105 protein-coding genes, 1 tRNA gene and 2 pseudogenes (1 of these 108 running past the window's edge) are annotated in these 113,090 nt (G+C 59.7%); 54 read left to right on the forward strand and 54 right to left on the reverse strand.

All coding sequences use genetic code 11. The features are described 5' to 3' along the window. Positions 1-89 precede the first annotated feature (89 nt). The 8 genes from AAEO81_RS11115 to AAEO81_RS11150 all read right to left on the reverse strand — a co-directional run bounded on the left by AAEO81_RS11115 (position 90) and on the right by AAEO81_RS11150 (position 5,455). Positions 90-458: a hypothetical protein gene (locus tag AAEO81_RS11115; RefSeq protein WP_341963653.1), complete on the reverse strand. Its 369-nt coding sequence runs from the start codon at positions 456-458 to the stop codon at positions 90-92. Further along, positions 455-1,492, reverse strand: coding sequence for a hypothetical protein (locus AAEO81_RS11120; protein WP_341963655.1), 1,038 nt, complete (start codon positions 1,490-1,492; stop codon positions 455-457). The genes AAEO81_RS11115 and AAEO81_RS11120 overlap by 4 nt, the downstream gene beginning before the upstream one ends. A gap of 76 nt (positions 1,493-1,568) precedes the next feature. Beyond that, a complete protein-coding gene (locus AAEO81_RS11125; RefSeq protein WP_341963657.1) occupies positions 1,569-1,739 on the reverse strand; it encodes a hypothetical protein in 171 nt (56 codons plus the stop codon). Between the two features lie 104 nt (positions 1,740-1,843). Next, entirely contained in the window at positions 1,844-2,230 is a 387-nt protein-coding gene (locus AAEO81_RS11130) for a hypothetical protein (protein ID WP_341963659.1), read from the reverse strand. Continuing rightward, complete coding sequence (locus tag AAEO81_RS11135) at positions 2,220-3,194, reverse strand: hypothetical protein (RefSeq protein ID WP_341963661.1); 975 nt, start codon at positions 3,192-3,194, stop codon at positions 2,220-2,222. The genes AAEO81_RS11130 and AAEO81_RS11135 overlap by 11 nt, the downstream gene beginning before the upstream one ends. Positions 3,195-3,421: 227 nt before the next feature. Beyond that, on the reverse strand, positions 3,422-4,285 hold the full coding sequence (locus AAEO81_RS11140) for an SDR family NAD(P)-dependent oxidoreductase (RefSeq protein ID WP_341963663.1): 864 nt from the start codon (positions 4,283-4,285) through the stop codon (positions 3,422-3,424). 63 nt (positions 4,286-4,348) lie between these two features. After that, positions 4,349-4,921: a TetR/AcrR family transcriptional regulator gene (locus tag AAEO81_RS11145; protein ID WP_341963665.1), complete on the reverse strand. Its 573-nt coding sequence runs from the start codon at positions 4,919-4,921 to the stop codon at positions 4,349-4,351. A 198-nt stretch (positions 4,922-5,119) separates the two neighbouring features. Further along, positions 5,120-5,455: a hypothetical protein gene (locus tag AAEO81_RS11150; RefSeq protein WP_341963667.1), complete on the reverse strand. Its 336-nt coding sequence runs from the start codon at positions 5,453-5,455 to the stop codon at positions 5,120-5,122. Positions 5,456-5,600: 145 nt separating this feature from the next. Between AAEO81_RS11150 and AAEO81_RS11155 the strand changes: the two genes are divergently transcribed. Continuing rightward, a complete protein-coding gene (locus AAEO81_RS11155) occupies positions 5,601-6,563 on the forward strand; it encodes an aldo/keto reductase (protein WP_341963670.1) in 963 nt (320 codons plus the stop codon). Between the two features lie 185 nt (positions 6,564-6,748). Here AAEO81_RS11155 and AAEO81_RS11160 read toward each other — a convergent pair whose 3' ends face one another. The 5 genes from AAEO81_RS11160 to AAEO81_RS11180 all read right to left on the reverse strand — a co-directional run bounded on the left by AAEO81_RS11160 (position 6,749) and on the right by AAEO81_RS11180 (position 12,237). Further along, entirely contained in the window at positions 6,749-7,825 is a 1,077-nt protein-coding gene (locus AAEO81_RS11160) for a nucleoside hydrolase (RefSeq protein WP_341964519.1), read from the reverse strand. Between the two features lie 156 nt (positions 7,826-7,981). Next, complete coding sequence (locus AAEO81_RS11165) at positions 7,982-9,295, reverse strand: MFS transporter (RefSeq protein ID WP_166594910.1); 1,314 nt, start codon at positions 9,293-9,295, stop codon at positions 7,982-7,984. A 162-nt stretch (positions 9,296-9,457) separates the two neighbouring features. Next, positions 9,458-10,105, reverse strand: a complete 648-nt coding sequence (locus tag AAEO81_RS11170; protein WP_341963672.1) for an N-carbamoylsarcosine amidohydrolase — start codon at positions 10,103-10,105, stop codon at positions 9,458-9,460. 168 nt (positions 10,106-10,273) lie between these two features. Next, positions 10,274-11,092, reverse strand: coding sequence for an alpha/beta hydrolase (locus AAEO81_RS11175; protein WP_341963674.1), 819 nt, complete (start codon positions 11,090-11,092; stop codon positions 10,274-10,276). Continuing rightward, the gene (locus tag AAEO81_RS11180; protein ID WP_166594913.1) at positions 11,089-12,237 is read right to left on the reverse strand and encodes an FAD-dependent monooxygenase; all 1,149 of its coding nucleotides are present in this window, start codon (positions 12,235-12,237) and stop codon (positions 11,089-11,091) included. Before AAEO81_RS11180 ends, AAEO81_RS11175 begins: the two co-directional genes overlap by 4 nt. Before the next feature lie 356 nt (positions 12,238-12,593). On the opposite strand from AAEO81_RS11180, the gene AAEO81_RS11185 reads away from it, so the two are divergent. From AAEO81_RS11185 to AAEO81_RS11200, 4 genes and pseudogenes are all read left to right on the forward strand, one after another. Next, positions 12,594-13,643, forward strand: coding sequence for a 2,5-dihydroxypyridine 5,6-dioxygenase (locus AAEO81_RS11185; protein ID WP_166594914.1), 1,050 nt, complete (start codon positions 12,594-12,596; stop codon positions 13,641-13,643). Positions 13,644-13,843: 200 nt separating this feature from the next. Continuing rightward, positions 13,844-14,302, forward strand: coding sequence for a MarR family winged helix-turn-helix transcriptional regulator (locus AAEO81_RS11190; RefSeq protein ID WP_341963679.1), 459 nt, complete (start codon positions 13,844-13,846; stop codon positions 14,300-14,302). Between the two features lie 262 nt (positions 14,303-14,564). Further along, positions 14,565-15,053 (forward strand): (2Fe-2S)-binding protein, encoded by a 489-nt coding sequence (locus AAEO81_RS11195; protein WP_341963681.1) that lies wholly within the window; start codon positions 14,565-14,567, stop codon positions 15,051-15,053. Between the two features lie 14 nt (positions 15,054-15,067). Further along, positions 15,068-18,643 (forward strand): annotated as a pseudogene (locus AAEO81_RS11200) (molybdopterin cofactor-binding domain-containing protein). Between the two features lie 109 nt (positions 18,644-18,752). Here the strand turns inward: AAEO81_RS11200 and AAEO81_RS11205 are convergent. The 4 genes and pseudogenes from AAEO81_RS11205 to AAEO81_RS11220 form a co-directional block, all read right to left on the reverse strand. Next, a pseudogene (locus tag AAEO81_RS11205) lies at positions 18,753-19,394 on the reverse strand (TetR family transcriptional regulator). A gap of 5 nt (positions 19,395-19,399) precedes the next feature. Next, positions 19,400-20,743, reverse strand: a complete 1,344-nt coding sequence (gene pssA, locus AAEO81_RS11210) for a CDP-diacylglycerol--serine O-phosphatidyltransferase (RefSeq protein WP_341963683.1) — start codon at positions 20,741-20,743, stop codon at positions 19,400-19,402. 232 nt (positions 20,744-20,975) lie between these two features. Then, a complete protein-coding gene (locus tag AAEO81_RS11215; RefSeq protein WP_341963685.1) occupies positions 20,976-23,174 on the reverse strand; it encodes a TonB-dependent siderophore receptor in 2,199 nt (732 codons plus the stop codon). A 141-nt stretch (positions 23,175-23,315) separates the two neighbouring features. Then, entirely contained in the window at positions 23,316-24,320 is a 1,005-nt protein-coding gene (locus AAEO81_RS11220) for an NADP-dependent oxidoreductase (RefSeq protein WP_341963687.1), read from the reverse strand. Between the two features lie 237 nt (positions 24,321-24,557). Here AAEO81_RS11220 and AAEO81_RS11225 point away from each other — a divergent pair, with 237 nt between their 5' ends. Continuing rightward, positions 24,558-25,319 carry an SDR family oxidoreductase gene (locus tag AAEO81_RS11225; RefSeq protein ID WP_341963689.1) on the forward strand — a complete coding sequence of 254 codons (762 nt, stop codon included), beginning with the start codon at positions 24,558-24,560 and terminating at the stop codon, positions 25,317-25,319. Positions 25,320-25,408: 89 nt separating this feature from the next. Here AAEO81_RS11225 and AAEO81_RS11230 read toward each other — a convergent pair whose 3' ends face one another. Beyond that, entirely contained in the window at positions 25,409-25,984 is a 576-nt protein-coding gene (locus tag AAEO81_RS11230) for a TetR/AcrR family transcriptional regulator (RefSeq protein ID WP_341963690.1), read from the reverse strand. Positions 25,985-26,142: 158 nt separating this feature from the next. On the opposite strand from AAEO81_RS11230, the gene AAEO81_RS11235 reads away from it, so the two are divergent. The 3 genes from AAEO81_RS11235 (at position 26,143) to AAEO81_RS11245 (ending at position 30,968) form a co-directional block, all read left to right on the forward strand. Continuing rightward, positions 26,143-27,627, forward strand: a complete 1,485-nt coding sequence (locus AAEO81_RS11235) for a mechanosensitive ion channel family protein (RefSeq protein WP_341963692.1) — start codon at positions 26,143-26,145, stop codon at positions 27,625-27,627. Positions 27,628-27,765: 138 nt separating this feature from the next. Beyond that, positions 27,766-28,695, forward strand: coding sequence for an LD-carboxypeptidase (locus AAEO81_RS11240; protein WP_341963694.1), 930 nt, complete (start codon positions 27,766-27,768; stop codon positions 28,693-28,695). A gap of 302 nt (positions 28,696-28,997) precedes the next feature. After that, positions 28,998-30,968, forward strand: coding sequence for a methyl-accepting chemotaxis protein (locus AAEO81_RS11245; protein WP_341963697.1), 1,971 nt, complete (start codon positions 28,998-29,000; stop codon positions 30,966-30,968). A gap of 64 nt (positions 30,969-31,032) precedes the next feature. Here AAEO81_RS11245 and AAEO81_RS11250 read toward each other — a convergent pair whose 3' ends face one another. Beyond that, on the reverse strand, positions 31,033-32,220 hold the full coding sequence (locus tag AAEO81_RS11250) for a benzoate/H(+) symporter BenE family transporter (RefSeq protein ID WP_341963698.1): 1,188 nt from the start codon (positions 32,218-32,220) through the stop codon (positions 31,033-31,035). Between the two features lie 447 nt (positions 32,221-32,667). Next, on the reverse strand, positions 32,668-33,111 hold the full coding sequence (locus AAEO81_RS11255; protein WP_341963700.1) for a MarR family transcriptional regulator: 444 nt from the start codon (positions 33,109-33,111) through the stop codon (positions 32,668-32,670). 81 nt (positions 33,112-33,192) lie between these two features. Between AAEO81_RS11255 and AAEO81_RS11260 the strand changes: the two genes are divergently transcribed. The 3 genes from AAEO81_RS11260 to AAEO81_RS11270 all read left to right on the forward strand — a co-directional run bounded on the left by AAEO81_RS11260 (position 33,193) and on the right by AAEO81_RS11270 (position 35,549). Then, positions 33,193-34,359 (forward strand): PLP-dependent aminotransferase family protein, encoded by a 1,167-nt coding sequence (locus AAEO81_RS11260; protein WP_341963702.1) that lies wholly within the window; start codon positions 33,193-33,195, stop codon positions 34,357-34,359. Between the two features lie 46 nt (positions 34,360-34,405). Continuing rightward, positions 34,406-35,008: a glutathione S-transferase family protein gene (locus AAEO81_RS11265; RefSeq protein ID WP_166594930.1), complete on the forward strand. Its 603-nt coding sequence runs from the start codon at positions 34,406-34,408 to the stop codon at positions 35,006-35,008. A 154-nt stretch (positions 35,009-35,162) separates the two neighbouring features. Next, a complete protein-coding gene (locus AAEO81_RS11270) occupies positions 35,163-35,549 on the forward strand; it encodes a lysozyme inhibitor LprI family protein (RefSeq protein ID WP_341963704.1) in 387 nt (128 codons plus the stop codon). A gap of 85 nt (positions 35,550-35,634) precedes the next feature. On the opposite strand, the gene AAEO81_RS11275 is transcribed toward AAEO81_RS11270, so the two are convergent. The 5 genes from AAEO81_RS11275 to AAEO81_RS11295 all read right to left on the reverse strand — a co-directional run bounded on the left by AAEO81_RS11275 (position 35,635) and on the right by AAEO81_RS11295 (position 39,365). Next, positions 35,635-36,006 carry a glutathione S-transferase N-terminal domain-containing protein gene (locus AAEO81_RS11275; protein ID WP_166594932.1) on the reverse strand — a complete coding sequence of 124 codons (372 nt, stop codon included), beginning with the start codon at positions 36,004-36,006 and terminating at the stop codon, positions 35,635-35,637. A 52-nt stretch (positions 36,007-36,058) separates the two neighbouring features. Further along, entirely contained in the window at positions 36,059-36,604 is a 546-nt protein-coding gene (gene folE, locus AAEO81_RS11280; RefSeq protein ID WP_166594933.1) for a GTP cyclohydrolase I FolE, read from the reverse strand. Positions 36,605-37,528: 924 nt separating this feature from the next. Continuing rightward, entirely contained in the window at positions 37,529-38,089 is a 561-nt protein-coding gene (locus AAEO81_RS11285) for a Smr/MutS family protein (RefSeq protein WP_166594934.1), read from the reverse strand. A gap of 95 nt (positions 38,090-38,184) precedes the next feature. Beyond that, a complete protein-coding gene (locus AAEO81_RS11290; protein ID WP_166594935.1) occupies positions 38,185-38,505 on the reverse strand; it encodes a hypothetical protein in 321 nt (106 codons plus the stop codon). 236 nt (positions 38,506-38,741) lie between these two features. Continuing rightward, a complete protein-coding gene (locus AAEO81_RS11295) occupies positions 38,742-39,365 on the reverse strand; it encodes a cysteine hydrolase family protein (protein WP_166594936.1) in 624 nt (207 codons plus the stop codon). Positions 39,366-39,617: 252 nt separating this feature from the next. Here AAEO81_RS11295 and prmB point away from each other — a divergent pair, with 252 nt between their 5' ends. Further along, a complete protein-coding gene (prmB, locus tag AAEO81_RS11300) occupies positions 39,618-40,526 on the forward strand; it encodes a 50S ribosomal protein L3 N(5)-glutamine methyltransferase (RefSeq protein WP_341963708.1) in 909 nt (302 codons plus the stop codon). Between the two features lie 126 nt (positions 40,527-40,652). Here the strand turns inward: prmB and AAEO81_RS11305 are convergent, their stop codons facing one another. Together AAEO81_RS11305 and AAEO81_RS11310 are read right to left on the reverse strand one after the other, a co-directional pair. Further along, the gene (locus AAEO81_RS11305) at positions 40,653-41,450 is read right to left on the reverse strand and encodes a hypothetical protein (protein ID WP_341963709.1); all 798 of its coding nucleotides are present in this window, start codon (positions 41,448-41,450) and stop codon (positions 40,653-40,655) included. 94 nt (positions 41,451-41,544) lie between these two features. Beyond that, positions 41,545-42,540, reverse strand: coding sequence for an alpha/beta fold hydrolase (locus tag AAEO81_RS11310; RefSeq protein ID WP_341963710.1), 996 nt, complete (start codon positions 42,538-42,540; stop codon positions 41,545-41,547). Positions 42,541-42,683: 143 nt separating this feature from the next. Here AAEO81_RS11310 and aroC point away from each other — a divergent pair, with 143 nt between their 5' ends. The 4 genes from aroC (at position 42,684) to AAEO81_RS11330 (ending at position 46,678) form a co-directional block, all read left to right on the forward strand. Further along, entirely contained in the window at positions 42,684-43,775 is a 1,092-nt protein-coding gene (gene aroC / locus AAEO81_RS11315) for a chorismate synthase (RefSeq protein ID WP_341963711.1), read from the forward strand. A gap of 37 nt (positions 43,776-43,812) precedes the next feature. Further along, the gene (locus tag AAEO81_RS11320; protein ID WP_341963712.1) at positions 43,813-44,961 is read left to right on the forward strand and encodes an MFS transporter; all 1,149 of its coding nucleotides are present in this window, start codon (positions 43,813-43,815) and stop codon (positions 44,959-44,961) included. A 103-nt stretch (positions 44,962-45,064) separates the two neighbouring features. Beyond that, positions 45,065-45,610 (forward strand): acireductone dioxygenase, encoded by a 546-nt coding sequence (locus tag AAEO81_RS11325; RefSeq protein ID WP_341963713.1) that lies wholly within the window; start codon positions 45,065-45,067, stop codon positions 45,608-45,610. A gap of 351 nt (positions 45,611-45,961) precedes the next feature. Next, entirely contained in the window at positions 45,962-46,678 is a 717-nt protein-coding gene (locus AAEO81_RS11330; protein WP_166594943.1) for a LuxR family transcriptional regulator, read from the forward strand. A 140-nt stretch (positions 46,679-46,818) separates the two neighbouring features. Here the strand turns inward: AAEO81_RS11330 and AAEO81_RS11335 are convergent, their stop codons facing one another. Then, positions 46,819-47,097 carry a DUF3509 domain-containing protein gene (locus tag AAEO81_RS11335; RefSeq protein WP_166594944.1) on the reverse strand — a complete coding sequence of 93 codons (279 nt, stop codon included), beginning with the start codon at positions 47,095-47,097 and terminating at the stop codon, positions 46,819-46,821. A 472-nt stretch (positions 47,098-47,569) separates the two neighbouring features. Here AAEO81_RS11335 and AAEO81_RS11340 point away from each other — a divergent pair, with 472 nt between their 5' ends. The 13 genes from AAEO81_RS11340 (at position 47,570) to AAEO81_RS11400 (ending at position 59,082) form a co-directional block, all read left to right on the forward strand. Next, positions 47,570-48,106 (forward strand): ankyrin repeat domain-containing protein, encoded by a 537-nt coding sequence (locus tag AAEO81_RS11340; RefSeq protein ID WP_341963714.1) that lies wholly within the window; start codon positions 47,570-47,572, stop codon positions 48,104-48,106. A 117-nt stretch (positions 48,107-48,223) separates the two neighbouring features. Beyond that, a complete protein-coding gene (locus tag AAEO81_RS11345) occupies positions 48,224-48,748 on the forward strand; it encodes a hypothetical protein (protein ID WP_341963715.1) in 525 nt (174 codons plus the stop codon). Between the two features lie 53 nt (positions 48,749-48,801). Then, the gene (locus tag AAEO81_RS11350; protein ID WP_341963716.1) at positions 48,802-49,296 is read left to right on the forward strand and encodes a GNAT family N-acetyltransferase; all 495 of its coding nucleotides are present in this window, start codon (positions 48,802-48,804) and stop codon (positions 49,294-49,296) included. A 31-nt stretch (positions 49,297-49,327) separates the two neighbouring features. Beyond that, a complete protein-coding gene (locus AAEO81_RS11355) occupies positions 49,328-50,095 on the forward strand; it encodes a hypothetical protein (protein WP_341963717.1) in 768 nt (255 codons plus the stop codon). Between the two features lie 100 nt (positions 50,096-50,195). Beyond that, on the forward strand, positions 50,196-50,387 hold the full coding sequence (locus AAEO81_RS11360; RefSeq protein ID WP_166594949.1) for a PLD nuclease N-terminal domain-containing protein: 192 nt from the start codon (positions 50,196-50,198) through the stop codon (positions 50,385-50,387). A gap of 177 nt (positions 50,388-50,564) precedes the next feature. Continuing rightward, positions 50,565-50,816, forward strand: a complete 252-nt coding sequence (locus AAEO81_RS11365) for a helix-turn-helix domain-containing protein (RefSeq protein WP_341963719.1) — start codon at positions 50,565-50,567, stop codon at positions 50,814-50,816. Then, the gene (locus AAEO81_RS11370) at positions 50,813-52,027 is read left to right on the forward strand and encodes a type II toxin-antitoxin system HipA family toxin (RefSeq protein WP_341963720.1); all 1,215 of its coding nucleotides are present in this window, start codon (positions 50,813-50,815) and stop codon (positions 52,025-52,027) included. Before AAEO81_RS11365 ends, AAEO81_RS11370 begins: the two co-directional genes overlap by 4 nt. A gap of 272 nt (positions 52,028-52,299) precedes the next feature. Beyond that, a complete protein-coding gene (locus AAEO81_RS11375; RefSeq protein ID WP_341963721.1) occupies positions 52,300-54,372 on the forward strand; it encodes an LTA synthase family protein in 2,073 nt (690 codons plus the stop codon). 150 nt (positions 54,373-54,522) lie between these two features. Then, entirely contained in the window at positions 54,523-54,759 is a 237-nt protein-coding gene (locus AAEO81_RS11380; RefSeq protein WP_166594958.1) for a hypothetical protein, read from the forward strand. 248 nt (positions 54,760-55,007) lie between these two features. Continuing rightward, positions 55,008-55,346, forward strand: coding sequence for a ribonuclease E inhibitor RraB (locus tag AAEO81_RS11385; RefSeq protein WP_166594959.1), 339 nt, complete (start codon positions 55,008-55,010; stop codon positions 55,344-55,346). Positions 55,347-55,876: 530 nt separating this feature from the next. Continuing rightward, complete coding sequence (locus tag AAEO81_RS11390; RefSeq protein ID WP_341963722.1) at positions 55,877-57,286, forward strand: circularly permuted type 2 ATP-grasp protein; 1,410 nt, start codon at positions 55,877-55,879, stop codon at positions 57,284-57,286. Positions 57,287-57,298: 12 nt separating this feature from the next. Further along, entirely contained in the window at positions 57,299-58,258 is a 960-nt protein-coding gene (locus AAEO81_RS11395; protein WP_166594961.1) for an alpha-E domain-containing protein, read from the forward strand. Next, positions 58,255-59,082, forward strand: a complete 828-nt coding sequence (locus AAEO81_RS11400; RefSeq protein ID WP_341963723.1) for a transglutaminase family protein — start codon at positions 58,255-58,257, stop codon at positions 59,080-59,082. Before AAEO81_RS11395 ends, AAEO81_RS11400 begins: the two co-directional genes overlap by 4 nt. A 323-nt stretch (positions 59,083-59,405) precedes the next feature. Here the strand turns inward: AAEO81_RS11400 and AAEO81_RS11405 are convergent, their stop codons facing one another. Next, the gene (locus AAEO81_RS11405) at positions 59,406-60,212 is read right to left on the reverse strand and encodes a cytochrome c (protein WP_341963724.1); all 807 of its coding nucleotides are present in this window, start codon (positions 60,210-60,212) and stop codon (positions 59,406-59,408) included. Positions 60,213-60,219: 7 nt separating this feature from the next. After that, a complete protein-coding gene (locus AAEO81_RS11410) occupies positions 60,220-60,591 on the reverse strand; it encodes a rhodanese-like domain-containing protein (RefSeq protein WP_166594964.1) in 372 nt (123 codons plus the stop codon). 632 nt (positions 60,592-61,223) lie between these two features. On the opposite strand from AAEO81_RS11410, the gene AAEO81_RS11415 reads away from it, so the two are divergent. The 3 genes from AAEO81_RS11415 (at position 61,224) to AAEO81_RS11425 (ending at position 65,630) form a co-directional block, all read left to right on the forward strand. After that, a complete protein-coding gene (locus AAEO81_RS11415; protein ID WP_341963725.1) occupies positions 61,224-62,429 on the forward strand; it encodes an acetyl-CoA C-acetyltransferase in 1,206 nt (401 codons plus the stop codon). Between the two features lie 184 nt (positions 62,430-62,613). Then, positions 62,614-64,755: a 3-hydroxyacyl-CoA dehydrogenase NAD-binding domain-containing protein gene (locus AAEO81_RS11420; RefSeq protein WP_341963726.1), complete on the forward strand. Its 2,142-nt coding sequence runs from the start codon at positions 62,614-62,616 to the stop codon at positions 64,753-64,755. A 134-nt stretch (positions 64,756-64,889) separates the two neighbouring features. Further along, entirely contained in the window at positions 64,890-65,630 is a 741-nt protein-coding gene (locus AAEO81_RS11425) for an amidotransferase (RefSeq protein WP_341963727.1), read from the forward strand. Between the two features lie 56 nt (positions 65,631-65,686). On the opposite strand, the gene AAEO81_RS11430 is transcribed toward AAEO81_RS11425, so the two are convergent. The 9 genes from AAEO81_RS11430 to pseH all read right to left on the reverse strand — a co-directional run bounded on the left by AAEO81_RS11430 (position 65,687) and on the right by pseH (position 73,391). Further along, positions 65,687-66,658 carry a magnesium and cobalt transport protein CorA gene (locus AAEO81_RS11430; RefSeq protein ID WP_166594968.1) on the reverse strand — a complete coding sequence of 324 codons (972 nt, stop codon included), beginning with the start codon at positions 66,656-66,658 and terminating at the stop codon, positions 65,687-65,689. A gap of 92 nt (positions 66,659-66,750) precedes the next feature. Beyond that, the gene (locus AAEO81_RS11435; RefSeq protein ID WP_341963728.1) at positions 66,751-67,509 is read right to left on the reverse strand and encodes a 1-acylglycerol-3-phosphate O-acyltransferase; all 759 of its coding nucleotides are present in this window, start codon (positions 67,507-67,509) and stop codon (positions 66,751-66,753) included. Between the two features lie 279 nt (positions 67,510-67,788). Then, positions 67,789-68,478, reverse strand: coding sequence for a crotonase/enoyl-CoA hydratase family protein (locus AAEO81_RS11440; RefSeq protein WP_341963729.1), 690 nt, complete (start codon positions 68,476-68,478; stop codon positions 67,789-67,791). Between the two features lie 142 nt (positions 68,479-68,620). Further along, the gene (locus tag AAEO81_RS11445; protein WP_341963730.1) at positions 68,621-68,914 is read right to left on the reverse strand and encodes a DUF6388 family protein; all 294 of its coding nucleotides are present in this window, start codon (positions 68,912-68,914) and stop codon (positions 68,621-68,623) included. A gap of 328 nt (positions 68,915-69,242) precedes the next feature. Further along, positions 69,243-70,745: a cytosine permease gene (locus tag AAEO81_RS11450; RefSeq protein ID WP_341963731.1), complete on the reverse strand. Its 1,503-nt coding sequence runs from the start codon at positions 70,743-70,745 to the stop codon at positions 69,243-69,245. A gap of 158 nt (positions 70,746-70,903) precedes the next feature. After that, entirely contained in the window at positions 70,904-71,311 is a 408-nt protein-coding gene (locus tag AAEO81_RS11455; protein WP_341963732.1) for a nuclear transport factor 2 family protein, read from the reverse strand. Positions 71,312-71,605: 294 nt separating this feature from the next. Further along, positions 71,606-72,037 carry a DUF4124 domain-containing protein gene (locus tag AAEO81_RS11460; protein WP_341963733.1) on the reverse strand — a complete coding sequence of 144 codons (432 nt, stop codon included), beginning with the start codon at positions 72,035-72,037 and terminating at the stop codon, positions 71,606-71,608. A 68-nt stretch (positions 72,038-72,105) separates the two neighbouring features. Continuing rightward, positions 72,106-72,585: a helix-turn-helix transcriptional regulator gene (locus AAEO81_RS11465; RefSeq protein WP_341963735.1), complete on the reverse strand. Its 480-nt coding sequence runs from the start codon at positions 72,583-72,585 to the stop codon at positions 72,106-72,108. A 248-nt stretch (positions 72,586-72,833) separates the two neighbouring features. Beyond that, positions 72,834-73,391: a UDP-4-amino-4,6-dideoxy-N-acetyl-beta-L-altrosamine N-acetyltransferase gene (pseH, locus tag AAEO81_RS11470; protein WP_341963736.1), complete on the reverse strand. Its 558-nt coding sequence runs from the start codon at positions 73,389-73,391 to the stop codon at positions 72,834-72,836. Positions 73,392-73,508: 117 nt separating this feature from the next. On the opposite strand from pseH, the gene AAEO81_RS11475 reads away from it, so the two are divergent. From AAEO81_RS11475 to AAEO81_RS11485, 3 genes are all read left to right on the forward strand, one after another. Beyond that, positions 73,509-73,787 (forward strand): type II toxin-antitoxin system RelE/ParE family toxin, encoded by a 279-nt coding sequence (locus tag AAEO81_RS11475; RefSeq protein ID WP_341963737.1) that lies wholly within the window; start codon positions 73,509-73,511, stop codon positions 73,785-73,787. A gap of 13 nt (positions 73,788-73,800) precedes the next feature. Further along, entirely contained in the window at positions 73,801-74,085 is a 285-nt protein-coding gene (locus AAEO81_RS11480; protein WP_341963738.1) for a HigA family addiction module antitoxin, read from the forward strand. 111 nt (positions 74,086-74,196) lie between these two features. Next, positions 74,197-74,946, forward strand: coding sequence for a hypothetical protein (locus tag AAEO81_RS11485; RefSeq protein WP_341963739.1), 750 nt, complete (start codon positions 74,197-74,199; stop codon positions 74,944-74,946). Between the two features lie 278 nt (positions 74,947-75,224). Here the strand turns inward: AAEO81_RS11485 and AAEO81_RS11490 are convergent. Beyond that, positions 75,225-75,314 (reverse strand) — tRNA-Ser (locus AAEO81_RS11490). A gap of 165 nt (positions 75,315-75,479) precedes the next feature. Further along, on the reverse strand, positions 75,480-76,229 hold the full coding sequence (locus AAEO81_RS11495; protein ID WP_341963740.1) for a 3-oxoacyl-ACP reductase family protein: 750 nt from the start codon (positions 76,227-76,229) through the stop codon (positions 75,480-75,482). A gap of 120 nt (positions 76,230-76,349) precedes the next feature. Here AAEO81_RS11495 and AAEO81_RS11500 point away from each other — a divergent pair, with 120 nt between their 5' ends. Together AAEO81_RS11500 and AAEO81_RS11505 are read left to right on the forward strand one after the other, a co-directional pair. Beyond that, complete coding sequence (locus AAEO81_RS11500) at positions 76,350-77,273, forward strand: LysR family transcriptional regulator (RefSeq protein ID WP_341964520.1); 924 nt, start codon at positions 76,350-76,352, stop codon at positions 77,271-77,273. Between the two features lie 12 nt (positions 77,274-77,285). Beyond that, the gene (locus AAEO81_RS11505) at positions 77,286-77,846 is read left to right on the forward strand and encodes a cysteine hydrolase family protein (RefSeq protein ID WP_341963741.1); all 561 of its coding nucleotides are present in this window, start codon (positions 77,286-77,288) and stop codon (positions 77,844-77,846) included. 209 nt (positions 77,847-78,055) lie between these two features. Here the strand turns inward: AAEO81_RS11505 and AAEO81_RS11510 are convergent, their stop codons facing one another. Next, positions 78,056-79,993: a methyl-accepting chemotaxis protein gene (locus AAEO81_RS11510; protein ID WP_341963742.1), complete on the reverse strand. Its 1,938-nt coding sequence runs from the start codon at positions 79,991-79,993 to the stop codon at positions 78,056-78,058. A gap of 422 nt (positions 79,994-80,415) precedes the next feature. Between AAEO81_RS11510 and AAEO81_RS11515 the strand changes: the two genes are divergently transcribed. From AAEO81_RS11515 to AAEO81_RS11530, 4 genes are read left to right on the forward strand one after another with little or no spacing between them, the layout of a single operon-like run. Continuing rightward, entirely contained in the window at positions 80,416-81,387 is a 972-nt protein-coding gene (locus tag AAEO81_RS11515; protein ID WP_341963743.1) for an NAD-dependent epimerase, read from the forward strand. Positions 81,388-81,420: 33 nt separating this feature from the next. After that, the gene (locus tag AAEO81_RS11520; RefSeq protein ID WP_341963744.1) at positions 81,421-82,164 is read left to right on the forward strand and encodes a glycosyltransferase family 2 protein; all 744 of its coding nucleotides are present in this window, start codon (positions 81,421-81,423) and stop codon (positions 82,162-82,164) included. A gap of 1 nt (position 82,165) precedes the next feature. Next, a complete protein-coding gene (locus AAEO81_RS11525; RefSeq protein ID WP_341963745.1) occupies positions 82,166-82,459 on the forward strand; it encodes a lipid-A-disaccharide synthase N-terminal domain-containing protein in 294 nt (97 codons plus the stop codon). A 3-nt stretch (positions 82,460-82,462) separates the two neighbouring features. Then, a complete protein-coding gene (locus tag AAEO81_RS11530; RefSeq protein ID WP_341963746.1) occupies positions 82,463-83,986 on the forward strand; it encodes a glycosyltransferase family 39 protein in 1,524 nt (507 codons plus the stop codon). Between the two features lie 6 nt (positions 83,987-83,992). Here the strand turns inward: AAEO81_RS11530 and AAEO81_RS11535 are convergent, their stop codons facing one another. Beyond that, positions 83,993-85,438, reverse strand: a complete 1,446-nt coding sequence (locus AAEO81_RS11535; protein WP_341963747.1) for a SulP family inorganic anion transporter — start codon at positions 85,436-85,438, stop codon at positions 83,993-83,995. A 398-nt stretch (positions 85,439-85,836) separates the two neighbouring features. On the opposite strand from AAEO81_RS11535, the gene AAEO81_RS11540 reads away from it, so the two are divergent. Together AAEO81_RS11540 and zapE are read left to right on the forward strand one after the other, a co-directional pair. Then, on the forward strand, positions 85,837-87,045 hold the full coding sequence (locus tag AAEO81_RS11540) for an MFS transporter (protein ID WP_166594985.1): 1,209 nt from the start codon (positions 85,837-85,839) through the stop codon (positions 87,043-87,045). Between the two features lie 9 nt (positions 87,046-87,054). After that, entirely contained in the window at positions 87,055-88,176 is a 1,122-nt protein-coding gene (gene zapE, locus AAEO81_RS11545; protein WP_341963748.1) for a cell division protein ZapE, read from the forward strand. A 184-nt stretch (positions 88,177-88,360) separates the two neighbouring features. On the opposite strand, the gene rarD is transcribed toward zapE, so the two are convergent. Then, a complete protein-coding gene (rarD, locus tag AAEO81_RS11550) occupies positions 88,361-89,245 on the reverse strand; it encodes an EamA family transporter RarD (RefSeq protein WP_341963749.1) in 885 nt (294 codons plus the stop codon). Positions 89,246-89,513: 268 nt separating this feature from the next. On the opposite strand from rarD, the gene AAEO81_RS11555 reads away from it, so the two are divergent. Both AAEO81_RS11555 and AAEO81_RS11560 read left to right on the forward strand, forming a co-directional pair. Further along, positions 89,514-90,155: an HD domain-containing protein gene (locus tag AAEO81_RS11555; RefSeq protein WP_341963750.1), complete on the forward strand. Its 642-nt coding sequence runs from the start codon at positions 89,514-89,516 to the stop codon at positions 90,153-90,155. Between the two features lie 279 nt (positions 90,156-90,434). Next, on the forward strand, positions 90,435-91,586 hold the full coding sequence (locus AAEO81_RS11560) for an MFS transporter (protein ID WP_341963751.1): 1,152 nt from the start codon (positions 90,435-90,437) through the stop codon (positions 91,584-91,586). A gap of 221 nt (positions 91,587-91,807) precedes the next feature. Here the strand turns inward: AAEO81_RS11560 and AAEO81_RS11565 are convergent, their stop codons facing one another. After that, a complete protein-coding gene (locus tag AAEO81_RS11565; RefSeq protein ID WP_166594990.1) occupies positions 91,808-92,242 on the reverse strand; it encodes a carboxymuconolactone decarboxylase family protein in 435 nt (144 codons plus the stop codon). Positions 92,243-92,480: 238 nt separating this feature from the next. Here AAEO81_RS11565 and AAEO81_RS11570 point away from each other — a divergent pair, with 238 nt between their 5' ends. Further along, positions 92,481-93,356: an alpha/beta fold hydrolase gene (locus AAEO81_RS11570; RefSeq protein ID WP_341963752.1), complete on the forward strand. Its 876-nt coding sequence runs from the start codon at positions 92,481-92,483 to the stop codon at positions 93,354-93,356. Between the two features lie 235 nt (positions 93,357-93,591). On the opposite strand, the gene AAEO81_RS11575 is transcribed toward AAEO81_RS11570, so the two are convergent. Together AAEO81_RS11575 and AAEO81_RS11580 are read right to left on the reverse strand one after the other, a co-directional pair. Beyond that, a complete protein-coding gene (locus tag AAEO81_RS11575) occupies positions 93,592-93,804 on the reverse strand; it encodes a hypothetical protein (protein ID WP_341963753.1) in 213 nt (70 codons plus the stop codon). A gap of 83 nt (positions 93,805-93,887) precedes the next feature. Next, positions 93,888-94,814, reverse strand: a complete 927-nt coding sequence (locus AAEO81_RS11580) for a LysR family transcriptional regulator (RefSeq protein ID WP_341963754.1) — start codon at positions 94,812-94,814, stop codon at positions 93,888-93,890. A 345-nt stretch (positions 94,815-95,159) separates the two neighbouring features. On the opposite strand from AAEO81_RS11580, the gene AAEO81_RS11585 reads away from it, so the two are divergent. From AAEO81_RS11585 to AAEO81_RS11595, 3 genes are all read left to right on the forward strand, one after another. After that, the gene (locus AAEO81_RS11585; RefSeq protein WP_341963755.1) at positions 95,160-96,395 is read left to right on the forward strand and encodes an OprD family porin; all 1,236 of its coding nucleotides are present in this window, start codon (positions 95,160-95,162) and stop codon (positions 96,393-96,395) included. 105 nt (positions 96,396-96,500) lie between these two features. Continuing rightward, on the forward strand, positions 96,501-97,229 hold the full coding sequence (locus AAEO81_RS11590; RefSeq protein ID WP_341963756.1) for a DUF969 domain-containing protein: 729 nt from the start codon (positions 96,501-96,503) through the stop codon (positions 97,227-97,229). Further along, positions 97,226-98,176, forward strand: coding sequence for a DUF979 domain-containing protein (locus AAEO81_RS11595; RefSeq protein WP_341963757.1), 951 nt, complete (start codon positions 97,226-97,228; stop codon positions 98,174-98,176). Before AAEO81_RS11590 ends, AAEO81_RS11595 begins: the two co-directional genes overlap by 4 nt. Positions 98,177-98,370: 194 nt before the next feature. Here the strand turns inward: AAEO81_RS11595 and AAEO81_RS11600 are convergent, their stop codons facing one another. Continuing rightward, positions 98,371-99,438, reverse strand: a complete 1,068-nt coding sequence (locus tag AAEO81_RS11600; RefSeq protein ID WP_341963758.1) for a heparin lyase I family protein — start codon at positions 99,436-99,438, stop codon at positions 98,371-98,373. 392 nt (positions 99,439-99,830) lie between these two features. On the opposite strand from AAEO81_RS11600, the gene AAEO81_RS11605 reads away from it, so the two are divergent. Both AAEO81_RS11605 and AAEO81_RS11610 read left to right on the forward strand, forming a co-directional pair. Continuing rightward, entirely contained in the window at positions 99,831-102,401 is a 2,571-nt protein-coding gene (locus tag AAEO81_RS11605) for a sulfite reductase flavoprotein subunit alpha (protein ID WP_341964521.1), read from the forward strand. 61 nt (positions 102,402-102,462) lie between these two features. Then, the gene (locus tag AAEO81_RS11610) at positions 102,463-102,822 is read left to right on the forward strand and encodes a histone-like nucleoid-structuring protein, MvaT/MvaU family (RefSeq protein ID WP_341963759.1); all 360 of its coding nucleotides are present in this window, start codon (positions 102,463-102,465) and stop codon (positions 102,820-102,822) included. A 205-nt stretch (positions 102,823-103,027) separates the two neighbouring features. Here the strand turns inward: AAEO81_RS11610 and AAEO81_RS11615 are convergent, their stop codons facing one another. The 3 genes from AAEO81_RS11615 to AAEO81_RS11625 form a co-directional block, all read right to left on the reverse strand. Next, positions 103,028-104,128, reverse strand: a complete 1,101-nt coding sequence (locus AAEO81_RS11615) for a hypothetical protein (protein ID WP_341963760.1) — start codon at positions 104,126-104,128, stop codon at positions 103,028-103,030. 454 nt (positions 104,129-104,582) lie between these two features. Continuing rightward, positions 104,583-104,987: a 4-carboxymuconolactone decarboxylase gene (gene pcaC, locus AAEO81_RS11620; RefSeq protein ID WP_341963761.1), complete on the reverse strand. Its 405-nt coding sequence runs from the start codon at positions 104,985-104,987 to the stop codon at positions 104,583-104,585. Further along, positions 104,988-106,373, reverse strand: a complete 1,386-nt coding sequence (locus AAEO81_RS11625) for a 3-carboxy-cis,cis-muconate cycloisomerase (protein ID WP_341963762.1) — start codon at positions 106,371-106,373, stop codon at positions 104,988-104,990. It lies immediately after the preceding gene. A gap of 1,268 nt (positions 106,374-107,641) precedes the next feature. Here AAEO81_RS11625 and AAEO81_RS11630 point away from each other — a divergent pair. Next, positions 107,642-108,346, forward strand: a complete 705-nt coding sequence (locus AAEO81_RS11630; RefSeq protein WP_341963763.1) for a flagellar hook assembly protein FlgD — start codon at positions 107,642-107,644, stop codon at positions 108,344-108,346. 26 nt (positions 108,347-108,372) lie between these two features. Further along, positions 108,373-109,701, forward strand: coding sequence for a flagellar hook protein FlgE (flgE, locus tag AAEO81_RS11635; RefSeq protein ID WP_166594999.1), 1,329 nt, complete (start codon positions 108,373-108,375; stop codon positions 109,699-109,701). A 255-nt stretch (positions 109,702-109,956) separates the two neighbouring features. Here flgE and AAEO81_RS11640 read toward each other — a convergent pair whose 3' ends face one another. From AAEO81_RS11640 to AAEO81_RS11650, 3 genes are all read right to left on the reverse strand, one after another. Further along, positions 109,957-111,306, reverse strand: a complete 1,350-nt coding sequence (locus tag AAEO81_RS11640; protein WP_341964522.1) for an MFS transporter — start codon at positions 111,304-111,306, stop codon at positions 109,957-109,959. Positions 111,307-111,505: 199 nt separating this feature from the next. Then, positions 111,506-112,321: an alpha/beta hydrolase gene (locus AAEO81_RS11645; protein WP_341963764.1), complete on the reverse strand. Its 816-nt coding sequence runs from the start codon at positions 112,319-112,321 to the stop codon at positions 111,506-111,508. After that, positions 112,308-113,090: the 3' portion of a sugar phosphate isomerase/epimerase gene (locus AAEO81_RS11650; RefSeq protein WP_341963765.1), read on the reverse strand. 60 nt of this gene lie beyond the right edge of the window; only the last 783 of its 843 coding nucleotides appear in the window; the start codon falls outside the window, past its right edge; it ends in the stop codon at positions 112,308-112,310. The genes AAEO81_RS11645 and AAEO81_RS11650 overlap by 14 nt, the downstream gene beginning before the upstream one ends.

Below are 113,090 nucleotides of genomic sequence, written 5' to 3' on the forward strand. Positions count from 1 at the left end.
CGATGAAAGCGTAATCGTTTCGTAGCCGTCCGGCTTGCCGGCGGTGGCGCCATTCAAACCGCCACCGCCGACAAGCCGGACTGCTACTTTCAGATCTGCTCCAACATCCAGTAACCAACGGCGGTCACGAGCATCAGACAACTGCTCAAGATGGGGCCCGCTGTCCAGATACGCAGGCTCAACGGCACACCATTAACGATGTCGCGCTGCACCAAGCCTCGCCTTTCAAGCAAACCTTGCATTGTGAAGACCAGCGCTATAGCGCTCAGCCTGTTCAATCGTGCAACGGGGCCGTTACCTTTCCAGACTGACTTCGTGCTCGAAACCATAAGGCTATCCGCCAAATGCCGCTCGGCAAGCGGGAGCTTCCAATAGGCCGAGTACATCAGAAACGCCAAATTGAGCAGTGTCAGTGCGCTAATAGAAACGGCGATCCAAGCAGAATTGTCGGGGGTCATCGTTCGATGTGCTCAAACAGTTTTTCCCCAGCCTGTTCGCCGAAGTATGACCCTGCCTGGCCACCTGCGTATGCCCCTACAGAACCTCCTATTACGGCACATGCCAATGTCCCCATGCCTCCGGTTGGTATTCCTATCGCAATGCAAAAAGCCCCTGCCAAGTAGAGCCCAGCCGTAGCGCCCACTGTCGCTAGCCCAATACCTACTGCCGCTTTTCCGCCCTCCACGTACTTAGCCCTGCTGCATTCCTCTTCCCGCCCAGCCGAACAAGCCTCTTTGATTTCCAACGCCCCTGCGCCGACATCCAGCGCTATACCAACGTAAGCTCCCTTGCTCATCGCCCCCGCCATTTTGGAAACGCCTCTGACATTCTTTGCATAGTCTGCGATCTCGCCAGTATGCAAATAGCTCTTGCTTAAAATCCCAAGAATGCGCTTCATCTTTCCTTGGTTATTCAGCCCAGTCCCGAATCGCCCGATGCCTTTCAAGTGGGTCTCCATCCGGGCGAACAACGTCCGGCGTTGCGCGAAAAACGGATCATTGCTCAGTGCCCCGGATCTCCACCGCTGATGCAGGGCTTCGATTTCCTTGAGCGTGCTCTCAACTCCCCTGAGGTGCTTGTTCCACGCCCCGGTGCTGGCGCCGATCCCGATCGAGCCATAGGACATGATGCTTTGGAGCATGTCGAAGTTCTGGACCATGACGCCTCTTTCGGTGCCCGAGGTGCCGATCATGGACATGCGCACGTCCTGCGCCAGTTGCATCAGTTGCGTCTCTTCAGGCGTACACAGGTGTGCAGGGCCGTCGCCCACGATCACGACTTCGCCGGGCATGACGACGATGTTGTTTAGGTACGGATTGAGTTGATCGAACTTCGGGCGAGCGCCGAGGGGGATGGCGAGCAGGTGATCGCGCAGGTAGTGGTAGGACTGGGGCCGTTCGTTCACGAACGCGTAAGGTTTCGACACGGGAGCAGCCTCCTGTTTCAGCGAAATGAGGAGGCGACAATAAAGACGCGATTCGGCAAGTGTCATCAACCCACCCGCCAAAAACGGCCTGACTACAGGATTTTCGGAAAGCCCCTACACGGGGCTGTCCTTCGGGCTTTCTTCAGGGCTGTCCCGCCAACGCATTGATGTCCCGCGCTTCCAGCACCGGCTTTTCGGCCCCTCGACGCACGCTGTTGAGCATGGCCTGACCCAGGGTTTCGCTGGTCAGCACGACGTTCGGCCATAGTCTGCGCATCAGGGTGAGCAACGGGGCCATGACGACGGCGTACATCTACTCGATGCACGCGCTTGAGGCGTTTGATGCGTTGAAGAAGTAAGAGGGGGCAATGCTGACGGTGGCGTCGATCGGATAGCCACCGTCGGCAAGGCGTGGTGCTACAGGGAGAGGTCTATATCGCCGGCAAGCACCAGCAGTACGAATAGCACCAGCATCAGAATTGATCCATTCACGAGAGGAATCGTTGCCCAGCGCCTAAGGGATTTAGGCATGCGCCTTACATCTTCTGGATCAACCAATCCACGCTTTGCATAGAGTTTGACGAATATGACTACGGCGGAGGCCATGGCCACCCGGTACTGAAGCCCCACCAAGCCTGCGTTTTTCCCCCGACGTTTAGCGTCCCTACAGAACTTGCTGTTCTCCAGCGCCTGTTCTATCTGTTCAAGCCTGAATAGCGCCACCCATAACAGCGCTAACCCGTGAATGAAGAAGACGAGAGAGGTGAACGCAATGGCTAGATCGAGCGCGCGGTCAACGGTCATGGGTGGTTTCATACAAAACGGTGGTGATCTTTCCTCCACCCATGGAGCCCAGCGTTCCTCCACCCCATGCCAACATCACACCCCCCACCAGGGCGCAGGCCACTGGAATCGTTCCGGCCGAAGGGGCCCCAAGCCCGATGCAGATCGAAGCCGCGCCTGACGCTCCGGCACTTCCTCCAATCAATGATCCGATGATGCCTACACCTGCTTTCCCAGTCTCCACATACTTGGCCCTGCTGCATTCCTCTTCCCGCCCAGTCGAACAAGCCTCGTTGATCTCCAACGCCCCCGCGCCAACATCCAGTGCAATACCGACGTAGGTCCCTTTGCTCATCGCACTGGCCGCCTTGGAAACGCCTCTGACATTCTTCGCATACTCTGCAATCTCGCCAGTGTGCAGATAGCTCTTGCTCGAAATCCCAAGAATGCGCTTCATCTTCCCCTGGTTATTCAGCCCGGTCCCGAACCGCCCGATGCCTTTCAAGTGGGTCTCCATCCGGGCGAACAACGTACGGCGTTGAGTAAAGAACTGGTCATTGGTCAATGCCCCGGATCTCCACCGCTGATGCAGGGCTTCGATTTCCTTGAGCGTGCTCTCAACTTCCCTGAGGTGCTTGTTCCACGCCCCGGTGCTGGCGCCGATCCCGATCGAGCCATAGGACATGATGCTTTGGAGCATGTCGAAGTTCTGGACCATGACGCCCCGTTCGGTGCCCGAGGTGCCGATCATGGACATGCGCACGTCCTGCGCCAGTTGCATCAGTTGCGTCTCTTCAGGGGTACACATGTGTGCAGGGCCGTCGCCCACGATCACGACCTCTCCGGGCATGACGACGATGTTGTTAAGGTACGGATTGAGTTGATCAAACTTCGGGCGAGCGCCGAGGGGGATGGCGAGCAGGTGATCGCGCAGGTAGTGGTAGGACTGGGGGCGTTCGTTCACGAACGCGTAGGGTCTCGACACGGGAGTAGCCTCCTGTTTCAGCGAAATGAGGAGGCGACAATAAAGACGCGATTCGGCACGTGTCATCAGCCCACCCGCCAAAAACGGCCTGACTACAGGATTTTCGGAAAGCCCCTACACGGGGCTGTCCTTGATGATTCCTTCAGGACTCCACCGGACACTCGCGCAGTACGCGTTGGCCCACCCTGCCAGTGGCGCCGAACATCAAGACGTTCATGGCAGTGCCCTTAGTGTTGTGGCAACGGCGGCACGGGACCGCTGGCGTCGACGTCTACCGACGTGCTGATGGATTTCCAGCGCTCAGCGGTGTCGGCGCGGTCGGCTTCAACGGGCGTCAGGTATTTGAGCGCGTCGCTGCCCAGCAACAGTCGAAGCGGCGGTTGCGGATGTGCCGCCACCTTGAGCACGACCTGCGCGACGCGGTCCGGATCGGCGTTTTCGTTGCCCGCGATTTTGCGCAACACGCCGAACATCATGCCGACGCTGGCCTCGTAGGCGGGCATCACTGGCGTGTCATGACCTCGTGCACGCACCGCCCAGTGGGTGCGCATGCCGCCCGGCTCCAGCGTGGTGACGTGAATCCCCAGCGGTTTGACTTCGGTCGCCAGAACGTCGGAGAAACCGCCAACGGCCCATTTCGCGGATTGGTACGCGGTCATGCCCGGTGTCGCCAGACGGCCGCCCACCGACGAGATTTGAATGATGCGTCCCGCGCCTTGTTCACGCATCACCGGGACCGCAGCGCGGCAGAGGTTCACCACGCCGAAGAAGTTGGTCTCGAATTCGGTGCGGAAGGCGGCCTCTTCGGTTTGTTCGAAGGGCAGCATGTGGCCGAAACCGGCGTTGTTGACCAGCACGTCCAAACGCCCGAATTTATCCACCGCAGCCTGCACGGCGGCCTTCGCAGCAGCAGAGTCAGTGACATCCAGCTCAAAGGGCAGGATCTGCGACGGATAACGCTCCACCAGATCATCGAGGCGTTGAATGTTGCGGGCGGCGGCAAGCAGCCGGTCGCCGGAGGCCAGGACGGCTTCTGCAATGTTGCGACCCAGACCGGCGGCGCTTCCGGTAATCAACCAGACGTTGGACATGGTGTCTCTCCTGTAGCGGGTAAGATTGTGAGTAAGTAATCACTCATTTATCAGCAAAAAAAATCAGTCTCTTGCAATTGCATTCCAGAACGCCACAAAACCTGCTTCGCAGTAACGCTCGGCGTGCTCGGGCTCATTGCTCATGAAATCCATGGTGGTGTCGGCCAGCGACCGCATGATCGCCGCGGCGAAAGCCGGAGGTTGGTCGCGAAAGGCGTTGCACGACGAGCCTTCGTGGAGCAGGGCGCTGATGTCGTTGAAGGCCTCGCTGCCTGCGACGCGGGTGGTGTCGGTGATGCGATCAGACATCATCAGCAACGCCATGGCCTTGCGTTTTTCAGCGTTTGCCGCGCCCCAGCCAACGTAGGTGTGCCAGGCGTGGTGCAGGCGGGATTTGACGTCCTTGTCCTTGGGATAACCGGGGATCATCGCGTCGCGCAGTTGGGCTTTGAGTTCCAGATAGACCTGGTTGAGCAGGTCGTCCTTGGTCTCGAAATAATTGAACAGCGTCCCCTCGGCCACCCCCGCGCCTTTGGCGATTTTTGACGTCGGCGCCCCCAGTCCCTGCTCGGCGAACACCCGCAGGGCAGAATCGATCAGGGCGTTGCGCTTGTCTTCGCTTTTCGGGCGGGCCATGGAAACATCATGTAATGAGTGAGTAGGCGCTCATTTATACGTGCAGACATGTTTCTCTGCAAGTGGCATCTGACTGCCCTGACGGATGGCACAGCTCCTATCGATTGCGCACGACCTGTGGGAGCGAATTCATTCGCGAAAAAGATCAGGCGGCGGGGACGTGTCGGATATACCCCGGTTGCTCTGTGGGCACATCGGTCACCGCGCAAACGCATGCCCATCGCCCACTTCCGCCGGGTAGAACTCGCCTTGAAGCCCCAGATCCTGCAGCCGCTGGCGCACGTCGTTTTCGACCTCAAGCACTTCTTCGGGATTGTCGATGTCGTCGACCACCAGCCAGACACCGTGCATGTTCTGGTCGTGGCAGCCTTCGCTCATCATGTCGTGGGTGAAGGCCAGTTCGGAACGCCAGAGGCATAGTTCGTCTTCTTTATGCCCGCTTTCCGCCAGCGCCTGCGCTGATGTCAGCCAGACTTCCTTGTAGGGCCGCAGGTCTGCTTCAACGACTTCTTGCAGAGTGATCACTGTCTTCATGTCGGGGCTCCAGGGTCAGTGCTTATTGTGTGACGCGCAACGGACGGGCTGCGTTCCCCCGAACCTGTCCCGCCAGACGAAATGGCCATTGAACCGACGCCGACCTTGCCGGTCGATCAATCAATGTCCGATCGAGGGGCTGGCCATGACTCATTCAACGCTGTTCACCCGCAGGCGCTTGCTGACCCTCGCGGCAGGGGTTTCAGCGGCGCTGGTGTTCGACTCGGCCGCCGCTGGCGCCGCTTCATCCTCACAGGCGACAACGCCTGGCACTCAAGGAGGTCGCAAGATGCTCACCCGAAACATTCCTTCCAGTGGCGAAGCCCTGCCGATGATCGGCGTCGGCACGTATCGCGGCTTCGACGTTGCGCCAGGGAGTAATGAATACAAGGCACTGCCCCACGTCCTTGATGAGCTGTTCATGGCCGGGGGCACGGTGATCGACAGTTCCCCCATGTACGGCCGGGCCGAGCAAACCACGGGCGAACTGCTGTCGATTCATCAGCCGCGTTCCCCGGCGTTTCTCGCCACCAAGGTGTGGACCCGTGGGAAGCGGGAGGGCATCGCGCAGATGGAGGATTCCTTTCGCCTGTTGCAGACCGACCGTATCGACCTGATGCAAATCCACAACCTGCTGGACTGGAAAACCCACCTGCCGACCTTGCGTGAGTGGAAAGAGCAAGGCCGCATTCGCTACATCGGCATCACCCACTACACCTCGTCGGCCTATGACGAAGTGGAAGCGGTGCTCAAGGCTGAGCAGCTGGATTTTCTGCAGATCAATTACGCGCTGGACGACCGGGCGGTGGAGGCGCGGCTGTTGCCCTTGTGTCGCGAGCGTGGAGTGGCGGTCATCTGCAATCGACCGTTTGGCGGGGGTGGGTTGCTCGGGCGTCTGAAAGACAAGCCGCTGCCCGGCTGGGCGGGGGAAGTGCAGGCGACCAGTTGGGCGCAACTGGCGCTGAAGTTTCTGATCTCCCACCCCGCCGTCACCTGCGCCATTCCGGGGACGGGCAATCCCAAGTACATGAAGGACAACGCGGGCGCGGCGATGGGGCCGTTGTTGACCGATGCGCAGCGGCAGCAGTTGATTGCGCTGGTGGGGTGAAAATCCCTCTGAGCTTCAGGCGGTTACGACAGGGTAGGGCGCGCTGGGCGAAAGCGTCGGTTCACAAACCGATGCTGCACTTGAAAAACGCCTTCGCTGCCGTCGTAACCTCCGGCGTCTCCCACAGGTTGGATCGACGTCTCACTTGGTGTGGAGTTTTGGAGGTTACGACGACAGTGAGTGCCTTAATGCTTCACCGGCGCAGGCAGCGTCACCAGGTTCACGTATTCATCCCAGAACTTCGGCTGGTCCACGGCGTACACCACCTTGGCCTTTTGCGTTCCCGCAGGCGCGCCTTTTTTGTAGCCCAACGAGCGGCCATAGTCGGGGCCAAAATGGGTGTCGATGTCGATCCACTCATCTTTCGACTCGGTCACCAGGTCCGGGTGCACCAGATACAGCGCGGGCAGGCTGTCCCACGTGAAGCTGTTGTAGTTCGGGTCCTTGGTGAACTCAGGGCCAAGCACGGTTTTGTACAGGTCCGGGATCACACCGCTTTTACTGACGATGCGCTGGTACACCGACGCATTGAAGGTGACCTTTTCGCACACGTCGTTCGGAAAGATCACGTGTTCAATGGGTGAGCGCAGGACGATCTTCGCGGCCTCCGGATCGAACCACCAGTTGAACTCCGCCGCAGGCGTTGTATTGCCAGGGATTTCGAAGGCGCCGCCCATGTACACGATGCGTTTGATCAGCGGCACGATCTCCGGCGCGCTGCGAATCGCCAGGGCGATGTTCGTCAGTGGGCCGACGGCGAGAATCGTCACTTCATGGGGGTTCTTCTTCACACTGTCGACGATGAACTGGGCTGCGGATTCTTGGCGCAGTTTTGTGTGGGTCGCCAGACCGTCCGGCGGCGCGATCAATTCTGAGGCCGAGATCGGGCGAGGGTGTTTGAACGCCCCCGGCCAGCCTGCGCCGAACAGGGCCTTTTCCTGTTCATAGGTGGCGAAGTCGTGAAGCAGCGGGTAGGCCGCGCCTGAGTACACGCCGATCTCCTTTTCCACCCCCATGCGCTCGACGGCCTTGAGGGCATCGACCTGTTCCTGATCGACCCAGGCGTTGCCGCTGACCAGCGTCATGCCCAGCAGGTCGATACGCTTCTGCGCGTGCAGCTGCGCCAGCATGATGAAGGCCTGACCGTCGTCGTTGAGCACGTTGAAATCGGTATCGAAGATGACTTTTTCGGCGGCTTGCAGCGAGGTCGCGGAGAGCCCCAGAGTCAGGGCCAGGGCACAGCGTTTGAGGAATGCCTGCATCATGTTTTCCTTTTGAATACGACATGGCTGACGAGCGCTGACCTTGTGGGAGCGAATTTATTCGCGAGGCGGTCGATCAAACGCTCCATCTCTTTCGTCTGATCAATCGCTATCCCGAATGAGTTCGGTCCCACAGGTGGAATGGGGCGCCGCTTTCTATCGATTCACCAACTTCGCTGGCAATGCCACCACCAATAAGCTGCTGAGAATCAGGCACCCGGCAAAGAACCACAACGCCCCCGCGCTGCTGCCGGTGACGTCGATGGCGATGCCCATCATCGAGTTGCTCACCAGTCCCGCGATGTTCGCCAGCGAGCAGGCCAGCGCAAAGCCTGTCGCGGCAGCGCGGCCTTTGAGGAAGGTCGCGGGCAGGCTGAAGAACACCGGCACCGCGCCGATGATCGCTGCCGAGGCAATCGCGAACAGCACCACCGTCGCAACGACGTTATGGGTAAAGAACGGGCTGGCGGCCATGGCCACGGCGCCGATCCAGAACGGCACGATGATGTGCCAGCGACGCTCACGGCGGCGGTCGGAACTGGCACCGATCATCAGCATGCCGATCAGCGCCGCAACGCTGGGCAGTGCCGTCAACACGCCGATGTGAAAGGTGTCGGTGACCCCGGCGTTCTTGATGAAGGTCGGCATCCAGAAACCCATGGCGTACGCGCTGAGGAGGATCGAGAAGTCGATACCGCCGAGCATCCACACTTTCAGGTTGAAGAAGCCGTCACGGAAGCTGTGCTTGCTGTCCTTGCCCTCGGCATCGTCCAGACGCAGTTCGCCTTCGAGCAATGCCTGCTCAGTGGTGTTCAGCCATTTGGCGTCTTTCGGGCCGTTCGGCAAGGCCCAGAAGGTCAGCACGCCGAGCAACATGCTCGGGATGCCTTCGATCAGGAACAGCCACTGCCAGCCGCGCAGCCCGGCAGACTGATCAAAATGCCCCATGATCCAGCCCGACAGCGGGCCGCCGATGACGCTGGACAGCGGCAGGCCGATCATGAACAGCGCAATGATGCGGCCGCGACGGTAGGTCGGGAACCACGTGGTCAGGTAGAACAGCACCCCTGGCAAAAAGCCGGCCTCGGCGGCACCGAGGAAGAAACGCAGGACATAAAACTGCATCGGGGTGCTGACGAACAGGGTGCACACCGACAGCGCGCCCCAGGTGATCATGATCCGGGCGATCCAGATCTTCGCCCCGACTTTCTCCAGCACCAGATTGCTCGGCACTTCAAAGAGGATATAGCCGACGAAAAACAGCCCGGCGCCGAGGCCGAACGCAGTTTCGCTGAAGTGCAGTTGGTCAAGCATCTGCAATTTGGCAAAGCCAATGTTGATGCGGTCCAGGTAGGCAGCCAGGTAGCAGAAACACAGGAACGGAATGAGCTTCCAGGTGATCTTGTGGTACAGCGCTTTGATCGGGTCCGCAGCGTCTGTCGCGGCGGTTTCTACATTCGCAGAGGGCATGGGTGTCTCCTGGCGTCGTTAGTTGCGAGCGGCAAGGGGCAAGCTGCAAGCTTCAAGCTTCAAGCTGCAAGAGAAGAGCAAGGTTGCGTCGCGCTTAAGCTCTAGCTTCTAGCTTCTAGCTTCTAGCTTCTAGCTTCTAGCTTCTAGCTTCTAGCTTGTAGCTCATAGCTCCCGGCGTGTAGCTCGAAACTGCTCCATCGCCGCGTGTTTGCTGACGACGTCGCCGTACTTGCTGTCGATGTCGAACAGGTTGGCTTCGTGGGGATCGGGATGGCGGTCGCCGACGCATTCGCGCACGACGATGGTCCTGAACCCGTGCTGCACGGCGTCCACGGCGGTGGCGCGGATGCAGCCGCTGGTGGAGCAACCGGCCAGCACCACGGTGTCGATGCCTTGAGCGTGCAGCATCGATGCCAGCGAGGTGCCGAAAAACGAGCTGGCGTATTGCTTGCTGATCACCACTTCCTCGGGCAACGGCAGGACCTCTTGGCAGAAGGCCGCGAGGGGGTTGCCCTCGACCATGTCTTTCATCACCGGCGCTTTTTTCACCCACATGCCGCCGTCGGCGAAATGCGTCGGGTGGTAGCGGATGTTGGTGTGCACCACCGGGATGCCGTGCTGCCGCGCACTGGCCAGCAGCTCTACGCTCTCGGCCACGGCGCTGACCACGCCGGGCGCAAACAGCGGTGCGCCGGGCTGGGTGTAGCCCTGCATGAAGTCGATCATCAGCAAGGCGGGTTTCTGCCCGAAGCCGATGCGATTGCCCCAGACGCCCTGGTAGTTGGCGTCGGCGCTTTGGTGTTCAGTCATTATGTTCTCCTTGGGAAGCACGGCTTCGAAAAGTGGCATCCGGTCTGAAGTCTGATACAGATCCTGTAGGAGTGAGCTTGCTCGCGATGCGTTGAATCAGTCGCTTCAACGGTGCCTGACAAATCTCAATCGCGAGCAAGCTCACTCCTACAGAGGGGGCGCATGGCGCTAAGCCAATGGCGCACCCAGAAAATCCCCAAACGCCGCAAAGAACCCCGGCAGATTGTCCCACGGGATCATGTGCCCGGCGTCTTCCACCCGTGCAATCTGAATCGTCGGTTGCAGCTGTCGGATTTCGGCCTCGTCTTCTGCCTGAATCACGCCGCCGCGCGTCGCGACAAGGAGCAGGGCAGGGACCGGCAGGTTCGGCAGGTCCTGGTGGAAGTCCTCGTCATGGAAATCGTTGAAGGCGCGGACGATGGCCGGTTCGTAGCAGGTGTGCAGCCATTCCGCACGGAGCTGCAATTGCTCGTCGGTCCAGGTCGCGCAGAAGGCGCGCATGTCGTCGGCGGTCATGCCGAGTTGCGACTGGCGGATCGAGTCGACGTACCACGGCAGTTTCGACGGGTATTCGCGACGCCCCGGACCTGACACCGGCGGGTCGATCAGCACCAGGCTTTTCAGGCCTTTCGGGTTGCGCACCGACGCCCGCACCGCAAAACGCGCCCCCATGGAATGCCCCACCAAGTGATAGCTGTCGATGCCCATCGCGGCGGCAAAGGCGCTGATGTCGTCGGCGCAGGTGTCGACGCTGTAATCCAGGTCGGGACCGGTGGACGATAAACCGCGACCGCGGGCGTCCAGCACGTAGGTGTCGAACGACTGACCGAAGCGTTCCGCGACGAAGCCCCAGGTGATTGCCGGACTGGTGATGCCCGGAATCAGGATCAGCGCGGGTTTGCCCGCGTGTTTCGTGCCGCCGTAGCGCAGGTAATGCTGACGAATGCCGTTGGCCTGGACGTTGCCACCGTGAATGAACGTGCTCACGCGATCACCCCCGATTTCAGTTCCTGACCATAGAGGTCGTAACCGTAGACCCAGGCCGGGTCTTCTTGCGTGCGAAGCCAAGTGTTGGCGTTGGACACGGCCTGTACGCGAGAGGCGCGTTCCTTGCGGTTGGCTTCGTAGAGTTCGAAGGCGGTGCGGTAGTCGCTCACACCGGTTTCTTGCAGGCAACGGGTCAGCATCGCGGCGTCTTCAATCGCCATGCCCGCGCCTTGGGCCATGTGCGGCTTCATCGGATGGCAGGCATCGCCCAGCAACACCAGGCGCCCACGACTCCACAGCGGCAGCGGATTGCGATTGAGCAGCGGCCACTTGGTGACGCTCTCGGTGGACTCGATCAGCGCCTGCACGGTGGGGTGATAGCCAGCGAAGGCTTCGTACATTTCGGCCTGGCTGCTGTCGACGAAGTTGCCGTCAAATTCCCACGCAGGGTGGGGCACGCCGGTGACGTAGTAGTACTCGTCGCGTTTGCCGGTGGTGTGATAGACCATCATGTGACGGTCCTCGCTCCACCATTTCACGCAGTTCTCGAAGTCCAGGTTGTATTTGGTCAACACGTCGCTGCGGATCAACGCGCGGTGAGCGACCCAGCCGCTGTACAGCGGTTTTTCATGACCCAGCAATTCTTCGCGGATTTTCGAGTTGATGCCGTCGGCACCGATCACGATGTCGGCATCGGCATGGGTGCCGTCGGCGAAGTTCAGACGCACGCCGTTGTCGCGCTCTTCAAGGGTGGTCAGGCATTTGCTGAAATGCACGCTGCCCGGTGCCAGGGTCGACATCTGCAACGCGTGCAAGTCACCACGGTGCACGGTGATGTAGGCCGCGCCATATTCCTTGCGTGAGAATTCACCCAGTGCGATGCGCGACAGGTAGTCGCCGGTGGCGCCATCCCGGCTGAACCAGAAATCCGGGTGCGAACCCATGTCGCTCAGCGGCTGCTCGATGCCCATGCGGCGGAAAATCTTCATGATGTTCGGGCCCATATGAATCCCCGCACCAATGCGGGAAAACTCCGGCGCTTGCTCATAAACATCGACGTGAAAGCCTGCTTGTTGCAGCAGAGTGGCGGCGGCTGCCCCACCCAGACCGGCTCCGACGATGGCGATTTTTTGCGTAATAGGCATGGCGCGCTTTCCTTCGTGTTTCGTGAATCCTGGATGAGTGACAGGCGATTGATGATGGTCGCCGTATTGCGTTTTTAAAGTGTATACGCTCAATTTTTAAAATGTGAATAGCTATTTCAAAAAATCTCATGCGACGTCGCAAACAGGCATGTCACTGTTTGTAACCCAGCAATTACGGGGTTTGTGTACATGGGTAACGATTTGGCGTGTCTATTGCAGACTGCACTCATTTGATGTCTTATCGCTTTTAATTAGTGTGTACGCTTTAAAAAATGCACTAGTCTGAAGCGTGATGCCTTTCAATGGTGCATGCGGGCCGGGTGGGCACACCCAGCCGAATGCCGAGGAGACGAGAGATGCCGGTTAGCGATTGCGAATTGACCCAGATGTTCGAACACGTGCTGAAACTGTCGAAAGTCGACGCCACTCAGAGCGTTGCGGTGCTCAAGAGTCACTACTCCGATCAGCGCACGGTGCGGGCTGCGATGGATGCCGCGCAGCGCCTGGGCGCCAAGGTGTACGCTGTGGAACTGCCGTCGTTCAATCACCCCAAGGCCATGGGCAACGACATGACCGCGTACTGCGGCGACACGGCGCTGACCGGCAATATCGCCGCGCAACGGGCGCTGGAGGCGGCGGACCTGATCGTCGACACGATGATGCTGCTGCACTCGCCAGAGCAGGAACAGATTCTGAAGACCGGAACACGGATTCTGCTGGCGGTAGAGCCACCGGAAGTGCTGGCGCGCATGCTGCCAACGCTGGCTGACAAGGAGCGGGTGCTAGCGGCTGAGCAGGTGCTGAAAGGCGCGCGGTCGATTCACGTGAAATCCCGTGCAGGCAGCGATTTCCGGGCGCAACTGGGGCAATACCCTTCAGTCACCGAGTACGGATTCGCCGACGAGCCGGGGCGCTGGGACCACTGGCCAAGCGGCTTTCTGTTCTCGTGGCCGAACGAAGAAACCGCCGAAGGCACGTTGGTCATCGACGTGGGCGACATCGTGCTGCCGTTCAAGACCTACTCTCGCGAGCAGATCACTCTGGAGATCGAGAAAGGCTTTATTACCCGGATTCACGGCGGGTTCGAGGCCGAATACCTGCGTGATTACATGAAGTATTTCAACGACCCGGAGGTGTATGGCATTTCCCACATCGGCTGGGGTTTGCAGCCGCGCGCGCAGTGGACGGCCATGGGGCTGCACGACAAAAACGACGGCATGTGCATGGACGCGCGGGCGTTCTACGGCAACTTCCTGTTTTCCACCGGCCCGAATACTGAAGTGGGCGGCAAGCGCAAGACGCCGTGTCACCTGGATATTCCGCTGCGTCATTGCGACATTTATCTGGATGATCTGGCCGTGGTGCTGGGTGGGGATGTGGTGGCGCCGGAGGCCTCGAAGGCTTGATCTGGCGTCGGGGCTGCTTTTTGTAGGAGCGCGCTTGCCCGCGATTGGGGTGTTTCAAACGACATATTTCAATCTGATCCGACGCAATCGCGGGCAAGCGCGCTCCTACAAATGGATCTGCAGTGGTCTGAAGATTCCCCTATACCTCAGCAACCGTTAATGTACCCACCACTTCCCAAAGCCCGCCGAACGAGTCATCCGTGTCCACTGACAACCCCTCCAACAACGATCAGTCCTACACCTTTTCCGAACAAGTCGGCCACTTGCTGCGCAAGGCCTACCAGCGGCATCTGGCGATATTTCAGCAGAACGTCGGCGACTCGCAGCTGACGGCGGTGCAGTTCGTCACCCTCTGTGCACTCCGGGACCACGGCCCCAGTTCGCAGACCGAGCTGGTTAAAGCCACGGCGGTGGATCAGGCGACCATTCGCGGCATCGTCGACCGGCTCAAGGCCCGCGACCTCATCAGCCTCGATCCAGACCCGCAGGACCGCCGCAAAGTCATCTGCAGCCTCACCGACAGCGGCCTCCAGTTGGTGCAGGAAACCGTTCCCCGCGCGGCGCAGATCAGCGAAATCACCCTCGGCAAACTCAACCCCGCCGAGCGCGTGGCCGTTTTGTTCTTGCTGCGCAAGCTCATTGATGAGCCGGAAGAGTAAGTCCCGAGGTTCAAACGCCCCTGCGCATATGTTCCCCTTGTGGGAGCGAGTTCATTTTGGGCGGCATTCCGACGATGCATTTCCATCGGATGCCCAACCGCATCGCGAATGAATTCGCTCCTACAGTCTGATCTCCATTCCCGCACGACAAACTCCGCCGTCTTACGTCCATTTCCTCACTGGCACGCTTCCTGCTCTCTGTTCATGAAGTAACTACTTCACCAAAAGGCCGAGACACTCGGTAACAGATAGGGAAGGCGAGATGAGCGAGCCGCAAGTGGCGGGAGAGAAGACCGTGACCTTTCAGGTCAACGGTCAGGTGGCATCCGTCACGGCGATGGCGGACACCCCGCTGTTATTGATCCTGCGCAATGACCTGCACCTCAACGGCCCGAAATACGGCTGCGGTCTGGGCGAATGCGGCGCATGCACGGTGATCGTCGACGGGGTTGCAGCGCGTTCTTGCGTGTTCCCGCTCGCCGGGGCTGAGGGGCGGCACATCACCACCCTGGAAGGCATTGGCTCCCGCGAGTGCCCACATCCGGTGCAGCAGGCGTTCATCGACGAGCAGGCCGCGCAGTGCGGCTACTGCATGAACGGCATGATCATGACCGCCAAAGCCTTGCTCGACCGCAATCCGCACCCGACCGAAGCGCAGGTTCGCAACGAACTGTCGGCCAACCTCTGCCGCTGCGGCACCCACATTGAAATTCTTCGCGCGGTCATGCGGGCCGCCCGTCACCCGCTTTGAACGGATCGAACCCCATGACCCAGACCACGCCCACTCGCGATTCCTTGTTGGCCCAAAATGGCGTCCTGTTGGTCGTCGATGACATCCAGCCGCCGCCCGGCCTGGTCGCGAAAGGTGGCACACCAGCGCTTAAGCCCAAGGAGTTGGGGCTGTTCATCGCCATCGATCAGAACGACACGGTTTACGCCTTCAATGGTCACGTCGACCTCGGCACCGGCATCCGCACGTCCCTGGCGCAAATCGTCGCCGAAGAACTCGACCTGCGCATGGATCAGGTGACCATGATTCTCGGCGACACCGAGCGGGCGCCCAATCAGGGCGCGACCATCGCCAGCGCCACCCTGCAGATCTCCGCGATCCCGCTGCGCAACGCCGCTGCCGAGGCTCGCCGTTATCTCTTGAATGCAGCCGCCGAAGGCTGGGGCGTCGAGGCCGAAACGCTGGTCATCGAGGGCGGCATCATCAAAGCCCCCGACGGTCGCAGCATCCGTTTCGGAGAGCTGCTGACCGATCAACACATCGAGCTGCGCATTTCCGGCAACGCGCCGCTGAAGCGCCTCGAAGACTACAAGCTGGTGGGCACCGTCGCACCGCGCGTGGACATTCCGGGCAAGGCCACCGGGGAATAGATCTACGTCCACGACATGCGTCTGCCGGACATGCTTCACGGCCGCGTCGTTCGCCCGCCCTATGCGGGTTACGACATCGGCGAGTTCGTCGGCACCAGCCTGTTGGGCGTGGACGAGGCGTCCATCGCCCACATCCCCGGCATCGTGCGAGTCGTGGTGATCGGGGATTTCGTCGGCATTGTGGCGATGCGCGAAGAACAGGCCGCGAAAGCCGCCAAGGAATTGAAGGTCAGTTGGAAGCCCTGGCAGCATCAATTGCCCGACATGAGCGATATCGAACAGGCGATTCGCGACAACCCCAAGGTGCAGCGAGTGGTGCTGGACAAGGGCAACGTTGATGAAGCGCTGAACAACGCCAGCGAGCGGATGACCCGCACCTATCTGTGGCCCTACCAGATTCACGGCTCCATCGGACCCTCTTGTGGGCTCGCGGACTACCACGATGAGGGCATCCGGATCTGGTCGGGCACGCAAAACCCGCACATGCTGCGCGCCGACATCGCCTGGCTGCTGGAATACCCGGAAGAAAAAATCGAGATCATTCGGATGGAGGCGGCAGGCTGTTATGGCCGCAACTGCGCCGATGACGTGTGCGCCGACGCGGTGTTGCTGTCGAAAGCGGTCGGCCTGCCGGTGCGCGTGCAACTGACCCGCGAGCAGGAACACGCGTGGGAGCCCAAAGGCACGGCACAGTTGATGGAAGTGGACGGCGGTCTCACGCCCGAGGGCGAGATTGCCGGGTACGATTTCACCACCAGCTACCCGTCCAATAATTCCCCGACCCTCGCACTGCTGCTGACCGGGCGTGTGGAGCCGGTGCCGGTGATGTTCGAAATGGGCGACCGGACCTCGATCCCGCCCTACGACATCGAGCACATGCGCGTGACCATCAACGACATGGCGCCCATCGTTCGGGCGTCGTGGATGCGCGGGGTGTCGGCGCTGCCCAACACCTTCGCTCACGAATCCTACATCGACGAACTGGCGTTCGCGGCGGGCGTTGATCCCGTGGAGTATCGCCTACGCTATCTGCACGACGACCGGGCCTCGGACCTGGTCAAGGCCACGGCCGCTCGCGCCGACTGGTCGCCGCGCACCCAACCGATGCAAACCCCCGAAGAAGACGGCGTGCTGCGCGGGCGTGGGTTCGCCTACGCGCGGTACATCCACAGCAAGTTTCCCGGCTTTGGCGCGGCGTGGGCGGCGTGGGTCGCGGACGTGGCAGTGGACAAGCACACCGGCGATGTCTCGGTGACGCGGGTGGTCATCGGCCATGACGCCGGGATGATGGTCAACCCGGCGGGGGTGCAGCATCAGATTCACGGCAACGTCATTCAATCCACCAGCCGCGTGCTCAAGGAGCGGGTGACCTTCGAAGAATCGACCATCGCCAGCAAGGAGTGGGGGGGTTATCCAATCCTGACCTTCCCCGAGGTGCCCAAGGTTGACGTGATGATGATGCCGCGCCAGGCTGAGCCACCCATGGGCGCCGGGGAGTCGGCCTCCGTGCCGAGCGCGGCAGCCATCGCCAATGCCATCTACGACGCCACCGGCATTCGTTTCCGTGAGCTGCCGATCACCGCCGAGCGCGTACTGGCGGCGTTGAAAACCGCAGGCGACGACGCCAACAGCCATCCGCCGGAGGCGCCGAAAGCCAAACGCTCGAAATGGCTGTTCGGCTCGTTGTTCGCCGCGTTCGGGGCCGTGCTGGGTGTCGTGGCAACCGCGTTACCCTGGCGGGCCGAGATCGCGCCCATTGCTCCGCCCAGCGCGGGCACCTGGTCCGCCGCGACGCTGGAGCGAGGTCGTTTGCTGGCGTCGGCGGGGGATTGTGCGGTCTGCCATACGGCACTCGGTGGCGTGAAAAACGCGGGCGGCTTGGCGATGCAAACCCCGTTCGGCACCTTATACAGCAGCAACATCACGCCCGATCCGGAAACGGGCATCGGCAACTGGTCGTATCCGGCGTTCGAACGGGCGATGCGTGACGGCATCAGTCGCGATGGCAAGCATCTGTATCCGGCATTTCCCTACACGGCGTTCCGAAACATCGACGATGCGGACATGCAGGCGCTGTACGCGTACCTGATGTCGCAAACCCCGGTCAAACAGGTCCAGCCCGCTAATGACATGCAGTTTCCGTTCAACATGCGGCCGTTGATGGCGGGCTGGAACGCGCTGTTTCTGCGCAAGGGCGAGGTGCAAGCGAAGCCCGAGCAGAGCGCGCAGTGGAATCGCGGGCAGTATCTGGTCAACGGGTTGGGGCACTGCGCCGCCTGCCATTCACCGCGCAACGTGATGGGCGCGGAGAAGGGCGGGGAGTCGTTTCTGGCGGGAGGCATGGTCGATGGCTGGGAAGCGCCGGCCCTCAACAGCCTGTCGAAATCGCCGACGCCGTGGACCGAAGACCAATTGTTCAATTACCTGAGCACCGGCTATTCCGATGCCCACGGTGTGGCGGCGGGACCGATGGGGCCGGTCGTCTCGGAATTGGCAAAACTGCCGAAGACCGACGTGCGGGCAATGGCGGTGTACCTGGCGTCGCTGAACGGGTCGGCTGAGGCATCGACGGCTTCGGTTTCGGCGCCTGCACCGGTTCCGCAGCCGAGTGTTTCGGCCTTGGCGCTGAGCAATGGTCAGCGGGTATTCGAGGGATCATGTCAGGGCTGTCACGCCGATGGTCTGGGGCCAAAGTTGTTTGGTGTCAGCCCTTCGCTGGCGAGCAACACCAACGTCCACAGCGCGATGCCGGACAATCTGATCAAGGTGATTCAGCAGGGGATTTCCAACCCTGCAACGCCGGATCTGGGGTACATGCCGGGGTTCAAGGACAGTTTGAGCGACACGCAGATCAGTGATCTCGCGGCGTATCTGCGCAGCCGGTTCGCGCCGAACGAACCGCAGTGGACGGGATTGCAGGAGAAAGTGGCGTATCTCAAGGCCAATCCCGGAAGCCATTGAATCCACGCCTCCTGTAGGAGTGAGCTTGCTCGCGATAGCGATGTATCTGTAACGACGATTCGCCTGATACATCCTTATCGCGAGCAAGCTCACTCCTACAGGGTCTGCGTCAACCCAACACCATCACCCCCCGCACCACCAAATCCTGAATAAACGCCAGCCAGTCCCGTCGTTCCCCCTGACCCGCGAGGTCTTGTCCGAGAAACGAAGTCAGGGTGTGAAGGTTGGAGTTATAGAAGTAGCAAAGCGACGCGATCATCAGGTAGACGTGCTTCAAATCCACGTCGTGGCGAAACAGCCCCTGTTGCTAGCCGGCTTCGATGATCGGCCGCAGCACGCCCACCGCTTCTCCCGACAATCTGCGCAGCTCGCTGGACTGCTTGGCGTGCTTGCCTTTGTGCAGGTTTTCGATGCTGAGGATGGCGACGAATTCCGGGTGGGTCACGTAGTACTCCCACACGAACGCCACGAGCTGGCGCAGGGTTTCAATCGGCGTCGCGGGGTCGAGCTTGAGGGTGCTTTCGGCCTGATTGAAGCGCTCGTAGGTGTGTTCGAGCACTTTGACGAACAGCTTTTCCTTGCTGCCGAAGTAGTAATAGATCATCCGGTCGTTGGATTCAGCCTCGGCGGAAATCTTTTCGATGCGGCCGCCCGAATAGCCATCGCGGGTGAAGACCGTGATGGCCGCCTTGAGGATGCGAGCGCGGGTTTCTTCGGCTTGCTGCGCGCGGACGCCGGTGTTCTTGCTCATGGCGGTCAGAGAATCCGGTACAACAGGCGTTCGACCCGCACGCGGCTGACGCGGCGCAGAAAGGTCCGCACCCCAATCGGGTATTCGCTCAGGGTGTCCAGTTCATCGAACTTGCCCACGCGATGGGTGTTGCGCATCAGCAGGTCGATCTCCTCGGCGCGGGGTTTCAGCCAGGTGCCCTTGGGGTCGTCAATCAACACCGCGTTTTCCAGGTCGAGCTGGAACGCGCGCGGGTTGAGGTTGTTGCCGGTGAGCACCGTGTAGCGCTCGTCCGACCACAGACCCTTGAGGTGGAAGGTGTTGTCGCCGTCTTTCCACAGGTGAATATTCAGGTGGTGCTTGGCCACGGCGGTCTGATGCTTCTGCATGAACCGGCGCAGGCTGATTTCGTACAGATACGGCAGCGCCGAGATGACCTTGAACGGCTCTTGAGGGGGGATGAAGAAGTCGTTGGCGGTCTTGTCACCGATGATGATGTCGATCCTGACGCCGCGTTTCAGCGCCCGGTTGATCTCGCGTTTGACCACCAGCGGCATGTTGAAATACGGCGTGCACAGGGTCAATTGGTCGCGGGTTGCAGCGATCAGGTCGCACAACACTTTGCTCAGCGGGTTTTTGTTGCCGATGCCCAGCAGGGGGATGATGCGGAACTCGCCGTTTTCGCGGATGCCCTCATTCACGTCGTAACTGGCGCGCTTGAGGTGCTGGCGGAACTGGCGGATCTCGCCGCGAATGCTGCGGGAGGTCGGCGGGGAGGGCAGGTCGAGCCGATGCACGGCGTCGGACGGCAAAATGTCCTTTTGCACCAGACGCTGGAACGAGTCGGCGAGGTCCTTGTTCTCCAGCAACTGATAGCGATCGAGCCGGTATTTGGCGAGTTTGTGCAGGTAGACATTGTTGATGCTGGCGCCGGTGTAGATCACGCAGTCGTCGACAATGCTGCCCTTGAGGTGCAGGACGCCAAACAGCTCGCGGGTCTGAACGGGCACGCCGTAGATGGGCACTTCCTGTTTGTGTTCGAGGTTCTGCGCCTGATACCACGCCGAGTTGCCCGCCTGTTTCCCCGCGCCGATCAGCCCGCGTTGAGCGCGGAACCAGTCCACCAAGACAACGATGTCCAACTCCGGCCGGGCAGCCTTGGCGGCATACAGTGCGTCGAGGATTTCCTGACCGGCTTCGTCCTGTTGCAGGTATAACGCCACGAGGTAGATGCGCCGCGTCGCTGACGCGATCTTCTCCAAGAGCGTGCGGCGATAGTCGGCAGCGCTCGGCAGAATGGTGATCGCCGCGCTGGACGATTCGAAACCGCGCAGCGCTGCAAGGGTAGAACGTCGGAAGGGAGCCCGCATAAGCCTCTCGATGGATCGAAATCAACAGCGCACGAGCTTACACCAGAGTGCGCCCTGTGGTGGCTTTGGCAGCGGGATCAGCGACTTGTTCAGCGAAATATCAGGGAGTGAGAGTCAGATCGACTGTAGGAGCGCGCTTGCCCGCGATGGCTGACGTCAGGTGACGAATGGGTTTACTGAAACACCGTCATCGCGGGCAAGCGCGCTCCTACATGACCCGTTCGTGCAGGGATCAGAAATCAATCGTGCCGGAGAATTTAACCAGCCTCGGATCGCCCTGGGTCAGGTAGCCGCCATTCGCCGAGGCCCAGTAGTCCTTGTTGGCGATGTTTTCGACGTTCACGCGCAGGGTTACGTCCTTCTCGGCAACCTTGAAGCCATACCGCGCGCCTGCGTCGAACCGGTTCCAGCTCGGCAGGCTGAGGTTGTTGGCCTGATCGGCGTACTGCCCGCCGGTGCGCAGGAACCGCGCATTCAAGGCCACACCTTGCAGCCCTGGCACGTCCCAATCGACGCTGGCGTTCATCAAGAACGTCGGAACGCCGATCGCGTGGTTGCCGTCGTTGGTGCCACCTTGGGTGTCTTCCAGCTTGGACTCCAGCCGCGTCGCGCCGCCCACCAGACGCAGGCCTTCAATCGGTTCGCCATAAACGCTGAGCTCGATGCCGCGGTTGACTTGCTTGCCGTCACGCACGAACAGGTTGCTCGCCGCGTCAGTGAAGCCATCGGTCGGTTTCTCGATGCGGAACGCCGCCAGATTTGCGCCGTAAGACCCCATGTCCAACTTGATCCCCGCTTCCAACTGCTTGGTGCGGCCTGGCGGGAAGGACTGTCCGGCATTGAGCACGGTGCCACTGGCGGTCGGACCCTGAGCAAGGCCCTCAATGCGGTTGGCGTACAGGGACACGCTCTCGATCGGTTTATAAACGATGCCGTACACCGGGGTGGTGATCGAATCGTCATACAGTGCGCTGCGGCTGCCGTCGTTGTTGCCGTACGGCACACCGCCAGACGTCGTGCCTTCATAGGTGTAATTTTCCACGCGCAATTGCTGGCGACGCACGCCGTAGGTCAGCAGCAGCGTGTCGTCGAACAGGCCGAAGGTGTCGGACACGGCGAGGCTGCGATTGCGGGTCTTGCCGGTGACGCCCGGATCGCCCAGGTCACCGCCAGTCAGCGAGACGGCAGTCGGTTTGCTGAGGCTCGGGGTGTTATAGATGTTGGTCGCCCGGGCGCGGAAAAACTCGTAGGCATTCTCCTGCTCGGTCCAGATGCTCGACGCCCCGATGCTGATCTGATGGCTGATCGGCCCGGTTTGCAGCTTGCCGTTCAGACCCGCCATGACCGTGGCGTTGTTTTCGTTGTGCGGAATGATCGATCCGGCAATGGTGCCCGCCCCCGTTGCAGCGTTGGTCAGGGTCGGCGTCCCGTAGAGACCGGTTTCCCGCGTGTGCTTGCCGCCACCGGCCAGATACGCCGTCCAGCTGTCGTTCAAGTCCCACTCGCCGCGCATCATGCCGAAGGTGTCTTCGGTTTCGGTGTAGCTCCAGGGCTGGCCGTAGTTGTGGTCGGCGTTCGGCGCATGGGGGATGCTGGTCAGCCCGGCACCCAGCTGCACCGAGTTGCGCAGATGGTTAACGCGCTCTTTCTGGTAGCCGAAGTCGGTGGACAAACGGAAGGTGTCGCCCCGGTAGTCCAGGCCGCCGACGAACAGTTTGCTGCGCTGATCCTGATCATGGACTGCTGTTTCACCTTCGCGTTGGCTCAGGTTTACGCGGGCGCCGAAGCGGTTGTCTTCGCCAAAGCGCTGCCCCAGGTCCAGGTGCTCGCCAATACGGCCATCGGTGGTGATGTCCTGGGTGTAGCGGCGGGTCGGCGTGTCTTCGGCGCGTTTGGGTTGCAAGTTGACGGTGCCGCCCAGGCCCGAGCCGGTTGGGCTGGCGCCATTGATGAAGGCGTTGGGGCCTTTGAAGACCTCGACACGCTCGACGGCATCAACGGAAAGAATTTGCCGAGGCAGGACGCCATACAGGCCGTTGTAGGAAATATCGTCGCCGTTTAAGGGCAGGCCACGAATGACGAACGCTTGCGACTGGTTGCCGAAACCGGCCGATTGACGCACCGATGGGTCATTGAGCAGCACATCGCCGACGTTTTCAGCCTGCTGATCCTCGATCAGTTTCGAGGTGTAGCTGGTCATCGTAAACGGCACGCTCATATTGTCCTGATTGCCCAGCACGCCCATTTGCCCGCCCCGGGCAACCTGACCCCCTGCAAATGCTTCGGGCAAAGCGCCTGGCGTCTGTTTGATGGCTTGGGCATCGACGGCAGTGGCGCCCAGTTCGATGGCTTGATCGGCAGCGTAGGCGCTGACACTGACCGAGCAGCACAAAGCGAGCAACGTCGGACGAGAGGGGAGGCGGATGGCCATGGGAAGCTTCCTGTAGAGGTCTAGTCTGCGAAAAGCCTCCCTGGCAATGCGAATGTTTCTTCGGCGCAGATGCTAGCAGGAAGTAGTTGCGAATTGTTATCACTGCTGACAGTTTTTTTTACATTTTTTTCACATTGGCGCTTAGACCTTCAGCACCAACTTCCCATGGTTTTCACCGTTGAACAGCATTTGCAGGGTTTCAGGAAAGGTCTCCAGACCTTCGACGATGTGTTCTTTGCTCTTCAACTTTCCTTGAGCCAGCCAACCGGCCATTTCCATGCCTGCTTTGGCGAAATGCTCCGCATGATCCATGACCACGAAACCCTCCATCCGCGCGCGGTTGACCAGCAGCGACAGGTAATTGGCCGGGCCTTTGACCGCTTCCTTATTGTTGTACTGGCTGATCGCGCCACAGATCACCACGCGGGCTTTCAAGGCCAGGCGGGTGAGCACCGCGTCGAGAATGTCGCCGCCGACGTTGTCGAAATACACGTCCACGCCTTTCGGGCATTCCCGTTTCAGGGCCGCGTGAATGTCTTCGTTTTTGTAGTCGATGACGCCGTCAAAATCGAACTCGTCGATCAGTGTCTGACACTTCTCTTTGCCCCCCGCAATGCCGATCACACGGCAGCCTTTGATCTTGGCGATCTGCCCGGCGATGCTGCCCACCGCACCCGCTGCCCCCGAGATGACCACCGTGTCGCCTGCTTTCGGCTGACCCACTTCCAGCAACGCGAAATAGGCGGACATGCCGGTCATGCCTAACGCAGCCAGGTACACCGGCAGTGGCAATAGCTTCGGATCGACCTTATGAAACCCCTTGGGCTCACCGACGAAATAATCCTGAACCCCAAGCACGCCCTGAATGTAATCGCCGACCGCGAACTTGGGGTTTTGCGAGTCGATGACTTTGCCGACCCCCAGCGCGCGCATGACGTCGCCCAGGCCGACTGGCGCGATATACGATTTCCCCTCGTTCATCCAGCCGCGCATGGCGGGGTCGAGCGACAGGTATTCGCTTTTCACCAACACCTGCCCCGGCGCTACTTCTGCCACGGGCGCAGTCTGAAAAGTGAAGTCGTCTCGGCTCGCAGGGCCTTTCGGGCGACGGGCCAGTAAGAATTGTCGGTTGGAGAGGGCAGTCATGGCAGCGTCCTGATGGAAGGAGAAACGCCAGTGATAGACCCGCCGTCGCGTCCTCGCAAGCAAAGCGCTTGAAGCGAATGCGTGCCGATCCATTTCGATGATGCGGCGTTTGGGCTTTATCACTGGCACCCATGATTCCGTAACCGGGGTTTTGATAGTGCTGATGCGCTCGGCATCGCCCTCGCTAAACTGGCAGCACAGACGATCTGCGTCACCCCATAACAAAAGGATCATTCCATGAGCATGACGTTTTCCGGGCAGGTGGCGCTGGTCACCGGTGCAGCAGCGGGCATCGGTCGGGCGACCGCACTGGCCTTCGCCGAGCAGGGGTTGAAGGTGGTGGCGGTGGACCTGGACAGCGACGGTGGGGAAGGGACCGCCGAACTGATTCGTCAGGCCGGGGGCGAGGCGCTGTTCCTGCGTTGTGATGTCACTAAAGAATCCGACGTGCAGCAGATGATGATCAAGGCCGTCGAGGTGTTCGGCCGGGTCGATTACGCCTTCAACAATGCGGGGATCGAGATCGAAAAGGGCCGTCTGGCCGAAGGCAGCGAAGCCGAGTTCGACGCGATCATGGGCGTCAATGTCAAAGGCGTCTGGCTTTGCATGAAGTATCAATTGCCGGTGATGCTGGCCCAGGGCGGTGGCGCCATCGTCAACACCGCATCGGTCGCGGGGTTGGGCGCTGCGCCGAAGATGAGCATTTACGCGGCGTCCAAGCACGCCGTCATCGGCCTGACCAAATCGGCGGCCATTGAATACGCCAAGAAACACATCCGGGTCAACGCGGTGTGCCCCGCCGTGATCGACACCGACATGTTCCGCCGCGCCCACGAAGCCGACCCGCGCAAGGCCGAATTCGCCGCCACCATGCACCCGGTGGGACGCATCGGCAAAGTCGAGGAAATCGCCAGTGCCGTGCTGTACCTGTGCAGCGATGGGGCAGCGTTCACCACCGGGCATTCGTTGGCTGTGGATGGCGGGGTGACGGCGTTTTGACCCGTCAGACCGTGCGCGACGTTTGAGCACGCCACACTTCTTTTGGGATTGTGGTGTGTCAGAAAAACGCAGCGTCCTTGGTCGTGTTTCTACGATTCAAGCGCCTTGAGCAGTGTCTTGCCGGTGTTGAGCAGCTCGGCTTTCAGTGCCTCATCCGTCACCGCCCTCGACAACCCGAGCGCCCCTACCAGCGCGCTCATCGCCAACAGCGCCTGAGCGCGTTTTTTGGCGGGTTGCTTGCTGCTGGTCAGCGCGGTCACCACCGCCAGTTCGTTCTCCAGTTCCCGGGTGTAGAGATCACGTATGGGGTCGCTGCTGCGGGCCACGTCATTCATCACTGAGGCCAAGGCACAGCCTGAACCCGGGTCGTGCAAATGACGCTCGCTCAAGTAGCTTTCCACCAGGTCCGCAAGGGTGAGTGTTGAATCGGGCGCGGTGTATTTTTCGAGTTTCTCAGCGCGCTTGTCGAACGCACACTGCAACGCTTCTTCCACCAGTTTTTCCCGCGATTCGAAATGCTTGTAGAAGCCGCCACCGGTCCGGCCCGCTTCTTTCATCAGGTCAGCCACGCCGATCCCGTTCAGCCCGACCTCGCGGAATCGCTCGGCTGCCAGATTGACGATGTGTTCATGAATGACGGCTTTGTCCGCCTGCGAGCGCGACATGGGATTCTCCGGTGGACGCTGTTCAACGAAATATAGGAGGCGATCATACGCCAGATTTTACAGTGTGTGTCTTACGGTTCGGCGCTGCCGCTCGCTGTGCTATTGCCCCCACCGTATTCAGCTAAGCTGCATGGGCTGTTCACCTCCAGGGAGCGCCGATGGATCACCTGTGGTTTGCCTACCCGTTAATCAGCGCGTCCGTGCTGTTGATCATCGATCTGGTGCTGTGGCAGTGGCTGCACCCGCGTTTTCTACGCCGCAAACTCGCCTGCCGACTGGCCCTGTTCGTGCTGTTCAGCATGGCGCTGCTCGACGGCGGGTTGAGCCCGCTGTATCCGGTGCCTGCCGACTGGCCGGTGTCGCGTCATGTGCTGGGGACGATTCTGACCATCGCGTGGTGGCTGTTCGGCGCACGCACGCTCACGGTTCTCGCGGTCGTGGTGATGGAGCCGCGCATCGGCGGCAAGGGTCACCTGCTGCAAGACGTGATGGGCGCGATCATCTTTCTGGTCGCGGTCGTGGCAGCCGCCGCGTACGTGCTGGACCTGCCGGTCAAAGGCCTGCTGGCGACGTCCGGCGCCGTGGCGATCATCCTTGGTCTTGCGGTGCAGAGCACGCTGGGCGACGTGTTTTCCGGGATCGTCCTCAACGCCACCAAGCCTTATAGAGTCGATGACTGGATTCGCGTCGACGACATCGAAGGCAAAGTCATCGAAATCGACTGGCGCTCCACGCATCTGCTGACGTCCGAAGGCAGCATGGCGGTGATTCCCAACTCCATGGCGGCCAAGACCCGCATCGTCAACTTCAGTCGCCCTGACCATTTTCATTCCGTCACATTGAGCATCGAGCTGCCGACGCGTCTGCGGCCGAGCCTGGTGCTGGACTCGCTCGACAAGGCCATCCTCGGGTGCCGCGAATTATTGGTCACGCCCAAGTCTTCCGCGGTGGTGGTGAAGACCGGGTTGCGCAGCGTTGAATACGAAGTTACCGGCTACGTGAAATCACGCGACCGACGCTCGGCGGTGCGCAATCAGCTGTATGACCTCATTCACCGGCAACTCGCGGCCACGGAAACCCGGCTCGACCAGTCCCGACCTGCCACCCGGCCGTCTGCCGTGCTCAACACGGTCGGGGCGCTGCGCATGCTCAGCGACGAAGACCGCGCCCAGCTTGAACTGCACATGCATTTGGGTGCCTACGGGGCCAAGGACGTGGTGCTCGCGGAAGGCATCGTGCCGGACGCGCTGTACATTATTGAGTCCGGGGTGATGTCGGTGTCGATCCAGCGCCCCGATGGCTGGCTCGAAATCGGGCGCATGGGGCCGGGCGAACTGTTCGGCGAGACCGGGTTCGTCGATGGCACGCCGACCGCAGGCCGTTTCTGTGCCTATACCGACTGCATGATTTACCGCATCGACAAGGCCGATCTGGAGCCGTGGCTGCAAGAGCACAGCGAACTCATCGGCGCATTGGCGGGGCTGGCGAAGTTCCGCACCAAAGCCCGCGCTTCGATGCTTGACGTCAAGCCGGTGATCACCGACCCGAGCGGCTTCATGGGCTGGCTGCGCAAGAACGTGACGCGCTTCCAGGTGGGTCGTGGGCCGGGTGTTGGACCGGGGCCGACTGACAAAATGAGCTGATGTTTCGCACACGCACGGGGCGAGGTTCTCGCTCTCTTTCAGGGATATCACACGAGGCTCGGCGAAACCCGCCTCTGGATTCAATACAGGGAGTGCTCTAAATTGCTCGCTCATTCGAAAGTCAGCCGAGTCGTTGAAATGCCTGCAGTCCGCCCGACCCTCAACCCCCAAATCCTGCGTGTCGGTGATGCCGTCGCGCTGGTGTCGCCCGCTGGCCCCGTGGCCGAAGCGAGAGTGGAAGCGGCGGTCCGCGAATTGTCAGCGTGGGGGTTGCGGCCCCGGGTTTACCCCCATGCGCTGGAGGCCGAGCATTTTCTCGCGGGCAGTGACGCCCATCGCGTGACCGACCTGAACGACGCACTGGCCGACCCCGAGATTCGCGCGGTGTTGTGCACACGGGGCGGCTACGGCGTTCAGCGAATTCTCGCCCACGTGGACTACGAGGCCGTGCGCCGCGATCCGAAGCTGGTGGTCGGTTTTTCCGACATCACGGCGTTGCACGCGGCGTTGTGGACTCACACGCGGCTGGCGACCATTCATGGTCCGGTCGCGGCACAACTTGAGCGGGGAGGGTTGTTTGCCAGCACCTTGCGCCACGCCCTCATGAGCCATGAACCGTTGGTGGTCGAGGCTGAGCAGGACGAGCCTACCTTTAGCGTGCGGACGTCGGGCATCGCCCACGGCACCTTGTTGGGTGGCAACCTGACCATCTTGAGTACCTGCATTGGCACGCCTTTTTTTCCAGACGTCGACGGCGCGATTCTGCTGATCGAAGACGTGGGCGAGTTGGCGTACCGCGTCGACCGTTCTCTCACCCACCTGGCTAACGCTGGAGTGCTCCAGCGCCTGGCCGGCATCGCGATAGGCCAGTTCAGCGAGCCGGGGCACGGCAATAACGCGATCCGTCCTCCCGATGTCTTGCGCGAGCGCCTAGGCGGCTTGGGCATTCCCGTGCTGGGTGGGTTGTCCATTGGTCACGGCGACCGGAACCGGGCGGTGGCGTTGGGCTGTGCCGCCACGCTGGATGCCGATGCGGGCACGTTGACGGTGGCGGCTGCCGTCCGCTGAATAAGAGCGTTACCGGCGCACGGGTGTCACCGATTGCCCGATTTCGGTCCGTCCAGCGCGTTACCTTTCGTCGCATTCACCCTTCATTTGAAGGGTGAACCTCACGTGTCTCCCTGATGAAGATTCAACTCGCGCCGATAACTATTCTGGAAGCGACCTTGGCGTAGCTATTTGCCATTATTCCGACGTCAAATTCACGTTTTGCTGCTGACCCGTTGCGAATCTGCACGAAAATTGTATGGCCGTGCTGAACATGGCCTCGCTGTGTGCCTCTTTTGAGCTGTAACTGGGGATAGAACATCATGATTTCGGCCGTGCAATCGCGTTTCGCCAACCTCGGAATGGCGAAGAAACTGGGTATCGGGTTTGTCCTCGTCTTGCTGCTGACCGCCCTCGTTGCCGCGATCGGCGTCTGGTCGCTGCGCTCCATCAGCGTGCACTTCGACAGCCTCAAGGAAATGACCGCGCTCAACTCGGGTCTCAGCCGTGTTCGCTTGCTGGAGCAGGATTACGCCCTGCACAGCGACCCCAAGGTGGTCGAGGAACTTCATGCGGGGCTCGATGCCCTGAACGCTCAAGCCGAGCAGCTCAAGGCGTTATCGGCGGTCAATCAACAGGTGATGGGCCAGGTCCAGCAAGCGCTGGCTGCCTACCGCAAGTCGTTCGACGAGTTTGTCAGTATCAGCCAGAGCAAGGACCTGGCGCTGGAAATGGCCAGTTGGTCCGTCTCCAGCGTGGCCAACAACCTCGACGTGCTGCAGGCCGGTCTTGCGGACGATGGCGCGTACAGCCTCAAGGACTCGCAAGGCCAGCAAGGGGCGGACGTCATCGAGCAATCGGGGCAGGTCAGCCAGATTTCCAAACTGATGATGCAGGCCATGGATGAGGCGCGCGTTCGCCTGGACAAGAGCCGCAAGACCGGCTCGGGTGAGGAAGCCAAGACCGGCAAGATCGAACAGGCGGTGCAGGCCCAGGAGCTGGCGGAACAGCTCAAAGGCGTCATCAAGGACTCCGGCTACCTCACGGTGTTGACCGAGGTCAGCGGCCATATCACCAACTTCAGCGACAAGCTGAACGAATACACCGGTCTGCTGGCCGACGAGGCCCGGGTCTCGCAACAACTGGCGACCAACGCGAAAACCGTGGTGCAACAGGTCAATCAGGCGTACGACGCCGAAGACCAGTCGATGATGGGCGAGCTGAAGGCCAACTCGCTGAAGATCATCGGTTCGTCGATCCTGGCGTTATTCGTGGGGCTGATCGCCTCGTTCGTCATCACCCGCATTATCGTCGCGCCGTTGCGCAGCGTGATCGCGATTGCCCAGCGCATCGCTGCCGGTGACCTGAGTGGCAATGTCCGGGTGACACGCAAAGATGAAATCGGTCAGTTGATGCAGGCCATGCAGCAAATGGGCGCGGGCCTGAGTGGCATCGTCAGTGGGTTGCAGGCGGGGATCGAGCAGTTGGCGACTTCGGCGCACTCGCTTTCGGCGGTGACCGAGCAAACCAATCTGGAAGTCAGCACCCAGAAAGAAGAGACCGAGCAGGTCGCCACGGCCATGAACCAGATGACGGCCACCGTGCACGACGTGGCGCGCAACGCCGAAGAAGCGGCCCAAGCGGCGCAAACGGCGGACGACAAAGTCGACAGCGGTCAGGCGGTGGTGCGGCAAAGCATGCAGCGCATCGAGCAACTGGCGACGTCGGCCGACTCGGCGAGCCACAGCATCGAAAACCTCAGTGCCGAGATTCAGAACATCGGCAAGGTGTTGAGCGTGATCAAAAGCGTCGCTGAGCAGACCAACCTGTTGGCACTCAATGCGGCCATTGAAGCGGCGCGGGCAGGCGAGCAGGGCAGGGGTTTTGCGGTGGTGGCGGACGAAGTCCGGGCCCTCGCCAAACGTACCCAGCAGTCGACAGAAGAAATCGAGCGGCTGGTCACACGCCTGCAAAGCGGAGCGCAAGCGTCGGTGGCGCAGATCCAGAGCAGCGGTGAGCTGGTCAAGTTGGCGGTCAGCGACGCGCTACAGACTGAAAGTGCGCTGGGGAGCATCGCAGTGGCGGTGTCGTTGATTCAGCAAATGAACCAGCAGATCGCCGCAGCGGCCGAACAGCAAAGCTCAGTCGCCGAAGAGATCAACCGCAGCGTCACCAGCATCCGAGCCAGCGCCGATCAGTCAGCCCTGGCGATGCGGGGCAACGCCGCGTCGAGCATCGAACTGGCGTCGCTGGGGATGGAATTGAAAGGCATGGTGGGGCACTTCCGGCTTTGACGGTATCGTGCGAACGGTCGCCGCTGTAGGAGGTATGCCACGCTCCTACAGGGTGCGCCCGCCGTTACTTCCGATAATTCAAAATCACTAACGTCAACACCCCCGCCACGATCCCCCAGAACGCCGATCCGATGGAGAACAGCGTCAGCCCAGACGCGGTGACCATGAAGGTGATCAGCGCCGCTTCGCGCTCCTTGGGTTCGTTCATCGCCACGGTCAGGCCATTGATGATCGAGCCGAACAGGGCCAGTGCCGCAATCGACAGCACCAGCTCCTTCGGAAAGGCCGCGAACAGGGCTGCCAGCGTCGCCCCGAAAATCCCGGCAATCGCGTAGAACAGCCCGCACCAGATGGCCGCCGTGTAGCGTTTGTTGCGGTCTTCGTGGGCATGAGGCCCGGTGCAGATGGCCGCGCTGATGGCGGCCATGGTGATGCCGTGGGCACCGAACGGGGCGGTGATCAGTGAGATCAGCCCGGTGGCGCTGATCAACGGCGAGGAGGGAACCTGATAATCATCGGCGCGCAACACGGCGATGCCCGGCATGTTCTGCGAGGTCATGGCCACGACGAACAGCGGAATACCAATGCTGATGGTCGCGCCCCACGAGAATGAGGGAGTGGTCCAGACCGGCACCGCGACTTCCAGATTGAAACCGGTGAAATTCAACATGCCGAGCATGGCCGATAACGCCACGCCCACCAGCAGCGTCACCAGCACCGCGTAGCGTGGCGAGAAGCGTTTGACGATCAGGTAGGTGAAAAACATCCCCAGCACCAGGCCGGTGCGGTGCTGCGCGGCGACAAAGATTTCGCTGCCGATCTTGAACAGAATTCCTGCCAGCAGGGCTGCCGCCAGTGAGGTGGGCAGACGCTTGACCAGCTTTTCGAAACTGCCGGTAATCCCGCAGATGAATACAAGTAGCGCGCTGGTCATGTAGGCGCCGATGGCTTCGGGATAAGCCACATGCCCCAAGCTGGTGATCAGCAACGCCGCGCCCGGCGTGGACCAAGCCACTGTGATCGGCGAACGGTAGCGCAGCGAAAGGCCGATGCTGCACAGCGCCATGCCCATGAACAACGCCCAGATCCAGGAAGAAATCTGCGCCGAGGTCAACCCGGCGGCTTGCCCCGCCTGAAAGATCAACACCAGCGAACTGGTGACCCCGGTCATCATCGCGATGAAGCCCGCCACGATGGCCGAGGGCGAAGTGTCAGTGAGCGGGCGCAGCGGCGTATGGGTCGCGTCAGTCATGCGGTCGATCCTTGGAGCGGCAATGTGAACAGATCAGCAAGCCTATACGCAGTTGTCACAATTCGTTGCGATACAGCCGCCCGCGCATTAATCGGCACAGTTCGCCGCGGCGTGCTGTCGGTCTCGAATCGCCAGATCAGCGATGAACCTGTAGGAGCGAATTCATTCGCGAGAGGCCGTTGCAGCCGACGCATCTCCATCGTCTGGCCGATCTTTCGCGAATGAATTCGCTCCCACAGTTAAGCCTGAGCCGGGGCGCAGTCTCTGCGGCGACCTCCCACAGCTGAGCCTAAGCCGGGGCACACAATCTGCGGCCACCTCGGACACCTGTGGGAGCGAATTCATTCGCGAGACGGTGGTACGGCCGATACATCTCTATCGTCTGGCCTATCTTTCGCGAATGAATTCGTTCCCACAGAAGGCTGTGCAACGCAGATTTGAAGGTGCTCAGCCTCGATTCAGTGTTTTACCCAACGCCTGATTCACTGCCAGCCAACCGTCCACCGCTTCCCGTCCGGCGTCCTTGAACACCTTCTGCAGCAGTTTCACCTGCTCGCGACGCAGCGACTCTTCAAACTTCGCGCCTTCCTCGGTCAGCGCCAGCAGCCGTTTGCGCTTGTCGTCTTCGGGGGCAACGCTGAGCACCAGTTCCATCTCGACCAGCTGTCGCAGCGGTGTGTTCAGCGCCTGTTTGCTCACCCCAAGCACGGTCAGCAGTTCTTTCACGCTCAAACCAGGGTAGCGGGCGATGAAAAAGACGATGCGCTGGTGCACACGGCTCAGGCCCCGGCGATCGAGCATTTCATCGGCCTTCGCGGTGAAAGCCTGGTAGCCGTAGAAAAACGCCTCCATGGCAATTTGCTGCGTCGATGAATTTTTAAGGTCAAGCATATTGACGTATCCAGGCTTGGCATCGTAGTTTCGGTCAACCAGTTTGACGTATTTCCATTTATTTCTGCCAGCGGTGATCACATGGCATTTTCTGAACGCGTCACCCGTTTGAAGAGTTCGCTGATTCGCGAAATCCTGGCCGCTGCCCAGCGCCCTGAAATGATGTCGTTCGCCGGTGGCCTGCCTGCCGAGACCATGCTGCCCCAGAGCGACTGGTCCGACATGCCCCGCAGCATTGGTCAGTACGGCATGAGCGAAGGTGAACCGCAATTGCGCGAAGTGCTTGCGGCGCAAGCCCGGGCGTTGGGCATTGCCTGCGAGGCGAGCCAGGTGATGATTGTCAGCGGCTCCCAACAGACGCTCGATCTGGCCGCCAAGCTGTATATCGACAAGGGCACCGAAATCCTGCTGGAGGGCCCGACCTATCTCGCGGCCTTGCAGATTTTCCAGCTGTTCGGCGCCGATTGTCTGACCGTGCCGTTGCTCGCCGAAGGCCCGGACCTTGACGTTTTGCGCCAGCGACTGGAGCAGCACACGCCGTCATTCGCTTACTTGATTCCTACGTTCCAAAACCCGTCCGCCGTGCGCTACAGCGAAACCGCAAGGGATGCCGTGGCCGCCTTGCTGGACGAGTTTGGCGTGACGTTGATCGAAGACGAACCCTATCGCGACCTGACGTTTGACGGCGGCAGCGCTCGCCCCATCGTCAGTCGGTTGAAGCAGGCCAGCTGGATCTACACCGGCACCGTGTCGAAAACCTTGATGCCCGGGTTGCGCGTGGGCTATCTGATCGCGTCGAAGGATCTGTTCCCACACTTGCTGAAACTCAAGCAAGCGGCTGATCTGCACACCAACCGCGTCGGTCAGTGGCAGGCTTTGCAGTGGATCAGCAGCGAGCCTTATGAGCGGCATCTGGTCGAATTGCGTGATTTTTACCGCACCCGTCGAGACCAGTTCGAAGCGGCCTTGCAGCGGCACTTCAGCGATCTCGCTGAATGGAACAGTCCACAAGGAGGGCTGTTCTTCTGGCTGACACTCAAGGATAAACTCGACACCCGCACACTGCTTGATACCGCGCTGGCGCAAAATGTCGCGTTCATGCCCGGAGAACCGTTTTTCACTGACCCGGACGCCAATCCCGGTTACCTGCGCCTGAATTTCAGCCACATCGACCCGGCGCGGCTGGACGAAGGCCTGAAGCGACTGGCCGCTGTCATCAAACAGGCGCAACAGGCCCTCGCGGCCTGATACCTTACGCACACGTACCACCGCACCCACGAGGGGAGAGCAGCAGATGTACACGGTTTACGGCGATTACAATTCAGGCAACTGCTACAAGATCAAGCTGATGCTCAACCTGCTGGGCGCAGAATACCAATGGGTGCCGGTGGACATCCTCAATGGCGAGACCGAGACCGAAGCGTTTCTGGCGAAGAACCCCAATGGCAAGATTCCTGTGCTGGAACTGGAAGACGGAACGTGCCTGTGGGAGTCCAACGCGATCCTCAATTTCCTCGCCGAAGGCACACCCTATCTATTGACCGAACCCCGCCTGCGTACGCAGGTGTTGCAGTGGCAATTCTTCGAGCAGTACAGCCACGAGCCGACCATTGCCGTGGCGCGTTTCATCCAGTTTTACTTGGGGCTGCCGGAGGCGCGGCTGGAGGAATACCGCTCGATGCACAAGCGCGGTTACAAGGCGTTGAAGGTCATGGAGCAGCAGCTGTTGCGCACGCCGTTCCTGGTGGGTGAGCAGTTTTCCATCGCCGACATCGCGCTGTACGCCTACACCCACGTGGCGCATCAGGGCGGCTTCGACCTCGCTCAGTTCCCGGCGATTCAGGCCTGGCTGGCGCGGGTTCAGCAACAACCGGGCTACGTCGGCATGCTCGACTGACCGCTCCCGAAAGAAAAAACCGGCCTTGGCAACCATGGCCGGTTTTTTTAGGTCTGAAGTGTGTGCCCGGTCATCACGCGCCACGGTTTTTGCGCTCAAGCTGCGCACGGTCTGGTTTTGATCGGACGATCATTTGAAGAAAAGGGAGCATTCGATGCGCTACATGATGATAGCGGTGGGCATGTTCATGGCCCTGGGGATTGGCTGCTCGGCACAGGCCGAGGATTGCGATTCGACACAGGCGTCGATGAATCAATGCGCCAGCAAGCAATACAAGGCGCTGGACGATGAACTGAACGCGCAGTACAAGGCGCAGATGGCCTACGTGAAGACGTCGGCCAGCAGGAAAGCGCTGCAAGAGGCGCAGAAGAAATGGCTCGCGTTTCGTGATGCCGACTGTCTGTACCAGGTGGGCAAGCGTGAAGACGGCGGCAGCATGTGGCCGATGTCGCAGCTGATGTGCCTCTCGGACCAGACCAAGGTGCGGGTCGAACAATTGAAGGCCTTCAATGCGTGCCGGCAGGAAGGCTGCCCAAGGTGAGCTGACGTTTTCCGGCTTGCCCGCTGCAACGACCCGAGGGGCACCACCGTCGGCAAGCCGGACTGCTACAGCGACAGCGGCGCGATCAGGCCGCTGAAAACCGCTGATTCAAGTATTCGATGATGACCTTGGATTCGTACATCCACACGGTCTTGCCGGCTTCTTCGATCCGCAGGCACGGTACTTTGATCTTGCCGCCCTCATTGAGCAGGGTCTGGCGATCCAGCTCGTTGTTCTTCGCGTCGCGCAGCGCCACCGGCACATTCAAACGGCGCAAGGTCCGGCGGGTTTTCACGCAAAACGGGCAGGCGTTGAACTGATACAACGTCAGGTCTTTCGCCGACGCTTCGACTGCTGCCTGTGCTTCAGGCGAACGTTTTTTCTTGCCGGGACGGGTCAGGAAGTCGACCAAAATGACCAATTGGCCAAGGCCGACCCTCAGTGCTTTCATCAACATGCTTGAAACCTCGCGGCCGCAACGGTCGTTGCGGCGCTTCAGGACGCCCGGATCACTTGATCAGGCTGAGGAACTCGGTACGGGTGGCGGCGTTTTCGCGGAACTCGCCCAGCATCACCGAAGTGATCATCGATGAATTCTGCTTCTCGACGCCGCGCATCATCATGCACATGTGCTTGGCCTCGATGACCACGGCCACGCCCAGCGCACCGGTCACTTGCTGAACGGCTTCGGCGATCTGACGGCTGAGGTTTTCCTGAATCTGCAGGCGGCGGGCGAACATGTCGACGATACGCGCGACCTTCGACAGGCCCAGGACCTTGCCGCTCGGGATATACGCCACATGGGCCTTGCCGATGAATGGCAACAAATGATGCTCGCACAGCGAATACAGCTCGATGTCCTTGACCAGCACCATCTCACTGTTGTCGGAGCTGAACAGCGCGCCGTTGGTGACTTCTTCCAGGGTTTGCTGATAGCCACGGCAGAGATACTGCATGGCTTTGGCCGCACGTTTCGGGGTGTCGAGCAGGCCCTCGCGGGAGACGTCCTCACCAAGTTGACCAAGGATCGCCGTGTAGTTCTGTTCCAGTGTCACAGGGGTGTGTTCCGTGTGGGTTCAAAGAAACGCAGGGCAGGTGGCCTGCAAAGGCGCACATAGTAGCGTAGCTCGGCGGGGAGGGGTACGGCGGGCGACCGACAAACCTGCGGCACGTCGCCGCTCGAACGGAGCGTCAGGCACCTTTACCTAACCTTTACCGAGTGCGTATGTCGAAATGTGTCAAATCGGTGTCTGAGTTAATGGGTGAACGATGCCCGGATGAAGAGAGTGAATGTATGTTGAGCCGAATCGCGAAAATCGCACTGATTATCGCCCTGACGTCGTCGGTTTCGGGCTGTTTCTTCGGTCCCGGATGGGGACGTCACGGCGGTGGGTGGCACGACCATCGGTATTTTGACGGTGGCCCCGGACCGGGCTACTACCATCGCTGATCGAGGCTGAACCGATCCCGTGCCGGATGCCGGGATCTCGACAGCCACTACGACAAAGGCCGCGACTGGAGGGATTCCTCGTCGCGGCCTTTCTGTTTTTGGCGTGCACGTATCAACTTCGATACTCGATGGCTACTCAATGACGACGCGGTTCCCGAGATCAGTGATGTCAGACGTTGCAGGTGATGAGCACCTGCCGTTGAACCCGTTTTCAAGAGAGTGAGTGAAATGTCGAGTCGTATTGTGAAAGTCGCGATGATCATCGCAGTGATGTCAGCCATGTCTGGCTGCTGGCCGTTCTGGGGACCTGGCGGGGGAGGCCATGGCGGCGGGCACGGAGGCGGTGGTGGTGGCGGTCATTATGAAGGCGGTGGGCCCGGTGGCGGCGGTGGTCCAGGCGGGGGTCCGGGACCTCGCTGATGCCTGGTGTGCCAGGGTGCTGAACGCCACCCCTGATGGGGCGAGCGACTCAGGATCTAGGGAGCGAGTGAATTCGCTCCCACAGTTGAGTGCAGCGTCAGGGCGCGAGCTACTCGTCCCGCCCATCCATCATCGTGCGCTTGAGCATCACGTACACCGCGCCCGCGCCGCCATGCTTGGCGATGCAGGACGTAAAACCCAGCACCTGTTGATGCTGACGCAGCCAGGTGTTGACGTGGCTTTTGATCATCGGTCGCTTGCCGTCCAGTCGCACGGCTTTGCCGTGAGTGATGCGCACGCAGCGGATCTCCAGTTTGGTCGCTTCCGCCAGAAACTCCCACATGGTTTCCCGCGCCAGTTCCACGCTCATGCCGTGCAGGTCGAGGCTGCCGTCGAAGCTAATCTGCCCCAGTTTGAGCTTGCGCATCTGGCCTTCCTGAACGCCGTCGCGGGCCCAGTACAGCGTGTCTTCCGGCCCGACGTCGATCACGAACTGATCGGACAGGCCGTCCACGGTAATCGTGGCGTCCGACCGCACGGTCGCTGCCTGCCGCAGTTTGGCCAGGTTCTTACGGTCGGTTTTGGGTTTGCCTACGTCGGCGTGTTCAGTCTTGATGGGCTTGACGCCACGGGTCTCGTTTCTGAACAGGGAAAAGTCGTCGTCTTGCATGTCGGTCTCCGCGAAGGCCGCCAGTTTAACCAAGTCACGCCGTTGTCGGCGCGACTAAAAAGCTCAAAAGGCGTTGGGAGACGCGGAAGGGGAGGTCAGTCGTGCTTCTTCATCAGGTGCGGAGACATGTTCAACTCGCCAGCACGACGGCGCCGACGACGGCTGCGGCGCCACAGCCAGACGCCGATATACAGCAACAACAGGCCAACCACGATCGTGACCACGGCACCTGCGGGGCTGGCATTGAGTTCGCCCAGTGCAGCCGGGTGACCTATCAGGCTGGCGACGCCGGCCATGGCCAGCAACACGCCCGCCATGGCGAAAATGGCGGAAATGGCAGCGCCAATGCGCATCCGCCAGTTGCCCTGGCCTTTGGGGCGCAGGCGACGGGCATCAAAACCATCGGATATCTTCATTCCGACTTCCTCTATGGGTATCGGCGCTCTGACCTGCTTATGCCCGGGTGGTTCCCGTCGGGTCAGCGCACGAAGCCAAACACGAGTGATTAACGGATAGGCGGTTATGTGAGACGGATCACATAACCTGACGACTGCATTTGTACGCTTTTTCTTCAGGAACTGCCTGAAAATGATGCCCGAGGCGCGGTCAAGGCTCTGCGGATCACGGGTCAGCTCCTGATGAAGCGGCGCAGTCAGATCAGGTCTTTGGTCAGGGCGAGCTTGGCGAAGTTGTCGTTCATGATGGCCATCTCGGCTTGCTGCACGAGTTCGGCCTTGATCACGCCGGTGGGCGTTGGCAGATCGCGGGTGGCGCAGGCGTCTTCAACCAGCGTGCAGCGGAAACCGTAATCCTTGGTCGCCCGCACCGTCGTGCTGACGCTTGAATGGCTCATGAAACCGCACACCACCAGATCCAGGCGCCCCAGATCTTCCAGCAGCTTGTGCAGCGTCTTGCGGTCGTCGGTAGTCACGGTGCCGTTCAGCGCATTGGGCAAGCGTTTTTCGATGACGATCTCGTCGCCCTGGGGTTGCAGCTCGGGAACGAACTGGCCGCGTTCGCCTTGCGGATCGAACATGCCACCCACGGTGCCGAGGTGGCGCACGTGAATGATCGGCGACTTCGCGGCACGCGCGGCGTCGACCAGTTTGACGATGTTGTCGATGGCCGCTTGAACGCCGGTCAGCGCCAGGGGGCCACTGAGGTATTCCTTTTGCGCGTCGATGATGATCAACGTGGCATTACTCAAAGTGGCCGCTGCGTATTCACGGCCACTAAGTTGAAACATGGTCTTTGGACCGTTGGTTGAAACAGACATCTGGGGCTCCTTCGAGTGGGGCTTTTGCCACATTGTCCACTGGCTGAGCGATTCTGTGAATCTCAATGCTCACAGCCGTCGCTTTTTACCGGGCGTCAAGCCGTCGAGCAGGTCGCGGTTGCTGTCATATTGCCTGCAAATTTGACGAAAGGTGGCGGAAAGTTTTTCAAGGCCAGGCGCTGTCGGGCGTGGGCATCGTTTGTTGGGAGGATGGCTGCTAGAATCGCCCGTCGTTTTTTCAAGGAGTCTGCCGTGATCACTTCCCGCCTGCGCACCCTGCGCGATCATATCCGTTGGGCCGTCAGCCGTTTTCATGGGGAAGACCTGTTTTACGGGCATGGCACCGACAACGCCTGGGACGAAGCCCGGCAGTTGGTACTGGGTGCGTTGCACCTGCCTTGGGAGATTTCCGACAGTTACCTGGATTGCAATCTCGAAGACGACGAACTGGTCAATGTCCAGCGTTTGATCAAGCGCCGCATCGACGAACGTGTGCCCACCGCCTACCTGCTGGGCGAGGCGTGGTTCTGCGGGATGTCGTTCATCGTCGATGAGCGTGTGTTGATTCCGCGCTCCCCCATCGGCGAATTGATCGAGCACCGATTCGAGCCCTGGCTGGCTCAAGCCCCTGCGCGCATTCTTGACCTGTGCACCGGTTCTGGTTGCATCGGCATCGCCTGCGCCGACGAATTTCCAGAGGCCGAAGTGGTGCTGGCGGACCTGTCGTTCGAAGCGCTGGAAGTCGCGAACCAGAATATCGAGCGTCACGGTCTGGACGAGCGCGTCTACACCGTCCAGGGCGATGGCTTCGACGGTTTGCCGGGGCAGCGGTTCGACCTGATCGTGTCCAACCCGCCTTATGTCGATGCCGAAGATTTCGGCGACATGCCGGATGAATACCAGCACGAACCCGAGCTGGCGCTGGCCTGCGGTGATGACGGTCTGAATCTGGTCCGGCGGATGCTGGCTCAGGCGGGGGATCATCTGACGGAGAAGGGCTTGCTGATCGTTGAAGTGGGCAACAGCCAGGTTCACGTCGAGGCGTTGTACCCCGAGGTGGACTTCGCCTGGCTGGAATTCCAGCGTGGTGGGCACGGGGTGTTCATGTTGACGGCTGAGCAGTGTCGTCAGCATCAGGCGGTGTTTGCGTCGCGGGTTTAAGCCCGGCGCAAAACCCATTGTGGGAGCCGGCTTGCTGGCGAAGGCGGGGTGTCAGCTGACGCAGTATTGGCTGGCACGCCGCCTTCGCCAGCAAGCCGGCTCTAACAAAGTCATATCGCGCTCGATCTAGCGGTGAGTCGCGATCCAGATCAATAGCCCCGCCTGAAACACTGCAAAGGTTACCAGGCAGGCGATGGTGAAACGCAGCCCGGCGTCGTCGCGGCGGAATTTGTTGACGCGATCTTCGGCTTTCTTGATCGCGACTTCCTGCTCCTGGATCTTCTGCTCGGCCTGCTGCAACATCTGTGCGGCGTCGAGGATCTCGACCAGTTGCACCTTTTCGGTGTTCCAGGTGTTGTTCAGGTTGCCGATCTTGGCGTCCTTGACCGACCCTTTCAGGTGCTGAGGGTCGGCATAGGCCACTTCGAAGCCTTGGGTCTTGAGGAAGTGGTCACGGCGCAGGCGAGTGTCTTCGTTCAGCGCGTCCTTGTTCGCCAAGGCCGTGCCTTCGATGCGGTACTCGGACCAGCGTTTCTGCGCCCAATGAATGCCTTGCGCCAGCATGAAACGGCCCAGCCCCCGGTTCCACGGTTCGATCTGCAAGCCGGATTCGGGACCCACTCGCACGGCACGGTTGGCGTGGTCGACCCAGATATCAAGGTTGTTCTGTTCCTTGCGAGTCTTCTGGCCCGGCAGGTGATACGTCATGCGCAGCAGGCTGAAGTCCTTGCTGTGACGTTCTGCCCGGCCGAATTCGACGAAGCGCAGCGGACGGCCCCCGGTGGCCCGGTCCGTCGGCAGCGGTGCCAGGCGCAGCATCGAAAAATGCTCGGCCTGCACTTCTTCCCACAAGACGGGTGCAGCATCGCCTTCCTGGCTCTCGATTGGCGCGACCGCGTTGGCTTCCATGATTGCTTCTGTCATTACGGCGATCCTGTTATCGACATTGTCCCGGCAACACAATGCCAGCAACCCGATATCGGCCGTTTTTGCTGAATCTGAAGGGTGAGCTTTGGCGCTAAGCCTTGGGCACTGACCCGATAAACGTGAGAATCCGGTCCGACAGCTCGCTCGCCAAGGGCAATTGAGGATCCTTGTAAGACGCCAATTGACGTTTCATGTCCATCGGCACGATGCGCAGCACGTGGTTCATGCCGTCGATAATCGCCAATTGTGAATCGGGCTTGGCCTTGTGTAGCAATTCGGCATCGCCCACACCCACCTGCATGTCGTTGCGCCCTTGCAGGATCAGCGTTGGAATCTTCAGCTTGCCGAACGCTTGGGCCGGGTTCTGCCGGAACAGCGAAATCAGGTACGGCTGAACGCTTGGGCGGAACACCACTTGCAGCGGATCGGGCACGTCCGGGTCGGTCTTGCCAGCCTTCATTTCTTCGATCAGTGCCTCGCTGCGAGCCAGCAGGGGAGGCGGAAGCCGGTCCTGTAATTGCTCTCGGATGACTTGGTCCACCGGTCGCCCCGTGCCCGCCAGGGAAATCAGCGCCGTGGCACCCGCCCGTTCCGCCGCCAACGAGGCAACGAGCGCCCCCTCGCTGTGACCGAGGATGATCAACTGGCCGAGCCGCGAGTCGGTCTTGAGTTTTTGGCTCCAGGCCACCGCGTCATCGACGTATTTTTCGATGGTCAGATCCCGCTCATCAGGGGTGGCGGGGCGACTGGCCGCAACGCCGCGCTTGTCGTAACGCACGCTGGCGATGTTGTGCCGGGCAAGAATCACCGCCAGGCGCTTCATGCTGTCGTTGCGGCCGCCGTCTGTGTTGTTGCCGTCGCGGTCGGTCGGTCCGGAGCCGGCAATGATGAGCACCACTGGCACCGGTTCCTTGGATTTGGGCAGCAGGAGGGTGCCAAATAGCTCCCCCGTCCCGGTTTCCAGAGAGACAGGACGTTGCAGCACGACCGGCGTGCCCGCGTTGGCGAGGGAAGACAGCAAAGTGAGGGTCAAGGCGATTACTCGCAGCGGCCGTAAGCCGCAAATCAGGGACATACCACGTAGCATCGCAAGGCCATCATCAATAAAGTGTGAAATTGGACGCAGCCAATCGAATAAGGTTCGGGCGTGATATAGACGTTGACCCTGCGTATACTGGCGCGCTCTTTTTAGACTTTTTGGTTTTTGGTCGATTTCTCGGAGCCTCCCGCATGTCCGGCAATACCTTCGGCAAGCTGTTCACTGTCACCACCGCTGGCGAAAGCCATGGCCCGGCGTTGGTTGCTATCGTTGACGGCTGCCCGCCAGGTGTCGAGCTGTCGCTGGAAGACCTGCAGCGCGACCTGGACCGCCGCAAGCCCGGCACCAGCCGCCACACCACTCAGCGTCAAGAAGCGGATGAAGTCGAAATCCTCTCCGGCGTGTTCGAAGGCAAGACCACCGGCGCGTCCATCGGCCTGTTGATCCGCAACACCGACCAGAAATCCAAAGACTATTCGCAGATCAAGGATCTGTTCCGTCCGGCCCACGCCGATTACACCTACCACCACAAATACGGCATCCGCGATTACCGCGGCGGCGGTCGCAGTTCGGCCCGGGAAACCGCGATGCGCGTGGCGGCCGGTGCCATCGCCAAGAAATACCTGCTGACACAGGGCATCACCGTGCGTGGCTACATGAGCCAGCTCGGCCCTATCGAAATCCCGTTCAAGACGTGGGAATCGGTCGAGCAAAACGCCTTTTTCAGCCCTGATCCGGACAAGGTCCCGGAGCTGGAAGCCTACATGGACCAGCTCCGCCGCGATCAGGATTCGGTCGGGGCGAAGATCACTGTCGTCGCTGATGGCGTGATGCCGGGGCTGGGTGAGCCGATTTTTGACCGCCTGGACGCCGAGCTGGCCCATGCACTGATGAGTATCAATGCCGTGAAGGGCATCGAGATCGGCGCCGGGTTCGACAGCGTCTCCCAGCGTGGCACCGAGCACCGCGACGAGATGACCCCGGAAGGTTTTCTCTCGAACAACGCGGGCGGCATCCTCGGCGGCATCTCATCGGGTCAGCCGATCATCGCCCACCTGGCGCTGAAAGCCACGTCGAGCATCACCACCCCGGGCCGTTCGATTGACATCGACGGCAACCCGGTGGACGTGATCACCAAGGGCCGCCACGACCCGTGCGTAGGCATTCGGGCCACGCCGATTGCCGAGGCGATGATGGCGATCGTGCTGCTCGACCACTTGCTGCGCCATCGCGGCCAAAACCTCGACGTGCGGGTCAACACCCCGGTCCTGGGCCAGCTGTAATGCGGGAGTCCGGCGCGGCCGCCACGGGCAATTGACCGTGGCGGCGCTTCCTTACTGGCGGCTGTCCAGCTTCTACCTCTTCTATTTCGCCCTGCTGGGTTCGACGGCGCCGTTTCTGGCGCTGTACTTCGATCACCTGGGCTTTTCCAGTGCGCGCATCGGCGAGTTGATCGCGATCCCGATGCTGATGCGTTGCGTGGCGCCGAACCTGTGGGGCTGGCTGGGTGACTACACCGGTCGGCGTCTGGCGATCGTGCGTTTCGGCGCGGTCTGCACGCTGGCGTGCTTTTCTCTGATTCTTATCGACAAATCCTACGCCTGGCTGGCCATGGTCATGGCGCTGCATGCCTTTTTCTGGCACGCCGTGTTGCCGCAGTTCGAGGTCATCACGCTCGCGCATTTGCAGGGCCAGACCGCCCGTTACAGTCAGATTCGCCTGTGGGGTTCGGTGGGGTTCATCCTGACCGTAGTAGGGCTGGGACGACTGTTCGAGTGGTTCAGCCTTGATGTGTATCCGCAGGCGCTGCTGTTGATCATGGCCGGGATCGTCGTCAGCAGTGGATGGGTGCCCAATGCGCAGCCGCCTGCATCGACCCAACGACCTGCAGGGGAAGGGTTTCTCAAACAACTGTTCAGCCCCGGCGTACTGGCTTTCTATCTGTGTGTGGCGTTGATGCAACTGAGCCACGGGCCGTATTACACCTTTCTCACGCTGCACCTTGAGCGCCTCGGATACAGTCGCGGCATCATCGGCATGCTCTGGGCGGTTGGCGTTGTCGCGGAGGTGCTGATGTTCCTGGCGATGAGCCGTATCCTGCAGCGATTCAGCGTGCGTCAGGTCTTGATCACCAGTTTTGCGCTGGCGTCGTTACGCTGGCTGTTGCTGGGGAATTTCGCGGACCATCTGACGCTGTTGATCTTCGCTCAGTTGCTGCACGCGGCGACGTTCGGCAGTTTTCACGCCGCGGCCATCCATTTTCTACAACGCAGTTTTGGCCCTCGTCAGCAAGGGCAGGGGCAAGCGTTGTATGCCGCGTTGTCCGGAACCGGAGGGGCAATGGGGGCGCTGTACTCCGGCTACAGCTGGAATGCGCTCGGCGCGGAATGGACGTTCGCCATCGCGAGTCTGGCGGCACTGATGGCTGCGATCCTGGCGGCGATGCGCATGAAAGAGGTGTCTCTCTGACTCCAAACGGCCGCCCATTAACGGCCGGTTTCACCGTTTGACTGAATGAACCTGCGTCTGCCGAACATCGTATCGGCGAGCGATTGAACCGAGGAACCCCGCAATGAGCATTCTCTCCGTCTATCACGTGTCCTCCCCGGAGTTGCCGAACAAGGTGTTGACCCACCTTGAAGACATCGCCTCGACCCTCGCCGAGCACGGCATTGTTATCGAACGTTTGCCCGCGGCCACCCCCGTTGCCGCAGGCGCGCCTCAGGACGACGTCAACGTCGCCTACCGTGATCAGATCAGCCAATTGAGCGCAGAGCGCGGTTGTGTGGCCAGCGCTGTGATCAGTGTCGACGACCGCCACCCGCAAAAAGCCGAACTGCGTGCGGGGCTCCTCAACGAACATCAGCACAGCGCGGACGAAGTGCGATTTTTCGTTGCGGGGCGTGGGCTCTGTTCGTTTCACCTTGGGGATTTTGTCTACGCCGTGCTGTGCGAAAAGAACGACTTGATAACCGTCCCGGCGGGAACTCGGCAGTGGTTCGACATGGGCGAGCAGCCTCGGGTGGTCGCTATTCGCTTGTTCGGTTCGCCAGAGGGTGAGCGAATGGAGCTGACGGGCGATGAGCTGGCCCGTCAGTTTCCAGGTCTGGATGACTGAAACCGGCATTCACCAGCAGGGCTCGGCCTTGATCCACTGCTCGTCTTTTGAACGGCTCGCATCCTTGATGTGAGCCGTTTTTGTTTCAAAAGCTGGAAAAATGTAAGCAAGTTTTGGTTGTTGTGTAAGAAGTCGCCTGTTTATCAGTCAGGCATGCCTGTTTGTTTTAACCCCTGTGTTTAACCCCTTCAGACTGTGTAACCCTTTGTCTGTCGAAGCCTGAAGGCCTTTGAGCGCGCCCTGCTCACGGACCTCCGTGCAGACCTTGGCGCGTCGACAGGCCGCTGTCCACTTAAAACTCTAAAGCGCCATTCAGGGACGACACAGCACGTTTTTTAAACGGAGGGGAAGATGAAAAACGTAACAACAGGGACGCTGAGCCCATTGATAGAGCAGATGGTCAGCAGCGTCACCGAACAGGACGGCAACGCCGCCATCGCCAACGCGCTGGACTGGCTCCGAGCGGAATGCGGTTGCGAACGAGCCATGTTCTATCAGTACCGCGAGGGATTGCTGCTCAACTGCATCACGTCCAACGTCGACGTCTACTGGAAAGAGCTTTACAACCAGGGGCGGCTGATGATCGAAGACCCGGTCATTCGGTGCTTTCGCCACACCATGGGGTTTCTCGAATGGGCGGACGCGTTCGACACCTATCCACCGTCGTCGGCCTATCTGGCGGCGGTCGAGGACTGCGACCTGCTCCCGGCCCTGTCCTACGGCTACACCTGCGAAAACCGGGTCAACCGGGGCGTGGTCAGCGTCTGTTCGCTCAACGGCATGGAACGGCCACTCAGCCATAACGACCGTTATCTGGTGACCAGCCTCGTTCCTATGTTGCATGTCGCGGGCAAGGGGCGACAGTTTCAGACCCGGGCATTGACCGGTAAAGAGCTGGAAATCCTCAAGTGGGCCCGAGAGGGCAAGACCGCATGGGAAATTGCATTAATCAAAGAACTGTCGGAGGCCACCGTTAAGCATCACTTCAAAAGCATCTACGCCAAATTGGGCGTGACCAACCGCGCGCAAGCCGTGGGCGAAGCGCTGTGCCGAGGCATCATCCGCTAAGCGCAACCAACGTTCCGGCGTACGCAACATCCGTTGACGCCTGAACCGACTGCGCAAAAAAAACCGCGATCGCACTGAGTGCGATCGCGGTTTTGTGCGGAGTGTGCGTCAGTCAATGCCCGCAGTATCCACGCAGACGCTTAACGCGTGTGATAAGTCGGCAGATCGAAACGGTGTTGGCTCTGCAGCATGGAAATCGCTGGCAGTTCGCTGGCCTGAGCCGCCAGGTCACGGCGAATCGCGCTGATCACCCATTCCAGCTGCACCGGGGTGTGCAATTGAGCGTACGAGACCGAGCGACGGATCTGTTTGCCTTCGTGATTGCGCAGCGACAACAGCACACCACCGTCGGGACGAGGCTGGGTGTTGACTTCGAAGTCGGAAAATACGGATGCGAATTTTTCTTGAATGAAAGTCATGTCTAGCGGCTCCATTGCTCAGTGATAACAAGCTTGGTAGGACTAGTGCAGTGACTGTGCCAGTATTGATGTCTATTAAAATTACTTTAAAAACAATGAGTTATGGTTTTTGAATATTTACTGCTTCGTGCATTTTGCAAGATTGACCATCGGGCATCCTGCATTTTGCCGGAGTAGAGGGAGTGGGGAGGAGGGGGAGATGAGGCGCTGTTGAAATCTGAGACAGCGATACCCTGGATTTATTTCACCGTGTTACCCGGATTTTTCCTGCGGGCGATAAACGGCCTTCTCTATAGCGGTGATCAAAAAGGTTCGCTGGCGAAACAGGCCCGTGCCTGCCATCGTTCGCAACATCGCAGCAGATGAGCGTGGAACTTGGCCCAGACTGCGGGCCTCTCAACGTTCTGTTGCACCGATGGCGAGAAACACGATTGATCAAAGGTGCCCCCGTGCGGCGCTACAGGAGAAAGGAATGTCTGACACCCCAAACAACCCCGGCACCGCCACCCGCATGACCGATGAAGAAGCGCTGGAGTTCGCAGAACAGGTGTTCGACCGTGCTCGCGCAGGTGATGCCGTGATGCTGGACCGCTTGCTGGAAAACGGGTTGACCCCTAATTTACGCAATCACAAGGGCGACACGCTGTTGATGCTCGCCAGTTATCACGGCCACCAGGACGCTGTGAGCGTGTTGCTCAAACACGGCGCGGACCCTGAAATCCGCAACGACAATAACCAGAGTCCGATTGCCGGGGCAGCCTTCAAGGGCGATCTGGACGTGGTGAAACTGCTGGTGGAAGGCGGGGCGGATGTTGAAGGCGCAGGGGGCGACGGTCGTACCGCGCTGATGATGGCCGCAATGTTCAATCGCACTGCCATCGTCGATTACCTGATCGCCAACGGGGCCAACCCCAACGCCAAAGACGCCAAGGGGGTAACACCGCTGATGGCCGCCCAGACCATGGGCGCAACCGACACTGCAGAGCAACTGACGCGTTTGATGGTTTAACCGAAAAAAGAGCCTGCGCTGCGGCGTACTCTGGTTCCGTTACAGCGTTAACCGATAGAGGCGCGAAGGATTTCCGGCTATCCTTCGCGCCTGTTTTTTCGTCCGGACTCCTTCGCCATGAAAGCTTCACTCATCGAATTCATCAGCAAAATCAGCTCCGGCTGCATGAGCGACGAGGAAATCGACGCGATTGCCGACGAAGCCTCCCGGGCGTACGCCGACCCCGAGGCCTTTCTCGCCGCCAATCCGGACATCAACTACGACGACACCTTCCCCATTCCGCTGGGCGAATGGGTGGTGGTCGGCAGCTTGCCGGAAACCGTGATGTTCCAGGCCGACAACTACATGGACCTGTTCAGCGAAATCACGGCCTCTTTCGGCCCCGGCGTGACCTTCAATATCAAGCCTAAACAGCTCGCCAAGACCGAGCCCCTGACTGCGTTGAACCGGATTCAGATCCAGCTCGGCAGCATGAACAAGGAAATGGGTGGCTACGTGCTGATGAACCTGAGCGAGCCGCTGGACGATGAGCTTCAGACCGTGCTCGTGTTTGGCAACGATCAGGCCCGCGTAATAGCGTTGGGCGTCGAGCTGGGCATCCTGATCGAACCTGCGCTAGAGGCGCTGAAGGCTCAGCAGTGAGTTCGCTTCATCTATAAATTCTCAGGATATTTCAGTTTTTTCAGGAGCCAGGCGTGACCTCTTCCGACATCCACATCGCCCGATACGCGCCGGACGACGAGCAGGGCATCGTTGATTTGATCGTGCCCATTCAGCGTGAAGAGTTCGGGATTGAAATCACCGCGAAAGATCAGCCTGACCTGATGCAGATCCAGTCGTTTTACCAAACCGGCACCGGCGACTTCTGGGTGGCGCGCAAGGACGGGGACGTGGTCGGCACCATCGGTCTCAAGGACATTGGCAGTCAGGAAGCGGCGCTGCGGAAAATGTTCGTGGCAGGCCCTTGGCGGGGCCGGGAGTACGGCGTGGCTCGCCAGTTGCTCGAATGCCTGATCAATGAGGCGAAAGCTCGCGGCGTGAGGCGCATTTACCTCGGCACCACCGCGAAGTTTCTGGCGGCCCATCGCTTCTACGAGAAGCACGGTTTCGAACTCATCGAGCAACACCAGCTGCCCGACACCTTTCCGCTGATGGTGGTGGACACGCGCTTCTACGCGTTGTCGTTGTGAGGCCCATGCTGTTCGCCGGGATGTGTCTGTGATGACTGCGTTTTACCTCAAGTTGCTGATTACCCCGTTGCTGATGCTGTCCATTTCACTGGCGGCTAAGCGCTGGGGCACCCATATCGGCGGGCTGCTGTCCGGTTTGCCGGTCACTTCGGCCTCGGTCATGCTGTTTTTGAGTCTGGAGCAAGGTCCTGGCTTTGCGGCGCAGGCGGTTCCGGGCGCGCTGGCAGGTGTGGCGGCGATCCAGGCGACCTATCTCTTTTATTACCGGGTGACGCGCCGAGCCTCGGCCTTGATCGGTTGCCTGGGCGCCCTGGCGTTTTACGTGTGCGTGGCGCTGGTCATGAACGGAATCGGCTCGCTCGTGGCATCCATTGCGGTGACGTTGTGCCTGGTCGCGGCGATCATTCGCGCGACGACGCCAGGGGCGGAAGCCGGGGCAGGGGGCTATGTGCCGGTGCCGCGTTGGGTCATCCCGATGCGCATGCTGACCGCCACCTTGCTGCTGCTGGCCATCACGGCGGGCGCGCAATGGCTCGGGCCAGTGGTCAGCGGCTTTCTTGCACCGATCCCCGTCATCGCCTGGCCACTGGCTGTTTTCGCTCACGTGCAGGGTGGTCGTCACGAACTCGGGGCCATCGTTCGCGGAAACGCGATTGGCGCCATCGGGGTGGTCGCGTTTTACCTCTGCCTCAAATTCATGGTCGAGCCATGGGGGATTTTCGCGGCGGTGGCGATGGGCGTGACGCTGGCGGTGGTGATCACTGCCGCGCTCGCGGCGCTGACCAAGCCACGTCGTTAGGGTACTCACCGCATATTTGTGTCATGAGCCCCACAACCCACGGAACCCCGGACAAGCGTCGCCACTCCTAACAGGGCAAGCCTCATTAAGGAGCGACACCATGGGTTCCACTTTTAATGGTCTGATTGGACTGATCATTCTGGCCCTCGACATCTGGGCCATCATCAACGTATTGAAGAGCGGCGCCGAAACCGGCATGAAAATCCTCTGGGTGCTCCTGATCGCACTGCTGCCTGTGCTGGGCCTGATCATCTGGGCCATCGCCGGTCCACGGGGCAATGTACGAATCTAGACCTCGGTCTAACGGCTTCAGAACATTAACGCCTGACGTGCAATGGCCCGTCGGGCGTTTTGTTATTTATATATGACATTTTCTTAATTTTGTTACGTATAAATAACATTGTCGTTGCTGTGTACCATTGTTCGCTATACATTCCATACATCGAACAATGTTATGCAGGCATGACAAATGGACGCAAATCTCCTCATCGAACGTTTGGGGCATCAGATTGAAAGCATGCGCAAGGCACGGGGCCTTACGCAGCTTCAACTGGCGGCGCAATCCGGGCTAACACGGCAGAAGCTGGCGGAGATCGAAAAAGGCAGTCCTACCGTCTCCATGAAGTTCTATGCGAGCGCTTTGGCAGCCCTCGGTGCCGAAATCAGCGTGGTCCCTGCCCGGCGTCCCTCCTTTGAAGAATTAAGGGAGGTCTTTCGATGAAGCCGGTGGACCGGGTGCGTATTCTGACGCCGCAGGGCGAAAGCGGTGAATTGTCGGGGGCAGAGTCGGGTGACTACCTGTTCCGCTACGGCCTGGACGCCACGCCCACTTCGCAAATCAGCCTGACGATGCCCGTACGTGATGCAGCCTTTATTTCCCGCAACCTGCATCCCGTCTTCCAGATGAACCTGCCGGAAGGATACGTGCTGGAGCAACTGCGCAATCGTCTCGCCAAAACCACGCCCCTCAACCCGATGTTGCTGATGGCGTTGACCGGCAGCGGTTCCCCCATCGGCCGTGTCGCGGTTCAGTCGGCGATGATTGATGAGCTGTTGGGGGCGCAGAACGCTGCCGAAGGGCAAAGCCTGAGCCAGATCCTCACGTGGGACGGTACTGAAGACCTGTTTGCCGAACTGGTTGACCGCTATCTGTTGCGCACGGGCATCTCGGGAGTACAACCCAAAGTCATCGTCCCGGAGGGAGCCTTCGCTGCCGATCCCAAAGCCACGCTGTTGATGCCAGAGCTGATCGTCAAATCCGGACGTGCGGACTTTCCGGGGCTGGCGATCAACGAATATGTCTGCATGGACGCCGCACGTAGGGCAGGAATGCCAGTCCCGGACTTTTACCTTTCCGATAATCTCCAACTGTTCGTGATGCGACGCTTTGATCGCGATGCCGAGCAGCGTCCGATCGGCTTTGAGGACATGGCGGTCCTGACGGGATTGGGCACCGAGCAGAAGTACGATTCCAGCTATGAAAAGATCGTCAGGGCCATTCGGTTGTTCTGCGCGCCTGAGCATATTCAGACATCCCTTGAGCAGTGCTTCGACATTGTGGCCTTGAGTTGCATGGTGGGTAACGGCGATGCCCATTTGAAGAATTTCGGCCTGCTGTATCGCGATCCACTGGGCGCCGATGCGCAACTGGCGCCGGCCTATGACATCGTCAACACCACGGCCTATCTGCCAGACGACTCCCTGGCCCTTCGACTGGCGGGGTCAAAAAGCCTGTTCGGTTCGCGCCTGGGCATTCTGGAGCTGGCGCAGACGTGCAATATCCGCAAACCGAAGCCGCGCCTGTTGAAGCTGATCGCGGCCGTGAACGCATCGCTTGAAGGAAATGCCTCCTTGGCAGAACACGCCCCTGAAGTATTCAACGCCATTCAGTATGCGGTGGGTCTTTACGCCCAAACCTTCTGCGACAAATGAGAAAAAAGCGTTTGTAAGAAAATGTTAGAACCTCGTTCAAACGACGGAATTTTCACTGTTTCGTCGCGAAACTCCGCATCGCTTTGCGACCTCTTCAAGATTGACGAGAGCTTTCAACGCGGACCCGGTCATGAAGAATGCGCCGCATTGGTGGTAAACACTGGGCGATCACGTAATATTTGCCCCCCGCGACCCACACCGGCGTTCTTTCGATGTCACCGGGCGCACAGGCTTTTCGAACTTAAACCTGAATCCAACGGACTCTACGACACATGGCCAAACCGGACGCCCCGGCGCGCGCGCCGCAACCTACCGTCAAATCGCACCTGGCCTATACGCTGCTGAGCGGGCTGGCGCTGATGGTGCTGTACACCTTATTGCGCGTCGCGCTGCTGGTCTACAACCGCGAAGGGATCGGCGCGACGCCGGCCTCGACATTCATTGAGGCGTTCGGCAACGGTCTGCGTTTCGACCTGCGGTTGGTGGTCTACATCCTGATCCCGCTGCTGCTGGCCTTGTTCAGCGCGCGTTTGATGGCCGCACGGGGTCTTTTCCGTTTCTGGCTGACGCTGGTCGCGAGCCTGACCACGTTCTTCGGCCTGATGGAGATGGATTTCTACCGCGAATTCCACCAGCGCCTGAACGGCCTGGTTTTCCAGTACGTGAAAGAAGACCCGAAAACCGTGCTGAGCATGATCTGGTACGGCTACCCGGTGGTGCGTTATTTGCTCGCCTGGGCCTTGCTGACCTGGCTGCTCAGTCTGGTGTTCAAAGGCATCGACAGTGCGACCCGTCCGCGCGGCGGCTTCAATATTGGCAGCTCCAGCAACCGCATCGTCGCACCGTGGTACACCCGGGTCGGCGTCTTCGTGCTGTGTCTGATGGTCGCGGTGATCGCAGCGCGCGGCACCTTGCGTCAAGGTCCTCCACTGCGTTGGGGTGATGCGTACACCACCGAATCGAATTTCGCCAACACGCTGGGCCTGAACGGCACGCTGACGCTGATCGCGGCTGCGAAGAGCCGGATGTCCGAAGACCGCGACAACATCTGGAAGGCCACCCTCCCGGTGGCAGAAGCCCAGCAAACCGTGCGCGACATGCTGCTGACCGCCAACGATAAGCTGGTGGATTCGGACAAGGCCGCCGTTCGACGCGACTTCAATCCTCCGGCTGCCAACACGCTTCCGATCAAGAACGTTGTCGTGATCCTGATGGAAAGCTTCGCCGGTCACTCCGTAGGTGCACTGGGCGACGAGTCCAACATCACGCCGTACTTCGACAAGCTGTCGGAAGAGGGCCTGCTGTTCGATCACTTCTTCTCCAACGGTACGCACACCCACCAGGGCATGTTTGCGACGATGGCGTGCTTCCCGAACCTGCCGGGTTTCGAATACCTGATGCAGACCCCGGAAGGCAGCCACAAGCTGTCGGGCCTGCCGCAACTGCTGAGCGGCGCACGCAAGTATGACGACGTGTACGTCTACAACGGTGACTTCGCATGGGACAACCAGTCCGGGTTCTTCAGCAACCAGGGCATGACCAACTTCATCGGCCGTAACGACTTCGTCAACCCGGTGTTCTCCGACCCGACGTGGGGTGTGTCCGACCAGGACATGTTCGACCGTGGCGCTCAGGAACTGAAAGACCGCGAAGCCAAGGGCAAGCCGTTCTATGCCTTGCTGCAAACCCTGTCGAACCACACGCCGTACGCGCTGCCCGCCAACCTGCCGGTGGAGCGCGTCACGGGTCATGGCACTCTGGACGAGCATTTGACGGCCATGCGGTATTCCGACTGGGCGCTGGGGCAGTTCTTCGAAAAGGCCAAAAAAGAGGCGTACTACAAGGACACCCTGTTCGTGGTCGTGGGTGACCACGGGTTCGGCAACAACGAGCAGATCACCGAAATGGACCTGGGCCGCTTCAACGTGCCGATGCTCATGATCGCACCGGGCCTGCAAGACAAGTTCGGCAAGCGCAGCAGCATTGTCGGCACACAGATCGACATCGTGCCGACCATCATGGGCCGCCTGGGCGGCGACACCGTGCACCAGTGCTGGGGCCGTGACCTGCTGAACCTGCCAGCGGGCGACCTGGGTTTCGGCGTGATCAAACCCTCGGGCAGCGAGCAGACTGTGGCAATCGTCACTGGCAACCGCATCCTGATCGAGCCGAAGGAAATGGAACCGAAGATCTACAACTACGAACTGGGCACCAAACCCCACGCTGAACTGGTTCCGAACGCGCCTGACATCGCCGAACTGCGCAAGAAGCTCGACAGCTTCCTGCAGACCGCGACCAAGAGCCTGTTGGACAACACGGCCGGTGTGAAAGACGCCAAGCCGTAAGCCGCGTCCTGCATGAAAAAAGAGGCCTGTCTGGCCTCTTTTTTTTGCGCGTAAGTCCCGTTGCGCCAAGGCAAAAAACGTTGAACGAATGCTAAAAACGCGCAGTCCGATTTCGGTAGGCCGACGTGCGGCCTGACTGAGGAGACATTGATGAAAGTCTGGACTATTTCGTTTCAGGATAAAGATGGGGTGCAGCAGAGCCACAATCTTGAACTGGAGCACCGTCCCAGTGAGGAGGAAGCTGCGCAGCACCTGCGCCCGATTCTGTTCCCGGTCGTCAATGAGCTTGATCTGAACGATCTGGATGGTCGATCAAGGGCGCCCACGGCTGAAATCCTGAAGGAGCAGAATGCGGTGCAGATCATCTCCATCGTGGAGGCGTCCTGAAAAAACCTGTGCAATCTCCAACGGTTGCCAATTGGCAACGCGCCAGAAATGGGCGTAGTCTGCGATTGAGGCCGGTGAAGCATCTACCCGCGCCAGTTCGCGTACGGATGCCTGATTTGTAACAGCGGCACCGGCCTTGTCAGCGACATGCTTGAATCCCGGGTGACGGATGATCCGTCGCTTGATGCCCTTCAAGGGCATTTCGGGATGGTTGAAACTCTATCTATCGTTGCATAGGAGGACGTTTCATGAGCACGACCTATCAAGAAGACATCAGCAGTCACGTACTGCGCCGCATGAAAGAAGGCGGTTTCGACTTCGCCCGTATCCATCCTATCGAGTTCTACGCAGTCTTCCCGGACGAGGAGCGGGCACGTCAGGCAGCGGAAAAATTTCGCGGTGAATCCCTCAACACCCAAGTCAACGCCCGTGAGGACGGGGCGTGGCACCTGCAATTGAGCAAATTGATGTACGCCACCTACGACGGCATCGGCGACTTCGAGCAGGATTTCCAGACCGCCATTTTAGGGCTGGATGGCGAGGTCGAGGGGTGGGGTGTGAAGCAGGAGATCAAGCGGCTTCATTAGAGCGGTGCCTGGCCTCAAGCTTTGTGGTCACCCATTGTGGGAGCGAATTCATTCGCGAAAAAAGGGTTCGGGCAATGGAGATGTGTTGGCTGTACCTACCAATCGCGAATGAATTCGCTCCTACAGGTTCAAGTTCGCCAAAGTATCAAGCACGACATTGATTCGCAGAACATCAAAAACAGGGCAAAAAAAAGCCGCTCGGATAGGAGCGGCATAAAGGGAATATCGGTACGCAATCCTGTCACGCCAACACTCGCCGATGCAGTCTGCAGCGAGGTTATCTGCGTGAATGGCGCGATTATTCACGAACAAAGTCAGGCCGGGAAATCAACTCTGACTATGCTTCCAATAGGTTTTTCTGCAGCAGGACGCTTCTCTTTGAAGCGTAGGGGAATGGGTTAGAGCGCTTCTTGCACAGGAATGGTGCGAAGGCTTTCGCTGTTTTATTCAACTCATTGATTTCAAAGCGTTTATGCCGATGGCACGGGCCTTGCGAAGGCCTTAGTGTCCATGGTGACAAGGAGTACGGCATGATCCGCACCTTTTATGATGAGATGTACGATGCCGACGGTTCTGTCCGTCCGCATTATCGGGAATTCGCCCGCTGGCTGGGTGAAGCGCCACCTGAGTTGCTCGCTCAGCGTCGGCGTGAGGCCGATCTTTTGTTTCATCGCGCCGGGATTACCTTCACGTTGTACGGTGACGAGCAGGGGACCGAACGTCTGATCCCCTTCGATACGATTCCTCGCAGCATCCCCGCCAGTGAATGGCGCGTGGTCGAGCGCGGCTGCATCCAGCGCGTCAAGGCGCTGAACATGTTCCTCGCTGACCTTTATCACGACCAACGTATTATCAAGGCCGGGATCATCCCTGCCGAACAGGTGCTGGCCAACGAGCAGTACCAGTTGGCAATGCAAGGCCTGAACCTGCATCGCGACCTCTATTCGCACATCTCCGGGGTTGACCTGGTGCGCGATGGCGACGGCACCTATTACGTCCTCGAAGACAATCTGCGCACCCCAAGCGGCGTGAGCTACATGCTCGAAGACCGCAAAATGATGATGCGCCTGTTCCCCGAATTGTTCGCCGCGCAACGCATCGCGCCGGTCGATCACTACCCGAACCTGTTGCTCGATACGCTGAAAAGCTCCAGCCCGCTGGATAACCCGAGCGTGGTCGTGCTGACGCCGGGCCGGTTCAACAGCGCGTTCTTCGAACACGCGTTCCTGGCGCGGGAAATGGGCGTGGAACTGGTGGAAGGCGCCGACTTGTTCGTGCGCGACGACCGCGTGTTCATGCGCACCACGGACGGCCCGAAGGCAGTGGACGTGATCTACCGTCGCCTCGACGACGCGTTCCTCGATCCGCTGGCGTTCAACCCGGATTCGATGCTCGGCGTGCCGGGCCTGCTGTCGGCCTATCGCTCGGGCAATGTGGTGCTGGCCAACGCCATTGGCACCGGGGTCGCCGACGACAAATCGGTGTACCCGTTCGTGACCGACATGATCCGCTTCTACCTCGACGAAGAGCCGATCCTGAAGAACGTGCCGACCTGGCAATGCCGCAAACCGGAAGAGCTGTCCCACGTGCTCGCCAACCTGGGCGATCTGGTGGTCAAGGAAACCCAGGGCTCCGGTGGCTACGGGATGCTGGTCGGGCCGGCGGCGACGGCGGCGGAAATCGAGTCGTTTCGTGCCCGTCTGAAAGCCAAGCCTCACGCGTACATCGCTCAACCTACCTTGTCCCTGTCGACCTGTCCGACCTTCGTCGAGAACGGCATCGCCCCGCGACACATCGACCTGCGCCCCTTCGTGTTGTCTGGCCGCGAAACCCGCGTGGTTCCCGGTGGACTGACCCGCGTTGCGTTGCGCGAAGGGTCTTTGGTGGTCAACTCGTCGCAGGGTGGCGGAACCAAGGACACCTGGGTGGTCGAGGATTAAGGATGCCTGCCAATGCTAAGTAGAACTGCCTCGGATTTATATTGGATGTCGCGGTACCTGGAGCGGGCGGAAAACCTCGCACGGATGCTGGACGTCAGTTACTCGCTGTCGCTGATGCCTCAGGACGGACGCGGGGATGGCCTCAATGAACTCGCCATGCCGCTGCTGATCACCGGAACCCTGGACGATTACCGCGAGCGCCACGGCGATCTTCATGCCGAGCGCCTGCTGCATTTCTTCGCGCTGGATGCCGAGAATCCCGCCAGTATTTTCAGCTGTCTGGCGGCGGCGCGGGCCAGTGCCCATGCGGTACGTGGGCGTATTACCGCGGACATGTGGGAAAACATCAACTCGACATACCTGGAAATTCGCGGCATCGCCGAACAGGGCCTGAGCCGATATGGCATGAGTCGGTTCTGCGAGTGGGTCAAAGAGCGTTCGCACCTGTTTCGTGGGGCGACCTACGGCACCATTATGCGTAACGACGCGTTCCGTTTCATTCGGCTGGGCACCTTCATCGAACGCGCCGACAACACCCTGCGCATGCTCGATGCCCGCTATGAAATGCTTGAACTGCGCGGGCCGTCTGCCAACGCGGCAGCGGACAGCTCAGCAGCGGGTTACTACCAGTGGAGTGCCTTGCTTCGGGCACTGTCGTCGTTCGAAGCCTACACCGAGGTCTACCGCGACGCGCCGGGTGCGCGTCAAGTCGCCGAATTGCTGCTGTTGCGCGCCGACATCCCGCGTTCACTGCGCGCCTGTCTTGAAGAACTGGACCTGATTCTCGCCAGCCTGCCGGGGGCCAATGGCCGTCCCGCGCAACGCCTGGCCGCCGAACTCGACGCTCGTCTGCGCTATACCGGCATCGACGAAATCCTCGGCGAAGGCCTGCACGAATGGTTGAACGAATTCATTCCGCTGCTGGCCCAACTGGGTAACGTTATTCACACTTCCTATCTGGAGGCAGCATGAGACTGTCCATTAGTCACGAGACCACCTATCACTACGACGATCAGGTCCGCGCCAGCATCCAGTATTTGCGTCTGACCCCCCACGACAGCGAGCGCCAGCAGGTGCTCAGTTGGCAACTGGCACTGCCGCGCCCGGTGCGTGCGCAGGTCGATCCGTTCGGCAACATTCTGCACGTGTTGACCTTGGACGAACCCCATGAGGCCATCGTCATCGGCGCGCGTGGGCAGGTTGAAATCGACGAGAAGCGTGAAGCCGAACATGAAAGCCAGTCGTCGCTGCCGTTCCTGCGCTTCACCCGTCTGACCGAAGCGGACGAAGCCATGCGTGAGTTCGCGGCTCGGGAATCGAAGGCACGCACGGATCGGACCGGGCTGATCGATCTGATGCAGGCGCTGAACCAGCACATCGTTTACACACCGGGCTCAACGGCCGTCGATACCAGTGCTGCTCAAGCCTTTGCCAACGGGGCAGGGGTCTGTCAGGACCATACTCACGCGTTTCTCGCCTGCGCCCGGAGTCTTGGCGTGCCTTCGCGTTACGTGTCGGGATATTTGTACAGCGACAGCAGTGAGCATCTGTCGAGTCATGCGTGGGCAGAGGCGTGGATCGATGGTGCGTGGTACAGCTTCGATGTGACCAACCAACTGGCCATTCCTGAGCGTCATTTAAAACTGGCGGTGGGTCTGGACTACCTCGACGCCTGCCCAGTGCGTGGCATGCGTCGCGGCGGCGGGTGTGAACAGATGCACGCGAAGGTGGTGGTCTCGGACTCAGCGCCCATCGCGACGCCAGTGGTGAAGATGCAGGTGCAGCGGCAGTCGTGAGGATAGTTTCAGTTTCGATTCGTTGCTGACACGCCAAAACACTGCCTGGCACGAAACCTGTGGGAGCGAACCCATTCTGGGCGGCATTCCGACGAAAAATCGTCCGGTCGATAGAGATGTATCGGCTGGACCGGCCAATCGCGAATGAATTCGCTCCTACAGGTCAATCTGCGTCTGCCGGAACACCTCTATGTGCCGCAGAAACTCTGTAGGAGCGAATTCATTCGCGAACAGGGGTTCGGGCAATGGAGATGTGTTGGCTGTACCTGCCCATCGCAATTGAATTAGCTCCCCCAGTAGTTTTGCGTCAGGCCCGTCATGCTTTACTGGCGGACCTTTCGCCCCGCCATGTGTTTCAGATACGCCACGACCTGATCCAGCTCCTGATCCGACAACACCTCCTGCGTGATCGCCGGCATCTTCGCCTGTGGCCATTGGCGCAGGTTCTGCGGATTGCGGATGTACAGCTTCAGATAATCCCCGGCGAAATACTCGGTCGGGTTGTGCGGGATGTTCAAGTCCGGGCCCAACTGCGAATCTCCCGCGCCATTCAGCCGGTGGCAGGCGAAGCAGTTCTTTTGAAACAGCGCGAACCCTTTGTTGACCGGATCGTCTGGGCCGAGCTTCGCGTCAGGTAACAGCGCCGGGAAACGCTCGGCGACCGACGCCAGCAATTTGATCTGGCCGACCGAATACGGCCACTGCTCAGGGCTGATCTTGCTCGCCGCCGGGTTGGTCCACACCAGATAAAACGGCCCGGCGCTCGGCTTGTCCAGACTCAATCCAGGCCACGGGTGCGCGGGGTCTTCAACGGCGAGCCAGGCCTGTGAGCCGGTCTTTTGCAGCAGTGGCCCTGCGGGCATTTCCGCTGCAAAACCATCGGTGGCGACGGCTTGCAGATGGGCATCGCCTGTCACGGCTTCAAGAAGAGCCGCCACGGGCACGGCGCGATAGTGCATCTCGCGCTTGTAGGACACGTCGGCGGGGATGTCGATGTCTCGGGCTTGAGGGTGTTTCAGGAGCTGCTCGGTGGTCCAGGTCTTCGCGCCATGGCCCAGATCGACCGTCAATTGTGCCGCGTACGCAGGCAAGACCAGCAAGGTGCCGGCCAGCAGGAAAAGAAAGCGCAAGATGGGGTTACTCCGCAGGATCGTCGGTGACGTCGTACAGCGCGTTGTGCAGTTCGTCGTAGGTGCCGCCGTTGATGATGCTGTTGTAGCCCGCTTTCATCAACTTGTCTTGGGCACTGCTGGCGCGCGCGTTGCTGGAGCTGAATACGACCATCACCAGATTGCGGTCAGTCATCACCTGTTTGAGTTGCGGCACCAGACGGCGGTCGTCCACGCGCACGGCATTGAGCACCGTGCCCGCGTCATAATCGGTTTGGCTGCGCACATCGATGGCCAGTTTGCCATCCCTGATTGCGGCCACAGCCTCGGCCTGTTCGACCGGCCCGGCCTGCGCGACGACGCTGAAACCCAGTGCGAAAACTGCCAGCCACTGACGCATGCGCTCACCTCCCTGTTTCGATAGAAAGAGGGTGGCACAAATACGCTGTGTCGCAAGCGTGGATTCACCGTCTCAGCCGAACAAACGGGTCATGTTCGGCAAAATCAACAGGAGAGTGGTGGCGAAAACAATCAGCCCGGCTTGACGTACTTTCGAATGCTTGAACATGGCGCATGCCTTTTGTTGTTATTCCTGAGCGACAAAAGCTCACCGGCTTCGTCAAGGGAGGAAGCGGCAGCTGGCAAAGGTGAAATCAAAGAGCAGGTGTCCCGACAAGAGATCGGCGACGGGGGCGCTATACGAAACGTTTTTATTGCGCCTCTGCTACAGACTTAACCTTAGAGCCCACGTGCCACGCCGCTTAGAACGGTTTGATATGAATAATGCGATTTGGTTAGGAAGAATGGCGATAAGGCGATTCGCTAGCATGAAACACTCCCTTGCTAGACGCATCGGCGGAAATCACGGGAACTCCGATAGCTGACTACCGTTCGTCCGAGTCCGAAACTTCCCACAACGAGCTAGTCTTGATCACAGTCAAGTGAACTGAGCACTTCCATCATTGAACGTATCTGTGTGACCGTTATGGTGTCAGCAGAACAAAAATTTCCAGCAGGGCAGCGAGGGACACAATGACCGAAGCGTTTATTTTCGATGCGCTGCGCACACCCCGTGGCAAAGGCAAGCCCGACGGGTCGCTGTACAGCGTGAAGCCAGTGGATTTGCTGGCGGGGTTGATGAGGGAGCTGCAACTGCGCACGCATCTGGACACTGCACAGGTCGACGACATCGTGCTGGGTTGTGTGACGCCGATTGGCGATCAGGGCGCCGACATTGCCAAGACGGCGGCGCTGGTCGCCGACTGGGCCGTCAATGTGGCGGGCGTGCAGGTCAACCGGTTCTGTGCCTCAGGCCTGGAAGCGGTGAATCTGGGGGCGATGAAAATTCGATCCGGATTTGAGGACCTGGTGGTGGTCGGCGGCGTGGAGTCCATGTCTCGCGTGCCGATGGGCAGCGACGGGGGCGCCTGGGTGCTGGACCCGCTGACCAACCTGCACACCCAGTTCACCCCTCAAGGCATCGGCGCGGACCTCATCGCGACGATTGAAGGCTTCAGTCGAGAGGATGTGGACCGGTTTGCGCTGCACTCCCAACAAAAAGCCGCAGCCGCCCATGAACGCGGGGCGTTTCGCCGATCACTGGTGCCTGTTCGCGATCAGAACGGCCTGTTGCTGCTGGACCATGACGAGTTCATTCGCGGCGACTCGACGCTGGACGGCTTGGCCAAACTCAAGCCCAGCTTCGAAGCCATCGGCCAGATGGGGTACGACGCAACGGCGCTGCGGGTCTACAGCCATGTCGAACGCATCCACCACGTGCACACGCCAGGCAACAGCTCGGGGATCGTCGATGGCGCGGCGTTGATGCTGGTGGGGTCGCAGCAAAAGGGTCAGGAACTGGGGTTGCGGCCTCGGGCGCGGATCGTGGCGACGGCGGTGACCAGCACTGACCCGACCATCATGCTCACCGGGCCCGGGCCGGCGACACGCAAAGCGTTGGCGCGAGCGGGGTTGAAGATCGAGGACATCGACCTGTTCGAAGTGAACGAAGCCTTCGCCTCGGTGGTGTTGAAGTTCATCAAGGACATGAACGTGGACCCGGACAAGGTCAACGTCAACGGCGGCTCGATTGCCCTGGGTCACCCCCTCGGCGCCACTGGCTGCATCATCCTCGGCACCTTGCTCGACGAACTCGAAGCGCGCCAGCTGCGGTACGGGCTGGCGACCCTGTGCGTGGGCGGTGGCATGGGGATTGCGACGATTATCGAGCGGGTGTGATGCACGGTGGCGCACGATACCTGTAGGAGCGAATTCATTCGCGAAGGGGCGGTACGAACAATGCGTCTCTGTCGCTCGTGCGATTTTCGCGAATGAATTCGCTCCCACAGAGGCTGTATTCCACAGATGAAGACCCAGACGCCGCACATCTTTCCTACAAAAACAGCTTCAGGAAGAAGACCGCATGACTGACGCCATCCACTACGACCTCGGCCCCGATCAGATCGTGACGCTCACGCTCGACATGCCCGGCCAGCAGGCCAACACCATGAACGAGACCTATCGCCAGGCGATGGGTGAAACACTGGCTCGTTTGCAGGTCGACAAAAGCAGCCTCGTCGGCGTGATCATCCGCTCGGCGAAAAAGACCTTCTTTGCCGGGGGCGATCTCAACGAGCTGGTGCAGGTGGATCAAGCCCGCGCCCCGTGGTTCTACCAGATGACGCTGAACCTCAAGGCGCAGCTCCGCGCTCTGGAAACCCTCGGCAAACCCGTGGTCGCCGCGATCAATGGCGCGGCGCTGGGAGGGGGATGGGAACTGTGCCTCGCGTGCCACCATCGCATCGCGCTGGACGAAAGACACGTGCGCCTCGGCTTGCCGGAAGTCACCCTCGGCTTGCTGCCAGGTGGCGGCGGCACGGTGCGGCTGGTGCGGATGCTGGGGCTGGAAAAGGCGTTGCCGCTGCTCATGGAAGGCCGAATCCTTAACCCACAACAAGCGCTCAAGGCGGGGCTGATCGATCAGTTGGCCCACGATGCCGAGGACCTGCTGGCCAAGGCGCGCGAGTGGATTCTGGCCAACCCGTCGCCGAGCAAGGCGTGGGATCAGCCGGGGTTTCAGATTCCCGGCGGCACGCCTTCAAACCCGAAAGTGGCGCAGATGCTAGCGATTGCCCCGTCAATGCTGCGCAGCAAAACCCAAGGTCTGTACCCCGCGCCCGAAAAGATCCTCGCCGCCGCCGTTGAAGGCGCGCAGGTGGATTTCGCCACCGCCGAAAAGATCGAGGCCCGCTATTTTACGGAGCTGACCACCGGCCAGATCGCCAAGAACATGATTGGCACCTGGTTTCAGCTCAATGAACTCAATGCCGGGGAATCGCGGCCCAAGGCACCTCCCGTCTACCACATGCGCAAGGTCGGGATTCTCGGCGCCGGGATGATGGGCGGCGGCATCGCTTATGTGACCGCGCTGGCCGGGGTCGACGTGGTGCTGAAGGACGTCAACCTGGCCACGGCGCAAAAGGGCAAAGACTACTCCGTCCGGCTGCTCGACAAGCAGGTCGCCAGCGGCCGGATCAAGCCCGAACAGCGCGATGCCGTGCTGGGCCGGATCAAGACCACGGGTCGGGATAGCGATCTTGAAGGCTGCGACCTGATCATCGAAGCGGTGTTTGAAGACCGTGAACTCAAGGCCCAGGTCAGCGCTGCCGCCGAGCAAGTGGTGGTGCCGTACGCGGTGATCGCTTCCAACACCTCGACGCTGCCGATCACCGGGCTGGCCACGGCGGTCAGCCGACAGGAGCGATTCGTCGGCATGCATTTCTTCAGCCCTGTGGACAAGATGCGTCTGGTGGAAATCATCAAGGGTGCTCGCACCAACGACATGACCCTGGCCCGTGCGTTTGACTTCGTGCAGCAGATCAACAAGACCCCCATCGTGGTCAACGACGCCCGTGGCTTCTTCACCTCCCGCGTGTTCGCGACCTTTACCAATGAAGGCATCGCCATGCTCGGTGAAGGCATTTCGGCGGTGATGATCGAAACCGAAGCGCGCAAGGCCGGGATGCCGGTCGGGCCATTGGCGGTGTCTGACGAAGTGTCCCTCAGCCTCATGAGCCACATCCGTCAGCAGGCGCGGAAGGATCTGGCGGAGCAAGGCGAAACACCAACAGAGCACCCGGCCACGGCGGTCATCGACTTGTTGCTGAACGAATACAAGCGCGCGGGCAAAGCGGCGGGGGGCGGTTTCTACGATTACCCCGAAGGTGCGCCCAAACGCCTGTGGCTTGAACTCAAGGCCCGCTTCGAAAAGCCCGACGCGCAGATCGCGGGACAGGAAATTCGCGACCGGTTGCTGTTCATTCAGGCCATTGAGACCGTGCGCTGTGTGGAGGAGGGCGTGTTGCGCTCGACCACCGACGCCAACATCGGCTCGATCTTCGGCATCGGCTTTCCGGCGTGGACCGGCGGCGCGTTGCAGTTCATCAATCAGTATGGGCTCAAGGACTTCGTCGCCCGCGCGCAGTATCTGGCAAAGCACTACGGCGAGCGTTTTGAGCCGCCCGCGCTGTTGCTGGACAAGGCGCTCAATGGCCAAACGTTCTGATCGCGGTGATGTTGTCCTGTACAGCAGCCGTTCAGACTTAGGTCAAATGACGGCACAGTGGCCCTTGCCTTGCCCCAGCCTTCAAGGCAGGCTTGGGCGTGTGCATTTTCGCCTTGTCGCTTCAGGTATTTTTCATGTCGTTACGCATCTGCATTCTCGAAACCGACGTTCTTCGCCCGGAACTGGTCGATCAATACACAGGTTATGGGCGGATGTTCGAATCCCTGTTCTCGCGCCAGCCGATCCCCGCCGAATTCGTCGTCTACAACGTGATGCACGGCAATTACCCGTCAGATGACGAGCATTTCGACGCGTACCTGATCACCGGCTCCAAGGCCGATTCCTTCGGCACCGACCCGTGGATTCAAACCCTCAAGACCTACCTGTTGGAGCGCTACAAGCGTGGCGACAAGCTGCTGGGCGTGTGCTTCGGCCATCAATTATTGGCCCTGCTGCTGGGTGGCAAGACCGAACGCGCGACTCAAGGATGGGGTGTGGGCATTCACCACTACGATCTGGCGCCTGCCACGCCGTGGATGACTCCGGCGATGGACAAACTGACCCTGCTGATCAGCCACCAGGATCAGGTCACGGCATTGCCCGAAGGCGCGACGGTCATCGCTTCAAGCCCGTTCTGCCAGTTCGCGGCGTACCACATCAACGACCAAGTGCTGTGCTTTCAGGGCCACCCCGAATTCATCCACGAGTACTCGCGCACCCTGCTCGATATTCGTCAGGATGCGTTGGGCCAACAGGTGTACAGCAAAGGCGTTGCCAGCCTGGAAGAAGACCACCACGGCACGACCGTGGCGGAGTGGATGATGCGGTTTGTGGCCAACAAGCCGGCCAATGGCAAGCAACCAGCGGCAAGCTGACAACAGCGACGAGGTACAAGCGCAGAGAACTTGAAACTTGTAGCTCGCCCGCTGCTTCACAACCAGCCCGACCGCTTGAAGCTCGCAAACAGAATTCCGCACCCGCCCACTATCACCCCCAACACCGCGAAATAGCCGTAATGCCAGCTCAGCTCCGGCATGTTCTGGAAGTTCATCCCGTAAATCCCGGCAATCGCGGTCGGGAACGCCAGGATCGCAGCCCACGCGGCGAATTTGCGTTGGGTCAGGCTTTGCCGTGATGACTCCAGCAACAGGCCGATTTCAATGGTCTGGCTGGCGATGTCCCGCAGGTTGGCCAAATCCTCCATCTGCCGTTTCACATGGATTTCCACGTCACGGAAATACGGGCGCATGTTCTTGTCGATAAAGGGGAAGCTCAGCTTCTGCAACTCTTCCCCGATCTCAACCATTGGCGCTACGTAACGCCGAAGGCGCAGCAAATCCCGTCGCAAGGCGTGGATGCGGTGAATGTCGGCTTCGTTGAGCTCTGTGCTGAGGACGCTGTGTTCCAGTTCCTCAAGCTCGCAGTGAATGGCCTCGGTGACCGGCTGATAGTTTTCAGTCACGAAATCGAGCAGGGCATAAAGCACGAAATCTTCGCCGTGCTCCAGCAACAGCGGCCGCGCCTCGCAACGTTGGCGCACCAGACCGTAGGACTTCGAATCGCCATTGCGCGAAGTGATGATGTAGCCCTTACCCGCGAAGATGTGGGTTTCGATGAAGATCAGCTTGCCGTTCTCGCGGATTGGCGCGTACGTCACGATGAACAGTGCGTCGCCGAAGGTCTCCAGCTTGGGGCGGCTATGGACTTCCAGCGCATCCTCGATGGCCAGTTCATGCAGACAGAATTGCTTTTGCAGCGTGGCCAGCTCTTGAGCGTTGGGCTGCTCCAGGCCGATCCAGACGAAATGGCCGGGCTTTGCGGCCCAGGCGGCCCCTTCGTCGAGGGTGATGTTAGTGACTTTTTTCCCGGCGCTGTAAACCGCGGCAGCAACGACTCGACCCATGATGGTTGGCTTCTTCTTCTAGGAGGACATCACACGCAGCTTAGCGTGCTCTCTCCTGTCAGAGTCGGCCAACTTCGACGAGTTCGAGGGTTTTAGGTGAGTTGTTCAGCGTCGGTTTGGGCAAGCGCCTCGTGGGTGCGCTGCGGGTTGTCCATTTGCTCGATGCAGGCTTGCATCTGGCTGTGGCACAGGGCGATCAGCTCCGGGATGTCATCGCTGGTCAGGCCGGTGGTGGACAATGCGGGCAGCGAGCGAATCATCACTTGGCCGCTGTCCCATTCGTTCAGGCGCATGTCCCGGACGTAGGTGCTGACACACACCGGCACGATGGGCACACCGGCGTCGATGGCCATCTGGAACGCGCCGCGTTTGAACGGCAGCAGACCTTTGCCCTGATTGCGGGTGCCCTCGGGGAAGACCCAGATCGACGTGTCTTTGTGTTGCAACGCCTCGGTGGTCTTGCGAATGGAAAGCCGCGCGCGCAGGGGGTTGCCACGGTCGATCAGCACATTGCCTGCCAGCCAGAACAGCTGGCCGAAAAACGGCACCCATTTCAGGCTCTTCTTGCCGATGCAGACGGTGCGTGGCGGCACGATGTTGCCGAGGATGAACAGGTCGTAGTTCGACTGGTGGTTGGCGACGATCACGCACGGGCGGGAGCGATCGAAATGCGCGCCCATCTGGGCCTTGAGGCGCAGGCGCAGAATCCACATCGCCGGCAGTGCGTAGAGGCGGGCGCACAGGCGGCTGTTGTCGGGGTTGAACGGACGGCAGATGCCCAGCGCCAGACCCAACGCACCGGCGATGACGAAATGCACACCCATCAGCAACATACGCAGGACGAACAGCATGCGAACCACTCTCGTAACAAAAGGTGGCGCAGTGTACGGATGTGCACTTGAATCGGCAAATGCCAGACAGACGGGTGGTATTCGGCGAATTTAAGCGGATGTTTCAAGAGTCCGTGAACGACCCGGGTCGCGCTGTGGGAGCGCATGGCCCCCTGTAGGAGTGAGCTTGCTCGCGAAAGCGCCCGTCCAGTCAATCGGTGTGTGGCTGACAGATGGCCTTCGCGAGCAAGCTCACTCCTACAGGTGCGTGCGTCAATCAGAGGGGCTGGCGAGCCGCCCTTAAAACTGATGCTGTCGATCCAGCTCGATAGCCATGTCCAGCGTTTCCAGAAACGCCTTGCGCACCTTCAATTTGGTCTGCTTGTGCGCCTTCATGTTGATCTTCTTCAGCTGCAAGGCCACGGTGCGTGCGGTGTCGACGAGCTCTTCGGGCGCCACGACCTTGTCCAGAAAACCGGCCTGAAGCGCGTCGTGGGGGGCGAACATTTCACCGTTGATCACCGAGCGGCCAAACGCGCTGTTGCTCAGGCGATCACGGGCCAGTTCGATGCCCGCGTGGTGCATGGTCATGCCGATCTGCACTTCGTTCAGACCGATGCTGAACGGGCCTTCGACGCCAATGCGATAGTCCGCCGACAGCAGCAGAAAGGCGCCTTTGGCCACGGCATGCCCGCCGCAGGCAATCACGATAGGGAAGGGGTGCGACAACATGCGGCGGGCCAGCGTCGAGCCAGCGGCGACCAGGTCCATCGCGGCTTCGGGGCTGGAGGTCATGATTTTCAGGTCATAGCCGCCAGAAAGAATGCCCGGCTGCCCGGTGATGATCACCACGGCGCGGTCTTTCTCGGCTTGATCCAGGGCGGCATTGAAAGCAGCGACCACATCGCCGCTGATGGCGTTGACCTTGCCGTTGCTCAGGGTGAGCGTGGCGACGCCGTCGTCCAGTTGATAGGCGACCAAATCACTCATGGCACGAGTCCTTATTGTTGTGAGATGGCGCAGACGTTACTCACCCCAAGGGGCAAGGTAAAGCGCTAAGGGTGACTGGCAAGTCAGGGTTTCGGGCCGCGTGGAGGGCAGAAAGGTGCGGCCCGAGGGAGTGGGACGGGGTTTACTCAGGAATGGCGTTTGCGGCGCGGTATTCTTCCCAGTCGATGCCGAGGGTTTCAGCCGCTTCTTTATGGGCTTCAAGTCGCATCGACTTGAGTTGCTCGGGTGTTTCAGCGACGAAAGTCAACGCCAGTTCCCATGTCTCGATGCCTTGGGCCTCTGCTTCATCTTCGAAGGCCCAGCGAATCTGATCTTGCTGGTCTTTCGCGGAAAGGTTTGCGATCTCGGCCTGAAGGGTCGGGTTGGTCACGATGTACTTTGCCAGGGCAGCTTCGGTCCAGTCATTTGCGTTCATGCGAAGAGATCTCCAATAGAGCGAGCTGTCGTAGGCTTTGAACGATAAGTGGCTGCGCTCAGCCAGGCTGCGTTAAAAACAGGCTCGGAATGCTGATTTAGGTCCCTAAAGTCGATCGCGACCCCGGCCGTTCCTCACCTGTTTTTGCCTTGCCTGGCTTTCGCTCGCCGACTTCTCGTCCAAACCCGTTTTTTGTAGGTCACTGACGTGAAAACCGATTGTGCGGGATGTCGGTCGCGGGTGCCACCCGTAGATGCGCCACCGGTCGTGCTGAAAACGAAAAGGGCCCGCTGATTGGCGAGCCCTTTCTTTAACGGCGGATGGTCGCTTAACCGATGGCCATCGGCTTCTTCACGTTGCGGTGGGCGTTGCTGCCCAGCAGCGGGTGCGGGCCGTGGTCGCCGTACACGCCCACCGGTTCCGGGAAGGTGCGCAGCAGCGTGATGTACAGCAGCGCCGCCAGGCCCAGGGTGATCGGCAGGCTAATGTCGATACCGCCTGCCAGATTACCCAAAGGTCCCACGAACTGCCCCGGCAGGTTCACGAAGCACAGGCCCACCACCGCGCTCGGAATCCAGGCACCCAGACCGCGCCAGTTCCAGCCGTGCTCGAACCAGTAATGACCGCCACTTTGGCCACGGGTGAACACTTGCAGGTCAGCCGGGTGGTAGAAGCCACGTCGGATGATCAGCCCCAACACCATGATCACGATCCACGGCGAGGTGCAGGTGACGATCAGCACCGCGAAGGTCGACACGCTCTGCACCAGGTTGAAGGCGAAACGGCCGATGAAGATGAAGGCAATGGCTGCGATACCGATCAGAATCGTCGCCTGTGCGCGGTTCAACAGGCGCGGGAACATGCTCGACATGTCCAGACCCGTGCCATACAGCGAGGTGGTGCCGGTGGACATGCCGCCGATGATCGCGATCAGGCACACCGGCAGGAAGAACCAGCTCGGCGACACGGCCAGCAGCCCGCCCACATAGTTGTTGTCAGTGATGTACTGCGGCGCTTGGGTCGCGACGATGGTCGCGGTGCACAGGCCGAACAGGAACGGAATCAGGGTGCAGACCTGTGCCAGAAACACCGACGCCATGATGCGTTTTTTCGACGTATGCCGTGGGATGTAGCGCGACCAGTCACCCAGAAACGCGCCGAAGGACACCGGGTTGCTCATCGCCAGCAATGCCGCGCCGATAAACGCCGCCCAGAAACCTTCGCTGCCCTGATTCACGGTGCCCGCAAACCCCGCGTCGAAGCTGCCGCTGAACGCGAAGATGCCCAGCAGGAACAGCAGGCTCGACGCGAACACCGCGATCTTGTTGACCCACAGCATGAAGCGGAAGCCGTAGATGCACACCACCAACACCAGCACCGCGAACACCCCGTAGGCGACGGCCAGGGTCAGGTCGTTTTCCGGCAGGCCGACCATGCGCTTGGCGCCGCCGATCAGCGCATCGCCTGAACTCCACACCGACAGCGAAAAGAACGCCACGGCCGTCAGCAACGAGAGGAACGAGCCGACAATCCGCCCGTGAACGCCGAAGTGGGCGCCCGAAGACACGGCGTTGTTGGTGCCATTCAGCGCGCCGAACAGTCCCATCGGCGCCAGAATGATCGAGCCCAGCACGATGCCCAGAAGGATCGACCAGACACCGGCCTGGAAGGACAACCCGAACAGCACCGGGAAACTGCCCAGCACCGCCGTGGCAAAGGTGTTCGCTCCGCCGAAGGTCAAGCGAAACAGATCGATCGGTGATGCATCGCGTTGATTGTCCGGAATTTGTTCGACACCAAAGGTTTCGATACGGGTTGTGGGATGTGACATGACGGATTCCTGCGCGCTGTCGTGTTGTTATGAGGCCTGCATCTGCATGCGGCCCGTATTTTTTCGACCGGATGTCTCGCGGCCGTGGCATTGGCAGTGGTCGGTATTCCGACCGAAAGTGCGTAAACGTTTTGATTCTTATAAATGAATGGGCGCGGCTACACGGTGTGCTCGGGCTGCACCGACAGGTGTTCGTGGCAGCACAACCAACGGCGACCGTCGTGCCGGAAGACAATGGTTTCACGCTCTTGGAACTGGCTTTCTTCGGTGCCGAAACGGACGCGGGTTGCGACGTCGTGCATGAAAATCGCCACGTCACCCTGAAGGCTGATGTGCGCGTTGCTGGAGTGGCAATCGAGCACTGCAAAGCCGTCCGCTTGCCAGCCCGCCCACACCTCGCGATACGCGGCGCGGGACAGCAGCGGAGCAGGGAGGGTGTAGAAGAAAAAGGTCGCGTCCTCGCTAAACGCCTCGAAATACGCGTCGGTGTCGTTGCTGGCGAAGGCGGCGATCAGGGCGGCTGCGGCGTGCTGAACGTGTTCTTTGAGGTGCGGGGTGGAGGTCATGGCCGGCTCGTTTTTGTGATTCTGGCGATGGGGCACGACTTTAAGCAGCTCTTACATTCGGTAACATCGTTGCCGATAAATACTTAGTTCAGGAAATTCGGAAGTAAGGCTTACACGTTCTTCCCGTGCAGGCTTGTCTGGGATCGTGGTATGCCATGGGTTCATCGTTCACCAGGCTGCCGTTTTCGCTGCCGCCGTAACCTCCGGCGTCTCCGACGGGATCGAGCCACGTCGATGATCTGCTAACGCCATCAAACCTGTGGGAGCAGCCGGAGGTTACGACGGCCGCGAAGGCTATTTCGCGCCGGACTGAAACAGGCTGCCTTTCACCGGCTGGCGAACCCTCCCCCCCGACGGGTCGAAACACGCGCTGTTGTAAACCGGTGCGACACAGCGAGAGGGCACACCCGGAGGAGGTGGGCGGATGGCCTGCATGTGATCGGAAATTTCTTTTTCGTTGGTGATGATGATCCGGCTGCGTCGACTGACCTGCAGAATTTCGGTGGCGTTTTTATTCAGCCGATCAGGGAAATCCCGCTCCTCCCAATCGCTGGACAGGCGCGACTGGCCGGGGCGCTGCGGCATCGCCTCACCCACGTAATCCGGGCAGGGGGTCGAAGCAAAGCTGATCTTGCCGTCCCGCGCGACGCATTTGAACACCTCGGCGCTGGCCGCTTCACTGAGAACCAGTGCAATGCCCGTCAGCGCGAATAACAACCCTTTCATTGAAGCCCTCCCTGTGTGGCGCAAGGCTACCACCGGAAAGAGGGGCTGTCAGCGGGCGGCGACAGGTGTCAGTGGGTTTCGTGAGTGGCTTTCTGCACCTTGGCCAGTGCCAGCGCAACGAACATATCGGCATCGCCCTGCAACACCCGCAGATGATCCTCGACGTGGTCGGCATTGCTGCGCTGCTCCTTGGTGTCCACCAGGCGCGTGACCTCACACAGCGCATTGGCCGTCACCCACAGGCTTTGTCGCAACTGTCCGATAATCCTCACTACACTTTCGGCGCTGTCGTGATCGTCATCAGGCTGACCGAGGGAAGGCAGCATCGGCACCTCCATCCGGTTGTTCGAATCGATGCCGGTGACGACACGACTGATGTCGACGCCGGCCGCCGCGATACGAAACAGATAATCGGCCCGGGGCAAACGCTGCCCACTTTCATAATGACCTTGAGCATTCGCCTCGACACCACCGATGGCGCCCAAGGCGCTCTGAGTGAGCTTCAAGCGTTTTCGTTCCTGCTTCAGGCGTTTGCCAATACCGTTCATCAACCTACTCCTGCGAAATCCGCGTCCTTTTTTCGTTCTGATGGCCGCGCAATGGGGGCTGGAATACGGGCTGGGTGATCTGACGCAAAACTAGCCTCGTACGTGATCGTTTCCCTCCGAACGGAGGTTACGACGCATAGACATTAGCTCCTCGAAAGGCGGGATGAAACGCTTTCCGATGTTCTGCGGGAAGTTAATGAACGGCGTAGCCAAAACCCGGTCAGAAACCTTCTGGTCGGATGTACGACTCATCCGTTCGAATGGGTTAGCCTCGCGATCAATGGCTCGATGGCCGGGCGCCGCGCTTGCCACTCGGCTTTCGTGATCCCCAGCAACACGACATCAATGCGCTGACCCTCCTTGATGATGTTTTGCCGACGCACGCCCTCGATCAGAAACCCGAACTTCTGATGCATCTTGATCACCGCCGGATTGCTCTCCAGCACCTCGCAATTCAGCTTCTCAAGCCCCGCCACATTAAAGGCATGATCGAGCATCCAGAACTCCACCTGACTCCCCAGCCCTTTGCCCTGCAAACGCGCATCCAGATAAAACGCCCAATCCGCTGTCTTCTGCGCGGCATTGATCGCACTCAACGACACCACCCCCGCCAACACCCCGTCGAGCATCGCCACAAACACCGACTGCCGAGCGTTCCCCACCAACGATGCGAGCCAGGCGTCATGTTCCGATTGAGTGATTTCGTGGGAGGTGTACATGAACCTGCGCACGTCCTCCTGATTCCGAAGCTGCCGCACGGCGGATTGAATGGCGGGAGGGGATTCGATCAGGGGGGTGAAGTGCATGGGGAGACTTCCGTGTGGCAGAGAATTCAAGGCGGATGATCGCCCAGATACATTTTGTAAGGGAAGGGCTTACGCTTTGTTTTCGCCGGGTGTAAGGTTGTGCCTTACACTTGCGCCATGATCAAAAGCTTCCGACATAAAGGCCTGAAGGCCCTCTACAAAACTGGCAATGCTCGTGGCGTCAGGGCAGATCATGTTTCCCGACTCAGGCGTTTGCTCTCTTTGCTGGATGTGGCGACCGTTCCAAGTGACATGGACCGTCCTGGTAATAGACTTCATCCCCTCAAGGGCGAGCTATCGGGCTATTGGTCAGTAAGCGTTTCGGGTAACTGGCGGGTGATCTACCGGTTTGATGGCAACGACGTCGAGTTGGTCGATTACCTCGATTACCACTGAAAGGAGAATGGAAATGAGCCTGTTCAACCCTCCCCATCCGGGAGAAGGCCTTCGTGAAGACGTGCTGCCTGCGCTCGGTCTGACCATCACCGCATTGGCCGCGCACCTTGGATACTCGCGTGGGCAGTTGTCGACGGTACTTAACTGCCGAGCAGCCTTGTCAGCGGATCTGGCCTGGCGTCTGGAAATGGCGGGGCTCGGCAGTGCCAAGGCCTACTTGGCCGAGCAGGCGGCGTACGACCTTTGGCAAGCACAGCAGCGCGAGATGCCGCACATTACTCGTCTCGCGGTCGCTTGATCGAGGCGGGGCTGCTTCAGAAATTAATCTCCAATATGTTATGAATAATGCAGCATAGTCGTTGTTTAGTTCATTATCTATTTATGGTGGTTGTAAATTTAGGAATGGAACATGGCAATAATCAATAAGCCCACTCTGGGCACCCCGAAAAAAGCATGGCAATATTATTCACACCACATGACTGCCTCATTGTTGATTCGCGAGTTTTTTGACGCAGGCTATTACGTCGCCGCCATCGACTCTTGGGAATCTAGTAGCGGGGCTTTTTTGAAAATTGCCGCTGAGCGAAGGGGTACGAATACGCAATTGCTAGCAACTGTCGCTGACCATAACACCCGAGCCAAATCCTTCAAAAATGATGACCACCACGAACTGAATAGCCATTGCTTCATCAACATGTGGTCTGCTTTCGAGGCAGGATTGGACAATATTTTGGCCAGCTATATCCTGAACGATGAGCTATTGCAGCTCAAGGTTGAGAGTTTGTTGAACACAAAGATATTGGCCAAAGACCTTGATTACGACACCTGCTTAGCGTTTGCCGCACGGCTTCAAATGAAACTCAAGCGCAATTTAAGTTTTGCGAGTCGTATGGCGGAACTATTCGACTTTATAGATCTGCCATTGGAGTTGGAGGAGAACCCTTTGCTTAATGAAGCTCACGCGATGAGAAATATCATTCTTCACCGATATGGTGAAGTCCGAAAACAGGATGCAGATAAATTTCCAACACTCGAACCTTGGGTTGGGAAAGTAAGACCGATTAGAAAGGAGCTGCTTAGTATGTATTTTTCGGCGATGAACGAGTTTTTGATGGCCATTTTTAACTCCATCGCTTCAAGTAGATATGTTAATGATTGATAAACTGGCACTTACCGGTATGCGCGGCAGAAACTCTTAGTAAATAGTTGTCCAGAGGCTGGCTTGCTTTGATCACCTGCATATCGGAGTAGGACTGATTCGCAGGAGGTATGATGCATAGATGAACCGGATGGTCGTACTGCGCCTGCAGGCTTGCATGCAGTCAAAACGTAGCTTCGGTCCGATATGACGTCCTATGGATTAGTTTTCAAACGACAAAAACCACGAAGCCCCTGCAATTCTTGAAAAAATTCAGGGGCTTCGTGTTGTTGCGAATGTGGCGGTGAAGGAGAGATTCGAACTCTCGATACAGTTTCCTGTATACACACTTTCCAGGCGTGCTCCTTAAGCCACTCGGACACTTCACCGTATCTCTTCAGACGTTCAGTCTGTCGAGGCGCGCTAATGTATTCGAAGTCTCTTTCGAAGGCAAAGCTTTTTTTTAGATTTTTCATGCGGTTAAGCAGAAAAGCGCAAAGCCCCGGCGTCTTTTCAGAGCCGGGGCCTGTTGTTGCGCGGTGCGACGGGGGAGATCAGGCGCCGAAGCCGCCGTCGATGGTGAGGCTGGCGCCGGTAACGTAGCCCGCTTCAGGGCCTGCCAGGTAAGCAACCATGGCGGCGATTTCTTCGGATTTGCCGTATCGCGGCACGGCCATGAGGCCCAGCAGGGTTTCGGCGAAGTCGCTGTTGGCCGGGTTCATGTCGGTGTCGACCGGGCCGGGCTGTACGTTGTTGACGGTGATGCCGCGTGGGCCGAGGTCGCGGGCCAGGCCTTTGGTCAGGCCGACAAGGGCGGATTTGCTCATGGCGTAGACGCCGCCACCGGCGAAGGGCATGCGGTCGGCGTTGGTGCTGCCGATGTTGATGATGCGACCGCCTTCCTTCATATGCACGGCGGCTGCCTGAGTGGCGATGAACACGCTGCGCACGTTGATGGCGAGGGTGCGGTCGAAGTCTTCCAGCTTGAAGTCTTCCAGCGGGGCGATGGCGAGGACGCCCGCGTTGTTGACCAGGATGTCCAGGCCGCCGAAAGTTTCAACGGTTTTGGCGACGGCGTCGCGGATGTCCTGTTCGCTGGCGCTGTCGGCCTTGATCGCCAGGGCTTTGCCGCCGCTGGCGGTGATGCTGTCTTGCAGGGCGCGGGCTTTGTCTTCGGAACTGACGAAGGTGAAGGCAACCGCTGCACCTTGTTCGACCAGACGTTTGACGATGGCTGCGCCGATGCCGCGGGAGCCGCCTTGAACCAGTGCTGTTTTGCCGGTGAGGTTGGTTGGGTGAGTCATGTCGATCTCCTGTAACCCGTAAGTAGTGAGTGGATGGGCGTCAGTATCCTGCGTGGATTAGGTTCTCGGTAGCGGGTAATCGCGATAGTCTGTGTAAACCAGAAGTTGTGAATGAGTGCGATGGAAAACTTCAGCAGTATCGAATGCTTCGTCCGCAGTGCCGAGGTCGGCAGCTTTGCCGAAGCCGCGCGCCGTCTGAGCCTGACGCCTGCCGCGGTGGGCAAGAGCGTCGCCAAGCTTGAGACGCGGCTGGGCGTGCGGCTGTTCCAGCGTAGTACGCGTCGGCTGACTTTGACGGAAGCGGGGCAACGATTTCTCGGCGAGGTGCGCACCAGCTTCAACACGATCCAGAATGCCGTTGCCAATCTGGCCAGTGCGGAGGGCAGCCCGGCGGGCACGTTGAAGGTCAGCGTCGGGACGATTTTCGGGTGCTTGTACGTGGTGCCGCTGTTGGGAGAGTTTTTGCGGCGCTATCCGGCGATCACCCCCGACTGGCATTTCGATAACCGGCAAGTGGATCTGATCGGTCAGGGTTTTGATGCGGCCATCGGCGGTGGGTTCGACCTGCCCCAAGGCGTCGTCGCACGCAAGCTTGCACCCGCTCACCGTGTGCTGGTGGCCTCGCCGGACTGGCTTGAGGCTCATCCGAACCTGCGTCATCCCGATGAGTTGAGCGAGTGCGACGGCATTCTGATTCGTTCACCCCAAACGGGTCGCATCCGCTCCTGGCCGCTCACTCATCGCAATCAGGAGCAAACCTCGTTGCGCCTCAAACTGCGCATGACCATGAGCGATTCGGAAGCAGCCTGTCTGGCGGCCGGGCAGGGCCTCGGCGTGGCGCTGGTGAGCATGCCCTTCGCGGTGCCGTACCTGCGCAGTGGCGCGTTGCAGCGGGTGCTGCCCGATTGGTACGTTGAGGACGGTCACGTCTGCATTTATTACAGTGAGCACAAATTGCTGCCCGGCAAGACCCGGGCCTTTGTCGATTTCATCATCGAGCAGTTTGCCGAACAGCAGTGGGCGCGGCATTTCAGCGCCATTTGAATAGAGAGCGTCATGGATATTTCCCGCAAGGCCGCGTTGGTCATCATCGACATGCAACAGGGCATCAACCATCCAAAGCTGGGACGGCGCAACAACCCGGAGGCCGAGGCGCGGATGCTGGCGTTGCTCGCCGCGTGGCGCGACAGCGGGCGCACGGTGATTCATGTCCGGCATTTTTCCCGTTCACCGGATTCGGTGTTCTGGCCCCAGCAGTCCGGGGTCGAATTCCAGCCTGAGTTTTTGCCCTGGGACGGGGAAGGCGAGCTGCATAAGCAGGTGCCGGACGCGTTCTGCCATTCCGCGCTTGAGGGCTGGTTGCGAGCGGACGGGATCAATCAGGTGGTGATTGTCGGGGTGGTGACCAACAACTCGGTGGAGTCCACGGCCCGCACGGGAGGCAATCTGGGGTTTGAGGTGATCGTCCCCCATGACGCCTGTTACACGTTCGATGGCGCGGATTTTTTTGGCAAGGCGCGCAGTGCCGAGGACATTCATGCCATTTCATTAGGGAACCTGCACGGGGAGTATGCGCAGGTGGTGGCGACCGAGGACATTCTCCGGGGGCTCCTCTAGCCACACGACTTTGCTGGCGATTTTTCGGACGTCACCGTCAGCTAGCCATGCTGCCACAGGGGTACATGTATACAGCGAACCTCTGTAGGAGCGAATTCATTCGCGAGGCGGCGGTACATCTGACACATCAATGTCGCCGGGCAGATTTTTCGCGAATGAATTCGCTCCTACAGGCTTAGTGTTCCGGCCATGCAAGGTGTGTAACTCCTCTATAGCCTGAACCGCGCCATCTGCGCGGCGAGGTGTTCGGCCTTCTGCGACAACTTCTGGCAGTCCTCGCGGCAGGTCTTCACATCGCTGACGGTGGATTGCGCCAGGTCGGCGATGCCCTGCACGTTGCGGTTGATCTCTTCGGTCACAGTGCTTTGTTCTTCCGTGGCCGCCGCGACCTGATGGTTGCGGTCGGTGAGTTCTTCGACGTGTCCGGCGATGGCGTCCAGCGAATGACCGGTGCGACGACTGGCTTCAACGCCGGTGCCCGTGGCGGCCTGACCGGCACGCATGGAGGTGACGGCCTGATCGGCGCCGGTTTTCAGCTCGCCCATCATCTGCTGAATTTCCGTGGTCGCGCTCTGGGTGCGACCCGCCAGCGTCCGGACTTCATCAGCAACCACAGCAAAACCACGGCCCATTTCCCCCGCGCGAGCCGCTTCAATGGCCGCGTTCAGGGCCAGCAGGTTGGTTTGTTCGGAAATGCTGCGAATCACGCTCAGCACCTGGTCGATGGTCGAGATCTGCGTCGCGAGGTTTTCCACCGCACCCGCCGCCGTGCCCACGCCGTCTGACATGCTCTGAATGTGGCTGATGGATTCGCCGACCACGCGTTTGGCTGACACCGCTTCCTGATGGGTATTACGGGATACATCGGCAGCGGCACCGGCATTGCGGGCGATTTCCTGCACGGTCAGGCCCATTTCGTGAACGGCGGTGGCGACCATGTCCGTCATCTGTTGCTGCTTGAGCGCACGGGTAGAAGTGCTGTCCACCACCCGCGCCACGTCCACCACGCTGTGCCGCACCTGCTCGGTGGTCTGCAGCACGTCGCCGATCAGCAGGCGCAGGCCTTCGATGAAACGGTTGAAGCCCCGCGCCAGATCGCCCAGTTCGTTGGCGCGGCTGTCGTCGAGACGCCGGGTCAGATCACCCTGGCCGCCGCCGATGTCCACCAGCGCGTTCGTCACTTGCTGAATCGGCCGGACGATGCCCCGCGCAATCCAGGCGACAAAACCAAGGAAGCACAGCACCACCGCGAGGCTGATCGCTGAAATCGTCGTCAGCGCGTCTTTCGCCGGGCCATAAACTTCGGCCAGCGGTACTTCGCTCACCAGCGTCCAGCCGAGAGAGTCCACGGGTTTGGCCACCGCCACGTAAGGCTGGCCGCCGCGCTCGAATTCCAGCGCCTGGCCCTTGCCGCTTTGGCTGAGCAGGGTGCGGGAAGCCGCATCGCCCACCAGTTGCGTCAGCGATTCGCGGTCGTTGAAAGCAGCATTCGGGTGCACCTTGACCTTGCCGTCGGGGCTGACCAGGTACACCTGACCCTCTTTGCCGAAGTGGAAATCACGGACCATTTGCGACAGCGCACTCATGCTGAAACCCAGGCCCGCCACGCCGACCACGGTGCCGTTGTGCTCGATGCGCTGGTTAATGAACAGCGTTGGCACCTTGGTCGTGGCATCGATATCGATGTCCAGCGAGCGACGCTTGTTGCTGTCGAGGAAGCCGTAGAACCAGTTGTTGTCCGTCGGGCCGCGTTGCAGGGTGCGGTCGGCGCCTTTGTTGGTGATGTAGTGGCCGCTGTCCTTGGCGACGATGAAGGTGGTCAGCGCGTTGTGCTGTTCCTTGATCTTCGCCAGGTAGCGGATGAAGGCCGCCTGTTGCGCAGGATCTTCGCCATTGCCGAGCCAGTCCGAGACCAGCGTGTTGTCGCCGATGTCGCTGGCCGCCGTAAGAGGCGCCGCCAACAGCCGTTCGAGGTCGTTGCGGATAGCATCGACGCTGGCAGGCATGGCCTGTTGCAGCAGATAACGATCAGTCAGTTTGTTCAGGGCAAAGGCGTAGATGCCAATCACGATCAGGCTGCTGATCACCAGCGCGGCCCCCATGCTCAGGGTCAATTGCCACTGAATACTCTTTCGCCAGACAGGCATGGAAAAACTCCGCAAATACGAGTGCACAACCACGATGGAACAGTGCTGGTGGGGGCGGCGGAGCAATAAATGGGCCATGAAACTGATCAAGTGGTCAGATTATGGAGGCCATACACGTCCGTAACCCTCTGATTCAAAGGTCGTGATCCGTCTGACGTTTTGTTTCAAAAAGATTTCAAAGATAAGTTGTGTACAAGAAATGAGTATTTTTGGAACAAAAATAATGCGGTGCCCATGCGCCTTGCGCGAGAAGCGTGCACTAAGCGCTCGCCGCTGCCATTTGGCTGACGCGTATGTGCACCGGCCTGCTCAGGCCGTCGTCGTACCGTCATCTGCCACACACAAAACGGTCATTCGCGATTGATATAAGGCTCTCCAACCGAATAAACATGTCATTCCCGCAGAGCCATGGACGTGAGCGCATGAAAATACTGATCACCGGGGCCGCAGGTTTCATCGGCTATCACACGGCAAAGCGTCTGTGCCGTGACGGTCATCAGGTGGTGGGGGTCGACAACCTCAACAGCTATTACAACGTCGAGCTGAAACAGGCGCGTCTGGCGCAGTTGGCCCCTCACGGCAACTTCCGGTTTCAGAAGCTGGACTTGACGGACAAGCAAGGTCTGCTGGACGTGTTCGCCGAGCAGCATTTCGACCGGGTCATTCACTTGGCCGCCCAAGCGGGCGTGCGTTACTCCATCGACAGCCCCGATACCTACGCGCAAAGCAATCTGGTGGGGTTTCTCAACGTGCTGGAAGCCTGCCGGGCTCACACGCCGGCCCATCTGATTTATGCCTCTAGCAGCTCGGTCTATGGGCTCAACCAGAAGCTGCCTTATGCCACCCGCGACGCGGTGGACCAGCCGATTTCCTTCTATGCCGCGACCAAACGCGCCAACGAGTTGATGGCGCATTCCTACGCGCACCTCTATGGCATTCCTACCACCGGCCTGCGCTTTTTTACCGTGTACGGCCCGTGGGGAAGGCCGGACATGGCGCTGTTCAAGTTCACCGACGCCATCCTCAAGGGTCGCCCCATCGAGGTGTACAACGACGGTGCCATGTCCCGTGATTTCACCTACATCGACGACATCGTCGAAGCCCTGGTGCGCCTGATCCCACTGCCGCCCGAGGCCGCAAACGGTGCACCCAACAAGGTCTACAACATCGGCTTCGGCTCCCCGGTGAAGCTGCTGGATTTCGTCGAATGCCTCGAAGACGCGCTAAACACGCGAGCCATCAAGCACTTTATGCCGTTGCAGTCGGGAGACGTGCTCAACACCTGGGCTGACACCCGCGAGCTGGAAGCGCGCGTCGGTTTCCGGCCGCAGGTCACGGTTGCCACCGGTGTGCCGTCGTTCGTCGATTGGTACTGCAGTTATTACGGGGTTTAACCGCTCTCTCTTTTGTCTTTTGCAAGGAATGTCATGCACGCAACCCCTTATGTGTCGGTTCTGATTCCTGCCAAGAACGAAGCAGGCAACCTCATTCCCCTGCTCGAAGAAGTGCGCGCCGCGTTTGCGGACGAAGCATTCGAAGTGATCGTCGTGGACGACGGCAGCACCGACGCCACGGCGGCCCAGCTGCGCAGCCTGCAAGAGGGTGGGTACAGCCAGCTCCGCGTGCTCAGCCACACCCGTTCGTTGGGTCAGAGCACCTCGGTGTATCACGCGGCCGAGGCGGCGCGGGGTCTGTGGCTGGCGACGCTGGATGGCGACGGGCAGAACGACCCGGCGGACTTGCCCGGCATGCTCGCGCTGGTGCGCGGCTCCGAGGGCAAGCCGGACGGCGTGAAGCTGGTGGCCGGGCATCGGGTCAATCGGCAGGACACCGCAAGCAAGCGCTGGGCGTCGCGCTTTGCCAACAAGTTACGCAGCAGTCTGCTCAAGGACCAGACCCCCGACACCGGCTGCGGCATCAAGCTGATCGAGCGCGAGGCGTTTTTGCGGCTGCCGTATTTCGACCATATGCACCGCTTCATTCCGGCACTGATCCGCCGCCACAACGGCCGGATGCTGGTGCACCCGGTCAATCACCGCGAGCGTGGGGCCGGGGTGTCCAACTACGGCAACCTGGACCGTGCGCTGGTGGGCATCCTCGACCTGTTCGGCGTGTGGTGGCTGATCCGCCGCACCCGACTGGACGTGAACGCACGGGAAAGCGAGGTCTGACATGGGCAGAGAATCGTTGTGGCTGGCGGTGGGTTTCATCGGCCAGTTGGCGTTTACCGGGCGTTTCGTCCTGCAGTGGCTGTACAGCGAATACAAGAAGCGCAGCGTGATTCCGGTGGGCTTCTGGTACTTGAGCATCATCGGCAGCGCGCTACTTTTGGCCTACGCGATCTACCGACAGGACCCGGTGTTCATCGTCGGCCAGTCCTTTGGTTTCATCGTCTACCTGCGCAACCTGCAACTGATCGCCAAATTCAAAGAGCAGCCCGACGGCGTCGTCGAACAGAAGGATTGAGCCGTGCGGATTCGATTGGCGAACCCTCGCCTGGCGTTGTGGTTTTTTGTCGTGTTGTCGGTGTTGCTGTTGGGCGCAGGACTCGGTTGGCGCCAGCCGCTGAACGTCGATGAAGAGCGTTTTCTCGGCGTGGCGCTGGAGATGCTGCAGAACGGCTCCTGGTTCATTCCCCACCGTGCCGGAGAAATCTATGCCGACAAACCGCCGCTGTTCATGTGGACGGTGGCATTGTTCGTACAGCTGACCCATCTGCCGAAAGTCGCGTTGTACCTGCCCGCGCTGATCGCAGGGGCGGTGACCACCGGCTGCCTGTATGACCTGGGGCGGCGCTTGTGGGGGCGACGTGTCGGGGTGATTTCGGCGCTGCTGTTTCTCTGCACCTATCAGAGCTACAGCATTCTGCAGACCGGGCAGATCGATGGCTTTCTCGCCTTGTGGACGGTGCTCGGCATTTATGGACTGTGTCGTCACCTGCTGCTCGGGCCGGACTGGCGCTGGTATTACCTCGCCTGTGCGGCAATGGGGTTCGGAATCATCAGCAAAGGGGTGGGGTTTCTGCCTGCCTTGATGCTGATTCCTTATGCCTACGCGGTGCGCAAAGGCTGGAGCGGGGTGGTCGCAATGCCCTCCGGCAGCACCAAAAAATGGTGGCTGGGGTTGCTGGTCGCTCTGGCGGCCATCGCTGTGTGGCTGGTTCCGCTGCTGGTGATCGTCGCGCAAGGCAGCGCCGACAGCGTCGCCTATGCGCAGGAAATTCTGTTCAAGCAAACGGCGAGTCGCTACGCCAACGCCTGGGATCATCGCGAGCCGTTCTGGTACTTCTTCGTTCAGGTCATCCCCAAATACTGGATTCCGATCCTGTTCATGCTGCCGTGGCTGGTGCCCGCGTGGCGCAAGCAGCTGTTGCGGCACGACGGCCGGGTGCTGGTATTGCTGGGCTGGGTGGCGTTGGTGCTGGTGTTTTTCAGCATCAGCACCGGCAAGCGCAAGCTGTACATTTTCCCGGCGGTGCCCGCGCTGGTGCTGGTCAGCGCGCCGTTGATCCCGTGGATGCTGCGCCCCTGGTTCAGCAAGCGGCCCAAAGGCCGAACAGTGTTCGTCTCGCTGACCGTGCTGTGGTTGTGCGCGTGGTGCGTGCGCGGCTTTGTCGAGCCTCGCCTCGAAGGCATCAATCCTCACGAAACCATGATGCGCGAGGTGGCCATGGCGACGCAGAATGCCGACCTCGTTCTGGTGGATTGGCGGGAGGGGCATTGGGTCTTCGCCCAGCAGCCACTGGTGCACTTCGGCTTCAAGGACGCGCAACCGCTGGAGCATTCGGTGATGTGGCTGCGCAGCCATCCGAACGCTTTTGCGCTGGTGCCTGCGCAGGCTATGTCGCGCTGCTACGAGCCGCAGAAGGCCCGCAGCGTGGGCGATATGTCCCGCGCCGAATGGTTTCTGGTCGGGGCCGATGCCGACAACGGCCAGTGCCAGGCGGCGCTCCCCGACAAGACCTACCGCTTCACCTGGCAAAAGCCTCTCTAGCGCCGATCAGGCGTGCTGCACACCGGCACGCTTGAGCAGCTTCTTGCAGCGCTCCGACAAGTGCACCACCCGCAGGTGCTTCCCGGCTTTTTCGTAGCGTTCACGCAGGGTCATCAGCGCGGCAATCGCCGAGTAGTCGACGAAGCGAAGATGGCGGCAATCCAGCGTGGCGATGGCCGGGTCTTGTGCCGGGTCAAATTGATTGAGAAAGGTCGTGGTCGAGGCGAAGAACAGCGTGCCGTGCAATTGGTACAGCTTGCTGCCGTCGGCGTCGGTGTGGCTGTCGGCATACAGCTCGCGGGCCTGTTGCCAAGCGAAGTTCAGTGCCGCGATGAGGATGCCAAACAGCACGGCGGTGGCCAGGTCGGTGAGCACGGTGACGATGGTCACGGCGATGATCGCCAGCACGTCGTTCAACGGCACCTTGCGCAGCACCCGCAGCGAGGCCCAGGCGAAGGTCTGCTGCGACACCACGAACATCACGCCCACCAGCGCCGCCAGTGGAATGCGCTCGATCAGCGGCGACAGAAACAGCACGAACATCAGAATCATGACCCCGGCGACGATGCCGGACAGACGACCTCGGCCTCCCGAGCTGAGGTTGATCACGGTCTGGCCGATCATCGCGCACCCACCCATCCCGCCGCACACCCCCGAGGCAATGTTCGCCACGCCAAGCGCCACGCACTCGCGGTCCGGGTAACCGCGGCTTTCGGTGATTTCGTCGGTGAGGTTGAGGGTCAGCAGGGTTTCCAGCAGGCCGACCAGCGCCATGAGAATCGCGTAAGGGGCGATGATGCCCAGTGTTTCCAGGTTCCACGGCACGTCCGGCAAAGCCACGCTCGGCAGGCCGCCCGCAATGTGGGCCATGTCGCCGAGGGTGCGGGTTGGCAGGTGGAAGAAGTAAACCAGCAAGCCGACGCCGAGGATCGCGACGAGGGCGGGGGGCACCGAACGGGTCAGGCGCGGCAGCAGGTAGACGACCGCCATGGTCAGCGCGACGAGGCCGAGCATCAGGTACAACGGCGTGCCGCTGAGCCAGTTTTCGCCGCTCTTGAAGTGCTCCAGCTGCGCCATGGCGATGACGATGGCCAGGCCGTTGACGAAGCCGAGCATCACCGGATACGGCACCATCCGCACCAGTTTGCCGAGCCGCAGCAGGCCGAACGCGATCATCACCAGCCCGCCCAGCAACACCGTCGCCAGCAGGTATTGCACGCCGTGTTGCACCACCAGCGCGACGATCACCACCGCCATCGAGCCCGCCGCCCCCGACACCATCCCCGGCCTGCCGCCGAACAGGGCGGTCAAAGTGCAGATGATGAACGCGCCGTACAGGCCCATCAGCGGGTTGAGGTGCGCGACGAGGGCGAAGGCGATGCACTCAGGAACGAGGGCAAACGAAGTGGTGAGGCCGGCAAGAACGTCGGCGCGCAGGTGAGCGGGTTTCATGGGTTACCTGAAAGAGAAGGCGCAAAGGGTGGGGATGTTACGGAATGTGAGGCGCGAGGTCGATGATAGAGGGCTTCGGCAGAGGCGGGATCGCGGCGAGTCTGACTGTTTTTGATTCTGGCGGGAGGCCGTAGGAGCTGGCTTGCCTGCGATCTGTCGCAAAGCGGCAGTAAAATCAGCCACCTTGGTTGTGTCAGGTTAATTGAGTCGCCGGGGTTTGCTGCCGCTTCGGTCGGGCGCGACCCCGGGCCGATCGTAGGCAAGCCAACTCCCACGCCTTCGGCAGAAACAGGCATGTGCATGAGGCAAATGAATTTATCTCAGTGTCCAGTCAACCCGGATTGTGTAACGATGTTTGGCCTGAATGAACACCGCTCATTGCCAAGGACAGCACCCCAATGCTCGCCGCGCTCAGACATTACCCTGCCTCCGTCAATCTCCTGCTGTCGTCGTCGCTGTTTCTGACGCTGGGCAGGGCGATCACCTTGCCGTATCTGGTGATTTATCTGTCCTCCAACTTCACCCTTGGCATCAGTGACATCGGCATGATCGTCGGCAGCGCGCTGATCGTCGGCTCGCTGCTGAGCCTGTATGGCGGCTACCTCACCGACAAACTGTCGAGCTACAAGCTGATCCTGTGTTTCACCGGGTTCTTCTTTGTCGGTTTCATCGGCATGTGCCTGACGGGCCGGTTGTGGCTGTTCTTTCTGTTTCTGGTGTCGTTCAATTTCGCCTATTCGGTGATCGACATCGTGGTCAAGGCCGCGTTCGGCAAGCTGCTGCCGGTGGCGGAGCAGAGCAAGGTGTTTTCGGTGCGCTACACGCTGATCAACATCGGCTACGCGGTCGGCCCGTTCATTGGCGCGGGGCTGGCGCACTGGAACATGAAGTTGCCGTTCCTGATGTCGGCGGCGTTGGGGTTGGGCTTTTTTGTGGTGTACGCGATGTACGGTGACCGCAAGCTCAGTTCGGCGGACCCTGCCAACGCGCCCATCTCGTTCCTCGCCGTGGGGCAGATTCTGCTCAAGGATTATCGGCTGGTCTGCTTCACGGTGGGCGGCGTGCTCAGCGCGGTGGTGTTCGGTCAGTTCACGGCCTACATCTCGCAGTACCTGGTGACCACAAGCACCCCGGAATTCACCTACAGCGTCATCAGCTCTGTCGTGGCGGTGAATGCGGCGGTGGTGATCTGCCTGCAGTATTTCGTCGGCAAACACATCAGCCATCAGCATCTGAATCAGTGGCTGACAGCGGGTTTCAGCCTGTTCCTGATGGGGGTGGTGGGTTTCGCGATGTCGAGCACCGTGCTGCACTGGTCGCTGGCCGTGGCCGTGTTCACCCTTGGCGAGATCATCGTCTTCCCGGCCGAATACATGTTCATCGACCGTATCGCCCCGACGCATTTGCGCGGGATGTATTACGGCGCGCAGAACCTGTCCAACCTCGGCGGCGCGCTCGGGCCGGTGCTGTGTGGTTTTGCCCTGGCGGCGCAGCCACCGGCGTTCATGTTCTATATGCTGGCGGGCTTCATCGTGGCGGGTGGCTGTTTCTACCTGTTGGGGGCGTCGTACTCCAAGCGCCACGATCCATCCTCCAGCCCGAGGTGACCGGTTTCGATGAGTGCGCTTTCCCCACTGGATGCCTGGCAGCAGGCGGTCGACACACAGGATTTTCAGCCGGACGAGGCCCAGCGCCAGGCCGCGCAGCAATTGCAGGCGTGCTGGCAGGCGCTGCGTGACAGTGGCCCTCGCGACGCGCTCAAGGGCGTGTACCTGTGGGGGCCGGTGGGGCGCGGCAAGACCTGGCTCATGGACCGGTTTTTCGACGGCCTGACCGTGCCCGCCCGACGCCAGCATTTTCATCACTTCATGCGTTGGGTCCATCAGCGGCTGTTCCAGCTGACCGGCGTGCCTCATCCCCTCAATGTGCTGGCCCGCGAACTGCGGCAGGACGTGCGGGTGCTGTGCTTCGACGAACTCTTCGTCAATGACATCGGCGATGCGGTGATCCTCGGCGGGTTGCTGCGGGCGATGTTCGACGAAGGCGTGGTGCTGGTCTGCACCTCCAACCAGTTGCCCGAGCAGCTGTACGCCACCGGGCACAACCGCGAACGGTTCGTGCCGGCGATCACGGCGATCAATCACTTCATGACAGTGGTGTCAGTGGACGGTGGCGAAGACCATCGCCTGCACCCCGGCCAGGCGCAGCAGCGGTACTGGGTGACGCCCGAATCGGGGCCGAGCGCGTTGGTGGAAGTCTTCGACACCCTGAGCAGCGGCGAGCTGGTGTCGATCCGGCCCGTGCCATTGGGGCGGCGACATCTGGCCGTGGTGCGCAGCAGCAAGACCGTGGTCTGGTGCCGTTACAAAGACCTGTGCGAACAGCCGTTGGCGGCGATGGACTTCATCGAATTGTGCGACCGCTACACCGCCGTGCTGGTGAGCGAAGTGCCTGCGTTGAGCGCGCCGCAGCGGGAAGGGCGGATTGCTCGGGGCACCGAGGATGGCGTTGAGCAAGTGGTGGCGGGGGACCGCGAACTGCCGCAGTTGTCACCTTACGATGATGGCGTGCGTCGCTTCATTGCCTTGGTGGACGAGTGCTACGACCGCAAGGTGCCGCTGTATGTGGAAGCAGCGATGCCGATGCAGGACCTGTACACCGAGGGTTATCTGGCGTTTGCCTTTCGCCGGACGTTGAGCCGGTTGCAGGAGATGCAACTGGCGCGGTTTGGGCGTTGAGCGGGACCAAACATCGTTGGCGCGGTGGGATCCCTGTGGGAGCGAATTCATTCGCGATGCGGATGATCAGACGATACATCTCTATTGGCTGTACCGAACCCATCGCGAATGAATTCGCTCCCACAGTTAGATCTGCGTCCACCTCGAGATCAGGTGACCCGAGGTGGAGCCGCAGATTCGGCGATCAGACGTTATTCCGCCGCCGCTGCACCAGCACATGCTTGGCGCCTTCGCCCATCAGCACCATCACCCCGAGCCAGATCGGCAGGTAGGTCATCCATTCATCCCGGCCGATGCTTTCACCCAGCAGCAGCGCCACGCCCACCAGCAACACCGGTTCGACGTAGCTCAACAGCCCGAACACGCTGAACGCCAGCAGGCGGCTCGCGAGCAAATAGCTGACCAGCGCCGAGGCACTGATCGCCCCGAGGATCGGGATCAGCACATAGAAGCGCGGAAATTCCTCGACCACCCCCGGATTGCCCTGGCAGATGAACAGCACCGCCACCGGCAGGATCAGCAGCATGTCCCACCACAGCCCGCCAAGGTTGTCGGTCTTGAGCTTGCGCCGCAGCACGAAGTAGATCGGGTAACCGCCACACACGAGCAGGGTTTCCCAGGAAAAACTCCCCAAGCGGATCAGCTCGTTGCCGACACCCACCATCGCGCACGCGGCGGCGATTTTCTGGAAGTAGGACAGCCGCTCGCCATAGACAACGCGGCCCGTGAGAATCATCGTCAGCGGCAGCAGGAAATACCCCAGCGACACCTCCAGACTGCGCCCATGCAGCGGCGCCCACAGAAACAGCCACAGCTGCACGCCCATCAGCGCGGCGGACAGCATCATCGCGCCCAGCAAGGCCGGGGTCTGGCGGATGCGGTTCGTCATGGCGCGCACCAGTTTCCAGTCGCCGCTGGACAGCATGAACACCGTGACGCAAGGCAGGGTCAGCAGCATGCGCCAACCGAATATTTCTTCTCCACTCAAAGGTTTCAGCAATGAGGTGTAGTAGTACATGACCGCGAAGAGGCAGGAGGCCATGACCGATAACGCAACACCCTTGTACACAGGGGCTCCTTGGTTCGGTTCAAAAGGACAGGGTTTGGACGCGCAACCCGTGCCAAGCTCTGATGGCCCGCTTGCAGGAAGCGGCGCACAGTCTAGCCGAACCCCCGACCGCCGTTCGCTCGCATTCTGGTAAACCCAAGGTCCGCTGGCAGTAAACGATGCACCTTTGGCAGAGAACGAGACCGTGCGCTCGTTGAGGCGAAATCCACGGTCCCGGAGAATTGTCCTCAACGCGCCACACCGGCGCCGCTGACTGAGGACGACCCCCATGACCCAAGAAATCGCCGGTATCAAAATCCCGGATAGCGCCCTGGCCCGCGCCACCACCGAATACATCCGTGATGAAGAAGACGACCTGCTGTTCAACCACAGCCGTCGGGTGTTTCTGTGGGGCGCGTTGACCGGCGAGCGCAAAGGCCTCAAGTACGACGCCGAGCAGTTGTACGTCGGCGCGATGTTCCATGACCTGGGCCTGGTGAAAAAACACAGCAGCCCGGACCTGCGTTTCGAAGTGGACAGTGCCAACGCAGCCCGTGCGTTCGCCAGGCCGTTCGGTTTGTCGGAAGGCGATCTGGAACAGGTCTGGTTGTCCATCGCGCTGCACACCACGCCCGGCGTTCCCGAGCACCTGCGCCCGAACGTTGCACTGGTGACGGCCGGTGTTGAAATGGACGTGCTGGGCATCAACTACGACCAGTTCAGCGACCAGCAGCGCGAAGTCGTCACCCACGCCCACCCGCGTGGTGAAGCGTTCAAAGAATGCATCCTGTGCGCCTTCGCTAACGGCTTCCGCCATAAGCCAGATACGACCTTCGGCACCGTGAACGCCGATGTGCTGGTAGACGAAGATCCGAAGTTCAAACCGCTGAATTTCGTCAACATCATTCGTCAGTCGCCTTGGAAGGCGTAACGAGTACGCGGTTGAACCTGTAGGAGCCGGCTTGCTGGCGAATGCGGTCAGTCAGTCGATACTTTCGTGACTGCCCCGACGCATTCGCCAGCAAGCCGGCTCCCACGGTATTTTGTCTGCGATACCGCTAATGTCGGCGGCCTAAGCCACAATCTGCAGGTTGAGGCATTCCTGAGGCATCACCCCTCGACATTCCTTCTTCGGCATTCGCCCGTGCTTTGTTAGGCTTTCGTCTGGTTGGCCCATGACGGGCCGACATGTTTGCAAAGGGAGCGGCGAATGACCTCCATCGGCACTGCGGCACCGGTCGTGCCTGGGCGGCTGGAACAGTTTTCCACGCGGGTGGCGTTTTTCATCACCGGGTTCAGCATTTCCGCGTGGGCGCCGCTGGTGCCGTACGCCAAGAGCCGCCTGGGTCTGGACGACGCGAGCCTGGGCCTGCTGCTGTTGTGCCTGGGCATCGGCTCGATTCTCTCCATGCCACTGGCTGGCGCCATGACCGTGCGTTACGGCTGTCGGCGCATCATCGTCGTGGTCGGCAGCATCGCCTGCCTGTGCCTTCCCTTGCTCGCGACCCTCACGAGTGTGCCGCTGATGGTGGCGACGCTGTTCGTCTACGGCGCCAGCATGGGCGCCTTGGGGTGCGTCACCAACATTCAGGCGATCATCGTCGAGCGGGCCAGCGGCAAGACCATGATGTCGGGCTTTCATGGGCTGTTCAGTTGTGGGGGGATTCTCGGCGCGGCAGGCGTTTCTGCGCTGTTGAGCGTGGGCGTCTGGCCGTGGCTGACGATGACCTTCGTCGCGCTGTTCATCGGTTTGGCGTTGTACAAGGCGGGTCCGAACATGCTCGGTTACGGCAGCGAAGCGGGCGGTCCGGCGTTCGCGATTCCCCACGGCGTCGTGCTGTTCATCGGCCTGATGTGCTTCACCGTGTTCCTCACCGAAGGCGCGATGCTCGACTGGAGCGCGGTGTTCCTCAGCGCCCAGCGGGGCGTCGAACCGTCCTACGCCGGGTTCGGCTACGCGGTGTTCGCCCTGGCCATGGCCATCGGCCGATTGTGCGGCGACCCCGTCGTGCGCCGCTTGGGCGTGCACAAGATTATTCTGTTCGGCGGGCTGTGCGCGGCGGTCGGGATGGCTGTGGCGACGTTGCTCCCCTATTGGCAGGCCGCATTGTGCGGTTACGCATTGGTGGGCATCGGCTGCTCCAATATCGTGCCGGTGTTCTACAGCGCGGTGGGGCGGCAAAAGACCATGCCGGAAAACGTCGCGGTCCCGGCCATCACGACCCTTGGTTACATCGGCATTCTGATGGGGCCGGCGGGCATCGGTTTCGTCGCCCACCTCAGCAGCCTCGGCGTGGCGTTCCTCATCATTGCGGTCATGCTGTTGGGGGTGGCAATCAGCGGTCGCTACCTTCGGGTGTAGCGGCGGTCAGCTTCGAGCTACAAGCTACAAGCTACAAGCTACAAGCTACAAGCGGGCGTTGCGTCGACTTCTTGCAGCTCGCGGCTTAAAGCTTGTCGCTGCTTCAAGTCGCAGCGACGAGATTCAAACCAGAAGCCATGATCGCCGTCGCGCCGCCCTCTTGCAGCTTGCAGCTCACAACTCGTCGCTGCCCCTCTTGCAGCTCACAACTCGTCGCTGCTTCAAGGCGTCATGGCAAAGCCAACCCCAAACCGGTTCCACGCATTGATGGTGGCGATGGCCAGGGTGATGTTGGCGACTTCTTTTTCGCTGTAATGCTCTAGCAGCGCTTCGTACTGATGCTGCGGCGCGTGGTGGATCGACAGTTGGGTCAGGCTCTCGGTCCAGGCCAGTACGGCCTTTTCTTTTTCGGTGAAGAAGTTGGTTTCGGCCCAGACGGTCACGGTTTGCAGGCGGGCTTCGGTTTCGCCAGCCTTGCGGGCGTCGTTGGCGTGCAGGTTGACGCAGTAGGCGCAGCCGTTGATCTGCGAAGCGCGCAGGCGGATCAGTTCCAGCAGGGAATGTTCAAGGCCCGAATTGACCACGGCGTTTTCCAGCGCGGACATGGCTTTGTAGGCTTCCGGCGATTTTTGACCCCAGGCGATGCGCTTGTTCATGTGCGTGTGCTCCGTTGGAAAGGTAAGAAACGTCGTTGAACGTGGTGCTACGTTACGCCCAGACTGGCCGGGGCCGAATAGCCAATGGGGTGGGATATCAGGAGACCAATCGCGCCATTCCCGGGCGATTGGTCTCCTTGCTGGCAACACGCTTCATGAACGCCGCTGCCACGTTTTGCGGCTTGCCCCGGCCGCTCAGCGATCTAGGATGAGCAGGAATAATCACAAGGAGTCATTCATGTTCGCCGGATTCCAGAAAGACCAGCGCCAGGTCAATGGTGTGCAGATCGCCTACCGCATCGGTGGCAACGGGCCGGGGTTGCTGTTGTTGCACGGGCACCCGCAAACCCATGTCATTTGGCACAAAATCGTCGAGCGGCTGAGTCAGCGTTTCACCGTGGTCGCGGCCGATTTGCGCGGTTACGGCGACAGCGGCAAACCCCTCGCGACGGATGACCATTCCAGCTATTCCAAACGGGAGATGGGCCGCGACATGGTGGCGTTGATGCGCGAACTCGGGCTGCCGAGGTTCTCGATTCTGGCCCACGACCGGGGTGCTCGCGTGGCGCATCGACTGGCGCTGGATCATACCGATGCCGTCACCCGCATGACGTTGCTCGACATCGCACCCACGTTGGCGATGTACAGCCAGACCAACGAAGCCTTCGCCCGGGCGTACTGGCACTGGTTCTTCCTGATCCGCCCGGCGCCGTTGCCGGAAACGTTGTTGGAAGCCGATCCAGAGCAGTACCTGCGCAGTGTCATGGGCAGCCGCAGCGCCGGGTTGACGCCGTTCACCGATGAAGCGTTCGCCGAATACGTGCGCTGCGCCAAGCTACCGGGCACCGCACGTGGGGTTTGTGAGGATTACCGCGCCAGTGCCACCATCGACCTGGAGCACGACCGCGCCGACCTCGACGCAGGTCATCATCTGCAATTGCCGCTGCAGGTGCTGTGGGGGGCGGAAGGCACCGTGGGCAAATGCTTCGACCCGCTGAAAGAATGGCAGCAGGTCGCGACCAACGTGAGGGGCAGGGCGTTGCCGGGTGGGCATTATCTGGCGGAAGAAATTCCGGAAACGCTGATGGCTGAGGTGATGCCGTTTTTGACGTAATGATTGAGGCGAATCAGTCACCGGTGATCCAGATTCGTTTGTGAGTCTTCGTGTGGCGGAAGATCTTCTTCACGCCCCCGATTCTGTGCTGAAGCGCAGTCCTTTGTAGGAGTGAGCTTGCTCGCGATGAGGGATGTGGCATCGATACACATTGGGATGTTGCACCGTTCATCGCGAGCAAGCTCACTCCTACAGGGATGGATATCGGACAGCAGGCAGCAGGCAGCAACAACCTTCAATCCTCACCCGCCTCCAACACAAACCCCTCCGGCATTTCCTGCGCGTATTCATTCACCACCTCCCGCGTCAGCCCGACGATGTCCTCCACCAGTTCCATCCCGGCGCCGGTTCGCCAGCTTGCAACGATGTCCATCACTGTCTGTGCTGAAGCGCAGTCCTTTGTAGGAGTGAGCTTGCTCGCGATGAGGGATGTGGCATCGATACACATTGGGATGTTGCACCGTTCATCGCGAGCAAGCTCACTCCTACAGGGATGGATATCAGACAGCAGGCAGCAGGCAGCAACAACCTTCAATCCTCACCCGCCCCCAACACAAACCCCTCCGGCATTTCCTGCGCGTATTCATTCACCACCTCCCGCGTCAGCCCGACGATGTCCTCCACCAGTTCCATCCCGGCACCCGTGCGCCAGCTTGCGACGATGTCCATCACTGGCGGCAAGGGCACGTTTTCGATCTGGGTCAACACGCCCTGCGCCAGTTCCCCGCGCACCAGGGTGACCGGTAATGCACCAATACCGAACCCATCGCGCACCAGTCGGGTGATGGCCGAGGCCGAGTTCACGCAGTTGATGCGCGGGGTGATGATGTTCGCCATGTGCAGCATGTTGAGGATGTCCTGGTGGGGCCGCGAGTTGCGCGAAAACGTGACGATCCGCTCCTGCGCGATCTCTTCCAGCGTCACGTCCGGCCGGTCCAGCGGCGAGCCGGTCGGCACCACCCAGTGCAGCGGATAGCGCGCCAGCATCGCGTTGCGCACGCTGTCGAAGCGCAGGATGTCGGTCTGGAAAATGATGTCCTGGTAGCCCTTTTCCAACTGCGAACACAGGTTGCTCGCCGTCTCGGCGGTCAGCTCGATTTCCAGATTCGGGTAACACTTCATCAGGCGTGTTACCAACGGACTGAGCCAGGTGTGTATCACCGTATCCATCGCGCCGATGCGGATTCGGCCCCGCACCTGGCTCGGGTCCTTGATCGCCGCCTTCATGGTTTGCAGGGTGTCCATGATGTGCTCGGCGTATTCCAGCACCCGCAATCCTTCGGACGTCAGCGACACGCCCTTCGAGTCCCGCACGAACAATCGCACGCCCATTTCGTCCTCCAGGGCCGCGATCCGGCTGGAAATGGAGGCTTGGGTGCTGAAGAGTTTTTCGGCGGTCAGGCGAAAGCTTTTCAGCCGTGCGACCCAGACGAAGGTTTCCAGAAACTTGAGATTCACCGAGCGATTTCCTTGAGCGATTGAGCGGCGGCGCGGGCAGTCGAAGGCGGCTTTTACCTTCGTCATCTGCGACAGGTGCCTCGTACGGTCAGCAGGTTACATGCCACTGCCCCAACAGAAATTTTTATGAGGCATAGCGGTTTTTTCCCGTTGGACGCCACGCGCCAGCCTGCCGAAAGATGACCGCCGACACGAGAAAGGTACGACGCCGGGGCCGAATCACTTCGCCCCGACTCACGCGTCCAGCCTTCAGGGTCGGGGTGTTTCAATGCCCGACCTCATTCATCAGCTGCGCTCTGCCAGCAGTCGGTCGTTACCGCTGCGCGCTCATGGGAAGAGGCTTCAATGACACATAACAACCAAAAATACGTCTGTGCGTTGCTCGTTGGCGGCGCGACGCTGACTTACGGATTGACCGCACACGCCGATTTTTTCGGCGACAGCAAAGGCGAGCTCGAAGCCCGCAACTTTTACTTCAACCGCGATTTTCGACAGACCGGCGCTCGGGACAAGGCCGAGGAATGGGCGCAGGGGTTCCTGCTGCGTCTGCAGTCGGGCTACACCCCCGGCACCGTCGGCTTCGGCCTGGATGCGCTGGGCATGGTGGGGTTGAAGCTGGATTCGGGCGACGGCACGGCGGGCACCGGGTTGCTGCCCGCTGACCTGTCGTCCGGCGGCTCGCAAGATGACTACGCCAAGCTCGGCCTGACCGCAAAAATGAAGGTGTCGAAGACGGAGCTGAAAGTCGGCTCGCTGTTCTTCAAGGACCCGGTGATCAATTCCAACGACACCCGCCTGTTGCCCCAGACCTTTCGCGGCGGGCTGTTGACTTCGAAGGACCTGAACAACTTCACCTTCACCGGCGGGCACATCGACCGCATCAAGGCCAACAGCTCCTCGGACTTCACCGAGATGAGCGCCAATCGCATCGGCGGCACCAGCAACGATTTCAACTTCGGCGGCGGCGACTATCAGGTCACCCCGCAACTGGCGTTGAGTGCCCATTACGGCCAGCTGGAAAACGTTTATCAGCAGTATTACGGCGGGTTGGTGCACGTGCTGCCGTTGGGCGTGGGGCAGAGTTTGAAGTCCGACATCCGCTACGCCAGCAGTCGCGAAGACGGCAACTTTCGCGACCTGGACAACAAGGCCTTGGGTTCGATGTTCACCTACAAGGTCGGCGCTCAGGCGTTTGGCCTCGGCTACCAGCGGATGACCGGGAGCGATCCGTTTCCCTACATCACGGGCAGCGATCCTTACCTGGTCAACTTCATCCAGATCGGCGATTTCGCCAACGCCAAGGAGCGCTCGTGGCAGGCGCGATATGACTACGACTTCACAGCGCTGGGGCTGCCGGGCCTGACGTTCATGACCCGCTACGTGTCCGGTGACAACGTCGAACGTGCGGCAGGCGGCGAAGGCAAAGAGTGGGAGCGCAACATGGACATCGGCTACGTGATTCAGAGCGGTGTGTTGAAGAACCTGGGCGTGAAATGGCGCAACGCGACCGTGCGTTCGAACTTCGGCAATGACCTGGACGAAAACCGGCTGATCGTGAGTTACACGCTGCCCCTGTGGTGAGTCGCACGCCCTTGTACCGGCACACCGCTGTAGCAGCACCACAAGCCGGGCTGCTACAGGTTCGCGTCGGCTGTTCTTCCGAGTCACAACATCGAGATTCCCATCATGCAAACCGCTATCAACCTCTGGCCGCTGCTGGGCGTGCTGGTCATCGTTCTGGGCTTCGTCCTGCGTTTCAACCCGATGCTGGTGGTCGCCCTCGCGGCGCTGGCCACGGGCCTGGCGGCGAGCATGCCGCTGGAAACCGTGCTGGCGACCATCGGCACCGGCTTCATCAAGACCCGCGCTTTGCCGCTGATCATCCTGCTGCCACTGGCTGTCATTGGTCTGCTGGAACGCCACGGCCTGCGATTACACGCCCAGAACTGGATCGCGCGCTTCACCCGCGCCACCGCCGGACGCCTGCTGATCGCTTACCTGTTCGTGCGCGAAACCACGGCGGCACTGGGCCTGACCAGCCTTGGCGGGCATCCGCAGATGGTGCGTCCGCTGCTCGCGCCAATGGCCGAAGGCGCCGCTGAATCGCGCTTCGGCAAGTTACCCGAGGCCTTGCGTATCAAGTTGCTGGCCCTGTGCGCGGCCACCGATAACGTCGGGCTGTTCTTTGGCGAGGACATCTTCGTCGCCTTCGGCGCCATCGCCCTGATGCACACCTTTCTTCAAGGCTCAGGGATCGACGTCGATCCAATGCACATCGCGGTATGGGGCATTCCGACGGCGATTTGTGCCTTTGTGATTCACGCCATTCGCCTGCACCGTTTCGATCAGCGCCTCAGTCGCGAACTCAAGGCATTGCCGCAGACATCGCCGGTCGCTCAGGAGGTGACGCCATGATCCTCTCCATTCAATACCTGTACTGGCTGGCCGGTGTGATTCTGGCGATCACCGCGTTCATGACCGTCACTGACCGCAGCAACCCCAAGCGCTGGACCACCGGGCTGTTCTGGGGGCTGTTCGCGATTGCGTTTTTGATCGGTGATCGTTTGCCGCCCGTGTGGGTTGGCGTAGGCGTGGTGGTGATGGCGCTCATCGCGGGTTTCGGCGGCGTCGGCTTCGGTCAGCACGACAACCTGCCGGACAAGGCGCGGCGGGAGAGTGCAGGGCGCCTGAAGAACAAGCTGTTCATTCCGGCGCTGGCGATTCCGCTGGTGACGGTGATCGGCGCTGTCGTGCTGAAGAACGTCAAGTTCGGCGATCTGTACTTGCTCGATCCGGCTAACAGCACCTTTGTTTCGCTGGGTATCGGCAGTCTGGTGGCGCTGGCCTTGGCGTGCTGGCTGACCCGCGACACCCCGGTGCAGGCGATGCGCGAATCCCGGCGTCTGACCGAAGCGTTAGGCTGGGCGCTGGTGTTGCCGCAAATGCTGGCGATGCTGGGGCTGGTGTTCAACGATGCGGGGGTTGGCAAGGCGGTGGCGCACCTGGCGACGGCCTACATCAACCTGGATTTCCGCCTGATGGCGGTGATGGTCTACGTGTTGGGCATGGCGCTGTTCACGATTGTCATGGGCAACGGCTTCGCAGCGTTTCCGGTGATGACCGGCGGCATCGGCGTGCCGGTGCTGGTGGGCATGTACGGCGCGAATCCGGCGGTGATGGCGGCCATCGGCATGTTCTCCGGCTACTGCGGCACGCTGATGACGCCCATGGCTGCGAACTACAACCTCATCCCGGCGGCCTTGCTGGAATTGCCTGACAAATACGCGGTGATCAAGGCGCAGATACCGACGGCGCTGGCGATGTTGGTGGTGAACATCGTGTTGTTGTACACGCTGATGTAAGCCGTTTCCGGCCTTTGATCCTGGCCGTAGGCAAGGTGGAGCGCCGGGGTGGCGCTCCACCTTGCCTACGATCTGTTGCGAAGCGCCAGCAGAACCTGACAACTCAACCATGCTGATACACCGGAATGGCTGAAGTCCCACGGTGCAGCACACTCCCATACCTCGGTGTACAGCTGCACCCGGGCTGATGGGCTCTAGCCTTTAGCTACACTGAAACCCGAAAACAGACTGGTCGCCGGGTTGTGATCGCCCTCGTTGCGATACTGACCGAACTTGGCGTATGAATCGCTGCTGTGGGTATCGAACATGGTCGAGATGCCTTTTTTGTCGAAGACACTCTCGCCATTTTTCGTTACTGAAATCTCGCCATTCCCGATACCACGCTTGAAATCGATCTGAAAATCGGCCCACTTGCCGACGTCTTTTGCGGCGTCTCCAGGTTTGCCAATGTTGAACACTTTCGAGGGGGCATTGCTGTCCTCGCTGGTCTTGAGATGCAGTTGGTATTGCCCGTCTTTGGTGGCTAACCAGGCACGTGGGCTGGGCTTGGCATTGTTGTGGTCCAGCACCTGAAAGAACGTCCCGTCGTTGTTCGCTTCACGCTTCATGCCAAATTTGAAACTGTACGGCTGCCCTTCCTGGAGCTTGGTGCCGTCCTTGATTTCTGCTCGGGGGCTGGTCGAGTGTTCGGTGTAATGGCCCTTATTGAAATCGACCTTGATGACGTCGCCTCGCTCCGGGTCCTTGGCCATGCCGATGCGATCTTCCGGTGATTTCTGCACACTCAGTTGATTGCCGAGTGCGTGTTCGGAGAAGTTGCCGCTTGCCGGGTTGCCTCTACCTCCCTTGCTGGCCTGTGTCGGACTGGCACCGGATGGCTCGTTACTCACTGAGTCGTGGCCTGCGTTTGTCGCCGGATTGCTGCGGGGAGCCGTATGACCCGCAGATGTATCGGCTGAAACCGGGCCGCCTTGCATGAGTGCCTGCAGTCGCTGAAGCATTTCCTGAATCAGCGTGACCAGTTGAGCCAGCGGATCCCCCTGATTTGCGATACCGCTGTTGACGTTGTTCTGTTGCTGAAGAGCAGGGCTTCGAGCGCCAAAATCCACGTGTGAGTTTTGGGGCTGAGAGGCGAATGAAACCGCCGAGTTGCCACTTCCTACTGAGCGCTCTTGGCTTGGCTGGCCACTTGAGGTGGAGGCGTGCTGGGTAGTGGAAAGTTCCAGTGGCGTCGTGCGGATAAGCGAGTTGATTGGCGTCATGTTCTAGACCTGTCGATGAGGAAACAAACTGCCAACCCCCTTGGGCGGGCAGGGCTCTGTGACGGCTGAGTGGGCAATTGGCAGGCAAGGTTCCATGCCTTGAGTCATAGAAATAGCGCGTCACTCGGCGAACGACATGTTTGCGCGTGGTACAGGCGTTTAGTCGTTTATTGGTGCTTTTTTTCGATCCGTTCGCGATGCATTTTAGGTCGGCTTGCGAGATTTTTTCCGTGGTTGCGCGCCGCCTTCAAGCGTTAAAAACCACACGTGACACCTTCACGACCACGATCAGAAAGGTCGTCCTTGTGAGCAGCCTCGCCGGCCCCGTTGGGTAGGCATCAGCGTGGTCTCAGTCTGAGCTGTCGCCAAATATTCCAAGGGGTTCAAGGGTGCTGAAGAAGGTCCTGTTTCAACTGCACTGGTTCTTTGGAATAACAGCGGGACTGGTGTTGGCCATCATGGGGACTACGGGGGCGCTGTATTCCTATCAGGAAGAAATACTGGACACGCTAAATGCTAATCGGCTTGCCGTGCAGCCGCGTGAGCAACAGATGCCACTGGCAGAGTTGGTGCAGCAACTTGAAAGGCAAACCCGTGCCGTTGTTTCGACGCTGCAAATCGAGGTGGGTGGTCACAAGGCGGCTCAGGTCTGGAGCCTGGCGGCAGCGGGCCAATCGCAAGCCGTCTTGAACAATTTCGACCCGTACACTGGCGAGCTTAAACCCGATACTGTCGGCCAGGATTTTTTCAGATTTGTTCTGGATGTACACCGCTATCTGGGTGCAGGGGGGTACGGCAAGCAGGTGACGGCTGCGTGCGCGATGATTCTCGTGTTTTTCTGTCTCTCCGGGCTGTACCTGCGTTGGCCACGTCAGGTGTGGAACTGGCGCGTATGGCTGGTGCCGGACTGGAAAAAAGTGGGACGCAGTTTTAATTGGAGTGTGCATTCCGTCATTGCCACGTGGTGCCTCGTCGTCTATTTGTCGCAGGCGGTAACAGGGCTGAATTTCTCCTATGCCTGGTTCAATCAGGGGCTCACCTGGCTCATCGGTGACCCGCCACAGGCGATGGAGCAACCGCGTAAAGCGCCCGCGCCAAAGCCTGCAGTTGATGCTGCCAGCGCATCGGCCCCAGCCTCGCGAGCCCCTGCCACTGTGGACTACGGTGCCATCTGGGAGTCCATCAAACGCACCGCCGGCCCTGAGCTCAAGGCTTACAACCTTCGTTTGCCCAGCACGGCCGGAACGCCTGTACTCGTTTTTTATTTGCTAAAGGACTCTCCTCATCCCCGTGCGTTGAACCAACTCGTCCTCGACCCCCGTAGCGGTGAAGTGCTGGCGGCGTCGCGCTACGCCGACAAGGGATTGGGTTCTCAGTTATTGATCAGTAATTATTCGGTGCATACGGGTAGCTATTTTGGCTGGATGGGCCGAGTGATCATCACGATCGCTGGCCTGCTGATGCCGCTGTTTTTCATTACAGGCTGGTTGCTCTATCTGGATCGACGCCGCAAAAAACGCGATGTTCGGGCTGTGCGGGGCGAGGTGTCCGAGGCCGGAGATGAACGCGATAATCAGAGCCCCGAGTGGCTGATCGGGTTTGCCAGCCAGAGCGGGCATGCCGAGCAACTCGCATGGCAGACGGCTGCGCACCTGGAGTCGGCCGGTTTGACCGTGCGGGTCAAACGCCTGGCGAAGATGACCGAGCAGGATCTTGTTCGAACGCGCAAGGCGTTATTTATCGTCAGCACGTTTGGTGATGGGGAAGCGCCGGACGGTGCTCGTGCATTCGAGAGGAGGTTTTTACGTCGACAGGTTGCGTTGCAACGGCTCGATTACGCCGTACTGGGGTTGGGAGATCGGCAGTACCTGAATTTCTGCGGCTTCGGACGACGCTTATATGACTGGCTTGCCGCCAACGGAGCCAATGCTCTTTTTCCGATGATTGAAGTGGATAAAGGAGACGCCGTCGCGCTACGCAGTTGGCAGCAGCAGTTGGAAGCACTGACGGGCACCACAGCGCTCACGTGTTGGGACATGCCCGAGGATGAGCGCTGGACACTGAGCCGACGGGAATGCCTGAACGTCGGTAGCGTCGGTTCCAAGGTGTTTCTCCTGGACTTGACGTCGACGACCGGAACACGCTGGGAAGCAGGTGACCTGGTCGAAATTCATCCGCGAAATTCGCAAGCCGCCGTGAGCGACTTTCTTTCCGTCGTCGGGATCGACCCAGGCACTCAAGTGACGGTCGGCGAGAAGGTCACACCGCTTTCTGATGCCCTGATGGGGTACGGGTTGCCCTCCAGTCCTACTCCCGCCGCGAGCCTGGGTGGGCAATCACTCATCGACTCGCTGTTGCCATTAACCGTGCGCGAATACTCCATTGCCTCTGTGCCTGAAGACGGGTGCCTGCAATTGATGGTGCGTCAGACGTTGCATCCTGATGGACGTCTGGGGTTGTGTTCGGGATGGTTGACCGAGCAGGTGGCGATGGGGGGAGAGGTCAGGTTGCGCGTGCGCCGTAATCGGCATTTTCATCAGCCAAGCCAGCCGTTGCCCGTGATTTTCATTGGCAACGGAACCGGGCTCGCCGGACTGAGGGCGCTACTCAAGGCACGAATTGCCAAAGGTGAACTGCGCAACTGGCTGCTGTATGGCGAGCGTAACGAACAGCACGATTTTCATTGTTCTGCCGAGCTTAAGCGCTGGTTGGCGCGTGGGGATATTGCCCGCATGGACCTGGCGTTTTCCCAGGATCAGGCAGAAACGATCTACGTGCAGGACCGTCTTCGCTACGCGAAAGATGAACTCCACCGGTGGCTCATCGAAGGCGCAGCCATCTATGTGTGTGGGAGCCTTGAGGGCATGGCCAAGGGGGTCGACGATACGCTGAAGGCCCTGCTGGGGGAGCACTGTCTACAGACACTGACGGAACAGGGTCGCTATTGCCGGGACGTCTACTGACGACCGAACCGCGTTCCCGGTATTTATTGCCGGACAATCTTCGATATTGATAGGAGTACACATGTCAAAACTCACAGAGTTCCGTCTGCTCGAACAGTCGCTCGCCGCTCAACTTGAAACTCTGGAAGTCTTAAGAACGGATGCTGAGTTTCAAAAGGAACTGGAATTCGAAACGAAACTTAAGGCGTTGCTGTTCGAATACGGCAAGGATGTGCGGGATGTTGTAGCGATGTTCAACCTGCAGGATAAAAGCGACGGTATCGATACCCAGACTAAAGGAAAGCGGCGTGCTCGGGTGATGAAGGTCTATCAAAACCCTTATAACCAACAAATTGTCCAATCGAAAGGGGGTAATCACCGAGTTCTTAAACAGTGGAAGTCCCAGTACGGTGCTCACGTCGTAGAAATGTGGGTGAAATAACCGCCGCTGCCGACAGCCAAGTGTTCGTTGGAAGAACATCGTCGGCGGCGGGACGAATTAAATAAACGTCGCCGAGTGCAGTGCGCAGAGCCGCTTCTTTCCATAACCGTTTGTCACCTATTTTGCGTGCCATGGCGTTGCGCAGTCAGGTGAGTCGGTGGTGTTCAAGAGCGGCTCTGGCGTCAGGTGCGTAACCAGGAAGGGTTCAGGAAATGCCGGTCCCTCCGTTTACCAACGCGGCAACGATCGAAGCGGCCGCAGCGGTCAGGCTGTTATTTAATGCGTGCTGCAAAACCGGTGGGTTGGATGGACCGGCGTTTTGAGCCAGGCCGCTCGTGCCTGCTTGCCCGGACTTGGGTCCTTGCTGCAGCGCCCCACTCAGCATATCGGCCAGCTTCTTCAGAGGAGTTTCTGTGGGTACACCGCTCGGTGCTTTGGCGAGGGAGGCCAGGTTCTGCGTCGCGTCGGCGAGTTTTTGGCCTGACAGTTGCGCGGTTAATGCGTGACCAATGTTGTTGAGCTCACCCATGATTTTATGCAAAGCGTCGGTCCCGTTTTTCTTGGAGGCAGCGTTGAGGACCGTTTCGGACCCGTTCTGGGCAGCTTCGGACAGGTTTGGTTTCTGAGTGCTCTTGACCAAAGACGCGATATTGAGCGCGGCCTCCTGCAGGCCAGCTTTGGCAGCGTCGGCATTGACCGGTCTGTTCTGCAATTCGCTGCCGAGCATATCCACCGCCCCACGGAATGCGCCCGTTTCTTTGGCGTCCAGATAGTTATCTTCCTTGAGCTCGTTCTTCCACGATCCTGAGTCCGGCGCTGGAAATTTGCTGGGGTTTTGATCCATGAACGTGGCGACTTTGCTCAAAAGCGGCATGTCATTTGAGGAAAATGCCGTTCCCTCGCCCTGCTTGGTGAGCAAGTTATCCAGAGAGGCCCTGCCCAATCCGCTCAACATGACGGATTTGTAGTCGGCTGCGCTCGCAGACTTGCCACCCTGAGGCAGCAAGCCAAAGTCACCCAGTTTATCTTTGATGACCTGATCCAGCGCCGACTTGACTTGACCGGGTTTGGCCGATGCCTCCATTGAGCTGAAGGGGTGTGTCTTGTCCATTTGTTTGCCCACCATCTGGCCCAACGGCGAGTCCTGATTCAGGTGCCCGTCTTTGATCAGATCCATAGCAATTTCGGCAGAGGCGAGGTTCTTGGGATCATTTTTGGGAACGGCTAGGCCGCTGAGAGCAGGGCTTGCTTGTTTTACTTCAAAGGTGCTGTAAGCAGGACTGGAACCGTTAATGACTACGCTCATAAAATCTCCACATTCGTTAAGGGCCATCGTGTAGGGGGGATCGAGGCGGAAGGTTTAAGCCTGGCTTCCGTCTCGGCGCTTCATAGACCCTGAAGGCATCGGCCCCGGAATAAAGCGAGGAATGTTATGTCTCGTTGCAGCCGCTATTAGAGGCGGCTAGATAAACATCGTGCTTTTAATATCCTGGGTGCTAATACGTGGTTTTGATAGGTGTTCAGTTCCACGGTTTTCAGGTTTTTATATAAAGAACGGTGGGCTTTTAGTGAGCGCGGTAATGGTCTACTTATTAATATTTAAATTGGTATAAACAAGGGGGCTCGGCTGTTTGAAGGGGGCAGGGCGCTGTTGCCCGTCATCTTGATAACTTGCCATTGCGCGCACTGCCGGGTGTATAGACCGGCCAATGACGCAGTTCACCGATTGAACGCATCGACTGACACGGATCATGAACACTTCATCGCCGATCAGATTGAATTGGCTCGTCGCCCATTTCCTCCCAGACTGATTCGGCAAGGTGAAAGGAGGCGTTCGCTGCTGGAATGCCGCAGTAGATGGCACTTTGCATCAGGACTTCCTTGATTTCGTCGCGGGTGACGCCGTTGTTTCTGGCGGCGCGCAAATGAAGGCGTAGCTCACCTTCGCGGTTCATACCGATGAGCATCGCGATAGTGATCAAGCTGCGTGTATGCCGCGATAGCCCCGGACGGGTCCAGATGTCACCCCAGGCATGACGGGTGATCATTTCTTGAAACTCGCCATTGAACGGCGTCAGTTTTTCCAGGCTGCGATCCACATGGGCATCGCCCAGCACGGCGCGGCGGACGCTCATGCCTTCGTCATAGCGTTGTTTTTCGTTCATTTACGAGTCCTCTGATGAGTGTGGGCGGTGATTGAACGCATGATGTTCGGCGATGGCGCGCTCGACCCAGCGCCAGGATTGGCCTAAGTACTTTGCCGGATCGAGCAGGTCATCCAGCATCTGGGGCGACAGTTGCGTCGTCACTTCAGACTCGGCATTCAGGCTTTCGCGCAAATGACAGCCTTGCGCCACTGCGCGATGGCAGCACCGCTCGATCAGTTGGTGCGCGGCATCGCGGCCGATGCGTTGTGCCAGTGCGATACTCACGGCTTCGGCCAGTACCAGCCCTCGTGTCACGTCCAGATTGCTCAGCATGCGTGCGGTATCCACTTCAAGCCCCGGAACCACGAGCAATGCGTGTTTCAAGGCGCCTGATACCAGACAGCAGAGCTCGGGGAGTGTTTCCCATTCAGCGTGCCACAAACCGAGACTGCGCTCATGCTCCTGAGGCATGGCGCTGAGCATCGTCGCCACGAGACCGGGGGCCCTTGTGGTCGCTGAAATCATGACGGCCGCGCCCACCGGGTTACGCTTGTGAGGCATGGTCGACGATCCGCCCTTGCCAGCGGCTGAGGGTTCGAAAACTTCGCCGGTCTCGGTCTGCATCAACAGGCTGATATCGCGCCCCAGCTTGCCCAGTGAGCCAGCGACCAGGCCCATCAGACTGGCGAACTCCACCAATCGATCGCGCTGGGTGTGCCACGGCTGATCGGGTAACGCGAGGTCGAGGTCACACGCCAATGCTTCGGCCACGGGAAAGGCAGCGTCCCCTAGTGCCGCCAGAGTTCCCGAGGCGCCGCCGAACTGCAGGCATAAGAGGCGGGGCTTGATCTCCTCCAGTCTTCGCCTGTGCCGATTCACCGCACCCAGCCATCCTGCGATTTTGGCACCCAGGGTAATCGGCGTGGCCTGTTGCAGCCAGGTACGTCCCGGCATGGGGACGCTGGCGTGACGTTGCGCCTGCTGCGCCATGTGTTCGGCGAGGGTTTGCAGATCACGCTCCAGTAACGTGACGGCTTGGCGCAACTGCAACACCAGGCCGCTGTCCATGACGTCCTGGCTGGTGGCGCCCATGTGCACATAGCGCTCGGCTGTCGGGTTGTGCCGGGCGATTTGCATGCCCAGCGCCTTGATCAGCGGTATTGCTGAGTTTCCGGCATCGCCAATGGCTGCCGCCAGTGCATCGAAGTCATAAAGTGTCGCATCGCAGGCTTGGGCGATATCGTCGACGACTTCCGCCGGAATCACACCGATCTTTGCCTGCGCGCGCGCCAGCGCAGCTTCGAAATCAAGCATGCCTTGTAACCGACCTTGATCGGAAAAGATCGTCCGCATCGCATCTTGAGTGAAATAGCGATCAAAGAGTCGATTGTCCTGTTTGTTCACACATTACTCCCGGACATTCTGAAACCGAGGCATACCGTTTCTTCCGGACCGGGCCCTCGGATGATCTGACCACTGAATGGGAGACCGCCTTTATAGAGGTTCAGCAACAGATGGTGATCGAGTTTCAGGCGTGAAAAATACAGCCCAGCGGGTCCAGGTACCGATTGCGTGATGCTGTCCTGTGCTAGGTGCGGGAAATGCAGACTTGAGGGGTAATCGGGGGTAATTGCTTTGTGGTACCCATCACGATAGCGACCGGCAACGCGGCATTCTCGGCCGTTTGGCATGTAGGACTCCTTTTAGTCATTACAGGGTTACACCTGCACCCTTTTCGCAGGGTGAAGGGGCTCAGTATTACGCGCGATTACCTTCGGTAAAACTGAAAAAAACGACGGCAGTCATAACCGAATGGCTAAGGGTGCGTGGCCTGAGCGACTTTCCCAGATCCGTAAAAGACACTCGACGTTAACGTCGAGTATCGCCAGGTCGTCAATCACCCGCCCTGTCATCAAATCAAATTTTTCAAGCGAAATAGTAAAGCCGATAGGTATTCGAGCCATTCGTAGGCTGATCGCCGGGAGTGAGCAATGTGAACGGGCATAATCGAATATGTCGATTATGAAAAAGATAAAATAGGACACTTGTTTTCTATTTTTCTTAAGGGTTATTTGCAATTCCTGAAGCAGACACAGGGTATTCAACGGCTGTCTGCATAAAAATATGACGCAGTGAGTCGACGGATCTTAAACGGCCGATTCCTCTGGGCTTGAGTGCGCTAAGCGTGAAGAGCAAAATTACAAAATACATTGGACTGTTTATGCAGGAGGCCAATCTTGCGGAAAGCGTGATTATAGGATTTCTCGGGTGCAAGGGAATCGGGCTCATCGGCTCTGAGGGCGTGGTACAGAGATTTATTCAAAAACTGGTGCTGTTTTACTGGGTCGCCTCGGTGCAACGTGTAGCGCGTAATAACACGCTATTTGCATTCTTTGAGTGCGTGCTGCGACAGTGCTGGCGATAGGCTCTCAATAAGAGCTGCCTGTGCTCCCAAGTTCACTTCCGTTTCGTATGTGCGTTAGAAACGTGTCTCGAGTTCGAGATGATCCTGCTGGCTTCGTCGTAATTCGGCGGTGTAGATCAACGAAAGTGCGCTGTGCTTTATCAATGGTTTGTCTTTGACGACTGGCTGGTTTCCACTTCAAGGGTCGCTAAGCGCGTCGCGCTTGAAGTACTCAGAACGCTGTAATCAATCTTAGCCCACAGAGCTCTTGACTATGACGACATCGGTAGGTAACACCTCCTCTGCTGACTATATTAACGCGTTACAGAAGCCAACTTCGGGGAAAACAGGGGATACAACCACGGGAGCCAGTTCCCTGGGAAAAGATGCTTTTCTAAAGCTGCTGGTTACTCAAATGCAGAATCAAAACCCTCTAGATCCTCAGGACAACAGCCAGTTTGTGGCGCAGCTGGCTCAGTTCAGCGGCTTGGAAACAATGCAAAACCTGAGCACGTCGGTAGATGCCATCGGCGGGATGTACCAAAATTCCCAAGCGCTCCAGGCGGCATCGCTCGTGGGGCGCACAGTCATTGTGGACAGCGGTTCAACATATGCCGACAGCGGGAAGGGTGTCTCGGGAGCGGTCAATTTGCCTTCTCTTAGCACGTTGACCACCGTCAAGGTATATGACGCAAAGGGTGCATTAGTACGGACATTAGACTTGGGCGAGAAAAAAGCGGGTGAAACCAGTTTTACCTGGGATGGCAAAGACGAGGCGGGTAACACCCTGGATTCCGGAAAATTCAGTTTCGTCGCGACGGGCAGTATTGAAGGGAAAAGTACGACGTTGAAAACCTTTCTTCCTGACAAGATCACCAGCGTGGCGATGGGGACGGCAAGTTCGCCAATGACGTTGAACCTGGCTGACGGCACAAACGTTGGCCTCTCCAAAATCCAGAAGATAACTTTGTAGTCTATACGGCTGAGCCGAGGTGAGAAATGTCTTTCAATGTAGGCCTGAGCGGGCTGTCTGCCGCCAATAAAAGTTTGCAAGTAACCGGTAACAACATTGCTAACGTCGCGACGGTAGGATTCAAATCCTCCCGTGCAGAATTTGCCGACCAATATGCGCAGTCGATCCGGGGTACATCGGGCGGCACGAATATAGGCACTGGTGTTACTACTTCTGCGATCAGTCAGAACTTCACTCAGGGGGCCTTAAACACAGGCACAGGTCGTGACCTCGATCTGGCAATCAACGGCAATGGCTTCTTTATGGTCAGTAACAACGGTGAAAAGCTGTATACCCGGGCCGGCAATTTTCACACCGATACAGCGGGCAACATCATCGATACCAACGGCAACAACCTGCAGGGGTACGGCGTTGATGCTAACGGCAACGTGAAAACCGGGGTGCTGTCGAACCTTCGCGTTGATATGTCAAATATGCCCCCCAAAGCCACCAGTGCTATCACTCTTCAATCGAATCTGGATTCGAGCAAGCCCATTGTGACCGGTGCGGCGTTCGACCCTAAGGATACAAGTACCTACACCACGCTTATCAATACGAAGATTTACGATAGCCAAGGTAATGAGCATCAGCTCAATCAATATTTCCGCAAAAATGGCGACAATGCTTGGACTATGTATAGTTTGATCGACGGGCGCAGTATCGCTGATCCTGCGGCAACACCGCCGGTGCCCGACGAAACTCAGTTTACATTCGATGCCTCTGGCACATTGATCACGAGTCCGGCGCCGACCTCTACCGCCAACATCGCGGTCAACACGGACGGTACGTTTACGATCAAGAACTGGGTCCCCGGTCAAAGCAAGACGGTCGGGACAACCACCACTTGGTCTGCCAACGGGGCATCTTCAGTAACGGGTGGTATGAAATTGGACATGCTCGCTACTACTCAAACCAACGCCGTTGCAGGGCCTATTGCGCAGCATCAGGATGGTAATTACACAGGTCAGATCAGCGCCATGAACGTTGATGCCACAGGGACTATGTTCGCCACTTACACCAATGGTGAGTCAAGAGTCATTGGGCAGGTGTCTTTATCAACCTTTGCAAACGTTCAGGGATTGGCTCCCGCAGGTGGGACCATGTGGCGGGAAACCTATGCTTCGGGGATTCCTGTCACCGGTACACCTCAGTCCGGGACGCTAGGCAGCATTACCGGTTCCGCGCTTGAGGAGTCCAATGTTGACCTGACGGCGGAACTGGTAGAGCTGATCAAGGCGCAAAGTAACTACCAAGCAAATGCCAAGACCATCTCGACAGAGAGCACCATTTTGCAGACTGTTATTCAGATGACTTGATCTGGTCATCAACTCCAACCTCACTTTCAACCGACTACGGATCTACAGCCTCCTAGGTGTGCTTGTGAGGAGAGCGCTCAGGCTGCCTGGCTTTGAATGTTGATAGGGTAAGCGCTAGCAACAGGTGAACCAGTCCGCATAAGCACAAAGCGCGCAACGCGTACTGGACGTGAAGCGCGCTTTTTTGTACCTGCCTGGTGCAGTACTGCGTTCGTGGCTGTTCGAGTCTAGGCCCAATCGATTTCAGCCCGCGACTCAGGTCGCATCCGCATGACTGACGAGTCCCTTCACCAGAACGGCGACAGCGGCGATGCCGGCGGGGACTACGAGTGCGGTCAGCACCTGCTCGAAATTCCATCCCAGGCCGAGCAAAGTCGCCCCTGCCCAAGCGCCCAGAATCGCCCCGAAGCGGCCTATTCCCAACATCCACGAAACCCCCGTCGCACGGCCTTGTGTGGGATAGAAGCGTGCCGCCAGGGACGGCATGGCAGACTGGGCGCCATTGATGCACATGCCCGCCAGCAGGACCAGTATCGCGAGCAGTGAAACGTGATTCAGGCTCTGGCCGACCATCCAGGTGAAAATGCCGGCGAGAAGATACGCGCCGCCGATCACCCAATGCGGCCGGAAACGGTCCATTGCCCAGCCAACGGCCACAGCACTCAAGACACCGCCGAATTGAAAAATAGCCCCGATGTAAGCCGACTGCTCGACGCTCATTCCGCTGTCGCGCATCAACGTGGGCAGCCAGCTTGTCAGCAGATAGACGATTACCAGTCCCATGAAATAGGTGAGCCAAAGCAGCAACGTGCCCGTGCTGTACACACCGCCAAACACGACCTTGAATCCGCTTCGGGTCTTGAGCGCGCTCTGTTCGGGTGTGGTGAAACCGCTGGCGAGTTCCACCTGCGCTGGCGCAATAGGCTTCACGGTTCTGCGGATGACCTCGACAGGTCGCCTGCGCACGACCAGAAAGCGGGCTGACTCGGGCAGCCATCCCAGCAGTAGCGCGGCCAGTGCAAGTGGCAGGGCTCCGCCGAGTACCAGCAAGCTGTGCCATCCGAGCAGGGGAATGAGTTTGGCGGAGATGAAACCGCCGCAGGCCATCCCGAGGTTGAAGCCACAGAACATGCAGGTGACCAGAAGGGATTTGAGACGCGCCGGGGTGTACTCGGACAACAGGGTAGTGGCGTTCGGCATCGCTGCGCCGAGACCGGTACCCGTCAGCAATCTCAGGATCAACAGCTGTTGGACATTGCTGCTATAGGCCGACAACAAGCTGAACACGCCGAACAGGGTGACCGCAATGATCAGCACCCAACGACGACCGATACGGTCTGCCAGAGGGCCGGACGTCAATGCGCCGAAGACCATTCCGATCAGCGCGGCACTCATCACCGGGCCCAGGCTTGCCCGATCGATACCCCAATCCTGGCTCAGTGCGGGGGCGATGAACCCCATCGCCGCGGTATCCAGTCCATCCAGAAACACGATCAAGAAGCAGAGAGCCACGATGCGCCATTGATAGAGTGAGACTGGGTTGTTATCGATGAGCGCCTGAATGTCGAGAGGGGGAGAAGCGCTCAAGGGAGGCGTTGCGTTCATGGGGTTTACCTTTATTTTTGTGAGCAGCGGCAAGGCTGGAGTCACTTTGCAAGGCCCGAAGCTGTGTATAGCCGTCCTGTTTCAAGTGACAAAAGCCTGCGCTGTAGTGTCCTCCTGCGATTTTGAAGTGGGTAATGAATAAACAGGTGCTATCCATGTCCGTAACGTTATGGATCACCGTGCGGAGGGCGTGTGAATATTAGCCAGCGAAGAGTGTTGTGGTCAGAAAATCATTCAGGACCTCTCGAAACCCTTGGAGATACTGTTCACGACTCAGCGTCTTCGAGGTGATCACGCTCAGCCGGGACTGGCTGATCAGGCCTGCGAGTGTTTCGGCGGTATCCATGGAATGGATGAAGTCCTGCCGATTCGCAATGATCTGAGTGGGGCACGTCAGCGCCTGTATCGCTGACCTGAAAACGCCGGGTCCATCATCAGGAATGAGATCGAGAAGAGGGACTGTACTGATCGGATCGCGAGTGAAAAAGCTCCGCAGGGAGGCAGCGTTGTCGGGCGAGATGTGCGCTATCTCATGCAGAAGGGGGGACGCTTCGAATCGGAGCGCTCCGTGTTGCGGCCCGAACTGGTGCAGCAGCCGAGCCACCTCCCGATAGATTTTCATTCCGTGGGGGGCGTTTTCCGCGATCCACGCCGGACGGGCCAGGATGAGCGCTACTGTCCGTTGAGGCTGCTTAACCGCGAGGCGCAGAGCCACAGCGGCTCCGAGCGATATTCCCCCAAACACGGCTCGCTCGATTCCAAGATGATCGAGCAAGGCAATCGCATCGTCGGCGAATTGAGCGATGCTGATCGCGTGGATGTCTCCCAATTCAGAAGCACCATGGCCACGGCACTCAAGCGTGATGCGTCGGATGCCTTCGGTGCTCGGGAACACTTCGGCCGGTTGGTTGTGATCGGCGCCGAGGCCGTGTTGCCACAATACGGTCAGCCCGGATCCCTGATCGGTATAGGCGAGTCGACAGCCATCGGCTGTCTGGAAGTCATGCAGGCTCATGGGCTTCCCTCCGGATGATGCGTTGCAGATAGTCCGCGACTCCAGGGGCATCAACCTCTTCGAAATTATGGCCGACCAGTGGCCCGTCATAGCCGGTGGCACGCACGCGGGCGACGAATTGCGGCAGGTCAACCGCGCCCTTGCCGGCGGGGACCACGATTCCGTGGCTGTCGATATCCTTGGCGTGAACCAGAAGAAGATGCTCGCCCAGCGAGTCGGTGGCGTGTGCGACGATCTCCTGCTGTCGGGATTGCGCAGATGGCGGCAAAAGATTCGCAGCGTCCAGCACGATGCCCAGACGAGGGGACCTCACTTCATCAAGGACCTTTCGAGCGGCAGCGGCATCACAAATGACGTTGCCGGGTTCAGGTTCGATCCCGAGGGTCAGGTCGAATTCGTCGGCCAGAGCCAATGCGAAAGCCAACTCATCACGCAGGTCATACCAGGCCTGCCTTGAGGCATTGTCCGGGTGGGCACGCCACATGTCCGACAGCTCCCGCGAACCTGTGCAGAGCGTCACCAATGGCACCCCCATTTCCCGGGCAGCCCGCATGACATTTGCGAACCCCAGGCGCAAGCTGCGCCGGTACACCGGGTCAGGATGCGCCATGTTGTAGGTGCCTGACAGGGCACAGATCGAGATACCTGCTTCGCGCGCGCCCTGCGCGATGCTTGCAGCAATGCCATCAGGAAGCTCCCTTGGCAAGGACGCCAAGCCCGCGCACGACAGATTGAATTGCGTGGCACCGAAGCCATCTGCGCGAATTTT

The organism is Pseudomonas sp. RC10 (assembly GCF_038397775.1).
In the GTDB taxonomy this organism is placed as follows: domain Bacteria; phylum Pseudomonadota; class Gammaproteobacteria; order Pseudomonadales; family Pseudomonadaceae; genus Aquipseudomonas; species Aquipseudomonas bambusae.

Excerpts from the sequence above, each read along its gene's own strand:
- AAEO81_RS11270 (WP_341963704.1), top strand. The coding sequence starts at position 35,163 with ATGCGCTACATGATGATAGCGGTGGGCATGTTCATGGCCCTGGGGATT.
- AAEO81_RS11540 (WP_166594985.1), top strand. The coding sequence starts at position 85,837 with ATGCTCGCCGCGCTCAGACATTACCCTGCCTCCGTCAATCTCCTGCTG.
- AAEO81_RS11555 (WP_341963750.1), top strand. The coding sequence starts at position 89,514 with ATGACCCAAGAAATCGCCGGTATCAAAATCCCGGATAGCGCCCTGGCC.
- AAEO81_RS11230 (WP_341963690.1), bottom strand. The coding sequence starts at position 25,984 with ATGTCGCGCTCGCAGGCGGACAAAGCCGTCATTCATGAACACATCGTC.
- AAEO81_RS11575 (WP_341963753.1), bottom strand. The coding sequence starts at position 93,804 with ATGTGTATCGATGCCACATCCCTCATCGCGAGCAAGCTCACTCCTACA.
- AAEO81_RS11640 (WP_341964522.1), bottom strand. The coding sequence starts at position 111,306 with ATGAACGCAACGCCTCCCTTGAGCGCTTCTCCCCCTCTCGACATTCAG.
- AAEO81_RS11610 (WP_341963759.1), top strand. The coding sequence starts at position 102,463 with ATGTCAAAACTCACAGAGTTCCGTCTGCTCGAACAGTCGCTCGCCGCT.
- AAEO81_RS11565 (WP_166594990.1), bottom strand. The coding sequence starts at position 92,242 with ATGAACAAGCGCATCGCCTGGGGTCAAAAATCGCCGGAAGCCTACAAA.
- AAEO81_RS11420 (WP_341963726.1), top strand. The coding sequence starts at position 62,614 with ATGACTGACGCCATCCACTACGACCTCGGCCCCGATCAGATCGTGACG.
- AAEO81_RS11180 (WP_166594913.1), bottom strand. The coding sequence starts at position 12,237 with ATGCCTATTACGCAAAAAATCGCCATCGTCGGAGCCGGTCTGGGTGGG.
- AAEO81_RS11120 (WP_341963655.1), bottom strand. The coding sequence starts at position 1,492 with ATGACACTTGCCGAATCGCGTCTTTATTGTCGCCTCCTCATTTCGCTG.
- AAEO81_RS11585 (WP_341963755.1), top strand. The coding sequence starts at position 95,160 with ATGACACATAACAACCAAAAATACGTCTGTGCGTTGCTCGTTGGCGGC.
- AAEO81_RS11220 (WP_341963687.1), bottom strand. The coding sequence starts at position 24,320 with ATGACTGCCCTCTCCAACCGACAATTCTTACTGGCCCGTCGCCCGAAA.
- AAEO81_RS11170 (WP_341963672.1), bottom strand. The coding sequence starts at position 10,105 with ATGACTGAACACCAAAGCGCCGACGCCAACTACCAGGGCGTCTGGGGC.
- AAEO81_RS11510 (WP_341963742.1), bottom strand. The coding sequence starts at position 79,993 with ATGCCTGTCTGGCGAAAGAGTATTCAGTGGCAATTGACCCTGAGCATG.
- AAEO81_RS11495 (WP_341963740.1), bottom strand. The coding sequence starts at position 76,229 with ATGACTCACCCAACCAACCTCACCGGCAAAACAGCACTGGTTCAAGGC.
- AAEO81_RS11275 (WP_166594932.1), bottom strand. The coding sequence starts at position 36,006 with ATGTTGATGAAAGCACTGAGGGTCGGCCTTGGCCAATTGGTCATTTTG.
- AAEO81_RS11500 (WP_341964520.1), top strand. The coding sequence starts at position 76,350 with ATGGAAAACTTCAGCAGTATCGAATGCTTCGTCCGCAGTGCCGAGGTC.
- AAEO81_RS11245 (WP_341963697.1), top strand. The coding sequence starts at position 28,998 with ATGATTTCGGCCGTGCAATCGCGTTTCGCCAACCTCGGAATGGCGAAG.
- AAEO81_RS11195 (WP_341963681.1), top strand. The coding sequence starts at position 14,565 with ATGAGCGAGCCGCAAGTGGCGGGAGAGAAGACCGTGACCTTTCAGGTC.
- AAEO81_RS11305 (WP_341963709.1), bottom strand. The coding sequence starts at position 41,450 with ATGACAGAAGCAATCATGGAAGCCAACGCGGTCGCGCCAATCGAGAGC.
- zapE (WP_341963748.1), top strand. The coding sequence starts at position 87,055 with ATGAGTGCGCTTTCCCCACTGGATGCCTGGCAGCAGGCGGTCGACACA.
- AAEO81_RS11255 (WP_341963700.1), bottom strand. The coding sequence starts at position 33,111 with ATGCTTGACCTTAAAAATTCATCGACGCAGCAAATTGCCATGGAGGCG.
- pcaC (WP_341963761.1), bottom strand. The coding sequence starts at position 104,987 with ATGAACGAAAAACAACGCTATGACGAAGGCATGAGCGTCCGCCGCGCC.
- AAEO81_RS11370 (WP_341963720.1), top strand. The coding sequence starts at position 50,813 with ATGAAGCCGGTGGACCGGGTGCGTATTCTGACGCCGCAGGGCGAAAGC.
- AAEO81_RS11505 (WP_341963741.1), top strand. The coding sequence starts at position 77,286 with ATGGATATTTCCCGCAAGGCCGCGTTGGTCATCATCGACATGCAACAG.
- AAEO81_RS11125 (WP_341963657.1), bottom strand. The coding sequence starts at position 1,739 with ATGTACGCCGTCGTCATGGCCCCGTTGCTCACCCTGATGCGCAGACTA.
- AAEO81_RS11260 (WP_341963702.1), top strand. The coding sequence starts at position 33,193 with ATGGCATTTTCTGAACGCGTCACCCGTTTGAAGAGTTCGCTGATTCGC.
- AAEO81_RS11380 (WP_166594958.1), top strand. The coding sequence starts at position 54,523 with ATGAAAGTCTGGACTATTTCGTTTCAGGATAAAGATGGGGTGCAGCAG.
- AAEO81_RS11445 (WP_341963730.1), bottom strand. The coding sequence starts at position 68,914 with ATGAACGCAAATGACTGGACCGAAGCTGCCCTGGCAAAGTACATCGTG.
- AAEO81_RS11595 (WP_341963757.1), top strand. The coding sequence starts at position 97,226 with ATGATCCTCTCCATTCAATACCTGTACTGGCTGGCCGGTGTGATTCTG.
- pssA (WP_341963683.1), bottom strand. The coding sequence starts at position 20,743 with ATGCGGGCTCCCTTCCGACGTTCTACCCTTGCAGCGCTGCGCGGTTTC.
- AAEO81_RS11235 (WP_341963692.1), top strand. The coding sequence starts at position 26,143 with ATGGATCACCTGTGGTTTGCCTACCCGTTAATCAGCGCGTCCGTGCTG.
- AAEO81_RS11295 (WP_166594936.1), bottom strand. The coding sequence starts at position 39,365 with ATGTCTGTTTCAACCAACGGTCCAAAGACCATGTTTCAACTTAGTGGC.
- AAEO81_RS11265 (WP_166594930.1), top strand. The coding sequence starts at position 34,406 with ATGTACACGGTTTACGGCGATTACAATTCAGGCAACTGCTACAAGATC.
- pseH (WP_341963736.1), bottom strand. The coding sequence starts at position 73,391 with ATGCACTTCACCCCCCTGATCGAATCCCCTCCCGCCATTCAATCCGCC.
- AAEO81_RS11145 (WP_341963665.1), bottom strand. The coding sequence starts at position 4,921 with ATGGCCCGCCCGAAAAGCGAAGACAAGCGCAACGCCCTGATCGATTCT.
- AAEO81_RS11225 (WP_341963689.1), top strand. The coding sequence starts at position 24,558 with ATGAGCATGACGTTTTCCGGGCAGGTGGCGCTGGTCACCGGTGCAGCA.
- AAEO81_RS11465 (WP_341963735.1), bottom strand. The coding sequence starts at position 72,585 with ATGAACGGTATTGGCAAACGCCTGAAGCAGGAACGAAAACGCTTGAAG.
- AAEO81_RS11335 (WP_166594944.1), bottom strand. The coding sequence starts at position 47,097 with ATGACTTTCATTCAAGAAAAATTCGCATCCGTATTTTCCGACTTCGAA.
- AAEO81_RS11365 (WP_341963719.1), top strand. The coding sequence starts at position 50,565 with ATGGACGCAAATCTCCTCATCGAACGTTTGGGGCATCAGATTGAAAGC.
- AAEO81_RS11615 (WP_341963760.1), bottom strand. The coding sequence starts at position 104,128 with ATGAGCGTAGTCATTAACGGTTCCAGTCCTGCTTACAGCACCTTTGAA.
- AAEO81_RS11330 (WP_166594943.1), top strand. The coding sequence starts at position 45,962 with ATGAAAAACGTAACAACAGGGACGCTGAGCCCATTGATAGAGCAGATG.
- AAEO81_RS11485 (WP_341963739.1), top strand. The coding sequence starts at position 74,197 with ATGGCAATAATCAATAAGCCCACTCTGGGCACCCCGAAAAAAGCATGG.
- AAEO81_RS11340 (WP_341963714.1), top strand. The coding sequence starts at position 47,570 with ATGTCTGACACCCCAAACAACCCCGGCACCGCCACCCGCATGACCGAT.
- AAEO81_RS11185 (WP_166594914.1), top strand. The coding sequence starts at position 12,594 with ATGCCGGTTAGCGATTGCGAATTGACCCAGATGTTCGAACACGTGCTG.
- AAEO81_RS11570 (WP_341963752.1), top strand. The coding sequence starts at position 92,481 with ATGTTCGCCGGATTCCAGAAAGACCAGCGCCAGGTCAATGGTGTGCAG.
- AAEO81_RS11240 (WP_341963694.1), top strand. The coding sequence starts at position 27,766 with ATGCCTGCAGTCCGCCCGACCCTCAACCCCCAAATCCTGCGTGTCGGT.
- AAEO81_RS11130 (WP_341963659.1), bottom strand. The coding sequence starts at position 2,230 with ATGACCGTTGACCGCGCGCTCGATCTAGCCATTGCGTTCACCTCTCTC.
- AAEO81_RS11400 (WP_341963723.1), top strand. The coding sequence starts at position 58,255 with ATGAGACTGTCCATTAGTCACGAGACCACCTATCACTACGACGATCAG.
- AAEO81_RS11435 (WP_341963728.1), bottom strand. The coding sequence starts at position 67,509 with ATGCTGTTCGTCCTGCGTATGTTGCTGATGGGTGTGCATTTCGTCATC.
- aroC (WP_341963711.1), top strand. The coding sequence starts at position 42,684 with ATGTCCGGCAATACCTTCGGCAAGCTGTTCACTGTCACCACCGCTGGC.
- AAEO81_RS11150 (WP_341963667.1), bottom strand. The coding sequence starts at position 5,455 with ATGAAGACAGTGATCACTCTGCAAGAAGTCGTTGAAGCAGACCTGCGG.
- AAEO81_RS11410 (WP_166594964.1), bottom strand. The coding sequence starts at position 60,591 with ATGCGTCAGTGGCTGGCAGTTTTCGCACTGGGTTTCAGCGTCGTCGCG.
- AAEO81_RS11360 (WP_166594949.1), top strand. The coding sequence starts at position 50,196 with ATGGGTTCCACTTTTAATGGTCTGATTGGACTGATCATTCTGGCCCTC.
- AAEO81_RS11560 (WP_341963751.1), top strand. The coding sequence starts at position 90,435 with ATGACCTCCATCGGCACTGCGGCACCGGTCGTGCCTGGGCGGCTGGAA.
- AAEO81_RS11375 (WP_341963721.1), top strand. The coding sequence starts at position 52,300 with ATGGCCAAACCGGACGCCCCGGCGCGCGCGCCGCAACCTACCGTCAAA.
- AAEO81_RS11450 (WP_341963731.1), bottom strand. The coding sequence starts at position 70,745 with ATGTCACATCCCACAACCCGTATCGAAACCTTTGGTGTCGAACAAATT.
- AAEO81_RS11460 (WP_341963733.1), bottom strand. The coding sequence starts at position 72,037 with ATGAAAGGGTTGTTATTCGCGCTGACGGGCATTGCACTGGTTCTCAGT.
- AAEO81_RS11385 (WP_166594959.1), top strand. The coding sequence starts at position 55,008 with ATGAGCACGACCTATCAAGAAGACATCAGCAGTCACGTACTGCGCCGC.
- AAEO81_RS11480 (WP_341963738.1), top strand. The coding sequence starts at position 73,801 with ATGAGCCTGTTCAACCCTCCCCATCCGGGAGAAGGCCTTCGTGAAGAC.
- AAEO81_RS11425 (WP_341963727.1), top strand. The coding sequence starts at position 64,890 with ATGTCGTTACGCATCTGCATTCTCGAAACCGACGTTCTTCGCCCGGAA.
- flgE (WP_166594999.1), top strand. The coding sequence starts at position 108,373 with ATGTCTTTCAATGTAGGCCTGAGCGGGCTGTCTGCCGCCAATAAAAGT.
- AAEO81_RS11430 (WP_166594968.1), bottom strand. The coding sequence starts at position 66,658 with ATGGGTCGAGTCGTTGCTGCCGCGGTTTACAGCGCCGGGAAAAAAGTC.
- AAEO81_RS11160 (WP_341964519.1), bottom strand. The coding sequence starts at position 7,825 with ATGCAGGCATTCCTCAAACGCTGTGCCCTGGCCCTGACTCTGGGGCTC.
- AAEO81_RS11325 (WP_341963713.1), top strand. The coding sequence starts at position 45,065 with ATGAGCATTCTCTCCGTCTATCACGTGTCCTCCCCGGAGTTGCCGAAC.
- AAEO81_RS11600 (WP_341963758.1), bottom strand. The coding sequence starts at position 99,438 with ATGACGCCAATCAACTCGCTTATCCGCACGACGCCACTGGAACTTTCC.
- AAEO81_RS11440 (WP_341963729.1), bottom strand. The coding sequence starts at position 68,478 with ATGAGTGATTTGGTCGCCTATCAACTGGACGACGGCGTCGCCACGCTC.
- AAEO81_RS11395 (WP_166594961.1), top strand. The coding sequence starts at position 57,299 with ATGCTAAGTAGAACTGCCTCGGATTTATATTGGATGTCGCGGTACCTG.
- AAEO81_RS11345 (WP_341963715.1), top strand. The coding sequence starts at position 48,224 with ATGAAAGCTTCACTCATCGAATTCATCAGCAAAATCAGCTCCGGCTGC.
- AAEO81_RS11310 (WP_341963710.1), bottom strand. The coding sequence starts at position 42,540 with ATGCTACGTGGTATGTCCCTGATTTGCGGCTTACGGCCGCTGCGAGTA.
- AAEO81_RS11415 (WP_341963725.1), top strand. The coding sequence starts at position 61,224 with ATGACCGAAGCGTTTATTTTCGATGCGCTGCGCACACCCCGTGGCAAA.
- AAEO81_RS11140 (WP_341963663.1), bottom strand. The coding sequence starts at position 4,285 with ATGTCCAACGTCTGGTTGATTACCGGAAGCGCCGCCGGTCTGGGTCGC.
- AAEO81_RS11515 (WP_341963743.1), top strand. The coding sequence starts at position 80,416 with ATGAAAATACTGATCACCGGGGCCGCAGGTTTCATCGGCTATCACACG.
- AAEO81_RS11215 (WP_341963685.1), bottom strand. The coding sequence starts at position 23,174 with ATGGCCATCCGCCTCCCCTCTCGTCCGACGTTGCTCGCTTTGTGCTGC.
- AAEO81_RS11475 (WP_341963737.1), top strand. The coding sequence starts at position 73,509 with ATGATCAAAAGCTTCCGACATAAAGGCCTGAAGGCCCTCTACAAAACT.
- AAEO81_RS11590 (WP_341963756.1), top strand. The coding sequence starts at position 96,501 with ATGCAAACCGCTATCAACCTCTGGCCGCTGCTGGGCGTGCTGGTCATC.
- AAEO81_RS11390 (WP_341963722.1), top strand. The coding sequence starts at position 55,877 with ATGATCCGCACCTTTTATGATGAGATGTACGATGCCGACGGTTCTGTC.
- AAEO81_RS11290 (WP_166594935.1), bottom strand. The coding sequence starts at position 38,505 with ATGAAGATATCCGATGGTTTTGATGCCCGTCGCCTGCGCCCCAAAGGC.
- AAEO81_RS11165 (WP_166594910.1), bottom strand. The coding sequence starts at position 9,295 with ATGCCCTCTGCGAATGTAGAAACCGCCGCGACAGACGCTGCGGACCCG.
- AAEO81_RS11525 (WP_341963745.1), top strand. The coding sequence starts at position 82,166 with ATGGGCAGAGAATCGTTGTGGCTGGCGGTGGGTTTCATCGGCCAGTTG.
- AAEO81_RS11520 (WP_341963744.1), top strand. The coding sequence starts at position 81,421 with ATGCACGCAACCCCTTATGTGTCGGTTCTGATTCCTGCCAAGAACGAA.
- AAEO81_RS11285 (WP_166594934.1), bottom strand. The coding sequence starts at position 38,089 with ATGCAAGACGACGACTTTTCCCTGTTCAGAAACGAGACCCGTGGCGTC.
- AAEO81_RS11250 (WP_341963698.1), bottom strand. The coding sequence starts at position 32,220 with ATGACTGACGCGACCCATACGCCGCTGCGCCCGCTCACTGACACTTCG.
- AAEO81_RS11355 (WP_341963717.1), top strand. The coding sequence starts at position 49,328 with ATGACTGCGTTTTACCTCAAGTTGCTGATTACCCCGTTGCTGATGCTG.
- AAEO81_RS11535 (WP_341963747.1), bottom strand. The coding sequence starts at position 85,438 with ATGAAACCCGCTCACCTGCGCGCCGACGTTCTTGCCGGCCTCACCACT.
- AAEO81_RS11455 (WP_341963732.1), bottom strand. The coding sequence starts at position 71,311 with ATGACCTCCACCCCGCACCTCAAAGAACACGTTCAGCACGCCGCAGCC.
- AAEO81_RS11155 (WP_341963670.1), top strand. The coding sequence starts at position 5,601 with ATGACTCATTCAACGCTGTTCACCCGCAGGCGCTTGCTGACCCTCGCG.
- AAEO81_RS11115 (WP_341963653.1), bottom strand. The coding sequence starts at position 458 with ATGACCCCCGACAATTCTGCTTGGATCGCCGTTTCTATTAGCGCACTG.
- AAEO81_RS11645 (WP_341963764.1), bottom strand. The coding sequence starts at position 112,321 with ATGAGCCTGCATGACTTCCAGACAGCCGATGGCTGTCGACTCGCCTAT.